Annotated in this window: 115 protein-coding genes, 3 tRNA genes and 1 pseudogene (2 of these 119 running past the window's edge); 71 read left to right on the top strand and 48 right to left on the bottom strand. The window is 73.5% G+C overall.

Features of this window, described 5'->3' with window-relative positions; translation table 11 throughout:
* A protein-coding gene (locus CMN_RS01880; RefSeq protein ID WP_015489171.1) for a hypothetical protein crosses the window boundary here: on the bottom strand, nt 1-1,612 show its 5' portion. It extends 1,496 nt beyond the left edge of the window; the window shows 1,612 of its 3,108 coding nt (coding positions 1-1,612); the start codon lies at nt 1,610-1,612; its stop codon lies beyond the left edge, outside the window.
* 289 nt (nt 1,613-1,901) lie between these two features.
* Here CMN_RS01880 and CMN_RS01890 point away from each other — a divergent pair, with 289 nt between their 5' ends.
* On the top strand, nt 1,902-2,564 hold the full coding sequence (locus CMN_RS01890; protein WP_015489172.1) for a pentapeptide repeat-containing protein: 663 nt from the start codon (nt 1,902-1,904) through the stop codon (nt 2,562-2,564).
* Between the two features lie 5 nt (nt 2,565-2,569).
* Here the strand turns inward: CMN_RS01890 and CMN_RS01895 are convergent, their stop codons facing one another.
* Genes CMN_RS01895 through CMN_RS01905 form a run of 3 tightly spaced genes read right to left on the bottom strand, consistent with a single transcriptional unit; the run spans nt 2,570 to nt 4,448 of the window.
* Nucleotides 2,570-3,091 (bottom strand): GNAT family N-acetyltransferase, encoded by a 522-nt coding sequence (locus CMN_RS01895; protein WP_015489173.1) that lies wholly within the window; start codon nt 3,089-3,091, stop codon nt 2,570-2,572.
* A 32-nt stretch (nt 3,092-3,123) separates the two neighbouring features.
* Complete coding sequence (locus CMN_RS01900; RefSeq protein WP_015489174.1) at nt 3,124-3,918, bottom strand: alpha/beta hydrolase; 795 nt, start codon at nt 3,916-3,918, stop codon at nt 3,124-3,126.
* Nucleotides 3,918-4,448, bottom strand: a complete 531-nt coding sequence (locus CMN_RS01905; RefSeq protein WP_015489175.1) for a phenolic acid decarboxylase — start codon at nt 4,446-4,448, stop codon at nt 3,918-3,920. The genes CMN_RS01900 and CMN_RS01905 overlap by 1 nt, the downstream gene beginning before the upstream one ends.
* A gap of 62 nt (nt 4,449-4,510) precedes the next feature.
* Between CMN_RS01905 and CMN_RS01910 the strand changes: the two genes are divergently transcribed.
* On the top strand, nt 4,511-5,059 hold the full coding sequence (locus CMN_RS01910) for a MarR family winged helix-turn-helix transcriptional regulator (RefSeq protein ID WP_015489176.1): 549 nt from the start codon (nt 4,511-4,513) through the stop codon (nt 5,057-5,059).
* 18 nt (nt 5,060-5,077) lie between these two features.
* Here the strand turns inward: CMN_RS01910 and CMN_RS14585 are convergent, their stop codons facing one another.
* A complete protein-coding gene (locus CMN_RS14585) occupies nt 5,078-5,698 on the bottom strand; it encodes a MarR family winged helix-turn-helix transcriptional regulator (RefSeq protein ID WP_015489177.1) in 621 nt (206 codons plus the stop codon).
* Nucleotides 5,695-7,455 carry an MDR family MFS transporter gene (locus tag CMN_RS01920; RefSeq protein ID WP_015489178.1) on the bottom strand — a complete coding sequence of 587 codons (1,761 nt, stop codon included), beginning with the start codon at nt 7,453-7,455 and terminating at the stop codon, nt 5,695-5,697. The genes CMN_RS14585 and CMN_RS01920 overlap by 4 nt, the downstream gene beginning before the upstream one ends.
* Nucleotides 7,456-7,903: 448 nt before the next feature.
* Between CMN_RS01920 and CMN_RS15065 the strand changes: the two genes are divergently transcribed.
* Genes CMN_RS15065 through CMN_RS01940 form a run of 4 tightly spaced genes read left to right on the top strand, consistent with a single transcriptional unit; the run spans nt 7,904 to nt 10,513 of the window.
* The gene (locus CMN_RS15065; protein WP_227077796.1) at nt 7,904-8,203 is read left to right on the top strand and encodes an L-tyrosine/L-tryptophan isonitrile synthase family protein; all 300 of its coding nucleotides are present in this window, start codon (nt 7,904-7,906) and stop codon (nt 8,201-8,203) included.
* Between the two features lie 33 nt (nt 8,204-8,236).
* A complete protein-coding gene (locus CMN_RS01930; protein ID WP_155119024.1) occupies nt 8,237-8,857 on the top strand; it encodes a hypothetical protein in 621 nt (206 codons plus the stop codon).
* Nucleotides 8,854-10,104 carry an MFS transporter gene (locus CMN_RS01935; RefSeq protein WP_015489179.1) on the top strand — a complete coding sequence of 417 codons (1,251 nt, stop codon included), beginning with the start codon at nt 8,854-8,856 and terminating at the stop codon, nt 10,102-10,104. The genes CMN_RS01930 and CMN_RS01935 overlap by 4 nt, the downstream gene beginning before the upstream one ends.
* A 52-nt stretch (nt 10,105-10,156) precedes the next feature.
* The gene (locus CMN_RS01940; protein WP_015489180.1) at nt 10,157-10,513 is read left to right on the top strand and encodes a VOC family protein; all 357 of its coding nucleotides are present in this window, start codon (nt 10,157-10,159) and stop codon (nt 10,511-10,513) included.
* Nucleotides 10,514-10,529: 16 nt separating this feature from the next.
* Here the strand turns inward: CMN_RS01940 and CMN_RS01945 are convergent, their stop codons facing one another.
* The 6 genes from CMN_RS01945 to CMN_RS01970 all read right to left on the bottom strand — a co-directional run bounded on the left by CMN_RS01945 (nt 10,530) and on the right by CMN_RS01970 (nt 15,149).
* Nucleotides 10,530-10,835: a DUF1905 domain-containing protein gene (locus tag CMN_RS01945; RefSeq protein ID WP_015489181.1), complete on the bottom strand. Its 306-nt coding sequence runs from the start codon at nt 10,833-10,835 to the stop codon at nt 10,530-10,532.
* Between the two features lie 23 nt (nt 10,836-10,858).
* Nucleotides 10,859-11,377, bottom strand: coding sequence for an adenylyl-sulfate kinase (locus CMN_RS01950; RefSeq protein WP_015489182.1), 519 nt, complete (start codon nt 11,375-11,377; stop codon nt 10,859-10,861).
* Nucleotides 11,378-11,383: 6 nt separating this feature from the next.
* Nucleotides 11,384-12,286: a hypothetical protein gene (locus CMN_RS01955; protein ID WP_015489183.1), complete on the bottom strand. Its 903-nt coding sequence runs from the start codon at nt 12,284-12,286 to the stop codon at nt 11,384-11,386.
* 91 nt (nt 12,287-12,377) lie between these two features.
* Entirely contained in the window at nt 12,378-13,007 is a 630-nt protein-coding gene (locus CMN_RS01960) for an SDR family oxidoreductase (RefSeq protein ID WP_015489184.1), read from the bottom strand.
* Entirely contained in the window at nt 13,004-14,425 is a 1,422-nt protein-coding gene (locus CMN_RS01965; protein ID WP_015489185.1) for a DUF6421 family protein, read from the bottom strand. Before CMN_RS01965 ends, CMN_RS01960 begins: the two co-directional genes overlap by 4 nt.
* Nucleotides 14,426-14,561: 136 nt before the next feature.
* Nucleotides 14,562-15,149 (bottom strand): GNAT family N-acetyltransferase, encoded by a 588-nt coding sequence (locus tag CMN_RS01970; protein ID WP_015489186.1) that lies wholly within the window; start codon nt 15,147-15,149, stop codon nt 14,562-14,564.
* Between the two features lie 114 nt (nt 15,150-15,263).
* Between CMN_RS01970 and CMN_RS01975 the strand changes: the two genes are divergently transcribed.
* From CMN_RS01975 to CMN_RS14600, 8 genes are all read left to right on the top strand, one after another.
* The gene (locus CMN_RS01975; protein ID WP_015489187.1) at nt 15,264-16,481 is read left to right on the top strand and encodes an inorganic phosphate transporter; all 1,218 of its coding nucleotides are present in this window, start codon (nt 15,264-15,266) and stop codon (nt 16,479-16,481) included.
* 11 nt (nt 16,482-16,492) lie between these two features.
* Entirely contained in the window at nt 16,493-16,804 is a 312-nt protein-coding gene (locus CMN_RS01980) for a hypothetical protein (protein WP_015489188.1), read from the top strand.
* 2 nt (nt 16,805-16,806) lie between these two features.
* The gene (locus tag CMN_RS14590) at nt 16,807-17,517 is read left to right on the top strand and encodes a DUF3349 domain-containing protein (protein ID WP_015489189.1); all 711 of its coding nucleotides are present in this window, start codon (nt 16,807-16,809) and stop codon (nt 17,515-17,517) included.
* A gap of 47 nt (nt 17,518-17,564) precedes the next feature.
* Nucleotides 17,565-18,227, top strand: a complete 663-nt coding sequence (locus CMN_RS01990; protein ID WP_015489190.1) for a TetR/AcrR family transcriptional regulator — start codon at nt 17,565-17,567, stop codon at nt 18,225-18,227.
* Nucleotides 18,224-19,927 (top strand): MDR family MFS transporter, encoded by a 1,704-nt coding sequence (locus CMN_RS01995; RefSeq protein WP_015489191.1) that lies wholly within the window; start codon nt 18,224-18,226, stop codon nt 19,925-19,927. Before CMN_RS01990 ends, CMN_RS01995 begins: the two co-directional genes overlap by 4 nt.
* A gap of 120 nt (nt 19,928-20,047) precedes the next feature.
* On the top strand, nt 20,048-20,491 hold the full coding sequence (locus tag CMN_RS02000) for an SRPBCC family protein (protein WP_015489192.1): 444 nt from the start codon (nt 20,048-20,050) through the stop codon (nt 20,489-20,491).
* Between the two features lie 156 nt (nt 20,492-20,647).
* Nucleotides 20,648-21,139: a helix-turn-helix transcriptional regulator gene (locus tag CMN_RS14595; RefSeq protein WP_015489193.1), complete on the top strand. Its 492-nt coding sequence runs from the start codon at nt 20,648-20,650 to the stop codon at nt 21,137-21,139.
* Complete coding sequence (locus CMN_RS14600; RefSeq protein ID WP_015489194.1) at nt 21,136-22,449, top strand: HipA domain-containing protein; 1,314 nt, start codon at nt 21,136-21,138, stop codon at nt 22,447-22,449. Before CMN_RS14595 ends, CMN_RS14600 begins: the two co-directional genes overlap by 4 nt.
* A 79-nt stretch (nt 22,450-22,528) precedes the next feature.
* Here CMN_RS14600 and CMN_RS02015 read toward each other — a convergent pair whose 3' ends face one another.
* Nucleotides 22,529-24,211, bottom strand: coding sequence for a histidine-type phosphatase (locus CMN_RS02015; RefSeq protein WP_015489195.1), 1,683 nt, complete (start codon nt 24,209-24,211; stop codon nt 22,529-22,531).
* Nucleotides 24,212-24,419: 208 nt separating this feature from the next.
* Between CMN_RS02015 and CMN_RS02020 the strand changes: the two genes are divergently transcribed.
* Nucleotides 24,420-25,349 (top strand): AEC family transporter, encoded by a 930-nt coding sequence (locus CMN_RS02020; RefSeq protein ID WP_015489196.1) that lies wholly within the window; start codon nt 24,420-24,422, stop codon nt 25,347-25,349.
* A gap of 9 nt (nt 25,350-25,358) precedes the next feature.
* Here CMN_RS02020 and CMN_RS15070 read toward each other — a convergent pair whose 3' ends face one another.
* A complete protein-coding gene (locus CMN_RS15070) occupies nt 25,359-25,517 on the bottom strand; it encodes a hypothetical protein (protein WP_015489197.1) in 159 nt (52 codons plus the stop codon).
* Between the two features lie 483 nt (nt 25,518-26,000).
* Nucleotides 26,001-26,912 carry an NAD-dependent epimerase/dehydratase family protein gene (locus CMN_RS02030; protein WP_015489198.1) on the bottom strand — a complete coding sequence of 304 codons (912 nt, stop codon included), beginning with the start codon at nt 26,910-26,912 and terminating at the stop codon, nt 26,001-26,003.
* A gap of 66 nt (nt 26,913-26,978) precedes the next feature.
* Between CMN_RS02030 and CMN_RS02035 the strand changes: the two genes are divergently transcribed.
* The gene (locus CMN_RS02035) at nt 26,979-27,371 is read left to right on the top strand and encodes a cytidine/deoxycytidylate deaminase family protein (protein ID WP_041465210.1); all 393 of its coding nucleotides are present in this window, start codon (nt 26,979-26,981) and stop codon (nt 27,369-27,371) included.
* A gap of 196 nt (nt 27,372-27,567) precedes the next feature.
* On the opposite strand, the gene CMN_RS02040 is transcribed toward CMN_RS02035, so the two are convergent.
* From CMN_RS02040 to CMN_RS02050, 3 genes are read right to left on the bottom strand one after another with little or no spacing between them, the layout of a single operon-like run.
* Nucleotides 27,568-28,302 (bottom strand): hypothetical protein, encoded by a 735-nt coding sequence (locus CMN_RS02040; RefSeq protein WP_015489200.1) that lies wholly within the window; start codon nt 28,300-28,302, stop codon nt 27,568-27,570.
* A gap of 33 nt (nt 28,303-28,335) precedes the next feature.
* A complete protein-coding gene (locus tag CMN_RS02045; RefSeq protein ID WP_015489201.1) occupies nt 28,336-29,211 on the bottom strand; it encodes an endo alpha-1,4 polygalactosaminidase in 876 nt (291 codons plus the stop codon).
* A 9-nt stretch (nt 29,212-29,220) separates the two neighbouring features.
* Complete coding sequence (locus CMN_RS02050; protein WP_015489202.1) at nt 29,221-29,655, bottom strand: ASCH domain-containing protein; 435 nt, start codon at nt 29,653-29,655, stop codon at nt 29,221-29,223.
* 89 nt (nt 29,656-29,744) lie between these two features.
* On the opposite strand from CMN_RS02050, the gene CMN_RS02055 reads away from it, so the two are divergent.
* Nucleotides 29,745-30,653, top strand: coding sequence for an SDR family oxidoreductase (locus CMN_RS02055; protein ID WP_015489203.1), 909 nt, complete (start codon nt 29,745-29,747; stop codon nt 30,651-30,653).
* Between the two features lie 31 nt (nt 30,654-30,684).
* Here CMN_RS02055 and CMN_RS02060 read toward each other — a convergent pair whose 3' ends face one another.
* The gene (locus CMN_RS02060) at nt 30,685-31,257 is read right to left on the bottom strand and encodes an MOSC domain-containing protein (protein ID WP_015489204.1); all 573 of its coding nucleotides are present in this window, start codon (nt 31,255-31,257) and stop codon (nt 30,685-30,687) included.
* Nucleotides 31,258-31,433: 176 nt separating this feature from the next.
* Between CMN_RS02060 and CMN_RS02065 the strand changes: the two genes are divergently transcribed.
* Both CMN_RS02065 and CMN_RS02070 read left to right on the top strand, forming a co-directional pair.
* The gene (locus CMN_RS02065) at nt 31,434-33,065 is read left to right on the top strand and encodes a sensor histidine kinase (RefSeq protein ID WP_231853769.1); all 1,632 of its coding nucleotides are present in this window, start codon (nt 31,434-31,436) and stop codon (nt 33,063-33,065) included.
* Between the two features lie 233 nt (nt 33,066-33,298).
* A complete protein-coding gene (locus CMN_RS02070) occupies nt 33,299-33,988 on the top strand; it encodes an Hpt domain-containing protein (RefSeq protein WP_227077721.1) in 690 nt (229 codons plus the stop codon).
* A 179-nt stretch (nt 33,989-34,167) separates the two neighbouring features.
* Here the strand turns inward: CMN_RS02070 and CMN_RS02075 are convergent, their stop codons facing one another.
* From CMN_RS02075 to CMN_RS02100, 6 genes are all read right to left on the bottom strand, one after another.
* Nucleotides 34,168-35,028, bottom strand: a complete 861-nt coding sequence (locus CMN_RS02075; RefSeq protein WP_015489207.1) for a response regulator transcription factor — start codon at nt 35,026-35,028, stop codon at nt 34,168-34,170.
* A 131-nt stretch (nt 35,029-35,159) separates the two neighbouring features.
* Entirely contained in the window at nt 35,160-35,795 is a 636-nt protein-coding gene (locus tag CMN_RS02080) for a hypothetical protein (RefSeq protein ID WP_015489208.1), read from the bottom strand.
* A 79-nt stretch (nt 35,796-35,874) separates the two neighbouring features.
* Nucleotides 35,875-36,711 carry an exodeoxyribonuclease III gene (locus tag CMN_RS02085; protein ID WP_015489209.1) on the bottom strand — a complete coding sequence of 279 codons (837 nt, stop codon included), beginning with the start codon at nt 36,709-36,711 and terminating at the stop codon, nt 35,875-35,877.
* Between the two features lie 58 nt (nt 36,712-36,769).
* A complete protein-coding gene (locus CMN_RS02090; protein WP_015489210.1) occupies nt 36,770-37,168 on the bottom strand; it encodes a hypothetical protein in 399 nt (132 codons plus the stop codon).
* Nucleotides 37,152-37,781 carry an Asp23/Gls24 family envelope stress response protein gene (locus CMN_RS02095; protein WP_155119025.1) on the bottom strand — a complete coding sequence of 210 codons (630 nt, stop codon included), beginning with the start codon at nt 37,779-37,781 and terminating at the stop codon, nt 37,152-37,154. Before CMN_RS02095 ends, CMN_RS02090 begins: the two co-directional genes overlap by 17 nt.
* A complete protein-coding gene (locus tag CMN_RS02100; RefSeq protein ID WP_015489212.1) occupies nt 37,772-38,326 on the bottom strand; it encodes an RNA polymerase sigma factor in 555 nt (184 codons plus the stop codon). The genes CMN_RS02095 and CMN_RS02100 overlap by 10 nt, the downstream gene beginning before the upstream one ends.
* A 132-nt stretch (nt 38,327-38,458) precedes the next feature.
* Here CMN_RS02100 and CMN_RS02105 point away from each other — a divergent pair, with 132 nt between their 5' ends.
* From CMN_RS02105 to CMN_RS02120, 4 genes are all read left to right on the top strand, one after another.
* A complete protein-coding gene (locus CMN_RS02105) occupies nt 38,459-38,917 on the top strand; it encodes an Asp23/Gls24 family envelope stress response protein (protein WP_041465212.1) in 459 nt (152 codons plus the stop codon).
* 97 nt (nt 38,918-39,014) lie between these two features.
* Complete coding sequence (locus CMN_RS02110) at nt 39,015-39,950, top strand: NAD(P)-dependent oxidoreductase (protein WP_015489214.1); 936 nt, start codon at nt 39,015-39,017, stop codon at nt 39,948-39,950.
* A 66-nt stretch (nt 39,951-40,016) separates the two neighbouring features.
* Entirely contained in the window at nt 40,017-40,571 is a 555-nt protein-coding gene (gene pyrE, locus CMN_RS02115) for an orotate phosphoribosyltransferase (protein ID WP_015489215.1), read from the top strand.
* Nucleotides 40,571-42,637, top strand: coding sequence for a septum formation family protein (locus tag CMN_RS02120; RefSeq protein ID WP_015489216.1), 2,067 nt, complete (start codon nt 40,571-40,573; stop codon nt 42,635-42,637). Before pyrE ends, CMN_RS02120 begins: the two co-directional genes overlap by 1 nt.
* Before the next feature lie 37 nt (nt 42,638-42,674).
* Here the strand turns inward: CMN_RS02120 and CMN_RS02125 are convergent, their stop codons facing one another.
* Entirely contained in the window at nt 42,675-43,472 is a 798-nt protein-coding gene (locus CMN_RS02125; RefSeq protein WP_011931704.1) for an HAD-IIA family hydrolase, read from the bottom strand.
* A 152-nt stretch (nt 43,473-43,624) separates the two neighbouring features.
* On the opposite strand from CMN_RS02125, the gene CMN_RS02130 reads away from it, so the two are divergent.
* A complete protein-coding gene (locus CMN_RS02130; protein WP_015489217.1) occupies nt 43,625-44,530 on the top strand; it encodes a metallophosphoesterase in 906 nt (301 codons plus the stop codon).
* Between the two features lie 73 nt (nt 44,531-44,603).
* On the opposite strand, the gene CMN_RS02135 is transcribed toward CMN_RS02130, so the two are convergent.
* Nucleotides 44,604-44,774 carry a CsbD family protein gene (locus CMN_RS02135; protein ID WP_015489218.1) on the bottom strand — a complete coding sequence of 57 codons (171 nt, stop codon included), beginning with the start codon at nt 44,772-44,774 and terminating at the stop codon, nt 44,604-44,606.
* 183 nt (nt 44,775-44,957) lie between these two features.
* On the opposite strand from CMN_RS02135, the gene CMN_RS02140 reads away from it, so the two are divergent.
* Entirely contained in the window at nt 44,958-45,377 is a 420-nt protein-coding gene (locus CMN_RS02140) for a PLD nuclease N-terminal domain-containing protein (protein WP_041465213.1), read from the top strand.
* A gap of 86 nt (nt 45,378-45,463) precedes the next feature.
* Nucleotides 45,464-47,638: a RecQ family ATP-dependent DNA helicase gene (locus tag CMN_RS02145; RefSeq protein ID WP_015489220.1), complete on the top strand. Its 2,175-nt coding sequence runs from the start codon at nt 45,464-45,466 to the stop codon at nt 47,636-47,638.
* A gap of 15 nt (nt 47,639-47,653) precedes the next feature.
* Here the strand turns inward: CMN_RS02145 and CMN_RS02150 are convergent, their stop codons facing one another.
* Nucleotides 47,654-48,649 carry a DNA-methyltransferase gene (locus CMN_RS02150; protein WP_015489221.1) on the bottom strand — a complete coding sequence of 332 codons (996 nt, stop codon included), beginning with the start codon at nt 48,647-48,649 and terminating at the stop codon, nt 47,654-47,656.
* 212 nt (nt 48,650-48,861) lie between these two features.
* On the opposite strand from CMN_RS02150, the gene CMN_RS02155 reads away from it, so the two are divergent.
* Together CMN_RS02155 and CMN_RS02160 are read left to right on the top strand one after the other, a co-directional pair.
* Nucleotides 48,862-49,761, top strand: coding sequence for a DUF4190 domain-containing protein (locus tag CMN_RS02155; RefSeq protein WP_015489222.1), 900 nt, complete (start codon nt 48,862-48,864; stop codon nt 49,759-49,761).
* Nucleotides 49,762-49,835: 74 nt separating this feature from the next.
* On the top strand, nt 49,836-51,068 hold the full coding sequence (locus CMN_RS02160) for a kynureninase (RefSeq protein WP_015489223.1): 1,233 nt from the start codon (nt 49,836-49,838) through the stop codon (nt 51,066-51,068).
* 36 nt (nt 51,069-51,104) lie between these two features.
* On the opposite strand, the gene CMN_RS02165 is transcribed toward CMN_RS02160, so the two are convergent.
* Entirely contained in the window at nt 51,105-52,199 is a 1,095-nt protein-coding gene (locus CMN_RS02165) for a Gfo/Idh/MocA family protein (protein WP_015489224.1), read from the bottom strand.
* Nucleotides 52,200-52,375: 176 nt separating this feature from the next.
* Between CMN_RS02165 and CMN_RS02170 the strand changes: the two genes are divergently transcribed.
* From CMN_RS02170 to CMN_RS02205, 8 genes are all read left to right on the top strand, one after another.
* Nucleotides 52,376-54,604 (top strand): glycosyltransferase, encoded by a 2,229-nt coding sequence (locus CMN_RS02170; RefSeq protein ID WP_015489225.1) that lies wholly within the window; start codon nt 52,376-52,378, stop codon nt 54,602-54,604.
* Nucleotides 54,601-55,926 carry a nucleotide disphospho-sugar-binding domain-containing protein gene (locus CMN_RS02175; protein WP_015489226.1) on the top strand — a complete coding sequence of 442 codons (1,326 nt, stop codon included), beginning with the start codon at nt 54,601-54,603 and terminating at the stop codon, nt 55,924-55,926. The genes CMN_RS02170 and CMN_RS02175 overlap by 4 nt, the downstream gene beginning before the upstream one ends.
* Nucleotides 55,927-56,043: 117 nt before the next feature.
* Nucleotides 56,044-56,217: a hypothetical protein gene (locus tag CMN_RS15075; protein WP_015489227.1), complete on the top strand. Its 174-nt coding sequence runs from the start codon at nt 56,044-56,046 to the stop codon at nt 56,215-56,217.
* A 65-nt stretch (nt 56,218-56,282) separates the two neighbouring features.
* On the top strand, nt 56,283-57,965 hold the full coding sequence (locus CMN_RS02185; RefSeq protein WP_015489228.1) for a circularly permuted type 2 ATP-grasp protein: 1,683 nt from the start codon (nt 56,283-56,285) through the stop codon (nt 57,963-57,965).
* A 5-nt stretch (nt 57,966-57,970) separates the two neighbouring features.
* A complete protein-coding gene (locus CMN_RS02190) occupies nt 57,971-58,900 on the top strand; it encodes an alpha-E domain-containing protein (protein WP_041465411.1) in 930 nt (309 codons plus the stop codon).
* Nucleotides 58,897-59,742 carry a transglutaminase family protein gene (locus CMN_RS02195; RefSeq protein WP_015489230.1) on the top strand — a complete coding sequence of 282 codons (846 nt, stop codon included), beginning with the start codon at nt 58,897-58,899 and terminating at the stop codon, nt 59,740-59,742. The genes CMN_RS02190 and CMN_RS02195 overlap by 4 nt, the downstream gene beginning before the upstream one ends.
* A 38-nt stretch (nt 59,743-59,780) precedes the next feature.
* On the top strand, nt 59,781-60,707 hold the full coding sequence (locus CMN_RS02200; protein WP_015489231.1) for an alpha/beta fold hydrolase: 927 nt from the start codon (nt 59,781-59,783) through the stop codon (nt 60,705-60,707).
* A complete protein-coding gene (locus CMN_RS02205; RefSeq protein ID WP_015489232.1) occupies nt 60,704-61,204 on the top strand; it encodes a GNAT family N-acetyltransferase in 501 nt (166 codons plus the stop codon). The genes CMN_RS02200 and CMN_RS02205 overlap by 4 nt, the downstream gene beginning before the upstream one ends.
* Before the next feature lie 61 nt (nt 61,205-61,265).
* Here the strand turns inward: CMN_RS02205 and CMN_RS02210 are convergent, their stop codons facing one another.
* The 3 genes from CMN_RS02210 to CMN_RS02220 all read right to left on the bottom strand — a co-directional run bounded on the left by CMN_RS02210 (nt 61,266) and on the right by CMN_RS02220 (nt 66,759).
* Nucleotides 61,266-64,058 (bottom strand): hypothetical protein, encoded by a 2,793-nt coding sequence (locus tag CMN_RS02210; protein ID WP_041465214.1) that lies wholly within the window; start codon nt 64,056-64,058, stop codon nt 61,266-61,268.
* Entirely contained in the window at nt 64,055-65,896 is a 1,842-nt protein-coding gene (locus CMN_RS02215) for a S53 family peptidase (protein WP_041465413.1), read from the bottom strand. The genes CMN_RS02210 and CMN_RS02215 overlap by 4 nt, the downstream gene beginning before the upstream one ends.
* 338 nt (nt 65,897-66,234) lie before the next feature.
* Nucleotides 66,235-66,759: a hypothetical protein gene (locus CMN_RS02220; protein ID WP_041465215.1), complete on the bottom strand. Its 525-nt coding sequence runs from the start codon at nt 66,757-66,759 to the stop codon at nt 66,235-66,237.
* Between the two features lie 130 nt (nt 66,760-66,889).
* On the opposite strand from CMN_RS02220, the gene CMN_RS02225 reads away from it, so the two are divergent.
* The gene (locus CMN_RS02225; RefSeq protein ID WP_015489235.1) at nt 66,890-67,615 is read left to right on the top strand and encodes a TetR family transcriptional regulator; all 726 of its coding nucleotides are present in this window, start codon (nt 66,890-66,892) and stop codon (nt 67,613-67,615) included.
* 67 nt (nt 67,616-67,682) lie between these two features.
* On the opposite strand, the gene CMN_RS15525 is transcribed toward CMN_RS02225, so the two are convergent.
* The 4 genes and pseudogenes from CMN_RS15525 to CMN_RS02240 all read right to left on the bottom strand — a co-directional run bounded on the left by CMN_RS15525 (nt 67,683) and on the right by CMN_RS02240 (nt 71,502).
* Nucleotides 67,683-68,345 carry a phospholipase domain-containing protein gene (locus CMN_RS15525; RefSeq protein WP_350339420.1) on the bottom strand — a complete coding sequence of 221 codons (663 nt, stop codon included), beginning with the start codon at nt 68,343-68,345 and terminating at the stop codon, nt 67,683-67,685.
* Between the two features lie 171 nt (nt 68,346-68,516).
* A pseudogene (locus CMN_RS15530) lies at nt 68,517-70,069 on the bottom strand (phospholipase C); the annotation flags it as partial.
* 55 nt (nt 70,070-70,124) lie between these two features.
* Nucleotides 70,125-70,757, bottom strand: a complete 633-nt coding sequence (locus tag CMN_RS02235; protein ID WP_015489236.1) for an alpha-ketoglutarate-dependent dioxygenase AlkB — start codon at nt 70,755-70,757, stop codon at nt 70,125-70,127.
* 64 nt (nt 70,758-70,821) lie between these two features.
* The gene (locus CMN_RS02240) at nt 70,822-71,502 is read right to left on the bottom strand and encodes a Pr6Pr family membrane protein (RefSeq protein WP_015489237.1); all 681 of its coding nucleotides are present in this window, start codon (nt 71,500-71,502) and stop codon (nt 70,822-70,824) included.
* 78 nt (nt 71,503-71,580) lie between these two features.
* On the opposite strand from CMN_RS02240, the gene lplAB reads away from it, so the two are divergent.
* Nucleotides 71,581-72,630 carry a lipoate-protein ligase LplAB gene (gene lplAB / locus CMN_RS02245; protein WP_015489238.1) on the top strand — a complete coding sequence of 350 codons (1,050 nt, stop codon included), beginning with the start codon at nt 71,581-71,583 and terminating at the stop codon, nt 72,628-72,630.
* 258 nt (nt 72,631-72,888) lie between these two features.
* Here lplAB and CMN_RS02250 read toward each other — a convergent pair whose 3' ends face one another.
* On the bottom strand, nt 72,889-73,173 hold the full coding sequence (locus CMN_RS02250) for a GNAT family N-acetyltransferase (protein ID WP_011931728.1): 285 nt from the start codon (nt 73,171-73,173) through the stop codon (nt 72,889-72,891).
* Nucleotides 73,174-73,276: 103 nt separating this feature from the next.
* On the opposite strand from CMN_RS02250, the gene CMN_RS02255 reads away from it, so the two are divergent.
* Nucleotides 73,277-74,173, top strand: coding sequence for an amidase domain-containing protein (locus CMN_RS02255; protein ID WP_015489239.1), 897 nt, complete (start codon nt 73,277-73,279; stop codon nt 74,171-74,173).
* Here CMN_RS02255 and CMN_RS02260 read toward each other — a convergent pair.
* Complete coding sequence (locus CMN_RS02260) at nt 74,170-74,664, bottom strand: ribosomal maturation YjgA family protein (RefSeq protein ID WP_015489240.1); 495 nt, start codon at nt 74,662-74,664, stop codon at nt 74,170-74,172. The genes CMN_RS02255 and CMN_RS02260 overlap by 4 nt on opposite strands.
* Before the next feature lie 62 nt (nt 74,665-74,726).
* Complete coding sequence (gene pgm / locus CMN_RS02265; RefSeq protein ID WP_015489241.1) at nt 74,727-76,367, bottom strand: phosphoglucomutase (alpha-D-glucose-1,6-bisphosphate-dependent); 1,641 nt, start codon at nt 76,365-76,367, stop codon at nt 74,727-74,729.
* A gap of 49 nt (nt 76,368-76,416) precedes the next feature.
* Between pgm and pheA the strand changes: the two genes are divergently transcribed.
* The 22 genes from pheA to CMN_RS02375 all read left to right on the top strand — a co-directional run bounded on the left by pheA (nt 76,417) and on the right by CMN_RS02375 (nt 93,811).
* Nucleotides 76,417-77,373 carry a prephenate dehydratase gene (gene pheA, locus CMN_RS02270; protein ID WP_015489242.1) on the top strand — a complete coding sequence of 319 codons (957 nt, stop codon included), beginning with the start codon at nt 76,417-76,419 and terminating at the stop codon, nt 77,371-77,373.
* A 51-nt stretch (nt 77,374-77,424) separates the two neighbouring features.
* Nucleotides 77,425-78,705: a serine--tRNA ligase gene (gene serS, locus CMN_RS02275; RefSeq protein ID WP_015489243.1), complete on the top strand. Its 1,281-nt coding sequence runs from the start codon at nt 77,425-77,427 to the stop codon at nt 78,703-78,705.
* A complete protein-coding gene (locus CMN_RS02280) occupies nt 78,702-79,523 on the top strand; it encodes an HAD family hydrolase (protein ID WP_015489244.1) in 822 nt (273 codons plus the stop codon). The genes serS and CMN_RS02280 overlap by 4 nt, the downstream gene beginning before the upstream one ends.
* A 171-nt stretch (nt 79,524-79,694) precedes the next feature.
* Nucleotides 79,695-79,779 (top strand) — tRNA-Ser (locus tag CMN_RS02285).
* Between the two features lie 16 nt (nt 79,780-79,795).
* On the top strand, nt 79,796-81,052 hold the full coding sequence (locus tag CMN_RS02290; protein WP_015489245.1) for an LCP family protein: 1,257 nt from the start codon (nt 79,796-79,798) through the stop codon (nt 81,050-81,052).
* A 174-nt stretch (nt 81,053-81,226) separates the two neighbouring features.
* The gene (locus tag CMN_RS14605; RefSeq protein WP_015489246.1) at nt 81,227-81,520 is read left to right on the top strand and encodes a hypothetical protein; all 294 of its coding nucleotides are present in this window, start codon (nt 81,227-81,229) and stop codon (nt 81,518-81,520) included.
* A 471-nt stretch (nt 81,521-81,991) separates the two neighbouring features.
* Nucleotides 81,992-82,219 (top strand): hypothetical protein, encoded by a 228-nt coding sequence (locus CMN_RS02300; RefSeq protein WP_051057919.1) that lies wholly within the window; start codon nt 81,992-81,994, stop codon nt 82,217-82,219.
* Nucleotides 82,220-82,276: 57 nt separating this feature from the next.
* Complete coding sequence (locus CMN_RS02305; protein WP_051057920.1) at nt 82,277-83,095, top strand: efflux RND transporter periplasmic adaptor subunit; 819 nt, start codon at nt 82,277-82,279, stop codon at nt 83,093-83,095.
* A complete protein-coding gene (locus CMN_RS02310; protein WP_015489248.1) occupies nt 83,092-83,799 on the top strand; it encodes an ABC transporter ATP-binding protein in 708 nt (235 codons plus the stop codon). The genes CMN_RS02305 and CMN_RS02310 overlap by 4 nt, the downstream gene beginning before the upstream one ends.
* The gene (locus tag CMN_RS02315; RefSeq protein WP_041465216.1) at nt 83,796-84,461 is read left to right on the top strand and encodes an ABC transporter permease; all 666 of its coding nucleotides are present in this window, start codon (nt 83,796-83,798) and stop codon (nt 84,459-84,461) included. Before CMN_RS02310 ends, CMN_RS02315 begins: the two co-directional genes overlap by 4 nt.
* A 127-nt stretch (nt 84,462-84,588) precedes the next feature.
* Nucleotides 84,589-84,975 (top strand): ABC transporter permease, encoded by a 387-nt coding sequence (locus tag CMN_RS02320; RefSeq protein WP_227077798.1) that lies wholly within the window; start codon nt 84,589-84,591, stop codon nt 84,973-84,975.
* A 442-nt stretch (nt 84,976-85,417) separates the two neighbouring features.
* A tRNA-Ser gene (locus tag CMN_RS02325) sits at nt 85,418-85,509 on the top strand.
* Nucleotides 85,510-85,799: 290 nt separating this feature from the next.
* Nucleotides 85,800-86,072, top strand: a complete 273-nt coding sequence (locus CMN_RS02330; RefSeq protein ID WP_015489249.1) for a hypothetical protein — start codon at nt 85,800-85,802, stop codon at nt 86,070-86,072.
* Between the two features lie 76 nt (nt 86,073-86,148).
* Nucleotides 86,149-87,006, top strand: a complete 858-nt coding sequence (locus CMN_RS02335) for a zinc metalloprotease (protein WP_131666464.1) — start codon at nt 86,149-86,151, stop codon at nt 87,004-87,006.
* Nucleotides 87,003-87,743, top strand: coding sequence for an ATP-binding cassette domain-containing protein (locus CMN_RS02340; protein WP_015489251.1), 741 nt, complete (start codon nt 87,003-87,005; stop codon nt 87,741-87,743). The genes CMN_RS02335 and CMN_RS02340 overlap by 4 nt, the downstream gene beginning before the upstream one ends.
* A gap of 29 nt (nt 87,744-87,772) precedes the next feature.
* Nucleotides 87,773-89,194, top strand: a complete 1,422-nt coding sequence (locus tag CMN_RS02345) for a hypothetical protein (protein ID WP_131666465.1) — start codon at nt 87,773-87,775, stop codon at nt 89,192-89,194.
* Nucleotides 89,191-89,502, top strand: a complete 312-nt coding sequence (locus tag CMN_RS02350; protein ID WP_015489253.1) for a hypothetical protein — start codon at nt 89,191-89,193, stop codon at nt 89,500-89,502. The genes CMN_RS02345 and CMN_RS02350 overlap by 4 nt, the downstream gene beginning before the upstream one ends.
* A 7-nt stretch (nt 89,503-89,509) precedes the next feature.
* Nucleotides 89,510-90,049 (top strand): methyltransferase family protein, encoded by a 540-nt coding sequence (locus CMN_RS02355; protein ID WP_231853773.1) that lies wholly within the window; start codon nt 89,510-89,512, stop codon nt 90,047-90,049.
* 267 nt (nt 90,050-90,316) lie between these two features.
* Nucleotides 90,317-91,387: a LacI family DNA-binding transcriptional regulator gene (locus tag CMN_RS02360; protein WP_015489255.1), complete on the top strand. Its 1,071-nt coding sequence runs from the start codon at nt 90,317-90,319 to the stop codon at nt 91,385-91,387.
* Nucleotides 91,388-91,558: 171 nt separating this feature from the next.
* Nucleotides 91,559-92,257 (top strand): ThuA domain-containing protein, encoded by a 699-nt coding sequence (locus tag CMN_RS02365; RefSeq protein ID WP_015489256.1) that lies wholly within the window; start codon nt 91,559-91,561, stop codon nt 92,255-92,257.
* Between the two features lie 17 nt (nt 92,258-92,274).
* Nucleotides 92,275-93,351, top strand: a complete 1,077-nt coding sequence (locus tag CMN_RS02370; RefSeq protein ID WP_015489257.1) for a Gfo/Idh/MocA family protein — start codon at nt 92,275-92,277, stop codon at nt 93,349-93,351.
* 91 nt (nt 93,352-93,442) lie between these two features.
* Nucleotides 93,443-93,811: a hypothetical protein gene (locus CMN_RS02375; protein WP_015489258.1), complete on the top strand. Its 369-nt coding sequence runs from the start codon at nt 93,443-93,445 to the stop codon at nt 93,809-93,811.
* Between the two features lie 36 nt (nt 93,812-93,847).
* Here CMN_RS02375 and CMN_RS02380 read toward each other — a convergent pair whose 3' ends face one another.
* Entirely contained in the window at nt 93,848-95,203 is a 1,356-nt protein-coding gene (locus CMN_RS02380) for an alpha-amylase family protein (RefSeq protein WP_015489259.1), read from the bottom strand.
* 190 nt (nt 95,204-95,393) lie between these two features.
* Between CMN_RS02380 and CMN_RS02385 the strand changes: the two genes are divergently transcribed.
* Nucleotides 95,394-95,466, top strand: a tRNA-Arg gene (locus CMN_RS02385).
* A 101-nt stretch (nt 95,467-95,567) separates the two neighbouring features.
* On the opposite strand, the gene CMN_RS15160 is transcribed toward CMN_RS02385, so the two are convergent.
* From CMN_RS15160 to CMN_RS02400, 3 genes are read right to left on the bottom strand one after another with little or no spacing between them, the layout of a single operon-like run.
* Entirely contained in the window at nt 95,568-95,840 is a 273-nt protein-coding gene (locus CMN_RS15160; protein WP_051057921.1) for a helix-turn-helix domain-containing protein, read from the bottom strand.
* A complete protein-coding gene (locus CMN_RS15165) occupies nt 95,837-96,904 on the bottom strand; it encodes a hypothetical protein (RefSeq protein ID WP_015489260.1) in 1,068 nt (355 codons plus the stop codon). The genes CMN_RS15160 and CMN_RS15165 overlap by 4 nt, the downstream gene beginning before the upstream one ends.
* Complete coding sequence (locus CMN_RS02400; protein WP_015489261.1) at nt 96,901-97,317, bottom strand: PadR family transcriptional regulator; 417 nt, start codon at nt 97,315-97,317, stop codon at nt 96,901-96,903. Before CMN_RS02400 ends, CMN_RS15165 begins: the two co-directional genes overlap by 4 nt.
* Nucleotides 97,318-97,461: 144 nt before the next feature.
* Between CMN_RS02400 and CMN_RS02405 the strand changes: the two genes are divergently transcribed.
* The 6 genes from CMN_RS02405 to CMN_RS02430 all read left to right on the top strand — a co-directional run bounded on the left by CMN_RS02405 (nt 97,462) and on the right by CMN_RS02430 (nt 102,198).
* A complete protein-coding gene (locus CMN_RS02405; RefSeq protein WP_227077723.1) occupies nt 97,462-97,782 on the top strand; it encodes a DUF6412 domain-containing protein in 321 nt (106 codons plus the stop codon).
* Nucleotides 97,783-97,888: 106 nt separating this feature from the next.
* Nucleotides 97,889-98,656, top strand: a complete 768-nt coding sequence (locus CMN_RS02410) for a YidC/Oxa1 family membrane protein insertase (protein WP_015489263.1) — start codon at nt 97,889-97,891, stop codon at nt 98,654-98,656.
* 64 nt (nt 98,657-98,720) lie between these two features.
* Nucleotides 98,721-99,629 (top strand): alanyl-tRNA editing protein, encoded by a 909-nt coding sequence (locus tag CMN_RS02415; protein ID WP_015489264.1) that lies wholly within the window; start codon nt 98,721-98,723, stop codon nt 99,627-99,629.
* Between the two features lie 124 nt (nt 99,630-99,753).
* Entirely contained in the window at nt 99,754-100,284 is a 531-nt protein-coding gene (locus tag CMN_RS02420) for a hypothetical protein (RefSeq protein ID WP_015489265.1), read from the top strand.
* 17 nt (nt 100,285-100,301) lie between these two features.
* Complete coding sequence (locus CMN_RS02425; RefSeq protein WP_015489266.1) at nt 100,302-101,336, top strand: aldo/keto reductase; 1,035 nt, start codon at nt 100,302-100,304, stop codon at nt 101,334-101,336.
* A gap of 88 nt (nt 101,337-101,424) precedes the next feature.
* Nucleotides 101,425-102,198, top strand: coding sequence for a lysophospholipid acyltransferase family protein (locus CMN_RS02430; protein WP_015489267.1), 774 nt, complete (start codon nt 101,425-101,427; stop codon nt 102,196-102,198).
* A 262-nt stretch (nt 102,199-102,460) separates the two neighbouring features.
* On the opposite strand, the gene panD is transcribed toward CMN_RS02430, so the two are convergent.
* Nucleotides 102,461-102,877 carry an aspartate 1-decarboxylase gene (panD, locus tag CMN_RS02435; RefSeq protein WP_015489268.1) on the bottom strand — a complete coding sequence of 139 codons (417 nt, stop codon included), beginning with the start codon at nt 102,875-102,877 and terminating at the stop codon, nt 102,461-102,463.
* Between the two features lie 277 nt (nt 102,878-103,154).
* On the opposite strand from panD, the gene CMN_RS02440 reads away from it, so the two are divergent.
* A complete protein-coding gene (locus tag CMN_RS02440; protein WP_015489269.1) occupies nt 103,155-104,246 on the top strand; it encodes a YihY/virulence factor BrkB family protein in 1,092 nt (363 codons plus the stop codon).
* A gap of 41 nt (nt 104,247-104,287) precedes the next feature.
* Here the strand turns inward: CMN_RS02440 and CMN_RS02445 are convergent, their stop codons facing one another.
* Nucleotides 104,288-105,814 carry a cryptochrome/photolyase family protein gene (locus tag CMN_RS02445; protein ID WP_015489270.1) on the bottom strand — a complete coding sequence of 509 codons (1,527 nt, stop codon included), beginning with the start codon at nt 105,812-105,814 and terminating at the stop codon, nt 104,288-104,290.
* 160 nt (nt 105,815-105,974) lie between these two features.
* Here CMN_RS02445 and CMN_RS02450 point away from each other — a divergent pair, with 160 nt between their 5' ends.
* Complete coding sequence (locus CMN_RS02450; RefSeq protein WP_227077724.1) at nt 105,975-107,345, top strand: glycosyltransferase family A protein; 1,371 nt, start codon at nt 105,975-105,977, stop codon at nt 107,343-107,345.
* Here the strand turns inward: CMN_RS02450 and CMN_RS02455 are convergent.
* The 3 genes from CMN_RS02455 to upp form a co-directional block, all read right to left on the bottom strand.
* Complete coding sequence (locus CMN_RS02455; protein ID WP_045929095.1) at nt 107,342-107,809, bottom strand: MarR family winged helix-turn-helix transcriptional regulator; 468 nt, start codon at nt 107,807-107,809, stop codon at nt 107,342-107,344. The genes CMN_RS02450 and CMN_RS02455 overlap by 4 nt on opposite strands.
* 299 nt (nt 107,810-108,108) lie before the next feature.
* Nucleotides 108,109-108,897, bottom strand: coding sequence for a winged helix-turn-helix domain-containing protein (locus CMN_RS02460; protein ID WP_015489273.1), 789 nt, complete (start codon nt 108,895-108,897; stop codon nt 108,109-108,111).
* 410 nt (nt 108,898-109,307) lie between these two features.
* Nucleotides 109,308-109,946, bottom strand: coding sequence for a uracil phosphoribosyltransferase (upp, locus tag CMN_RS02465; RefSeq protein WP_015489274.1), 639 nt, complete (start codon nt 109,944-109,946; stop codon nt 109,308-109,310).
* 68 nt (nt 109,947-110,014) lie between these two features.
* On the opposite strand from upp, the gene tadA reads away from it, so the two are divergent.
* A protein-coding gene (gene tadA / locus CMN_RS02470; RefSeq protein ID WP_015489275.1) for a tRNA adenosine(34) deaminase TadA crosses the window boundary here: on the top strand, nt 110,015-110,238 show its beginning. 238 nt of this gene lie beyond the right edge of the window; only the first 224 of its 462 coding nucleotides appear in the window; the start codon lies at nt 110,015-110,017; its stop codon lies beyond the right edge, outside the window.

Below are 110,238 nucleotides of genomic sequence, written 5' to 3' on the forward strand. Positions count from 1 at the left end.
GATATCCAACTCGTGCATCGCCCACGATCACCGGCTGCGTCGACGCGATCGCCGGCTTGCCGACCGCGGCCGTCGCGACGCTCGTCTTGCTCGTCGTGATGTAGCCCGTGGCCTTCGCCGTGATCGTCACCGTGATCGTCTTGCCGAGGTCCGCCGTGCCGACCGTGTAGGTCGACCCGGTGGCGCCGGTGATCGCGGTGGTGCCCACGGTCCACTGGTACGTGAACGCCGGGGCGGGGGACCAGGATCCGGTCGCCGCGGTGAGGACGCCGCCGACCGAGGCGGACCCGCTGATGGTGGGCGATGACGCGATCGCGAACGCCTTCGCGGCGGGTGCGGCGACGACCGCGGCCGAGCCGGCGCTCGTCTTCGAGGCCGACGTGTAGCCCGAGCGCGCCCCCGTCACGGTGACGGTGATGCGCTTTCCGACGTCCGCTGCGACGGGGACGTAGGTGGAGGCGGTCGCGCCCGAGATGGCCACGTTCGACGCGAACCAGCGGTACGTGAACGTCGTCGGGACGGGTACCCAGGTGCCGGGCGCCGCGGTCAGGGTCGCGCCGACCTGGGCGGTGCCGCTGAGGGTGGGCGTCGGCACGGTGGTGAACGTCGACGGCGAGGTGACGGGCGCGGTGACCACGGCGGCGCTGACCGCGCTGGTCTTCGAGGCGGTCGTGTACCCGCTCCGCGCGCCGGTGACGGTGACGGTGATCCGCTTGCCGAGGTCCGCGGCGACGGGCGAGTAGGTCGAGGCGGTCGCGCCGCTGATGGCCACGTTCGCGGCGAACCAGCGGTACGTGAACGTCGTCGGGACGGGTGCCCACGTGCCGGGGACGGCGGTGAGCGTCCCGCCGACCTGCGCGGATCCGGTGAGGGTCGGCGTCGGGACGGTGGTGAACGTCGCGGGCGTGGTGACGGGCGCGGCCGCGACGGCGGCGCTCGCCGCGCTGGTCTTCGCGGCGGTCGTGTAGCCCGAGCGGCTGCCGGTCACGGTGACGGTGATGCGCTTGCCGACGTCGGCGGCGACCGGCGTGTAGGTGGACGCGGTCGCGCCGGTGACGGCCACGTTCGCCACGAACCAGCGGTACGCGAAGGTCGTCGGCACCGGTGCCCACGTGCCGGTGGCCGCGGTGAGCGGGGTGCCGACCTTCGGGGTCCCGCTGATCGTCGGTGTCGGCACCGTCGTGAAGGCGACGGGGGAGGGCGCGGCCGCGACGGTCGCGGTCGCGGCGCTCGACTTGGCGAGCGACGTGTAGCCGGCCTTGTTCGCGGTCACGGTCAGCGTGATCTTCTTGCCCAGGTCCGCGGCGACGAGCGTGTACGCGGACCCGGTGGCGCCGGAGATCGCGAGCCCGTTGCTCCACCACTTGAACGTGAACGAGTCGGGCTGCGGCGCCCAGGTGCCGGTCACGGCGAAGAGGGTGGAACCGACCTGCGCGGTGCCGGTGATGGACGGCTGGGGCGCGGTGGTGAAGGTGACGGCGGTGGTACCGACGGCTGCGGTGCCGACGGGCGCGTCGGCGGCGATGGCGCTGGTCGCCATGCCCGCCTGAGCGGAGGCCACGAGGGCCAGCGAGATGAGGCCGACGAGGGCGCGTCGGCGTGCGGTTGTCATGGTGCTCCTGGATCCGGGGGCCGCCTCGGGTGCGACCATCGGCCATGCTTACTGGGGTCTCGCAGGTGTTGTCGTGTACCCAGTTCGGGCTTTTCGTGGGCAATGGTGCCCGGACCGGCCGTTCGGACCGGCGCGGGGTGCGGACCTCAGTAGCGGGGGCGGACGTCCTCGGGCGCTTCGTGGCCTTCGCGAGGAGCGCACCCGCCGCCCGCGGGGGTCTCCCGTACCGTGGTGAGCACCGCCGGCCGACGGCGCCCCACCCGCACCGACCCGCTCCCGGAGGCTCCGCATGGCCGCATCCACCCGCATCCTCCCGCCCCGGATCAGCGACCCGCGGCTCGAGCGGCTAGCCGACGGCGACCCGTCCGACCTCGACGCGCACGCGTCCTTCGAGCGGCTGCGCTTCGCCGACGCCGACCTCTCGGACGCCGACCTCGTCGACATCGGGTTCGAGGAGTGCGCGCTGGAGCGGATCCGCCTGCACGAGGCCGACCTCACGGCCGCGAGCCTCGTGGACGTGCTCGCGTCGCGCCTCGACGCGCCCGTGCTGAAGGCGCCGCGGATCCGGATGCGCGACGTGCGCCTCGAGGGCTCGCGCGTCGGGTCCGCCGAGCTCTACGACGCGTCGCTCTCCTCCGTGCACATCACCGACTGCCGGCTCGGCTTCGTGAACCTGCGCGGCTCGAAGATCACCGATCTGCTCATCACCGACTGCGCCATCGAGGAGCTGGACCTCCGCGGCACGTCCGGCATGCGCATCGCCTTCGCGCGCACCACCATCGGCACGCTCGACCTGGCCGACTCGAGCCTCACGCACCTGGATCTCCGCGGCGCCGAGATCCACGACCTCGACACCCCCGACGGCCTCCGCGGCGCCGTGCTCGACTCGACCCAGCTCATGGCGCTCGGCCCGGTGTTCGCGCGGCACTTCCGCGTGCGCGTGGAGGACTGACGCGATCAGCCGGCCGACGGGACCCGCAGCTTGAAGCCCACGTGCGAGCGCGCGTAGCCGAGCCGCTCGTAGAAGCGGTGCGCGTCGACGCGGGCGGCGTCGCTTGTGAGCTGGACGAGGGTCGCGTCGAGGGCGGGCGCGGCGGCGTCCGCGACCCAACGCATCATCGCGCCGCCGATGCCGGAGGAGCGCATGTCGCTCCGCACGCGGACGGCCTCGACCTGGAGGCGGGAGCTGCCGCGGCGGGCCATGCCGGGGATCAGGGTGAGCTGGAGGGTGCCGACGAGGGCGCCGACCGCATCGGTCGAGATGAGCAGGTCGTTGGCGGGATCGGCGAGGATCCGCACGAGCGCGTCGCGGTAGAGGTCCGTGTCGGCCGGATCCGCGCGGTCGCCGCGCGAGGCGCTCACGGGATCGTCCGCGAGCAGGGCCATCAAGGGATCGAGGTCGGCGGACGTCGCGCGGCGGAGGACCACGCCGGCGACGCGCGCCGCGAGCGGGACGGGGAGGACGAGGGGTGCGAGCACGCCCCCATCCTCCCCGCCGCGCGCTGGTCGGGCTAGGCCGACGCCAAGCCGGACGCCCGCGCCACGTGCGCGAGCAGCCGCTCGATCAGCATCCGGCGGAGGTCCACCGACGACCAGCCGTGATCCGCGCCCTCCACGGCCGTGAAGGTGGCGCCCGGCAGGAGCTCGCCGTACCGGGCGCCGTAGGCGACCGGCACGACCTCGTCGGCCGTGCCGTGCAGCACCTCGGCGGGGCCGGCGTACGCGGCGACCGGCCCGTAGACGTCGACGCCCGCGAGCACCTCGTCCGGGAAGCCCATGCCGAGGCCCATGCCGGCGACGTCGACGACGCCGCGCTCGCGGGCCGCCGCCAGCGGCACGCTCATCACCCGGCCGTGCTCCGTGATGTCGTCGACGACCACGCCGGCCGGCGACCACAGGGTGAGGCTCGCCACGAGCTCCGGCGCGCGGGCCGCGGCCAGCGCCGACTCGACGCCGCCGAGGCTGTGGGCGACCACGTGCACGGGGCCGTCCGCGTCCTCGGCGAGGGTGCGGATCATCGCGGACACCTGGTCGACCTCGTCGAGCAGGCGCACGTCGGCGAAGTCGCCGTCGCTCACGCCGTGCCCGAGCCGGTCGTACGCGCGCGCCGCCGTGCCCGAGGCGGCCAGCGCCCGGGCGACGGGGACCCACAGGCCGTGGCCCCCGGTGCCCGAGTCGCTGAACCCGTGCACGAGGAGCGCGGCGGGTGCGCCGGGGCGCACGGTGCCGTGCTCCCAGCCGCGGATGGTGCGCCCGCCGTGGTCGAGCGCGAGCGGGGCGACGCGCGGCGCCGGGGCCGCGCCCATCAGTTGCGGCGGTCGGCGAAGCCGGCCGGGAGGTCGGCGGGGGCGGTGTCGACGACGGTCTCGTCGTCGGCGCCCACGAACTCGTACAGGGTGATGTGCGCGAACTCCGGCACGACGTAGATGGGGTACGTGGGGCCCTCGTCGCGGTAGGCGCGCATCTGCTCGAGGTGGTCGTTCTGGAAGAGCACGGTCTTGGATCCGTCCTCCTCCACCCAGCGCGGGAAGAAGATCGTGCCGTGCAGCACGCGGGCCGCCGGGACGATGTTCACGACGACGCTCGTGCCGGTGGGCTCGTTCCACGAGACCTTGAAGACGCCCTCGGCGAGGGCGACGAGGTCGACCGTCTGGTCCTTGACCCAGCGGCCGCCGACCATGCCGGTGTGGATCCGGTAGTCGATGGTCGTGGCGTTCTTCACGTACATCTCGTACTGCCAGCCGTTGGCGTACGTGTAGATGAGGCGGTGTCCGACGAGGGGGCTGAGGTCCTGAGCGGGCACGGGGTGCTCGACGCTCGTGGTGATCGTTGTCATGCGGAGAGCCTGACACCGATATGCGTTTGTCACAAGCGCAGTTTCCTGGGTATCCTCGGTGCATGCCCGCCGACGCGTCCGACCAGGAGCTGCGGGCCGTCGCCCGACGCCTGGGCTCGGAGCTCGGGCCGTTCCGCCGCCGGCTCATGAACGCGTCGCGGAGCGCCGCCGACCTGCCCGACCTCCCGGACGCGCAGGTCGAGGTCCTCCGCCGGCTCGAGGCCATCGGCTGGGCCACGCCCACGGGTCTCGGCCGCTCGCTCGGGCTCGCGCGCTCCACCGTCAGCAACCTCGTCCTCGCCATGGAGCGCGACGGGCTCGTCGACCGGCGCCTCGTGGAGGGCGACGGCCGCAGCAGCGAGGTCGGGCTCACGGACCATGCACGGGATCTGCTCCGCACCTTCGACCGCTCGGCCGAGGGCGTGCTCGTGGGCGCCCTCCTCCGGCTCACGGCCGAGGAGCGCCGCGACATCGCCCGCGCGCTGCCGGCGCTCGAGGCGCTGCACGCAGCCATCGGGGGCGAGGTGCCGCGCGCGCACGAGGAGAGCGCCGCGGACGCGACGACGCGCCGCCGGGCGGGGAGTCGATCCCCGTCCGACGGCGCGTCGTGACGTCCTGAGCCGGTCCGCTCAGCTCGCGTGGGCGGGCGTGCGATCGGCCGGTGCGCGTTCCGCGGCGGCGCGATCCCCGTCCTCCGCGACGCCGCAGCCGCGGACCGCGTCGGCATCCGCGTCCGCGGGCAGCGCGTCCCCGCCGGCGTTGAGCCGCGCGAGGTAGCCGGCGAAGGCGTCGAGGTCGGCGCGCGTCCACCCGCCGAGCCCGCGGATCAGGCGGCTGCCGCCCGCGGCGTCGTCCGCCTCGATCCCCGCGCGGCCCGCCGGGGTGAGCGCGAGAACGCGCACCCGGCCGTCCTGCGCGTCGGCCCCGACCTCCACGAGCCCCAGGTCCTGGAGCTGGCGGAGCTGGCGGCTGACCACGCTGCGGTCGACGCCGAGCTGGTCGGCGACGGCGCTCGCGTGGGCCGCGCCGCAGCGGCGGATCACGCGGAGCATCTTGTAGCCGATGGGCGGCAGCTCCGGGTGGATCCGCGACGCCGCCTCCCGGGTCGTCGCCCGGATGCGCGCGGCGAGCGCGGTCATCTGCTCCTCCACCGCGGCGATGCCCGCGGCGATCCCGTCGGCCGTCCCGTCGGCGACGCCGGGGGAGTCACCCGCAGCGTCGCCCACGGGGGAGCGGTCCTCGTCGGTCATCGGCGGGAGTCGACCCCGGCGTCCTCGGCCTCGGGGATCCGGATGGATCCCGTCGGGTTCGCCTCGCCGACCGGGGTGAGCGCGACGGCGCCGGCGGATGCGCCGATGAGCGCGTCCTCGGCGTCCGTGCGATGCACCTCGCGGGCGTCGACCGCGGTGGCGGCCTTGTCGCTCTTCAGCTGCACGGCGTTCTTGCTGCCGAGCTGCGCGTTGGGCAGGAAGATCACGGCCACGAGCGACACGATCGCGAGCGGCACGCTGTAGAGGAACACGTCGCCGATGCCCACGCCGTAGGCGCTCTCGACCACGGTGCGCACCGCCGGGGTGAGCGAGTTGACCTGCGGGATCACGCCGGAGCCGAGCGCCTGCGCGGCGACGGCCTGGTCGGCCGGGGCGAGCTTCATGATCCCCGCGGTGATCTCCGACGCGATGATCGTGCCGAGGATCGAGCCCAGCACCGAGACGCCGACCGTGCCGCCGAGGCTGCGGAAGAACGTGACCGCGCTGGTGGCGACACCGAGGTTCTTGACCTCGATGGCGTTCTGCACCACGAGGACGAGGTTCTGCATGAGCATGCCGAGTCCCGCGCCGAGCACGAACATGTAGATCCCGACGAGCAGGAAGTCGGTGTCGTAGCGGAGCGTGGACAGCAGGCCCGTACCGGCGACGATGAGGACGGCGCCCGAGATCATGATCGTCTTCCACTTGCCGCGACGGCTGATCAGGTTGCCGAACACGGTCGAGGAGATGAGCAGGCCCGCCATGAGCGGGATGGTGAGCAGACCCGACTGCGTCGGCGTGGCGCCGCGCGACAGCTGCATGTACTGCGCGAGGAAGACCGAGGTGCCGAACAGCGAGATGCCGACCGCGAGGCTCGCGAGCACGGAGAGCGTGAAGGTGCGGTTGCGGAACATCGTGAGCGGGATGATCGGCTCGGCGACCTTGAGCTCGGTGACGACCGCGGCGATCAGCAGCACGACGGCGCCGCCCGCCATGAGGTACGAGGTGCCCGAGGCCCACTCGAACTGCTTGCCGGCCTGCGAGACCCAGATGAGCAGGAGCGAGACGCCGCTGGCGATGAAGACCGCGCCGAGGTAGTCGACGTGCACCTTGCGCTTCGGGTGGGCGGGCAGGTGGAGGGTGACCTGCAACAGGATGATCGCGATGATCGCGATGGGCAGCGCGATGAAGAAGTTCCAGCGCCAGCCGAACGCGTCGGTCACGACGCCGCCGAGGAGCGGGCCGCCGACGGTGCCGACGGCCATGACGGCGCCGAAGAGGCCGGCGTAACGGCCGCGGTCACGCGGGCTGATGATGTCGGCCATGATGATCTGGCTCAGCGCCGCGAGCCCGCCGGCGCCGAGGCCCTGGAGCACGCGGAAGACGATGAGCGTCTCGGTGTTCTGCGAGAAGCCGGCGAGCGCGGATCCCAGCACGAAGGTGCCGAGGGCGAGCTGGATGAGCAGCTTGCGGTTGAAGAGGTCGGCGAACTTGCCCCAGAGCGGCGTGCTCACGGTGGTGGCGAGCAGCGTCGCGGTGACGACCCAGGTGTAGCCGGACTGGTCGCCCTTGAGGTCGCTGATGATGATCGGCAGCGAGGTCGAGACGACGGTGCCGGCGAGGATCGAGACGAACATGCCGAGCAGGAGGCCCGACAGGGACTCGAGGACCTGGCGCTTCGACATGGATCCGTCGGCCGAGACGGTGCGGCGGGGGGCCTTCGCGGGTGACGCGGTGGCCGGGTGGTGCTGGGACATGTTCCTCCGGGTAGTTGACTACAAGCAACCATATGCCGATGGTGGACATTTGTCAACGATCGCAGCTACTGCGCAGCGCCTACCGCAGCGACGGCAAAGATGCAACAGGCGGCGAATTCGGGGTAGGAGCGCCACCCGTGCCGCACCTCCTCCTTCCCTCTCCAACCGAGGGATGCACACGGCGCCCTCATCGGGGATGAGGAGGAATCGTGTCGTCAGTTCAAGGGGACGAGCACCGATCGTCGAAGCTCTTCGAGCATGTGTCCTCCACGGACCCAGGGTGGAGGGCAGACCCGGCGAAGCTCTTGGCCGCGGCGAGGCGCTGGCATCCCATCGCGTCCTGCACCCTGCCGAGGTTCGACGTCGACGCGTTCCAGCGGCGTCACGGCTTGCCCTCGGGGGCCCGGTCGCAGCGGGCCCGTGCACACCCGAGGCGGTGCTCGGGGTGATGAATGAAGAGAGATTCCGAAAGGGACCGTCGCACTTCCCCTGGGATGCATCCGGAGACGTCCTCCGGCGCGTCGCCGACGCGATCCGATGTGGGCGCCCGGTGAAGGTGGTGCTCCCGTCTTTCGCGGGTCGGCCGCACAACCCTGCGGCGCACCGGCGAGTGGCCCCTGATCTCGGCGAGCTCTACGCGTTGCAGCTCCTGAAGAACATCTCCGACGCCGTGTCAGTCGTCTATGCACCCGGCGTGCTGTTCACCCTGGTGCTGGACGGTCGCGCCTATCGGCCCTTCTACGGTTAGAGCGACGATGAGGCGATGCCGTATGGCGACAACGTGAGGAAGCAGATCGACCTGCTCGGTGCGCGCGGGCGCATCCAGGCGGTGGACATGCACGACGTGATGCAGGCGAGAAGCGAGGAGCTTGCCTCCATCGACCTGGCGGTGAGGGAGGAGGTGACTCGGCTGTGGGCCTCGAACCGCTTCACGCATCGGCGGGATCTCGTCCGGGCCCTCCGGCAGGGGACGGAGACGACAGCCATCTCGGCGGCCTTCATCGAGCTCAACAAGAGAGGCGGCCTCGATGGGGTGGACGTCGCGGCGCTTTTGCGAGAAGCAGATGAGATCCTCGAAGAGCGGGCCGATCGGACCGCCTTCGAGTACGCCGTGCTCCTCACCAAGCTGCGCGAACTCGATGTGCTGGGGCGCGCGTTCCCTCACGCGGTGCGCGGCACGGTCCATCCGAAGCCGGGGCAGTACTCCCCTCGAATCAAAGACGATGCCACCCGCATCAGCCCCTGGCACGGCGTCGCCATCGAACACCTGGACGGGCGCATCGTCACGGAGTACGAGGCGTTCGTCTACCAGGACTTCGAACAGTACGAGGCCGTCTTCGTCGCCGGGGATGAGGCCCCGTTCTTCTACAGGCGACGGGGCACCCCGTCAGCGAGCGCGTGATCGGCAGCGGCGCGAATGCTGATGTCGGCCGTTTCCGGTCACGACCGCTCAGGGCGCTCGTGGCGGCGCAGGTGGCCGCTTCCACCGGTGCGGGCCTCTCGCTCACGATCGCGAGCGTCGCCGTGCTCGAGCTGTCGGGTTCGGAGAGAATCGCAGGTCTTGCGCAGACGGCGATCGTGGTCGGCGCCAGCGTGCTCACGATCCCGGTCTCTCGACTCGCGGCCCGAGCAGGCCGGCGGTGGTCTCTCGGGCTGGCTTACGCCCTCGCGATGCTCGGGGCGCTCGTGTGCGCCGCAGCCATCGCGGCGTCGGCGTGGGAGGCGGTGCTCTTCGGTCTGACTCTGGTGGGAGGCGGTACTGTGGCGGGCCTAGCGGCGCGCTTCGCCGCGGCCGAGACAGCCCGACGGCCCCGTGATGCGGCTCTGGCGATCGCATTGGTCCTCTGGGCGTCGACCGTCGGGTCAGTCGTCGGACCGAATCTGGTGTCGCTGACGGGAGTGGGTGCGTCGTCCGGGGCCTTCATGCTCCTCGCGGCCCTCTATGCGATTGCTGCCCTCGTCGTCATGCTCGCGGTCCCGAGCTCGCCACCCCGCCCGAGTCGCGCCCGTGCGCGATCCTCCCCGGCGACCGTGATGCGCGTCCTCCGTGGTCGACCGGCTGCGTCCGCCGGCATCGGTCTCAGCGCCATCGTGCACGTGACCATGGTCGCGCTGATGGCCATGGCGCCGGTGCACCTTCATCACGACATGGCACCCGATGCGGTCGTGGGCCTCGTCATGAGCGGCCACCTCGCGGCCATGTACGGCCTGAGTCCGCTGTTCGGTCTCGTCATCGCACGGCACGGCACGAGGGGATCGGCCATTGCCAGCATGATCATCGTGTGCTGCGCGGGGGGCATCCTCGCGCTGTCCGCCTCCGGCGACGAACTGGGCTTCGGACTCGGCTTGGCGCTCCTCGGCATCGGGTGGTCCATGGGGATGGTCGCAGGATCCGCGCCCGTGGTCGAGGCACTCGAGCCCGACGAGCGACTCGCGACGCAGGGGACGACGGACCTCGTGATCAACGTCGGCGGAGGAGCGGCCAGCGTCGTCGCCGGGGTCATCGTCGCCGGGCAGGGTTACGCCGCCCTTGCCACCGCGTTCGCCGTCGGGGTGGGACTCGCGACGGTCGGCGCCTCATGGGTGGGCCTGCGTCGCCGGTGCAGACCTCAGCCGCACGTGGAGGCGGAGCCCCCGCGTCGGGAGTAGACCGGGATGATGAGCCGGTCATCGGACCGGCCTCGGAACGAGGAGGAACCCCATGATCGATTCGGTGGCGACGGTCTGGCTGCCCGTGCAGGACATGACGCGCGCGGTGGCGTTCTACCGCGACGCGCTCGGTCTCACGGTGACGAGCGAGGACGCGGACTGGAGCGAGATCGACGCGGACGGCCTGATGATCGGGCTGAACGCGCGCGAGGAGGCGGGCGGCTCGAAGGGCGGCGGGGCGGTCATCTCGTTCACGCCCGAGGGGTCCATCGAGGACGAGCTGGAGCGGATCCGCGCGCGCGGCGCCGAGATCACGGGCGAGATCAGCGACCACGAGTGGGGCCGCATCCTCCCGTTCCAGGACAGCGAGGGCAACGACCTGCAGCTGTACACGCCGCCCGCGGGCTAGGGGCGGCGGGCGCCGCTCACGGCAGCGGCTCGAGGTCGACGTGCACGTCGTCGCCGACCTCGAGGCCGTGGGCGTCGCGGATCGCGCGCTTGACCGGGAGGATCCACGTGCCGTCGCCCTGCGGGAAGACGGACGTGCGCCAGGTCGTGGTGCCGACGCGAACCCGCACGGGCACGGATCCGAAGCCGCGGCGCCCGGCCTGTCCCATCTCGCGCAGCATCGGGGCGAGGTCGACGGGCAGGGACACGAACGTCCAGAGCTCGCGCCGCGCCTCCCACGCCCAGAGCGGCGCGGTGAAGTCGAGGGGGAGGTCGTCGCTCATCACTCGACCCTACGGGGGCGCGCTCACCAGTCGGCGCGGTCGGCGACGAGCGCGGCGACCTCCGCCGGGGTGCGGGACGTGGCGTCGATCGCGAGGCCGCCGAGGCCCGCCGCGTCGATGATCGCGGCGAGCTCCGGAGCGCGGTCGCGGTGCCAGGCGAGGGCCGCGGCATCGTCGCCGTGGCGGGCGTCGAGCCGCGCGCGCACCGCGTCGGCGTCGACCGCGAGTCGGACGAGCAGCGGGTCGCGGGATCCGAGCGCGTCCGCGTATCGCGGCAGGTCGCCGGTGTGCTCGACGACGGCCGCGACCACCACCACGCGCGCCCCGGCCTCGCGGTAGTTGCGGGACAGGTCGCCGAGGTTGCGGAGCGCCAGCTCCTGCTGGAACGGATCCGCGGGCGGTGCCGGGTGGAGCAGGCGCACGGCGTCCATGTCGACCAGCGCGTGCGGGATCCCGCGCTCGGCGAGGAGGTCACCGAGCGCGTGCATCGTCGTGGTCTTGCCCGCGCCGACGGTCCCGGTGAGGATCACGGCGTCCGTCATCGCATCTCAGCTGCCGCCCGTGACGAGGTCGCACTCCAGCTCGTCCGCCGCCGCCGCGACGACCTCGAAGGAGGCGGCGCCCGCGCGGATCGTCACCGTCGACATGCCGACCCAGCGCGGGTGCGGCTCGGCGGTCGTGCTCGAGATGGCGTGAAGGAGGATCCGGAGGCGGTCGATGGAGAGCGTCGCGGTGCGGCGGCGGATGACCTGGTCGCGGCGGGTGAGGATCAGCAGCTCGCGCGGCGAGCACGCGGCGACCGCGCCGGCGAGGCTCATCGGACGGAGGCGCTGCAGCGCGCCCAGGAGGCCGTCGGCGGTGGGCACGAGCGGCGTGCGCGGGCGCGACGACAGGTAGCGGAGCTGCGGATCCCGGGAGGCCAGGTCCCAGTACGCCGCCGCGACGCCGGCCTCGTCGTGCCCGACGTCGATGCGCGGGGTCGCCCGCGGGGTCCGCGTCGGGCAGGAGCTCGGCACGCCGGCGGACTCGGCCGCGAGCGTCATCAGCAGCTCGGTCAGGTCCACGACCACGTCGGCGGATGCGCCGTTGAACGGGATCCGGAGGGCCTGGCCGTCGGCCGTGTGCACCGTGAGCAGGCCGTCGAGGAGGTCGACGCGATCGCGGACGGCGACGAGGTCGGCGAAGGGGATGCGCCGGGCGGTGAACGCGGATCCGACGCGCGAGAGCACCTCCAGGTCGCGGTCGCCGACGACGAGGAGGTGGTCGTACAGGTCCATCGACGGGTCGGTGTCGCGGCGCGGGATGTCGCGCGGCACCTTGAGCACGAGACGTGCGGCGAACGGATCGACGCCGTGCGGGCGGTAGAGGCGGGGGATCTCGTCGGCGGTGCGGACGGTGTCGATCCACGGGCCGAAGGCGTCGTGCTCGGCGGTTCTGGCGTGCGAGGTCACCCCGCGAACGTATACCGCGCTCCGGCGCCCGCGGCAGGGGCATGCGACCCCTCTCCGGGGCGGTCGCCCGTGTGCTACGGCAGCGGCCGCGTCAGCCCTCGATCAGGTCGCGCTCGGGCGGCACGGAGGTCCACAGCCCGACGACCCGACGTGCCAGCGCCTCCTCGAGCCCGCCGAGCGCCTTGACGACGAAGATCGTGGTGCGCGCGGGGGATCCGGCCTTGGAGAACCCGCGGTCGACGGCGCGCACCCACGTCTCGGCGGCGATCTTCGCGGTCGAGTAGTTGGCGCCGCCCGGGTACGGGCGCTGCACGGCGGTGGAGGAGACGATCGCGAGGCGGCCGGCGTCGGACGACTGCAGGTCGGCGTCGAACGCGCGCGTGGTGTTGCGGAGCGTGGTGACGAGGCGCTCGTGCAGGAAGTCCCAGTCGTCGTCGGTCTGGCCCTCGAGGCCGTTGCCGCCGCGCCAGCCGCCGACGAGGTGGATCAGGCCGTCGACGCCGCCGAGGTCGGCCCGGATCCGCGCGGCCAGGTCCACGACGGCCGCGTGGTCGGCGAGGTCGCACACCTCGCGGCGCTCGGCGTCGACGTCCGCGAGCCGTCCGGCGTCTGTGCCGACCGCGACGACGCGCGCGCCCGCCGCCGTGAGCTCGGCGCACACGGCCCGGCCCGCGGCGCTCGACGCGCCCGCGACCACGACCACGCGGCCGTCGACGCTCACGCGGCCTGCCCCGTGATCCCCGCGGTCGAGGAGATGACGTCGCGCATCTTCTTCTCCAGCGCCTCGAAGAACATGCTGAGCGGGAACTCGTCGTCGAGCACGAGGTCGGTGAGGCCCTTCGGCGGACCGTCGAGCGGCAGCGCGTCCGGCCCCTTCGCCCAGGTGGACGCGGGGTGCGGCGTGACCGTCTCGGTGACCATCGCGTAGGCGGCCAGCCAGTGCGCGGTCTTCGGCCGGTCGATCGAGCGCCAGTAGAGGTCGTTCACCCGGTCGGCGAGCGCCACGACCACGTCGGCGACGTCGTCCCAGTCGATCGTGAGGCGCGTGTCGGTCCAGTGCAGCACGTGGTGCTGGTGCAGCCAGGCGAACAGCAGCTGGCCGCCGAGGCCGTCGTAGTTGCGGACGCGGGAGCCGGTGATCGCGAACCGGAAGATGCGGTCGAAGATCACGGCGTGCTGCACCATGCCGGCGCGCTCGAGGAGGGCGTCGTCGGCGGCGGTGCGCTCGGCGGGATCCACCGCGGCGAGCCGGCGCTGGATGCGGACGGCCTCGCGGAACGCGGTGAGGTCGCAGCGCAGCTCCTCGATCGAGTAGAGGAAGAACGGCATCCGCTGCTTGATCATGAACGGGTCGAACGGCAGGTCGCCGCGCATGTGCGTGCGGTCGTGGATGAGGTCCCACATCACGAAGGTCTCCTCCGCGAGCCGCTGGTCGTCCAGCAGGCGCCGCGCGTCCTCCGGCAGCTCGAGCTTCGTGACCTCGGCGGCGTGGCGCACCACGCGGCGGAAGCGGGCGGCCTCGCGGTCGGCGAAGATCGCGCCCCAGGTGAAGGTCGGCACCTCGCGCATGGCGACCGTCTCGGGGAAGAGCACGGCCGAGTTGGTGTCGTAGCCGGGCGTGAAGTCGACGAAGCGGATGGGGACGAACAGCGCGTTGCCGTAGTCGCCCGCCTCCAGCTCGGCGACGAACTTGGGCCAGACGACCTCGATGAGCACGGCCTCGACGAGGCGGCTGGCGCTGCCGTTCTGCGTGGTCATCGGGAAGACCACGAGGTGCCGGATCCCGTCCACGCGGTCGCGCTGCGGCTGGAACGCGGTGAGGGCGTCGAGGAAGTCGGGGACGCCGAGGCCCTGGTCGACCCAGCGGGCGAAGTCGACGTCGAGGGCTGCGAGGTAGGCGGCGTCGTGCGGGAAGAGCGGGGCGAGCGCGCGCACGGAGTCGCGGATCACCGTGATGAGCCGGGCGGCCTCCGCGTGGTGCGCGGCCTCGGGGATCGACCCGTCCTTGGCCTGCATCGGCTGGAGCGCGACGGCGGCGTCCTTGAGGGCGAGCCAGGCGGGGGAGGAGGCGACGGTGCTCGCGTCCTCGACGACCTCGGGCTCGCCGATGACGGCTGCGGGGGCTGCGGCGCTGGACATGGATCGACCTCCGATCGTGCGGGTGCGTGCGGTCCCTCCACCGTATCCGCGGGATCGGCGTCGCATCCTGTCCCGCGAGCGGGTTCCGCGCGTGGATCCCGCCGCGCACGCAGCATCCGTGCGTGGGCGGCAGGGGCTACGCCTCGTCGTCGTCCGGCACGGGAGTCGTCGTCCCCGTCTCGTGGTCGCGGCGCAGCACCGCGTAGCCGACGGAGGCGCGCGGCTCGCCGCCCGCGACGGGCCAGCCGTCGCGGTAGTGCGCCTCCTTCACGAAGCCCGCGCGCACGAGCACCCGGCGCATCGCCCGGTTGTCGTCGCGGGTCTGCGCCTCGAAGCGCGTGACGTGGGGGTACGTGCGGAACACGTGCGCGGTCAGCGCGCGCACCACGGGCGCGCCGAGCCCCCGGCCGCGCCAGGCCTCGGCGAGGCGCAGGTCGAGCAGCACCCCCGGATCCTCGAGGTCGTCGAGCACCGCGAGGCCCACGCGGCCGTGCCCCTCCACGTCGATCCAGAGCGCCGCGTGCGCGGGCCCCGCGAAGTCGCCGTCCGCGATGCGCGCGTCGACCTCCGCCGCGGTGGGCCGCGGGCGCATGTGGAAGGGGAACGCGTTCCCGGTGAGGAACGCGCGGATCCCATCGACCTCGGCGTCCACGTCGACGGGCACGAGGCGCACCTCCGGCGTCGCGGCGGCGTCGGCGGTGTCGGTCGGGGAGGTCGAGGTCATGGGGGTCTCCTGTCGGCGTCGGCGGTGCGGCCCTCCACAGGCGCGGATGAACAGCGGGTGAACCCGGCTGTCCTCCGTAGAGGGGACAGGCGGGCAGGGCGCAAGCTCGTCGCCGTGGATCCCTTCATTCTCCTCGTGCTCGTCGTCATCACGGCGCTCGCCTTCGACTTCACCAACGGCTTCCACGACACGGCGAACGCGATGGCCACATCCATCGCGACCGGCGCGTTGAAGCCCAAGGTCGCGGTCACGCTCTCCGCCGTGCTCAACCTGGTGGGCGCCTTCCTCAGCATCGAGGTCGCGCTCACGGTCACGAACGCGGTCGTGAAGATCCAGGACAAGTCGGGCGCCCCCGACCCGGCGCTGCTGCAGGGCGGCGGATCCGCGCTGCTGCTCATCGTGCTCGCGGGCCTCATCGGCGGCATCGTGTGGAACCTGCTCACCTGGCTGCTCGGCCTCCCGTCGAGCTCCTCGCACGCGCTGTTCGGCGGCCTCATCGGCTCGACGCTCGCGGGCCTCGGGCTGAACGGCGTGAACTGGGCGGGCGACGGATCCAAGCTCGACGGCGTCGTGGGCAAGGTGATCCTGCCGGCGCTCATGTCGCCGATCCTCGCGGGGGCGGTGGCCGCCGTCGGCACGTGGCTGGTCTTCCGCATCGTCGGCAACCTCGCCGGCCGCGGCCTCGACCGCACCTTCCGCATCGGCCAGATCGGCAGCGCCTCGCTCGTCTCCCTCGCGCACGGCACGAACGACGCGCAGAAGACCATGGGCGTCATCACGCTCGCGCTCATCGCGGCGGGCGGCTGGACCGACACGGAGTCGGTGCCGTTCTGGGTGAAGATCAGCTGCGCGCTCGCCATCTCGCTCGGCACCTACATCGGCGGCTGGCGCATCATCCGCACGGTCGGCAAGGGTCTCGTCGAGATCGACACGCACCAGGGCATGGCCGCCGAGAGCTCGTCGGCCGCGGTCATCCTCGCGTCCAGCCACCTCGGCTTCGCGCTCTCCACCACGCACGTCGCCACCGGGTCCATCCTCGGCTCCGGCGTCGGCCGGCCCGGCGCGCAGGTGCGCTGGCGCGTGGCGCTGCGCATGGTCGTGGCGTGGATCATCACCCTCCCGGCCGCCGCCCTCGTCGGCGCGGTCATGTGGTGGCTCGGCCACCTCATCGGCGGAGCGGCCGGCGGCATCGCGATGACGCTCGTGCTCGTCGCCGTCTCGATCACCGTCTACGTCCGCTCGCGCAAGGACGACGTGGGCGCGCACAACGTGAACGACGAGTGGTCCGACGAGAAGGCCGCCCGCCCCGCCCCCCAGCCCGCCGACGCCTGAAGGATCCCGCCATGCTCCCCCTCTTCCTCTCCGCGGTCGGCCAGGTCGCCCTCGTCGCCCTCGTCCTCGGCGCGGGCCTGCCCGCCCTCTTCGCGCTCGGGGTGCGGTCGTTCGCGCTCGCCAGCCCCGACACGAGCGGCCGCGTCGCCGGATCCGACTCCGCGCGCCGCATGCCGCCCGTCGTCCTCCGGGCGGTCGGTGCCCTCTGCTACGCGGTCGTCGTCCTCGCCGTGGTCGCGGGCCTCACGCTCATCATCGCGACGGGCTTCGGCCAGTCGGTGAGCTTCGAGCACGTCATCCCGACCTTCACCTCGAAGGGCTGATCATGACCGAGAGCGCATCCGAGGGCGGCGGGCCGGGCGACGGCGCGACCGGCGTCGTCGTCCCCGACCGCCACGACCGCGGCATCGTCCAGCGCGTCGTCGGCTGGCTGCGGGCGGGCTACCCGACCGGCGTGCCGGACCAGGACTACGTGCCGCTGCTGGGGATCCTCCGCCGCAGCCTCACCGCCGAGGAGCTCGAGCAGGTGGTCGACCAGCTCGTCGACGACGCCGTGGCGGCGGACGCGGCGGGCGAGGAGATCGGCCGGAGCCAGCTCCGCGAGCGCGTCGAGGCGATGCTGCTCGGCCCCGCGATGCCCGAGGACCTGGTGCGCGTCTCGGCCCGGCTGGCGGCGGCGGGCTGGCCGCTCGGATCCCCCGACGACCTGCACGAGCCGGACGCCGCCGGCGCGCGCGCGACCGAGCGCACGGGCCTCGTCTCCCGGATCGTCTCCTGGCTCCGCGCCGGCTACCCCGCCGGGCTCCCCGAGCAGGACTTCGTGCCGCTGCTGGCGCTGCTGCGTCGCCGTCTCAGCGACGAGGAGGTGCAGCAGGTGAGCGCCCGCCTCGCGTCCGAGGGCGGGCTGCCGGCCAGTCGCCTTGACGTCGCCTCCGCCATCGCGGGCGTCACCTCCGAGATGCCGTCGGACGCCGATGTCGAGCGCGTGCGCGCCTACCTCGAGGCGCACGGCTGGCCGGAGGGCTTCCGGATCTGACCCCGGCGGGGCTCCCGCACTTGCACTGCGCGCACGATGGTGCAAACATGCACTCCGTGACGACGAGTGCAACGGGACTCCGCGAGCGCCGCCGGGCGGAGACCTCGGCGCGTCTCACGACGCTCGCCCGACGCCTCACCGCCGAGCGCGGCCTCTCCGGCTTCACGGTCGAGGAGGTCTGCGACGAGGCCGGCGTCTCCCGCCGCACCTTCTTCAACTACTTCGCCTCCAAGGAGGACGCGCTCTTCGGGCGCTCCGCGCACGTCGACACCGCCGACCTCGAGGAGGCGTTCGTCGCGGCCGGCGACCCGCGGGATCCGGCGCTCTCGCCGACCCTCCTCGACGACCTCGCGGAGCTGTGCCTCGAGCGCTGGGCCCGCCTCGACACCGACGGCACCTCGATGCAGGACATGCACGCGGCCTTCCGCCGGGAGCCCGGCCTCCTCGTGCGCGCCCTCGAGGCCGCCATGGAGGACGAGGCGAAGGACGTGCTCCTCGTCGAGCGCCGCGAGGGGCTGCCCCCCGGCGACCTCCGCGCGTCCGTCGTCGTCCAGACCATGGGCTCGCTCGGCCGCGCGAGCGCGCGCGAGTTCCTCGTCCCCGGCAACGCCGACTCCATCCAGCTCATCCTGCGTCGGCGCCTCGACGCCCTCCGCGAGATCGCGCACCCCACCACCGTGACCACCCGCCAGCACGAACGGACCCCATGACCACCACCGCCCCGGCGCCCCTCCTGCTCACGCAGCGGCGCATCTGGATTATCTTCTCGGCCCTCATCGCCGGCATGCTCCTGTCGAGCCTCGACCAGACCATCGTCTCCACCGCGATGCCGACCATCGTCGGCGAGCTCGGCGGCGTCGACCACCAGGTCTGGATCACCACGGCCTACCTGCTCGCCACCACGATCGTCATGCCCATCTACGGCAAGTTCGGCGACGTGCTCGGCCGACGGAACCTCTTCCTCGCGGCCATCGCGATCTTCACGCTCGCCTCGGTGGGCTGCGCGTTCGCGACGGACTTCTGGACGTTCGTGGTGTTCCGCGCCGCGCAGGGCCTCGGCGGCGGCGGGCTCATGATCCTGTCGCAGTCGATCATCGCCGACATCGTGCCGGCCGACCAGCGCGGCAAGTACCTCGGCCCGCTCGGCGGCATCTTCGGCCTCTCGGCCGTCGGCGGCCCGCTCCTCGGCGGCTTCTTCGTCGACCACCTCACCTGGCAGTGGGCGTTCTACATCAACATCCCCATCGGGATCGCGGCCTTCGTCGTGGCGTTCATCACGCTGACGCTGCCGAGCAAGAAGGCGACGAAGCGGATCGACGTGGCCGGCGTGGTGCTCCTCTCGCTCGCGACGACGTGCCTCATCTTCTTCACCGACTTCGGCGGCGACACGGCATACGGCTGGGGATCGCTCGCCACCTGGGCCTGGGGCCTCGGCCTCGTGGTCGCGGCGTCGCTGTTCGTGTTCACGGAGTCGCGGGCGGACGACCCGGTGATCCCGCTGAGCCTGTTCCGGAACCCCGTCTTCGTGAACGCCACGGCCATCGGCCTCGCGCTCGGCATCGGGATGTTCGCGGCCATCGGCTTCGTGCCGACGTTCCTGCAGATGTCCACCGGCACGTCCGCCGCGGTCTCGGGGCTGCTGCTCCTGCCGATGATGGTCGGCCTCATCGGCATGTCGATCACGTCGGGCATCCTCATCAGCCGCACCGGGAAGTACCGGATCTTCCCCATCGTCGGGACGCTCCTCACCATGCTCGCGCTCGTGCTGATGACCTCGCTCACCGCCGAGACGCCCGTCTGGCTGATCTGCGTGTTCCTGTTCGTCTTCGGGCTGGGGCTCGGCCTGATCATGCAGGTGGTGGTGCTCGTGGTGCAGAACGCGGTGCCCGCGGCGCAGATCGGCACGGCGACCAGCACGAACAACTACTTCCGCGAGGTGGGCGCCGCGCTCGGCACGGCTGTGTTCGGCACGCTGTTCACGACGCGCCTCACCGAGAACCTCACCGGTGTGTTCGCCGGCGCCGGAGCGTCGCCCGACGCCGCCGCGAGCTCGGCCAGCAGCATCGACCCGCAGGCACTCAACGGGCTGCCCGACGCCGTGCGGGACGGGATCGTGAACGCGTACGCCGACGCGCTGGCGCCGGTCTTCTGGTACCTCGTGCCGTTCATCGCGATCGCGTTCGTGCTCTCGCTCGTGCTCAAGCAGATCCCGCTGTCGGACGTCGCTGGGCTCGTCGCCCGCGGCGAGGCGGTGGGCGGCGAGGAGGCCGAACGGCTCGAGGCGGAGCAGCGCGCGGGCGTCCGCGCCGGCACGAGCCCGGCGCAGGCGACCCGCCCGGACGCGGCCGATGATGCCTCGCGGGTCGCGGTGCCGTCGAGCGATGCGCGCGACGGCCGCCCCGAGCGCTGATCCCCGTCGACGGGATCACCCGTTGACACGGCCGCCCGCGGCTGGTCGACTCACGGCAGGGCCGTCGTCCCCTGAGGGGCGGCGGCCTGTCCCGTCCGCCCCGCACCACCGGAGGTCGCCGTGAGCGAGCCCATCGTCATCACCCGCACCTTCGCCGCCCCGCGGGAGCGCGTGTTCGACGCGTGGACCACGCCGGCCGACTTCTCCGCGTGGTTCGGCACCGCCGCGGTCGACGTGCCGCTCGACACCCTGCGCATGGACGTGCGCGTCGGCGGCGCGTGGAGCGCGGTGATGCGGCTGCCCGACGGCGGATCCATCGACTGGGCGGGCGAGTACGTCGAGCTCGACCGGCCGTCGCGCATCGCGATGACGATGACGGACCGGCCGGACGCGCCCGCGGGCGAGCCGCTCACGGTCGACCTCGAGGAGGTCGCGGGCGGCGCCTCGCGCATGACCATGACGCAGCGCGCGGGCGAGTTCACGCCCGAGCAGCGCGCGATGACGATCCAGGGCTGGAGCGCGTTCCTCGACGTGATGGAGGGGCTGGTCGCGCCGACCGGGTGACCGCTGCTGGTCGTGTCCGCATCCCATCCGCTGACTCGACCTCGTGATCAGCGGGGTCGCCATGGAACGCGAATGCGCCATGACGCCGATGTCACATGGACATTCCATTTAGCGCGTGTAACATGGGCGTTACATCACGAGGTGAGGGGAGCGAGCATGCGCGCATCGTGGTCGGCGGATCTCGGTCGCATCGCGCGCCAGCGGCGGTTGGACCTGGGGTGGTCGCAGGAGGAACTGGCCGCGAAGGCGGAGGTGACGCGTCAGTGGTTGACGCGCTTCGAGACGGGCAAAGGCGATCCCACGCTCTCGAAGGTGCTGCGCGTCCTACGGGCACTCAAGCTGCATGTGGATGTGGCCGCCGAGGAGCGTGTCGCGGTCACGCGGCCCCGCATGACGATCCCGGTCTACAAGCCCGCAAGCGTGGACACGTCTCATCTCGCTGCCGCCCTGGAGCAGTTCGCCCTCGTCGCTTCGCGGGTGAAGAAGCCCGATGAGAAGGCACTGGCGGCTGCTCTGGTCGCGATGCAAGACACCATGGCGGGGGCGATGGAACGGTTGTCGCGCTCCCAGCAGCAGATGCGGGGACAGGGGCAGCTCCCCTCCCGCTCCCGGTCTGCTCGCGGGGAAGATCATGAGGAGGCGAAGTGATCCGGGTCCTCGATGTGCGCCTATACGGCGTGCTCGTCGCCACCCTCGAACAGATCCGGCCGCGTGAATACGTCCTGGAATACACCAGAGAGTGGAGCGAAGAGGAAGATCTGCCTGTCTCACTGTCCCTTCCCGTCACGCAGCGGCGGCATGAAGGGGCAGTGGTGTTCCACTTCATCGACAACCTGTTGCCGGACAGCGGCCCTGTGCGCGATGCATGGGCGAGGGAGGCGGGACTCGCGGACACGGAGCCGTTCCAGCTGCTCGCCGTACACGGTGCAGACGTCGCTGGTGCCCTGGAGTTCTACCCGGCAGGGGAGGAATCCCGCTCGGACGGTCATCTGGAACCGCTCAGCCACGAATCCATAGCCGAGCGCATCCGGGCCATTCGAGACGATCTGCCCGACCCGGCGCTCGTGGAAGGCGAGGCAGGCCGTTTCTCCCTGGGAGGCGCCCAGGGCAAGTTCGCCCTGGCTCTCCGCGGAGGCGAGTGGTTCGCACCGACCGGCGTGCACCCGTCCAGCCACATCTTCAAGCCCAAGGTCGGTGCCCTCGCTGACGGGGAGATCATCGAGCACGTGACGATGACGGCGCTACCGTTGCTCGGCATTCCCGCCGCCCGGACCGAGATGCTGGACTTCGACACTGAGCGGTCCCTCGTGGTCACCCGCTTCGATCGACAACCCGCGGCGGACGGCGGCCTGACGCGCTTCCATCAAGAGGACCTCGTGCAAGCGACCGGCACCCCGCGGTTGAAGAAGTACCAGAAGGACGGCGGCCCGGGATATCGCGACATCCTCGGCCAGCTCAGCCGCATCCCGGACAGCGAGATCTCCGCGCTCGCGAGATCCCGATTCGTCGAGGCGCTCTTCGCTTCGTGGTTCCTGCTGAACACCGACGCCCACGGCAAGAACTTCTCGCTGAGGCACGCTGCTCCCGCGTTCGATCTGACCGAGATGTACGACTTCTCGTCCCTGTTGCCCTACATCCGGCCACGGGGAGATGCGCCGCGAGACCTGCTCCATGCCTTCGGTGCGACGCGGATGTCCATGGCCATCGCAGGGCGGTATGAGGCGGAATCGATGGGTGCCTTCGAATGGGCCGCGGTTGCGCGAGAAGCGGGCATGCCGGGCGATGCGTTCATCCAGTGGGCCAAGGACTTCGTGTCCATCGCGCCCGCCGTCTTCCGTCTCGTCGCGGGGGGCCTGCGCGAGGCGCATCGGACGTCGACCGTCGAGACGATGCTCGATCGGTTGGAGACGCGCTCCGAGCAAGTGCTGCGCATCTTGGATCGGGAGATCCGCATCTGATCCCACCTTCCACGCGAGAGGGCGATCCAGGGCTGGGCGCGTCGCTCGACGCGGTGGAGGGGCTGGTGGCCCCGACGCTCTAGCGCGTGCGGCTGGCGGCCCGGTCCTGTCGCGGCCGCCGCACCACGCCGACCGCGGTGATCCCCGCCGCGCCGAGCGCGAACGCGAGGACCGCGAGGAACGGCAGCTCGTCGGCCGACATGCCCGTGGCCGCCAGCGTGTCGCCGCGCGCGGCGGAGGCGTCGGCGGCGGCGAGCTCGGCGGGCGAGCCGGGGAGCCGACCGGGGTCGGAGGCACCGGGCGAGGTCGTCCCGGGATCCACCACGGCGGCGCCCGTGAGGCAGCGGCGCACCTCTCCGACGTCGTAGAACAGCGAGCCGGCCGCGATGGGCGTGCAGCCCGCGCGGAACGGGATCGCCTTCTCGTCGTAGAGCATGCGCACGATGGCGCGGCCGCTCGCGTCGCGGAAGACGTCCCACTGCACGTTCGCGGCCATGGGCGTGACGGTCTCGCCGCGCCAGGCGTTCGTCGCGTACGTGTACGGGGCCTCCGGCGTCACCGGCTGCGTCGAGCCCGGCAGGCCGAGGAGCGCGGCGAACGGGATGATCGTCTCGGCGTGCGCGAAGCGGAAGGTCGCGGCGGTGGAGGATCCGGCGAGCCGCGCGTCCATCGAGTCGAGGAAGTCGTCGAGGAGCGGCGTCGCCATCCGGTAGGTGATGTCGCTGCCCTGGAACGCCGGGCCCTTCGAGTAGAAGTCCTCGGAGTCGAGCAGGTAGGCGAACCACTCGGTGTCCGCATCGTCGCCGGAGAAGTAGCGGTCGAAGTCGACGCTGACCTCCTCCGTCATGTCGGGCGCGATGATGTAGAGGTTGTAGAGCATCATCGCGGCGTCGAGCTCGTCGTCGACGTGGGTGCCGCCGTCGCCGCCGTCGACGAAGTGGTACTGCCCGGCCGCGAGGCGGTCGACGAAGGCGGGCGTGTAGATCCGCTCGAGCAGGCGGCGCGCGGCCTCGTGGCTGCGGGGCTGGGCGTAGATGGCATCGACCGCGGCGGTCACCGCGGGCCCGTCCTCGTAGGCCTGGTAGTCGGCGTTGGCGGCCGACTTGTGGAAGTAGAGCGTGGCGGGGTCCTTGGCGATGTCCTTCGGCAGGTGCGAGGCGAGGAGCGGATCCGCCCGCTTCAGCCCCTCCGCGAACGCCGTGCCCGACGCGGTGGCGCGCGCCTCGCCCGAGCTCTCCAGCGCGACGGTGTCGGATCCCGCATCGATGGCGGCGAACAGCGACGGCAGCCGCTCGACGACGCGTGCGCCGATGCCGCGGTGCTGGTCGGCGCCCTGGCCCGTGAGGTTGCCGTAGCCGAGCTTCTTGTTCGCGGCCGTGAGCTTCGCGACCTCCGGGCCGAGGGTCTGGCCGAGCGTCGTGAGCGCGCCCTCGGAGCGGGCCTGCTCCCACACCTGCGTGGTGAGCGAGTCGTACTTGAAGCTCGAGAGTGCACGGGATCCGTGGCGCGCGACCGACTCCGTGTAGACGGGCGCGAACCCGGCGGGCGCGGGTGCGAGGTCGGCCGCGGTGCCCTGCGGGGCGTACGGGGTCTTGCTGCTGTAGTACGGGCGGTCGGCGGTGCCCGTGCCGGCCGCGGCGCCGGTGCCCGTGCCCGTGTCGGTCGCGGCGAGCGCCGGGAGGGCGGATCCGCCGCCGGCGATCCCGAGGGCCAGCGCGAGCGCGACGGAGGCGGACAGGCGGCGGCGGGTGCGGAGGCGCATGGGTTCCTGCTGGAGCGGGCGCGGCGCGGGGTGCGCGCGGCGGCGGGTGCGGGTCGGTCGCGGGTGCGACGGGGCCGACGCTAGGCGGATCGCATGACGCGGCGGTGTCCCGACGCTGAACGGGAGGGGCGACGGCCGCGGCGCCGGGTGCGCGTCGGGGCCGGCCGGGTCGCCCGTAGGGTGAGAGGACGCGCACGAGGGGAGTCGGATGATCGGGGTGCTGACCGGCTTCGCCATCATCGGCTTCATCATCGCCGTGGGCTACGGCGTCGGCCGGTCCGGGATCGCGGGGCCGGGCGCCCAGCACTCCCTCAACCGGGTCGCGTTCTTCGTCGCGACGCCCGCGCTGCTGTTCACCGTGCTCGCGAAGGCCGACCTGCACGTGGTGTTCTCGGCGTTCCTGCTCACGTCGGCGAGCGCGGTGGCCGTGGCGGCGATCCTCTACCTGGTGGTGGCGCGGATCCTCTTCCGTCGGCCGGTCGCGGAGACCACCATCGGCGCGGCGTCGGCGAGCTACGTCAACGCCAACAACATCGGCCTGCCGGTCGCGATCTACGTGCTCGGCGACGCCCAGCTCGTGGCGCCCGTGCTGCTGCTCCAGCTGCTGGTGCTCGCGCCGACGACGCTCACGGTGCTCGACATCTCGAGCCGCGGGTCCGCGTCGGTGGTCGGGATCCTCACCCAGCCGCTGCGCAACCCGATGATCATCGCGTCGATGCTCGGCATCCTCATCGCGATCACCGGGCTCCCGGTCCCCGACGCGATCTACGAGCCCTTCCGGCTCATCGGCGGCGCGGCGATCCCCATCGTGCTGATGGCGTTCGGCATGTCGCTGGTGGGGCGGAAGCCGCTCGCGCCCGGATCCGGTCGCGGCGAGATCATCGTGGCCTCGGTGATCAAGACGGTGGTTATGCCGCTCGCCGCGTTCCTCGTGGCCCGGTTCGCGTTCCACCTCGACGCGCCGCAGACGTTCGCGGCGACCGTGATCGCGGGCCTGCCGACCGCGCAGAACATCTTCAACTTCGCGTCGCGCTACGAGCGCGGCGTGGTGCTCGCGCGCGACACCGTGCTGATCACGACGGTCGCGTCGATCCCGGTGCTGCTGGTGATCGCGGCGCTGCTCGCGCCCGGCACCTGACGGCGGGACCTAGCGGCGGCGGGTCGTCGCGGCGCGCTGAGCGGCGCGCTTCTGCGAGCGCTTCGCCATCTGCGCCTTGCCCTTGGCCATGGCGGCCTTCCCCTGGCGGCTGCGCAGGAAGCGGCGGATGACGGGGACGGCGACGAACAGGAATCGGATCAGCGGCATGGTGCTCCTCGGGGGATCTGCGCGGATCGGCGGACCTGCACCTCTCGACCCTGCCAGGTATGGGCGCGCGCGACCGGGATCGGGGCGGATGCGGCGGGGAGCGGCCAGGCCTGCGACCCGGGGAGGCCTGCCCGTTCGGATCGTCGAGCGCGACCCAGGCGCTGCCGACCCCGACGCCGTGCTCGTCGAGCCCGCGCAGGAGCAGGGTGCGCCGCGTCCGGATCCCGTCGGGGAGCCACTTCGCGGTCTCCGCCGCCGCCCGCTCGAGCGCGCCGTCCGCGGGCTAGGCGCCCGCCTCGACCTGACGGGCCGCGTAGTCCTCGTCGGCGGCGGCCATCATGCGGGCGAACTCGGGCGGGGTCATGGGGCGCACGGTCACGGAGGGCATGCCGCGGATGGTCGCAGGGGCGGGCGCGGCCGCGGCCGGGCTGTCCACGGCGGCTGGGGACGCTGTGCATCCGTCCCCACGCGCCGGGCCGGGCGTCAGCCGCGCGGGCGCTCCCCGTCGCGGATCCACGCGACCTCGGCGCGCAGCAGCTCGGCGCCCGGGCCGACGGGCGCGTAGCCGAGCGCGAGGGACGCGCGCGTGTCGAGCGGCACGATGCGTCCGCGCCAGCCGAGCTCGTCGGCGATCACGGCGACGACGTCGGCGGCTGTCAGCGGATCCGGGTCGGCGGCGTTGAGGATCCGCGTGCCCGGAACGTCGGCCGCGTGCGCGATGAGCGCCGCCGCGTTCGCCGCCGCGGTGAGGTGGTCGACGGACGCGCCGCGGTCGGCGAGCTCGATCGTCTCCGCACCCGCGAGCATCCGCTCGACGATCGCTCGGGTGCGGGCGTTCCTGGCCCAGCGGCCGTGCACCTTGGAGGGGCGGATCACCGTCACCGGCAGCCCGCTGTCGACGGCCGCGCGCTCGACGGCGGCCTTCGAGGGCGCGTAGCCCTCGCGCGTGAAGGGGTCGGTGTCGTCGGCCGCGGGCGCGAGGGTGGGGTTCTCCTCGGGGATGGGCACGGGGAAGTGCGGTGGTTCGTCGCCGTTGACGTGCCGGCCCGCGTCGTCGACGTACACGGCGCGGGAGGAGGCGACGACAACGGATCCGCTCACCCGCATCGCCGGGAGGAGGGCCTCGACATCGGCCGCCGTGAACGCCACGAGGTCGACGAGCAGGTCGACTCCGTCGTCGGCCAGCCGCTCGATCGCGCGGGCATCGGACCGGTCGACCGCGTGGAAGCGCACGCCCAGGTCGGCGAGCGCGGCGGGCATGGCGAGCGGATCGCGGCCTGTCACATCCACCGACCACCCGTCCCGGGCCAGCCGCTCTGCCGTCGCCCCGCCGATGGCACCGGTGCCACCGAGGACGAGGGCGCGACGCGAGGAGGAGGACGAGGGGGAGGGCACGGTCGTCGAGCCTAGGGGGAGGCGCGAGTGAGGCGTGACGGAGCACCGGTCCGGCAGGATGGGCGCATGCCCCTCCACGAATCCGAGGTCCGGCTGATCGACGCGGCCGAGGCGCTCGCCGGGACGCTGGGCGCGGATCCGGACCACACCATGGCGGCCGCGGCCCTCGACGCCGCCGGCCGGATCCACATCGGCGTGAACGTCCTGCACTTCACGGGCGGCCCGTCCGCGGAGCTCGTCGCGCTGGGCGCCGCGGCCGCCGCGCACGCGGGACCGCTCGTGGCGATGGCGGCGGTGGGCGACGGCGGCCGCGGCATCGCCCCGCCCTGCGGCCGGTGCCGCCAGGTGATGCTGGACCTCCAGCCCGGCATGCGCGTGGCGGTGCCCGGCGTCGACGGACCCGAGATGGTCGCGATCCGCGACCTGCTGCCGGTCTCGTACGCGCGGCCCGACGCCTAGGCGGACGAAGTCGCGTGCGGCGCGCGCGTGCCGCGGGGGCGGCGAATGGTGGAGAGCTCCGGAAATCGAACCAGACGAGGCACCCCGATAGGTGCGCTCCCCGAATGGAAGACAACCTAGCGGATCCGCCTGGGCTGCCGCACCTCGGCCGTCGCGCACGGGACGCCGGCGTCCCGACACGGGTGAGGAGGGGACGTCAGCCGCCGACCGTCCGGACCCGGACCGACTCGCCGCCTACCCGCTCGAACACCAGCGTGGTGCCCAGGGGGAACGCGTCGCGGAGCTCCTGCGGCTGGTCGGCCGTGACGACGAGCGCGGTGCGCGCGGGGACGGCGCCGGTCGCGCAGCCGGGCACGCCGCTGACCTCACCGTCCTGCTCTGCCGGGCCGGCGACCAGGCACGTCGCCTCGACGCCCGTGGTCGGGTCTGCCACCGGGATCCGCGCCACCGAGATCCCGTGGAACGCGGCGAACAGCGATCCCGGCGCGATGGATCCGGTGTCGACCGACAGGTAGGTCGCGTTGTCGGGCACCGGCGGCGGCTCCAGCTCGAGCACCGCGACCGTGCCGCGCGCGTCGCCGAGCCACCAGGCGGTGCCCCCGGCCGCGGCGACCGCGACGATCACGAGGGAGGCGGCCCAGGCGGCGGCGAGACGGGGGCGGTTGCGGGTGCGCGTCCGTGGGCGCCGCACTGCGGATCGGTCGTCGCGCGGATCAGCGGCGGCCGGGTTCCCGGTGTCCGGGACCGGCGCCGACGCGTCGGCCGGGCCGTCGTCCTCGTGCATGGCCGTCCCGCCGACGGGGCTCGCACCCTCCCGCTCCTCGAGCTCCCGCAGCCGCGCGGAGGCGGCGGCGTCGCGCGGATCCCGATCCGGCCCGAAGACACGGCGGCGCAGCTCCGCGAGCTCCGCGCGCCGGTCGTCGTCGTCCATCCCCGCATCGTGTCACGGGGCGGGCGATCCCGCTCAGCAGGCGGCGTAGGCGTACGCGTCGTCGCTCGCCGGCACGAGGTCGCGGTCGCGCACGATGGCGCGGGGTGCGGGATCCAGCGCCCGGATCCGCGCGCAGGCCCCCTCGGCCGTGTCGAGCAGGTCGTCGGTGTACTCGACGTCGAGCACGTGCGGGCCGTAGACGGCCGTGTAGTCGGCGCACTCGGACCAGCGGTCGCACTCCTCGGCGATCGCGAAGTCGAAGCCGGCCTCGTCGCGACCGCGGGATCCGATGTCGGTGGTGTTCTTCTGCGCGACGGCGAGGCCCCGGTCGTGCGCGTGATCCACGAGCAGGGTCGCGAGGGCCAGCGCGTCGTCCGTGTCCAGGGCGCCCGCGGAGCGGTACCAGGAGTCGAGGTTGTCGAACTCGACGGCCGGGAAGCCGGCGTCGGTGCAGCGGTCGACCGCGGTCGCCTGCCGGGCCGCGATGGCCGTGCGCTTCTGCGCGGTCGAGGTGTCGAGGATGTACTCGTCGTCCCAGTTCGGATCCACCAGCGGGCCGTCGTCGCCCTGCACCAGCAGGTCGTCGGGCCAGGTCTCGCCCGGCTGGGTCTGGAAGCCGTTGACGTAGCAGATGCCGTACGCGCCCGCGGCGGGCTCGTCCGTGCTGTCGCGGACGACGATCCCCGCGTCCGCCGGCACGGGGGAGGCCCCGCCGAGCTGGTAGTCGAAGCCCGTGCCGACGGGCGGCAGCGTGACGGCCGCGGTCGGGTCGGCGGCGAGCACGCCGGTCGCCGCGGCGGAGTCGGGCGCTCCCGTCGCCGCGGACCCGGGACGCGGATCCGCCGACGCGCAGCCGGAGAGGACGACGAGGGCGGCGGTCGCGAGGGCGGCGGAGAGGAGGGGGCGCATGATCCGACCCTAGGCGGGGCGATCCGCCGCGCCCACCACCCGGAAGCGCTCCATCACGATCTCGGTGTCGTCGTCGAGCCGGAACCCGTCGGGCAGCTCCGCGAGCACCTCGGCGGATCCCCAGAACTCCTCGTGCCCCGCGCGCCACTCGGCGACCGTCGTGAATCCCTCGCCCTCGTCCACCGCGTGCGCGAGCGGCACGTCGGCGAGGCGCGCGACCTCGACGGACGTCGTCTCGACCACGAGCACCGGCTGCCCGGCGGAGTCGATGACGGCGCCGCGGGATCCGACGACCGGCAGCTCCTCGTCGTCGGCGTCGTACTGGACGAGCAGCGAGCTCGTCGAGGTCTTCTCACCCGAGACGATGGCGGCGACGAGCCGGTCGCGCAGCGGCCCCGGGAACGCGAACTCGACGGGCGGGAGGTCGGCGCCGGGCGTCGTCATGCGTCGATCGTAAGAGCCGCCCCGGACGCCGCGCGCCCGCCGGGCCAGGCTGGACGGGACCCCACGACCCACGGAGGAAGGCGCAGCGCATGAGCGAGATCCGCAACGGCGGCAACCAGTACGAGATCCAGGACCCGATCGCGCAGTACCCGTCCCCGCCGTTCCCGCAGCAGGAGCAGACGGGCCCGGGTGATGAGCTGAGGTTCGAGCCGACGCCCGACCACGGCCAGGACAGCTACGTCGGCTTCGGCCGCCTGACGGGCCGCAAGGTCCTCATCACGGGCGCCGACTCCGGCATCGGCAAGGCCGTCGCCATCGCGTTCGCGCGCGAGGGCGCCGACATCGCGCTCAACTTCCTCGACGAGGAGCTCGAGGACGCGCGCGACACCGCGTCCACGATCGAGGCCGACGGCCGCACCGCCGCGCTCGTGCCCGGCGACATCTCCGACGAGACCGCGTGCCAGGACATCGTGCAGGCGTCCGTCGCGGCGCTCGGCGGCCTCGACTGCCTCGTGATGGTCGCCGGCTACCAGCGCAACGAGGACGACATCCTCGACCTCGACTCCGAGCAGCTCGACCGCACGATGAAGACCAACGTGTACTCGCTGTTCTGGCTGAGCAAGGCCGTGATCCCGCACCTCCCCAAGGGCGGCAGCATCATCACGACCAGCTCCTCGCAGGCGTACCAGCCGAGCCCCGACAAGATCGACTACGCGGTCTCGAAGGGCGCGATCCGCAACTTCACGCAGGGGCTCGCGCAGCAGCTCGCGCCGAAGGGGATCCGCGTCAACTCGGTCGCGCCCGGCCCGTTCTGGACCGTGCTGCAGCCCGTCGGCCAGTCGGCGTCGGACGTGGAGGAGTTCGGATCCCAGTCGGTCTACGGCCGCCCCGGCCAGCCGGCGGAGATCGCGGCGACGTACGTGTTCCTCGCGAGCCAGGAGTCGAGCTTCACGAGCGGCGAGACCATCGCGGTCACGGGCGGCACGCCCGTCCACTGACCAGGCGGCGGCGGATCCGCGGCGGGGCGCGTCAGAACAGGCGCGCCCCGTCGCCGTCGCCGTCCCCGTCGACGAGCGGGCGCTCGGTGCGGAGCACGGCCGGGCCGACCGTGAGGATCCCGTCGCCGAGCGGCTCGCAGCGCACCCCGCCGCGGCCGCGGAGCGCGCGGAAGGCGCCGGGCGCGAGCATCACGTCCATCCACGCGCACGGGTTCGCCGGGCGGTGGCCCTGGAACTCCACGGGTCCGTCGCCCGAGTCGAGGCTGAAGCGCATGCCGCGCAGCCGGTCGGCGTCGACGCCGCGCAGCAGCACGTTGCGACGCGTGTCGACGGGATCCAGGCCCGCCTCCACCCCGAGCTCCTGCGCCGCGCGCTCCACCGACTCGACGGCCATCACCGTCACGGCGGCGGTGCGGTGCGCGCGCTGCCCGAAGTAGCGGTCGCCGACGATCCCGAGACCGGCGCGCACCCGCACCGAGACCCGAGACGGCGGCTCGCCCGGCTCGTCCCGGGGTCCGTCGGCCGGGCGTCCCTCGAGCCGGTGCACCGGCGAGGCGACGAGGAACGCGATCTCCACGCGCTGCTCGTGCGGGAGGTCGGCCATCCGGGAATCGTACGTCGTATAGCACGGGGTACGTCGAGCCGGGGCGGACGCTCCACTCGTGGCTAGGATCGATGAGCGGGACGGGTTGACCGCATCCGGGGGGTCACGTGGGCGAGCTTGCTCCCTCCGACGAGCGGCGTGGTCACGCATCCCGGGCGCAGGCGAGGTTCCGCAGCATGACGCTGTCCAAGCCGCTGCACGCGCAGCTGCCCTTCATCCTGAGCCTCGCCGTGGTCGGCGTCGTCGCGGGCACCGGCGACCTCTCCTCCGTGGCGGCCCCCGGGTTCGTCGCGGGCGCCGTCATCGCCGCGATCGTCACCATCGTCGCGGCCGTCGTCCCCTGGGAGCGCATCGACTCCGACTGGGTGGCCGTGCTGCCGATGCTCGACTTCGTGGCGCTCGCCCTCTGCCACGGCGCGATCGCCGACCAGGTGCCGTCGACCGCGTTCCTCATCGTGTTCCCCGTCATCTGGCTGGCCTACGCCTTCGCCCTGCACGTCCTGTGGCTCGGCGCCCTCGGCACGGCGTCCGTGCTGGCGCTGCCCTACCTCCGGACGGGCACCCTGCCGGAGGGCACGACCGGCTGGTCGCACCTCGTCGTGCTCCCGCTCGTGATGCTCCTCGTGGCCGTCGCCGTGAACCTGCTCGCGCAGCAGCTGATCCGGCAGCACGCGCGCCTGGAGGAGATGCAGCTCGAGCTGACGGGCACGCTCGTCGACCTGCAGGAGCGCAACTCGATCATCGACGGCGTGCTCGACGCGATCGACGACACCGTCATCGTGCTCGACGCAGCAGGCCGCATCATGCTGCGCAACCGGGCCGCGCGGGACCTCATGGCGCTCGCCGACCCCGCCGACCCGGACGACCCCGTCATCGGCCGGCTCGTCTACGAGGAGGACCGCATCACCCTCGTGCCGCCCGAGCGGCAGCCCGTGGCCCGGGCGCGCGCCGGCGAGGTCGTCGGACGCGAGGTGTACTGGCTGGGCGAGGGCGGCGCGCAGAAGGCGGTGCTCGCGTCGGTCTCCCCGCTCGTGGACGGAGCCGGGCGGATGTTCGGCACGGTCGTCGTCAGCACCGACGTCACGGCGCTCGCGCTCGCGGTCACCGAGCGCGAGGACTTCGTGGCGAGCGTCTCGCACGAGCTGAAGACGCCGCTGACCTCGATCCTCGGGTACGTCGAGCTCATCGCCGACGACCTCGTGGAGGACGACATCGACGACCGGATCACGGCCGCCCGCCTCGCGATCGTCGAGCGCAACGCGCAGCGCCTCCTCGGCCTCATCGGCGACCTCCTCACCGCGGCGCAGCACCGGCTCGCCGTCAATCGCAACCTCGTCGACGTGGGCGAGATCGTCGAGAACGCGCTCGACGTGATCCGCCCGCACGCGCAGGCGAGCGGCGTCACCCTGGTCGAGCCGGAGTACGAGGAGCTGGTCGCCGAGGTGGACGCCGTCCGCATCGGCCAGGTGCTCGACAACCTGCTCAGCAACGCGGTGAAGTACACGCCGGAGGGCGGCACGGTCACCACCGAGGTGGACGTCGACGGCGACCACCTCCGCCTCTGCGTCACCGACGACGGCGTGGGCATGTCGGCGGAGGACACGGCGCAGCTGTTCACGCGCTTCTTCCGCACGAACTCGGCCCGCGCGAGCACGGTCGCGGGCGTGGGGCTCGGCCTCAGCATCACCCGCTCGATCGTGGAGGCGCACGACGGGTCCATCGAGGTGGAGAGCGCCCTCGGCGTGGGCACCACGATGCGCGTGCGGCTGCCCCTGCGCGTCGGGTATGCCACATCGCGGCCGACTTGAGCTGATCTTGTCCCCACCTTGATCCGATCCGGCATCCGGCGGTGTCACGCTCGGAGGACGACGGGGCCACCCGTCCGACACGAGCGATCGAAGGACCGGATGATCCCCCACGACCACCCCGCGAGCTGCACCCGAGCCGCGCGCACCGGGTGCCGTGCCGGATCCACGGATGCGCGGCCGGTGCCCGACGGCAGCCTCCCCGGTCCTTCCGATCGTCTCGTCGGCGGCCGGGCGTGAACGCCCATGCCGCCCGTGTCCCGCAGCTCCCCCCGCTCCTCGACGTCCGCGTCCTGGAGCAGCTGCTGGCCGAGCTGTCGGACGTGCCCGGCGCCGTCCGCCTGTCCGTCGTCCCCGCGACGGACGCCCCCGCTCCGCCTCCCGGTGTTCCCGCGCCGGGCGGCGTGACCCCGCCACGCGGCCACCCCGAGCCGCGCCGCGGGACCCCGTCGTCCGGATCCCCCCTCCCGGACGACCGCCTCGCGACCCGTGGTGCCCCCGCACCGGGTCGCGGGCAGGCGCCGGCCGGAACCCCCCGTCCGGTCGGCGCCCCCACCTCCACCCCGGATCCCGCTCCCGTCGGGCCGACCTGTCCCGGCGCGCTCACCGACGGGCAGCACGCCTGCGTCGACTTCCTGCGCTTCTTCGTCGACCTGTGGCCGAGCCGCTGGGAGCGCCTCGACGTCGCCGTGCGCGCCGGCGACCGGCCGGCCGCGCTCGACGCGTCCCTGAGCGTGAAGAGCTCGGCGGCGATGGTCGGCGCGCTCCTGCTCAGCGACGTCGCGGGGCAGCTCGAGCGGGCCATCCGCTCCGCCGATCACACCCGCGCCCAGGCGATGCTGCCGGAGCTCGGCGAGGTGGGCGAGCGGAGCATGGACGCGATGCGCGCGTGGATCCGCGCGGAGCGGGGGCACCCGCCCGACTAGACCCGTGCGCGAGGCCGCCCCGACGGCCGACGCGCACGCCCGACCGGCTCCCGCGACAGGCCGGTCGGAGGAACGGACCGGGATCCCACCCGAGGGGACCCCGATCCACGGCGCAGCTGCCGCGGGACCCGACCGGTCCCGCGGCAGCCCCTGAGGCCCTCGGCGTCGGTGCCGGCGGCTCAGCCGCGCCGCGGCGCGAGCCGGTAGCCGACGCCGCGCACCGTCTGGATCCACCGCGCCTCGCGGGGGTCGTCGTGCAGCTTCCGGCGGAGGTTGCCGAGGTGCACCTCGACCGCGCGCTCCTCCGGCTCGGTGGAGGAGGCGACGGCGTAGGAGCCGCTGCGGATGTCGCGCACGAGGTCACCCTTGGTGCGCACGCGCCCGCCGCTCGCGAGGATGGAGGCGAGCAGGTCGAACTCGGTGCGCGTGAGGTCGACCGGCTCGCCGTCGACCGTGACGTGGCGCGTGCCCTCGTCGAGCTCGAGGCCGTTGTGGCGCAGGACGTCGTCGTCCGCGGGCGCGGGCTCGGTCGGCATCGCGGGCGAGATGACAGGCGCGGTGGCGGGGGCCTCGGGCTGCGCCGGCTCGTCCGCCTCGACGGCGGGGCTCGCGGGGCTCGGGGCCGCCGGGACGCCGGCCGCGGGCGTCGCCGTAGCGTCCCCGCCGCCGCCGCGCGGTCGCCGCATCATCGCGGAGATGCGGGCGCGCAGCTCGCGCGGTCGGAACGGCTTCACGATGTAGTCGTCGGCGCCGGCCTCGAGCCCGAGCAGGGTGTCGACCTCCTCGCCCTGGGCGGTGAGCATGACGATGTAGGCGTCGCTCACGAGGCGGATGCGCCGCGCGGCCTCGAACCCGTCGAAGTCGGGCAGGCCCACGTCGAGCGTGATGACGTCGGGGGAGACCTCCTCGGCCAGCCGCACGCCGTCGGTCGCGGTGCTGGCGGAGTGCACCTCGAAGCCGCCCTGGCGCAGGACCACCTCGAGCAGCTGGCGGATGTCGCCGTCGTCCTCGATGACCAGAGCCACACGTCCGCTGTCCACTACCGCCCCCCTCGCATGCCGCACGAGCGGCCGATCTCCCGGATCCGCGTCAGGCGCGCCGGGACTCCCACGCTAGCGGACCGTCGGGGCCCCGCCCCCGCGGCGGCGGGATGGGGTACGGGCGATCGGGATCAGGTGATGGGGGAGGACCCGGGCACGGCGACGAGCACGATCACGGCGCCGAGGATGTACGCCGCGAGCGACGCGCCCACGCCGATCAGCAGCACCAGCCAGGGCCGGGTGCGACCGCGGATCATGCCGACGAGCGCGACGACGACGGCGATCCCCGTGAGCATCAGCGGGCCCGCGACGGCGGTCACGTAGCCGATCGTGAAGAGCGAGTCGCGGCAGACGTAGGCGTCCACGTCGCACGCGTCGGTGACGAAGATGAGGCCGAGACCCAGGGAGGCGATGCTGCCGCCCACGACCGCGGCGACGAGCATCGAGACCAGCGTGGTGACGAGGATCCGGCGGTCGATCCGGCGGACCCAGCGGGGCACCCAGTCCGGGCCGGGCAGGTCCTCGTCCCGGCGCCCGCGGGCGTCGTCCCGGCGAGCGGCGGAGGCATCGCGCGCCACGCTCCGCTCCGACGGGCGGCGGATGACCTCGGTCACGTCGGGGTCCCGGGGCGACCGGCGCGGGATGGTCGGCAGCGTGGCCTTCGGCAGCTGGGGCAGGCGTCGGCTGAGGGCGGGCGGGCCGGCGGAGCGGCGTCCGCGGTCGGCGCGGCGGCCGCGCTCGGGGGTCGCATCGTCGTCGGGGGTCACGGCACGAGACTACGGGGCGCGTCCCGCCGGGCCGGAATCGGCGGCGGGAGCGGCCACCGAGCGGCCGGGCGCGGGCGGGTCAGAAGATCATCGGCCGGTCGTCGTCGAGCTCGGTCTCCACCTCGAGGTCCACGGCCACCGGCACGTGGTCGCTCGGGCCGTCGCCCTTGCGCTCGTCGCGGTGGATCCGGGGCGCGTCCACGAGCTCGGCGAACCGGTCGTTGCCGAGGATGAAGTCGATGCGCATGCCCTCGTCCCGCGGGAACCGCAGCTGCTGGTAGTCCCAGTACGTGTAGCCCTCGGGGATCGACGGCCGCACGACGTCGGCGAGCCCGGCCTCGAGGAAGGCGGCGAATGCGGCGCGCTCCGGCTCGGAGGTGTGGGTCTTGCCCTCGAAGAGCGCGGGATCCCAGACGTCGGTGTCGAGCGGCGCCACGTTCCAGTCGCCCATGAGCGCCAGCGGTCTGGCGGGATCCGCGGCGAGCCAGGCGCGCGTGTCGGCCGCGAGCGCGCCCAGCCACTCGAGCTTGTAGGAGTAGTGCGGGTCGTCGAGGCCACGGCCGTTGGGCACGTACAGGCTCCAGAGGCGGACGCCCGCGACGGTCGCGCCCATCGCGCGGGCCTCGAGCGGCGGCTGCCCGGAGGCGTCGGGCTTGCCGAAGCGGGGCATCCCCTCGAACGTCGTCACGACGTCCTCGAGCGGCAGGCGGCTCGCGATCGCGACGCCGTTCCACTGGCTGAGCCCGTGGACGGCGACCTCGTAGCCCGCCTCCTCGAACGCCTGCAGCGGGAACTGCTCGGGCTTGCACTTGATCTCCTGCATGGCCAGCACGTCGACGTCCTCGCGCACGAGCCAGTCGACGACGCGACCCACGCGGGTGCGGATGGAGTTGACGTTCCAGGTGGCGACGCGCATGCGTCCACGGTACCGGGCGGCCGGGACGTGTCCGGGCGCGGGGACGGGACGGGACTGATCAGCCGATGCTGCCGATGCGCACCGTCACGGCCGCGCGCGCGGCGTCCTCGGCGCCGATCGACTCGGCGAGGCGCGCGCGGACGGCATCGACCGCGGCGCGCGCGGTGTCGCTCGCGCGGCTCGACGCGTCCACCGCGATGGACGCCTCGACGAGCACGGTGCCCTCGCCGGTCTCGACGGTCACGAGCCGCTCGGTCGCGGTGGACGACCCGGCGACGACGCCCTCGACCACCTGCTGGGCCGCGAGCAGGATCGGCGAGCGCGGCGCGTAGACGTCGGCCACGCCCGCGACGCCGCGGAGCACCGCGGTCAGATCGCGCGACAGGTCGGCCGGGGAGGGGGGTGGCACGGGGAGCGGCGCGGGCACGGCGGCCGACGCGTCATCGTCGAAGGTCATCTCCGGCCTCCTCCTGCACGGGACGCGCCTGCACGTCCACCACGGTCACGTCGATCGCCTCGACGCGCAGCTCGGTGTGCCGGAGCAGGGCCGCGTGGACCCGCTCGCGCACGCGCTGCGCGAGCTCGGGCAGCGAATCCCCCCACACGACGCTCAGGGTGAGCGCCACCCGCACGGGCTCGCCGGCGCGCGTGACGTCGCCGTCGAGCGTGCACCGGCCGACGAGGACGCCTGGCACCTCGTCGCCGGCCTGCCGCACCAGGGTGCGCACGGCGCCCTCGGTGAGCGCGAGGCGCACGGCCGGATCCGGGTGGGAGAGCGGGATGTCGCGGCCGGCGCGCGACTCCCGGCTGATGTGGGCGAGCACGCCGCGGAAGAAGTCGTCGCCCGGGGCGTCGGCCTCCTCCGCCTCGACCTCCACGAGCTCGCGGCCGAGGTCGCGCATGTGCTCGAGGGCGCGCAGCGCGTTGCGGGTCTCGGGGTCGTCCTCGTAGGCGGCGATGCGCGGGGTGCGCCCGCGGTCGAGGTAGTCGGCGAGGGCGGCCATGTCGAGGGGCGCGCCGTCGGCGTGGAGCGCGGGTCGCCCGCCCGGTCCCGTGCCGCTCATCGCCATGCCTCCATGCTCGTCATCACCGTGGTGCGCGCCCGGGACAGCCGGCCGCGCACGGTCGAGGGCGTCGCGCCCAGCCTCTCCGCGATCTCCTCGTAGGAGAAGCCTCCCACCTCGCGCAGCATCCACACCTCGCGCTGCTCGCGGGGCAGGCCGTCCAGCACGCCAGCCAGCGCGCGCATCTGCGACGACGTCTCGGCGTCGCGCTCGGGGGACGTGAGGCGGTCGGGGATCTCGTGGTCGTCGATGTCGTCGACGGGGCGGCGGGCGCGGATCCGGTCGATCGACTTGCGGCTGACGATCTGCAGCAGCCAGCTCTTCACGCGGTCGGGCTTCTCGAGCGTGGGCATGCGGTCCCAGGCGGTGATGAGCGCCTCCTGCACGGCGTCGTCGGCGTCGGCGCGGGATCCGGTGAGGCGGATCGCGAACGCGCGCATGTAGGGAGCGTGCCGGCGGACCAGGACCTCGAAGGCCCGGGCGTCGCCGTCGGCCGCGCGCTCGGCGAGGATGCCGTCGCCCGCGTCCTGCACGGAGGAGGAGAGGGCCATGCCGTACCTCCGCGTGAGCTGGGAGACGAGGCGGATCCGGGAGCGATCCGTGACGGACCACGCCGTCCGTGCGTCTCACCCATGACTACCACAGCAGCGCCCGGGCGACCGGGCATCACGAGGAGGAACCGCATGAGCGACACCAGCACCCCCACCCCCGCGGACGTCACCCGCGTCGCGCCCGCGAGCACCGGGTTTACGGGGGGAGTCCTCGCCCAGGGCGACACCACCGTCACCGACGGCGTCATCGCCAAGGTCGCCGGCCTCGCGGTCCGCGACATCCCGGGCGTGCACGCGCTGGGCGGCGGCGCGGCCCGCGTCATCGGCCAGCTCCGCGACCGCATCGGCCAGACCGACCTCACGCAGGGCATCGCCGTCGACGCCCAAGAGGCCGGCGTCGCCTTCGAGGTGACCCTCGTCGCCGAGTACGGCGTGCCGCTCCAGGACGTGGCCGCCGACGTGCGCGCCGCCATCTCCGACGCGGTGACCGAGCTCGTCGGCCGTCCGGTGACGCGCGTCGACGTCACGGTCGCCGACATCGTCATGCCGGGCGAGGGATCCGACGACGCCGCCGAGGCGCCCGCCGTCTGACCCGCTCCCGCTCGGCCCGACGGGCCGCCCGTCCTCGCGACGGGCGGCCCGTCGTCGCGTCCGCCGGCCTCGCAGATCGCGGGCGTAGCTTCGGGGGATGACCGACGACACCGCTGCCGCGCCCGCCACCTCCCCCGCGACCGACGTGCCGCCCCGCGTGGCGCTCCTCGGCACCGGCGTCATGGGATCCGGCATGAGCCGCTCGATCCTCCGCACGGGCCTGCCCCTCACCGTCTGGAACCGCAGCGCCGAGAAGGCCGCGCCCCTCGCCGACGACGGCGCGACCGTCGCCGGCAGCGCCGCCGACGCCGTGCGCGAGGCCGACGTCGTGGTGATCATGCTGTTCGACCAGGACGCCGTGCTCGAGGTCCTCGCCGAGGTCGCGCCCGCGCTCCGCTCGGACGCCGTCGTGCTCCAGTCCTCCACCGTCGGCGTGGATGGCACCCGCCGGATCGCCGCGCTCGCCGCCGAGCACGGCCTCCGCTTCGTCGACGCCCCCGTCCTCGGCACGCGCGGCCCCGCCGAGCAGGGCCTCCTCGTGCACCTGGTCTCCGGATCCGAGGCCGACCTCGCCGTCGCCCGCCCCGTCCTCGAGGCGACCGGCTCGCGCAGCGTGGTCGCCGGGTCCGACGCGGGACCGGGATCCGCCCTCAAGCTCGCGTGCAACGCGTGGATCGCGTCCATCACCGCCGCCACCGGCCAGTCGCTCGGCCTCGCGCGGCTGCTCGGCGTCGAGCCGCGCCTCTTCCTCGACGCGATCGCGGGCGGCGCGGCCGACACCCCGTACGCGCACCTCAAGGGCGGCGCGATGCTGTCCGGCGAGCTCGCGCCCTCGTTCGCGCTCGACGGCCTGCTCAAGGACGTGACGCTGATGCTCGCCGCGCTGGACGGAGCCGACGCGCACGACTTCGACACCGCGATGCTCGAGGCGCTCCGCGAGACGTACGCGGAGGCGTCCGCGGCCGGCCACGGCGGCGACGACGTGGCTGCGGTCGGCACGGTGTTCGGCCTGCCGACCTCGCCCGACGCCTGATCCGGTCGGCGTCCCGCCCGCCCGTCGCGCCGGGCGGCGCGGTTCCCCGCCCGTAGGATCGGCTGCGTGACGACCTCCGACGCGCGCCAGCAGCTCATCGACCACATCAAGCGGGACGCCGTCTTCCACGGCGACTTCACGCTGACGAGCGGCAAGAAGGCCAGCTACTACGTCGACCTCCGCCGCGTGAGCCTCGACCACCGCGTCGCGCCGCTCATCGGCCAGGTCATGCTCGACCTCATCGCGGACGTGCCCGACGTCGCCGCGGTCGGCGGGTTGACGATGGGCGCGGATCCCATCGCCGCCGCGATCCTGCACCAGGGCGCCGCGGTCGGCCGCGGCTACGACGCGTTCGTCGTGCGCAAGGAGCCGAAGGACCACGGCCGCGGCCGCCAGGTCGAGGGCCCGGACCTCCAGGGCAAGCGCGTCATCGTCGTCGAGGACACCTCCACCACCGGCGGATCCCCGCTGAAGGCCATCGAGGCGCTGGAGAAGGTCGGCGCGGAGATCGCCGCGGTCGCCGTCGTCGTCGACCGCTCGACCGACGCCCGCGAGGTGATCGAGGCCGCCGGCCACCGCTACCTGTACGCGATCGGCCTCGAGGACCTGGGGCTCGCCTAGTGAGCGGGGTGCCCGGCGGTGGATCCGGATCGGGTCGCGACGACGACCCGTTCGCGATCCGTCCCGCGACGGACGCCGACCGCGAGCGTCCCACGCGGCCGCTCGCGCCGATCGGCTGGGGCCTCGCCGCTGATCCCGATCCCGCGCCCGTGCCCGCCGAGCGGGATGGCGTCGGCGCCGCGGACGCCGGCGTGGATCCCGGGCCCGCCGACCCGACGCCGCCCGCCGACGGCGACATCCTCGCGGGCATCGTGCCGCTCGATCCGACGGACGACGACGCGCGCGTCGCCCCGCTCGACCAGGTCGATGCCGCCCCCGACGCCCACGACCCCGAGGTCGACCTCGACGCGCCGGCGCCCGAGCCCGGCATCGCCGCCGCCCCGGTCGACGCGGGCGACGTGGAGTTCCCTGGCGAGCCCGATCCCGGGTACGTGCCCGCGCCCGCGGCCGACGCGCCCGGCGAGCCGCTCACGGGCGACGTGCTGTCCGGCGAGGTCGAGGCGGATCCCGCACCAGTGGACGACGCACCCGCCGAGCGGGTGCTCGAGCCGGTCGACGACGCGCGCGACGTGGACCTGCCGGTCGTCCCCGCGGATGCGCCGGTGGTCGACGCCGAGCTCGTCGAGGATCCCGCCGACGAGGCCGCGGTCGAGGCCGACGCCCCCGACGACTCGGTGCAGCTGACGCCCCTCCGCGACGAGCAGGCGGACGAGGACGCGGGGGTCGTCGACGACCCCGCCGACGCGCCCGATGCCGACGCTCCCGATGTCGATGTCGATGTCGATGTCGACGACGAGGACGTGTCCCCGGCGCCGCTCGCCCCCGCGGCCGCCGCGGCGCGCGCCGCCGCGATGGCGTGGGCATCGGGATCCGCCCCGGCTGCTGCGCCCGCCGCCGCCGCCTCCGCCGTGCCTGCTGCGCCCGCCGAGCTGCCCGACGCCGCGCCGACCGCGGATCTCCCGGAGACCGCACCCGCGTCCGAGACCGCGTCCGAATCGGATGTCGCGCCCGAGCCCGAGACGGCCGTGCTGCCGTCGCCGGTGGTCGGGACGTCCGACGCCGACGCCGACGCCGCACCCGAGCGCGCCGCCGACCCGATCGCCCCCGCCGCCGAGCCGGTCGACGCCATCGCCCTCCTCTTCGGCGACGTCGCGACGGATCCCGACGACGCGCGCGCCGGCGCCGCCGACGCGGATCCCGCCGACCGCGCAGCCGACACCGACGCCGGGGACGACCGCACGCGCCTCCTCCCGGCCGCCGGTGCTGCTGCTGCCGGTGCCGGCCCCGCCCCGCGCACCGACCGCGACGCCCCCACGGTCGCCGCCCCGGCCGCCTCTCCGCGTCCGGATCCCACCCCGCGCCCCCTGCCGGTCCCGCCCCCGTACGCGGCCCCGCCCGCGCCCCGGGCGCCCGCGCCGCGCGCACCCGTCCTCGACGCGCCCCGCGTCCCCGCCCCACCCGCCGCCGCGCCGCCGCGCGGACCCCGCGGCCCGCGTCGCACCGGCCTCTGGGTCGGCGGCGCGATCCTCCTGGTGCTGCTCCTCGTCGGCCTCTTCTACCTGGGCCAGCGGCTCGCATCCGGCCCCGCGCCCGACGCCGCCCCCGTCGCGACCGCGACCCCCGAGGCCACGCCGACCCCGTCGCCCACCCCCACGGATCCCGTGCAGGGCCCGGCCGCGGCCGGCACCCAGGCGTGGGACGCGCTGCTCGGCGGCGAGTGCATCGACCCGTACTCCACGCCGTGGGAGGAGGAGTTCACGGTCGTCGACTGCGGCTCCGAGCACCACGCGCAGATGGTCGCGCGCGTCGCCCTGCCGCAGACGGGCGACGCGTTCCCCGGCGAGGAGGCCGTGCGCGACTCCGCCGACGAGCTCTGCATCGCCGACACCGTGATCGACTACGCGGCGGCCCGCGCCTACTCCGACGTGCAGTACCAGTCGGCCTACCCGATCACGCAGGACGAGTGGACGGCGGGCGACCGCGACGCCTACTGCTTCGTCTCGCGCGCCGGCGGCGGCACCTTCACGGGCAGCATCGGCGTCCCGCAGCCGCCCGTCGTCCCCTAGTTGCGGCCGGCCGCCTGGCCGGGTCGCCGCCCGCTGATCAGAGCTCGGACTCGACCGGCTCCGGGTCCAGCAGCTCGGTCACGCCCGACAGCACCTCGTCGGGGCGGAACGGGTAGCGCTCGATCTCGGCCCGGTCGCTGATCCCCGTGAGCACGAGCACGGTGTGCAAGCCCGCCTCGATGCCCGCGATGATGTCGGTGTCCATGCGGTCGCCGATCATGCCGGTGCTCTCGGAGTGCGCACCGATCTTGTTGAGCGCCGAGCGGAACATCATCGGGTTCGGCTTGCCGACGATGTACGGCTCCTTGCCCGTGGCCTTCGAGATGAGCGCGAGCACCGCGCCCGTCGCGGGCAGCACGCCCTCGGCGCTCGGGCCTGTCGCGTCGGGGTTCGTCGCGATGTAGCGCGCGCCGCCGTTGATGAGGCGGATCGCCCGCGTGATCGCCTCGAAGGAGTAGTTGCGCGTCTCGCCGATGACCACGAAGTCGGGCTTCGTGTCGGTCATGATGAAGCCCGCCTCGTGCAGCGCGGTCGTGAGGCCGGCCTCGCCGATGACGAAGGCGGATCCGCCGGGCATCTGCTGCTCAAGGAACGCGGCGGTCGCGAGCGCGGACGTCCAGATCGACTCCTCGGGAACGTGCAGGCCGGACGCCCGGAGCCGGGCCGAGAGGTCGCGCGGCGTGAAGATGCTGTTGTTGGTGAGCACGAGGAAGGGCTTGCCCTGGTCCTGCCACTGCTGGATGAGGGCCGCCGCGCCGGGCAGGGCCTGGTTCTCGTGCACCAGCACGCCGTCCATGTCGGTGAGCCAGCAGTCCATCTCGTCGCGCGTCGCCATGGGGTTCCCTCTCGTCGTGGCACGAGGCTACCGCCGGGGGATGCGCGGCCGCCGGGCCGGAGGGGAGGCGTCACCCGATGTCCGCCGGGCGGCCGCCGCGGTGTCCGCCGGGCGGCCGCCGCGGTGTCGGCCGGGCCCCGTAGGGTCGGCGCATGCACGCACTGCCTCCCGGATCCCTGCGCCTCGTCCACCTCAGCGACACCCACCTCCTGCGCGACGGCGGCCTGCACCAGGGCGTGGTCGACACGGGCGCCGCCCTCGAGCGCGTCCTCGTCGAGGCCGACCGCGTGCCTGGCGTGCGGCTCCTCGTCGGCTCGGGCGACCTCTCGGAGGACGGCACCCCCGAGTCGTACGCGCTCCTGCGCGAGCGGCTCGTGCCGTGGACGTCGTCGCGCGGCGCCGCGCTCGTGCTCGCGCCCGGCAACCACGACATCCGCTCGGCCTTCCGGCTCGTGCTCGGCGACGGGCACGGCGGCCCCGGCACCGACGACGGCCGGGATCCCGCGGCCGTCCCGCCCGTCGACGGCGTGACGATCGTGGACGGCTGGCGCATCGCGACCCTGGACACCTCCGTGCCGGGCAAGGGCTACGGCGCGCTCCGCGAGCAGCAGCTCGACGGGCTGCGCGAGCTGCTCGCCACGCCGGCTGAGCACGGCACGGTCCTCGTGCTGCACCACCCGCCGGTGCCCGCGCCCACGACGCTGCACGAGTCGCTCGCGCTGCAGGGGCCGGAGCGGCTGGCCGAGCTCGTGCGCGGCAGCGACGTGCGCGTGATCCTCTCGGGCCACTACCACCACCACATCGTGGGATCGCTCGCGGGCGTGCCCGTGCTGGTCGCGCCGGGCGTGGCGAACGAGACGGACGTGGCGGCGGAGCCCGGCACGGAGCGCATCGTGCGCGGATCCGGCTTCCTCGTGGTCGACGTGCGGCCGGACGGCGGGGTCACCTCGGTCGAGGTGCGGGCGCACGCGGAGGGCGACGGCGACGAGGTCGCGCTGCTCGACGCGGAGCTGGTGCAGCGGATCACGGTGGAGGCGGGCGCACCCGTCCTGCCGTGACGACAGCCCCCGGGCATGAGCAGAGGCGGCGACCCCGAGGGTCGCCGCCTCTCCTGGCGCTGCTGGTGCGTCTCTACTTGAAGACGTCCTTGACGTCCTCGCCGGCCTTCTTGGCGGACGCGGCGGTCTGGTCCTTCTGACCCTCGGCCTTGAGGCTCTCGTCGCCCTTGTGCTCGCCGAGCGCCTCCTTGGCCTTGCCCGCGATGTCCTGAGCAGCGTTCTTGATCTTGTCGTCGAGACCCATGATCTCCTCCTCACTGAGGCCACCCGGTGCAGCCTTCGACTGGACTGTAGGACGGCCGAGTTCTGAACACCTGACAGATGCCAGGTGCGTGTCCACTGAACGAAACGCGAGGCGGTGGACCCTCCGCGCCGATCGGGCAAGGTCCTTCCGCCGGGCCCCGCGCCGCCCCTAGGCTCCCTGACCGTGATCCTCTTCGGGCTGCTGCCTCTCCTCGTGGCCGTGTGCGCGCTCGTCGACCTCATCACGCGCCCGGACGACCAGGTGAAGCACCTGCCGAAGCTCGTCTGGATCCTGCTCATCGTCTTCCTGCCGCTCATCGGCAGCATCGTGTGGTTCTGCGTCGGCCACGACTGGGATGCGCGGCGCGAGCCCGTCGGCCCGCCGGACCGGAGCGCGGCCTACGAGCGCGCCGCGGCGGCGGTCGACCGGCGGGTCCGCAGCACCGAGCAGCAGCTCGCCGACCTCGAGGAGGAGGAGCGGCACTACGCGGCGCTCGCCCGCATGAAGCAGCTCCAGGCCGCGCAGGCGGTGCAGGCCGCCCGGGCCGCGGGATCCGCGCGGGCGCCGCGGGCCATCGAGCCGGGATCCGCCGCCGAGCGGTAGCCCTCCCCAGGGCGCGCGCCGTCGTCGACTCCCCGGGGTGACCGCCGCGGGAGGGCGCGGTCGGGGGCGGATGGGAGCATGGCCGCATGCCCGACACCGCCACGCCGCCCTCCTCCGCCGCGACCTCCGACCTCCGGTCCGCCGCCCGCGAGCACCTCTCGCGGCTCGTCGGCGTCGCGGGCGCCGACTTCCACGAGGGGCAGTTCGAGGCCATCGAGGCGCTCGTGCAGGATCGCTCGCGCGCCCTCGTCGTGCAGCGCACCGGGTGGGGCAAGTCGGCCGTCTACTTCGTCGCCACCCTGCTCCTCCGCCAGCAGGGCCTCGGTCCTACGCTCCTCGTGTCGCCGCTCCTCGCGCTCATGCGCGACCAGGTCGCCGCGGCCCGTCGCGCCGGCGTGCGCGCGGTCGCCATGAACTCCAGCAACGCCCACGAGTGGGACGACCTGCTGCGCGCGCTCGACGCCGACGAGGTCGACCTCCTCCTCGTCTCGCCCGAGCGGCTCAACAACCCGCGGTTCCGCGACGAGCAGCTGCCCGCGCTCCGCGCCCGGCTCGGCCTCCTCGTGGTGGACGAGGCGCACTGCATCTCCGACTGGGGCCACGACTTCCGGCCCGACTACCGGCGCCTGCGCGACCTCATCTCCTCGGTCGACGAGCGGGTGCCCGTGCTCGCCACCACCGCCACGGCGAACTCGCGCGTGGTGGCCGACGTGGAGGAGCAGCTGAGCGTCGGATCCACCGGGGGCGGCGCCGTCGAGACGGAGCGCGTGCCCGTGGTCACCATCCGCGGGCCGCTCGCCCGGCGCTCGCTGCGGCTCGGCGTGCTGCGCCTCGAGAACAGCAGGGACCGGCTCGGCTGGCTCCTCAGCCACCTCGACGAGCTGCCCGGCAGCGGCATCATCTACGCCCTCACCGTGTCCGCCGCGCAGGACACCGCGCGGCTGCTGCGCGACGCGGGTCACGCCGTGAAGGCGTACACGGGGCGCGACGACCCAGCCGATCGCGAGCAGGCCGAGGGCGAGCTGCAGCGCAACGAGGTCAAGGCGCTCGTCGCCACGAGCGCGCTCGGCATGGGCTTCGACAAGCCCGACCTCGGGTTCGTGGTGCACCTCGGGGCGCCGTCCTCGCCCGTGTCCTACTACCAGCAGGTGGGGCGCGCGGGTCGCGGATCCGCCGACGCGGAGGTGCTGCTCCTGCCCGGCCGCGAGGATCCGGACATCTGGCAGTACTTCGCCACCGCGTCGATGCCGGACGAGCAGCAGGCGGCCTCCGTCATCCAGGCGCTCGGCGAGAGCGACCGGCCGCTGTCCGTGCCCGCGCTCGAGTCGCGGGTGTCGCTCTCGCGCAGCCGGCTCGACCTCCTGCTCAAGGTGCTCGACGTCGACGGGGCCGTCCGTCGGGACACCTCGGGCTGGTCGGCCACGGGCGTCCCGTGGGTCTACGACCGCGCACGCTACGAGCAGGTCGCCGCGGCGCGCGTGCGCGAGCAGCAGGCGATGCTCGACTACGAGACCACGCTCGGCTGCCGCATGGAGTTCCTCCAGCGCCAGCTCGACGACGACACGGCGGCGCCCTGCGGGCGCTGCGACCGGTGCGCGGGCGCGTGGTACCCGTCGTCGCTGGATCAGCAGGCGTCGGCCACCGCCTCGCAGGCGCTCGACAAGGTCGGGCTGCCCGTCGAACCGCGGCTGCGCTGGCCCACGGGCGCATCGAGCGTCGGCGTGCCGCTGAGCGGAGCGATCGCGGCGGGCGAGCAGGTGGACGAGGGCCGCGCCCTCGCGCGCCTCACCGATCTCGGCTGGGGCGGGCGCCTCCGCACGGTCTTCGCGGCCGGCGCCGAGGACGCGCCGGTCGACGACGCGCTCGTCGCCGCCTGCGTGCGGGTGCTCGCCGAGTGGGGCTGGGCGGAGCGCCCGCGCGCCGTCGTGCACGTGCCGTCGGCGAGCCGGCCTCAGCTCGTCGGGAGCCTGGCCCAGCGCATCGCCGAGGTCGGGCGGCTGCCGTTCCTCGGGTCGCTCGACCTCGTGGATCCGGGGGCGCCCGGTGCCGCGCGCGGCAACAGCGTCTACCGGCTGGGGCGCGTGCACCCGCGGTTCCAGGTGCCGGCGCACCTCGCGGACGACCTCGCGGCGGATCCGCGTCCCGTGCTCCTCGTGGACGACCTGGTCGACACGCGCTGGACGCTCACGGTCGCCGGCCGCCTGCTGCGGAAGGCGGGCGCCACGCGCGTGCTGCCGTTCGCGCTCGCGCAGCAGGGGTAGGGCAGCGGGCGGGGGTCAGCCGGCGACCGGATCCGTCTCCGGCTCGACGAAGACCGTGCCGCCGTCCGCGAGCCGGGCGCGCATCACCTCGAGTGCCTGCGGGTTCTCGTCCACGAGCACGAAGCGGCGGCCGAGCTCGCGGGCCGCGGCGCCCGTGGTGCCGGAGCCGGCGAAGAAGTCGAGCACCCAGTCGCCGGGCCGGCTCGACGCCTGCACGATGCGGCGCAGCACGCCCAGCGGCTTCTGGGTGGCGTAGCCCGTCTTCTCGCGGCCGGTGGGGGAGACGATCGTATGCCACCAGACGTCCGTCGGGAGCTTGCCCCGCTCCCGCTTCTCCGGGGTGACGAGACCGGGCGCCATGTAGGGCTCGCGGTCCACGCCCTCGGAGTCGAAGCGGTAGCGGATCGGGTCCTTCACGTAGACGAGGATCGTGTCGTGCTTCGCCGGCCAGCGGCGGCGCGACTTCGCGCCGTAGTCGTAGGCCCACACGATCTCGTTGAGGAACGAGCGGCGGCCGAAGAGCGCGTCGAGCACGACCTTCGCGTAGTGCACCTCGCGGTAGTCGAGGTGCAGGTAGAGGGTGCCCGTGGGATCCAGGAGCCGCCAGGCCTCGATGAGGCGGGGCTCGAGGAAGTCCCAGTAGTCGGCGAACGAGTCGTCGAACCCGTAGAGCATGCCCTTCACGGAGTCGTAGCTGCGGCCGTGGAACCCGAGGCGCGCGCCGGGCGGACGGACCGGCTCGGGGGTGGCGGTGCTCGCGGGGGCGAGGGCGGGCGGTGTCGCGTCGATCCTGGCGGCCTCGGTCTCGGTGGCCTCGGCCTCGTCCTCGGGCTCGGGGTCCGGCGTGCGCGTCACCGTGAGGTTCTGCCGCTCCTGCGTGCGGCCGGTGTTGAACGGCGGATCCAGGTAGATGAGCTGGAACGCGCCGTCGGGGAGCGCGCGCACGGCCTCGAGGTTCTCGGCGTGGATCACGAGGTCGGGACCGTCGGGGGTCCACGCGGGCAGGGGCACGCCCCGAGGTTAACGGACCCGCGGATCGTGACGGGCAGCCGGAAGGGCCATCGAACACGCCGACGGGGGCGATGCCCCTCAGGCGTCTTCGCGACGCTGCGGTGCCGGCAGACCGTCCACCAGCCGTGGGGCGCGTGCCCGGTGGCCCCAGTTCGCGGTGCAGGAGGCCCTTTCGGCGCACTCCGCCCCCGTCGCTCTAGTAAGAAGTGGCCATGACCGACGCACGAGACCCGAACCCGACTCCCGAACAGCACTCCTACCCCGCGCCCCCTCCCGCCCCTGAGGGCGGGTACGCGACTCCCTACGCCCCGGCCGCTCCGGCCGGCCCCTCCGGCGGGAAGGGCCTCGCCATCGCGTCCCTCGTCGTCGCGATCATCGCCTTCCTGGGCGCCTTCATCCCGTTCCTCAACTACGTGGTCTTCATCCCCGCGATCGTCGCCATCGTCCTCGCCATCGTGGCGCTGGCACGGCACAAGGCCGGGAAGCCGCTCGCTCTGGGAGGGCTCATCGTGGGCGTCCTGGCGCTCGTCCTCAGCATCATCCTCGCCGTCGTCTACACGCTCGGCTTCGCGGCCGCGGTCTCGGAGAGCCTCCCCCGGAGCGAGGGCGGCTCGGGGACCTCTGCCGCACCGCTGGACGAGACCGAGGAGGAGGCCGGCCCGGCCATCGGCACCCGAGAGAACCCCGCTCCCATCGGCACGGTCGTGACGGGCCTCTCGGGCGGATCCCCGGAGTGGGAGGTCACGCTCGGTGCCCCCGTCCTCGATGCCAACGCGGCGGTCACGGCCGAGAACATGTTCAACGACCCCGCTCCCGCGGGCACGCAGTACGCCATGGTGCCCGTCACGGTGAAGTACGTGGGTGCCGAGTCCGGCAGCCCGATGTTCGAGGTCGGCGTCGAGTACGTCTCCGCGGCAGGCACGACGCACACCACGTCCGACTCCTTCGCCGTCGCCCCCGAGCCGCAGTTCAACTCGATCAACGAGCTGTTCCCCGGGGCTTCGGGGACGGGCAACGTCGTCATCGCCATCCCGAGCGCGGATGCGGCAGCGGGGACCTGGGCCGTCCGGCCCGGCATCCTCGCCGACCCGTACTACTTCGCCGCCCAGTAGCGACGGAGTCCATGAGCCGTGGCCCCTTCGGGTGCCACGGCTCACGTCGTCTCCCCGGCTCGTAGGCTGCGGAGGTGACACCCGACGCGCCCGCCGCCCGCCCGATCCCGTCCGCCGCCGACCTCGACGCCCGCGACCCGCTCGCCCGCTTCCGCGACCTGTTCGTCGAGGCCGACGACGTGGTCGCGTACCTCGACGGCAACTCGCTCGGGCGGCCGACGCGCGCGAGCGTCGACCGCATGGCATCGTTCGTGCGGGAGCGGTGGGGCGGCCGCCTCATCCGCGGCTGGGACGAGGACTGGCTCGAGATGCCGACGCGCATCGGCGACGACCTCGGCCGCGTCGCGTACGGGGCCGCGCCCGGCCAGACATTCGTCGGCGACTCGACCACCGTGATCCTCTACAAGCTCGTCCGCGCCGCCGTCCGCGCCCGGCCCGGCCGCGACGAGCTCGTGATCGACACCGACAACTTCCCGACCGACCGCTTCGTGCTCGAGGGCGTCGCGGAGGAGTGCGGCATGACCATCCGGTGGATCGACGTGTCGCCCGACGCCGGGGTCACGCCGGAGCTGGTCGCCGAGGCGGTGGGGGAGCGGACCGCGCTCGTCGTGCTCAGCCAGGTCGCGTACCGCTCGGGGTTCCTCGCGGACGTGCCGCGGACCACGCGCATCGTGCACGACGCCGGCGCGCTCGTGCTCTGGGACACCTGCCACTCCGTCGGTGTGATCCCCACCGAGCTCGACGCGTGGGGCGTCGACCTCGCGGTCGGCTGCAGCTACAAGTACCTCGACGGCGGCCCCGGCGCGCCCGCGCACGGCTACGTGCGGAGCGAGCTGCAGGCCGAGCTGCGCCAGCCGATCCAGGGGTGGATGGGCGCGCGCGACGTGTTCGCGATGGGGCCTGTGTACGAGCCGGCCGACGGGATCCGCCGCTTCCTCAGCGGCACGCCGCCCATCGTCGGCATGCTCGCGATGCAGGACATGATCGCGCTCATCGAGGAGGCGGGCATGCCCGCGATCCGCGCCAAGTCGCTCGGCCTCACGGGCTTCGCGCTGGATCTCGTCGACCGCGACCTCGTGCCGCTCGGCGCCCGCGTCGCCAGCCCGCGCGAGGAGGAGCGCCGCGGCAGCCACGTGAGCGTCGACCACCCGCGCTTCCGAGAGACCGTGGGCGCGCTGTGGGCCGAGGGCGTGATCCCCGACTTCCGCGCGCCGTCGGGCCTGCGGCTCGGGCTCAGCCCGCTGACGACCTCGTTCCGCGAGGTGGAGGTCGGCGTCGAGGCGATCCGGCGGCACCTGGCGGGCTGAGGCGACCCGCCGACCCCGCGCCGGCGGGGGAGCGCGTCAGTCGGCCCAGGCGCGCCGCGTGCTGCGGACGGCCTTCCCGCTGGTCGCGGCCTCGTGCATGAGGAGCGCGAGGTGGTGGTCCTGCGACGCCTCGGCGAGCGAGTTCGTGGACGGCCCGCCGGCCGCGTGCGCGTGCATCTCGACGAGGCACTGCGCGGTCGCGATCTCGTCGTCCGCGAGGCGGCCGGGCGCGAACGGGTTCACGTAGACCCACTCGGAGCCGAGCAGCAGCCCGCGGAGGTGCTGGCCCTCGAGGTTGCCGCCCTGCCCGGTCTCGACGCGCGTGATGTCCGCCCAGGTGGGCGTCGTGCTGTCGAGCAGCCAGGCCACGTGCTCGTCGGCGATCTCGCCGCGCTCGCCGCGGACGAGGAGCCGGTTGCGGCGGATCCAGGAGAAGTACTGCTGGTCCGCGAAGTCGTAGACGCCGAGACGGTCGCCGAAGTCGAAGCGCGCGGTGGTCTGCACGGCCGTCACGACCTCCTCGCGCACGGGATCGCCGTCGCGGTCCGGCCCGGCGACCAGCGGCGAGGAGAAGCGGGAGGCCGTGATGGTCGCGTCCTCGAAGCCGATGCCGAGGGCCCGGCGCATCACGCGGACGCCGTGGTAGTCGTGGCATTGCGCGACCTGGGCCTGGCTGATCCGCCCGAGCCGGCCCGACACGGCGATCGCGAGCTGCGCGGCGAGCAGCGGCGAGAGCGGGTACTGCTCGGCCACCTCGATCCGCGCGCCCTGCTTCACGAGCGCGTCGAGCCGCTCGAGGTCCTCCACGGTCTCGCCGGGCGGCGTCTCGGTGAGCATGGCGACCCCGCGGTCGACGAGGTCGGCGATCACGTCGGGCGCGGCGGTCCGCGGCACCGACACGACCACGAAGGACGGCGCCTCCGCGGCGAGCAGCTCGGCCGGCGTGCGGAAGGTGCGGATCCCCCACTCCTCCTCGAGCGCGCGGCCCGTCTCGGCGCTGCGGGTCACGAGCCCGGTGACCGCGAAGCGGTCCGGCAGGGCGCGCGCGATGCGGAGGAAGAAGGCGCTGCGCCAGCCGCTCCCCACGATGCCGAAGCGGATCTGCGGGGCGGGCAGCGCGGGGCGGGGCATGGCCGCCAGCGTACGCGCGGGGTCGCGCGCGACCGCTCGTGACGATTCGCCGGGGATCTCGCAGTCGGTTGAGGAATACCCGCGAGCACTGCGAGGCTGTCCCGGGAGCGAACGCCCCCGCGTGAGGCGCGTCACGGCTCCATCCGAGGAGTAGAGACCCGAGAAGGGGCACGAGCATGGGGATCCAGACGAGCCTCGACCAGGTCGCGCAGGCCGCGCGCATCCTCGACGTGATGCAGGAGGCCGACGAGCTCACGGTCGCCGCCAGCCGCGACGGCGGCGGTCGCGCGGTGCGGCTCCTCGCCCGCGCCGCCGCGGATCCCGCCGACCAGCTCACGGCCGTCGCCGCCATCCACGCGCTCGCCCAGGTCTTCGACGAGGCCGCCGACCTCGCGCTCGTCGCGCTCCTCGACCACGACGTCCGGTGGATCCGCGAGCACGCCGTCTGGGCCTTCGGCACCCGGCTGCCGCGCTTCGACGCGGTGTCGGGCCTGGTCTCGATGGTCGTCGAGGGCGGCTTCCCCGGCATGCTCGCGCAGCGCACGCTGCAGCAGTGGGCCGGGTCGACGCCCGACCACGTCGCGCTGGCGCTCGAGAACGCGCTGCTCGGCGTGCGCGGCGACGACGCCCGCTCGCGCCTCGTCGAGACCGTCGGCCTCGTGCCCGGGCGGATCCCCGAGCGCGTCCTCCTCCGCATCGCCCCCTCCGCCGCCGAGGGTCCGCTCACCCGGTCCGCCGCGGTCGCCGCGCTCGGCGACCGGCCCGCGGGCGAGGCGATCGCCGCCCTCGTGGCCGACATCGCGCGCGGCGACGACGAGGTGGCCGCGGTCGCGCGCCTGGCGGTGCTCGACATCGCGCGCCAGCACGGCGACCACCCGACGGCACCCGAGCGGCCCGGCCTCACGGTCGTCCAGCTCTTCCTGCACGCCGACATCGACGCCGGCCTCACGCACGTGGGCGCGGGCGACAACGGCGGCATCGCGACGCTGCTCGTGCGGCTGGGCGACGCGCTGGTCGCGCCCGCGGCAGCCTCCGCCGCGGGAGCGCACGCGGAGGCGCCGGACGCCGCCGCCGACCGCCCGGTCGACCGCGTCATCACCCTCTCCCGCGGCACGCCCGACCAGGCCCTCGGCTCTCTCGCCCGCGTCACCGCCGGCGACGACGGCCACGTCTTCGCCCACATGCCGATGCTCGGCGGCCCGCGCTCGCTGCCCGAGGCGTGGCCGCACCGCGTCGAGGCCGAGCGGGGGATCCGCCGCGTGCTCCGCGCCGCCGGCCGCGTCGACGCCGTGCACCTCCGCATGGCCGACGTCGGCACGCTCGCCGCCTCCACGGTCGCGCGCGAGCTCGGCATCCCGGTCGTCTTCACGGTCGCGCCGGATCCGCACGGCGTGGTCGACGCGCTCGACCGCTCCGGCGCCCTCACGCGCGACGGCTTCGGCGCGGTCGACGCGCGCGAGCACTACTGGTTCCGCGTGCGCCTCGTGCAGCGCCTCGCCGCCGACGCCGCGCACACCGTCCTCTTCCCGCGCCCCGAGCTGAAGCGCGACATGCGCCGGCTCGTCGGCATCGACGTCGACGCCCACCCCGAGCGCCACAGCGTCGTCGCCGAGGGCATCGACGTCGACGCCATCGAGCGCTCCCGCGACGACGCCATGCTCGGCGCCGACGCGGACGGCGCGCCCGCCCGCGCCTTCGTCGAGCTCGATCGCCTGCTCGCCGACCTCCCCGCCGAGCGCCGCGGCCTCCCGCTCGTCATCTCGGTCGGCCGCCTCGCCCGCGTCAAGGGCATGGCGTCGCTCGCGCACGTGTGGGCGGCGGATCCCGCGCTCCGCTCCCGCGCCAACCTCCTCGTCGTGGGCGGCGACCTCGACGCGCCGAGCCCGGAGGAGCGCGAGCAGCTCGCGCGGATCCTCGACGCGGTCCCCGGCGCGGACGGCCCCGCCGGCGCCGCCCGCCACGGCCTGCTCCTCGCCGGCCACCGCGGCAACGACACCGTCACGCGCTGGCTCGCCGCCGTCCGCTACGGCCGCCCCGGCCTCACCGCGCCCGGCGGCGCGTACGCGTGCGCCAGCATCAAGGAGGAGTTCGGCGTCGCGCTCCTCGAGGCGATGGCGATGGGCCTGCCCGTCGTCGCGCCCGCGTCGGGAGGCCCCGCGACCTACGTCGAGGACGGCGTCACCGGCCTGCTCGTCGACACGGCGGATCCCGCGGAGCTCGCCACCGGGATCGCCCGTGCGCTCGACATCGCGGCCGGCCCCGGCGCGGACGCCGCCGCCGACCGCGCGCGCGACATGGTCGCCCGCACCTTCACCATCCAGGCCATGGCGGGCACCCTGTCCCGCGTCTACCGCGACGTCGCCGCAGCCGACGACCGAACCCTCTGGGAGCTCAGCGCCTCATGACCCTGCTCGTCATCAGCCCGGACTACGCCTCCCACCTCTTCCCCCTCATCACCCTCGCGTCGGCCTGGCAGCAGGCCGGCGAGCGCGTGGTCGTGGCGACCGGATCCGCGACGGCCGGCATCGTCGAGGCCTCCGGCTTCGAGCGCGTGGACCTCCTGCTCGGCCGCGGATCCAACCCCGGCACCATCAAGGCCGAGGACCAGCCGACCGGCGAGGACGACGCCCTCCGCGGCTTCTTCGCCGCCACCCGCCGCGGCATGGTCGAGACGCTCCGCTTCCAGGCCGAGGCCCGCAGCGACGACCTGCTGTGGGAGCCGGTGGAGACCGCGCGCGCTGTGCAGCGGATCCTCGACGAGGTGCGCCCCGACCAGGTGATCGTCGACCACCTCGCCTTCAGCGCCCGCCTCGCGCTCCTCGCCTCGGGCACGCGCCACGCCGACGTCGTGCTCGGCCACCCGAGCGCGCTGCCCGTGGGCGACGAGGTCTACGGCTTCCCGCCCGCCTGGCCCGCCGCCTTCGAGCCCGAGGAGGAGGACCTCGACGAGCTGCACGTGCTGTGCGAGCGCGTGCGCGACCGCTTCACCGCGCAGTGGAACGACGCCCTCGCGATCCTCGCGCCGTCCATGCGCCCGAGCCGCGACGCGTTCGCGGAGGCCGGCGACGTGCTCCTGCTCAACTACCCCGAGGAGCTGCACGACCCGGACCGCTCCGAGCTCCTGCCGCCGCACGCCTTCATCGGCTCCGCGGTCCGCCGCGAGGCGCCCGAGGCGGAGGTGCAGGACTGGATCGACCAGGGCGGCGACCCCATCGTCTACGTGTCGCTCGGCAGCTTCCTCTCCGTGCGCGACGACGTGCTCGCCCGCATCGCGGCGGCCCTCCGCGACCTCGACGTGCGCGTGGCGCTCGCGACCGGATCCACCGACCGGGCCGCGCTCGGCGAGATCCCGTCCGACTGGCTCGTGCGCCCCTTCCTGCCGCAGGTGACGCTGCTCGGTCACGCCGACCTCGCCGTCACGCACGGCGGCAACAACTCCGTCACCGAGGCGGCGACCGCGGGCGTCCCGATGCTCGTGCTGCCGCTCTCGACCGACCAGTTCGCGGGCGCGGCGGCCCTCGAGGACGCGGGCCTCGGGATCGCGCTGGCGCCGAACGTCGCGACCGTCACCGAGCTGCGGCAGGCGGCCAAGGCGCTGCTGAACCCGTCGGGCGGGCAGCGGGCAATGCTCGACGCCATCGCGGGCTCGCTCTCGCGGTCGCCCGGACCGCAGCGCGCGTACCAGGCGCTGGCCGGCGGGATCCGCCCGGAGCAGGCCGCGCGCTGAGCCGTGCGACCGCGCGGGCGACGACCGCGCCGCGATCTCGTAGACTCGTCGGTGACCGCGTCACGCGCCTGCGCGCGCCGGTCGCCCCCAGTCTCGTCAACGGATCCAGGTGCCCTCGTGAACATCGTCGCTTTCATCATCGCGTTCGCCCTCTTCCTCGGCGGCATGGCGCTGTTCGCGTTCGCGTTCTACATCGAGGGCTTCGAGCTGCTGAGCTTCTTCGGCGGCATCCTGCTCGTCGCGGCGTCCATCGCCATCCCGGCCCACATCCTCAAGCGCACCGACGCCTGACCGCCTCCCGCGGGCCCGCCCGCCACGGAAACACCCCCGACACACGCCCCCGTTAGGCTCCGGCCATGGGTGATCTGTTCGAGGGATACGGCACGCTCGCGGCCGCACGCCGCGCCTCCGGCGGCGCGATGCCGTTCGACGAGATGTTCCGGGATCCGCCGGCCGACGGCGATCCGGCGGTCGCCCGGGCGGCCTACCGCGAGATCCACGCGGCGCTCTCCCGCATGACCAAGGAGGAGCTGAAGGACCGCACCGACGCGCTCGCCACCAGCTACCTCGCCCAGGGCGTCACCTTCGACTTCGCGGGCGAGGAGCGGCCGTTCCCGCTCGACGCCGTGCCGCGCGTCATCGAGCAGGCCGAGTGGAGCCGGCTCGAGAAGGGCGTCGCCCAGCGCGTCCGGGCGCTCGAGGCGTTCCTCGCCGACGTGTACGGACCGCAGCGCGCCATCCGCGACGGCGTGATCCCCGCCCGCCTCATCAGCTCGTCCAGCCACTTCCACCGCCAGGCCGCCGGCATCGACCCGGCCAACGGCGTCCGCATCCAGGTCTCCGGCATCGACCTCGTGCGCGACGAGGCCGGCGAGATGCGCGTGCTCGAGGACAACGTGCGGGTGCCGTCGGGCGTCAGCTACGTCATCTCCAACCGCCGCGTCATGGCGCAGACCCTGCCCGAGCTCTTCGTCTCGATGCGGGTCCGCCCCGTCGGCGACTACCCGAACAAGCTCCTGCAGGCCCTCCGCGCGAGCGCGCCCGACGGCGTCGAGGACCCGAACGTGGTCGTGCTCACGCCCGGCGTCTACAACAGCGCCTACTTCGAGCACACGCTGCTGGCGCGGCTCATGGGCGTCGAGCTCGTCGAGGGCCGCGACCTGTTCTGCTCCGGCGGCCGCGTGTGGATGCGCACCACGGGCGGCCCCATGCGGGTCGACGTCATCTACCGCCGCGTCGACGACGAGTTCCTGGATCCGCTGCAGTTCCGCGCCGACTCCATGCTGGGCTCGCCCGGCCTCATGCTCGCCGCGCGCCTCGGCAACGTCACCATCGCGAACGCGGTCGGCAACGGCGTCGCCGACGACAAGCTCGTCTACACGTACCTGCCCGACCTCATCCGCTACTACCTGGCCGAGGACGCGATCATCCCGAACGTCGACACCTGGCGCCTCGAGGAGCCCGACTCGCTCGAGGAGGTGCTCGACCGGCTGCCGGAGCTCGTCGTGAAGCCCGTCGACGGATCCGGCGGCAAGGGCCTCGTGGTCGGCCCCGCCGCCAGCGCGGGCGAGCTCGCGGAGCTCCGCGCGCGGCTCCTCAAGGACCCGCGCGGCTGGATCGCCCAGCCCGTGGTGCAGCTCTCCACCATCCCCACGCTCGTGGAGGACGGCATGCGCCCGCGGCACGCCGACCTCCGCCCGTTCGCGGTCAACGACGGCCGCGACATCTGGGTGCTCCCCGGCGGCCTCACGCGCGTCGCGCTCCCCGAGGGCCAGCTCGTGGTCAACAGCAGCCAGGGCGGCGGATCCAAGGACACCTGGGTCGTCGGCGACTCCGGCTTCCCCGCGGCCACGCGCGAGCGCAGCGTGCAGACGCTCGTGGCCGACCAGGCGGCCGTGACCACGTCGATCCCGATCATCCAGAACGGGGAGAAGGCGCCCGACCAGTCGCCGCACGACGCCCCGCGCAACCGCGACCAGCACGAGCAGCAGCAGCAGGCCGCCGCCGCGCCCGCCACCACCGCAGAGGGGGACCGCTGATGCCCATGCTGTCGCGCATCGCCGAGTCGCTCTTCTGGATCGGCCGCTACATCGAGCGGTCGGACGGCACCGCCCGCATCCTCGACGTGCACCTGCAGCTGCTGCTCGAGGATCCGTGGATCGACGAGGACACCGCCTGCCGCTCCCTCCTCAGCGTGATGGGCAGCGACGTGCCCTCCGAGGACGTGCTCGGCCGCGACGACGTGCTCGCGCTCCTCGCCGTGGACCGCACGCAGCCCGCCTCCATCGCCTACTCGCTCGGCGCCGCGCGCGAGAACGCCCGCCGCGCCCGCGAGATCGTCTCGAGCGAGCTGTGGGAGTGCCTCAACACGACGCGCGCCCGCATGCCGCGCAAGATCGCCAACGACCGCGTGCACGAGTTCTTCGGCTGGGTGCGCGAGCGCTCGGCCCTCGCGGTCGGGCTCGTCGAGTCGGGCACGAGCCGCGACGAGGCGTGGCAGTTCTTCACGCTCGGCCGCTCCATCGAGCGCGCCGACATGACGGCCCGGCTCCTCGCGACGCGCGCGCTCACCGAGGCGAGCGGCCCGTCGTGGACCACGATCCTCCGCTCCTGCGGCGCCTACGAGGCGTACCTCCGCACCTACCGCGGCGTGCCGAGCGCGCGCAACGCGGCCGAGTTCCTGCTGCTCGACCGGCTGTTCCCCCGGTCGATCACGCACTCGATCCGCCGGGCCGAGCAGTGCCTGCACGACATCGAGCCGCGCACCGACCGCCTCGGGGTCTCCGACCAGGCGCAGCGGCTGCTCGGGCAGATCCGGAGCGAGCTGGAGTACCGGCCCATCGCCGAGATCCTCGACGACCTCCCGCGCTTCATGGACGCCGTGCAGGAGGCGACATCCGCCACCTCCGAGGCCGTCCGCCAGCGCTACTTCCCCACCAACGCGGCACCCAGCTGGGTCGGAGAGAACTCGTGAACCGCCTGCGCATCACCCACCGGACCGGCTTCCACTACGAGGGCGAGGTGACCGCGTCGTACAACGAGGCGCGTATGCTGCCCGTCTCGAGCGAGAACCAGTTCGTCCTGTACTCGAACCTCGACATCCAGCCGAAGCCGGGGCACCACACCTACGTCGACTACTTCGGCACGCGCGTCTCGTCCTTCGAGATCCTGAGCCCCCACCGCTCGCTCGAGCTCACGGCCACGAGCCTCGTAGAGGTGCGGCCGCGCGCGCACGAGCCGCACCAGCTCGGCTGGGACGACCTCGCGGTCGACGTGCAGCGCGCCACCGAGCACGTCGAGCAGGTCGCGCAGACCGCGCGCACCGAGCCGCACGAGGAGGTCCGCGCGCTCGCGGAGGAGATCGCGGGCGGCGCGGGGACACCGTGCGAGGCCGCTGCGGCGATCGCGCGCGCGATCGGCGAGAGGGTCGAGTACATGGCCGGCGTCACGAGCGTGCAGTCGACCGCGCGCGAGGCGTGGGAGCAGGGGCGCGGCGTCTGCCAGGACATCACGCACATCGTCATCGGCGCGCTCCGGCACGTCGGGATACCCGCGCGCTACGTCAGCGGGTACCTGCACCCGAAGCCGAACGCGGCCGTCGGCGAGACCGTCACGGGCGAGTCGCACGCGTGGGTCGAGTGGTTCTGCGGCGAGTGGCGCGGCTGGGATCCCACGAACCTCATCGACATCGGCGACCGGCACGTGCTCGTCGGCCGGGGCCGCGACTACCGCGACGTCGCGCCGCTGCGCGGCATCTACGCGGGGCCGTTCCGCTCGAAGCTGTTCGTGCGGGTCGAGATCACGCGCGAGTCCTGACCCTCGGCGGCCGGGGCGGGGCCGCCTAGTCTGGATCCATGCCCGACGACGAGCGCTCCACCGGCGGAGCCGACCACCGCACCATCGTGGACGCGGAGGCCGTCACCCTCCACTACTACGTGTGGGAGGCCGAGCGCCCGCGGGCCGTCGTGCACATCGCGCACGGCGTCGGCGAGCACGCGCTGCGCTACATCCGGCTCGCGCGGGAGCTCAACGCCGCGGGATACACGGTCGCGGCCGACGACCACCGCGGGCACGGCGCCACCGGCCTCGGCCACCTCGGCATCGGCGTGCTGGGGCCCCGGCGTCACCTGGCGGCGCTCGACGGGATCCAGCTGGTGAGCGAGCAGCTGCGGCGCGAGCACCCCCACCTCCCGCTCGTGCTCCTCGGCCACAGCTGGGGCGCGCTCCTCGCGCAGCGCATCGTCGCGCGCGCGGCGCACCTCTACGCGGGGCTCGTGCTGAGCGGCGCTTCGCTCGCCATGCCCGGCGTGGTCAACACGGGCGACCTCAACAAGCGCTGGCGGCACCCGGCCGCGTCCGGCTTCGAGTGGCTGTCGCGGGATCCGGAGGCGCAGCGGGCGTTCGGCGCCGACGACCGGAACTTCGACGTGAACGCGCTCAAGCCGTACCGGATGCGCGACTCCGTGCAGATCATGGGCCGACCTCCCCGGAAGCTCGCGACCGACCTGCCCGTGCTCATCCAGGGCGGCGAGGAGGACTCGCTCGGCGGCCGCCGCGGCATGCAGCTGCTCGCCCGCGACTACAGCAGGCGCTCGCGCCTCAGCGACGTGATGCTCATCGTGTACCCGGGCGCGCGCCACGAGATCTACAACGAGACGAACCGCGACGAGGTGGTGGCGGATCTCCGCAGCTGGCTGGGGTCGCGCGCGGTCGCCGCCGAGCCGTCCGCCGCCGAGCCGGCCGCGGCCGAGCCGTCCGCGGCCGAGCCGTCCGCGGGATGACCGGGGCGCTCCCGGAGGCGACGCTGCGCCCGGCGCGTGCCGACGACCTGCCGTTCCTCGAGGACATGCTGCTGGCGTCGATGGACTGGCGCGACGACGGGTCCATGACGCGCGAGCGCATGCTGGCCACCCCGGAGCTCGCGCACTACGTCTCGGGCTGGCCGCGCGCGGGCGACGTGGGCGTGGTCGCGGAGGTCGACGGGGATCCGGTCGGCGCCGCGCGGGCGCGCCTCTACGCGGAGGACGACCGCGGCTACGGGTTCGTCGCGGCCGACATCCCCGAGCTCGGCATGGCGCTCGTGCCGTCGGCCCGCGGGCGGGGTCTCGGGCGGGCGCTGCTCGTGGCGCTCGTCGACGCGGTCCGCGCCGCGGGCGCCCCCGCCGTGAGCCTCAGCGTGGAGGACGGCAACGACCGCGCCCGCGCGCTCTACGAGTCCCTCGGCTTCGTGGACGTCGGGCGCGAGGGCGGATCGGACGTGCTGCTGCTGCGCTGGTGACGCACGCCGCCCTCCGGCCCGCGGGTGCGGGTCGGAGGGCGGCGAGAGGCGCGGCGCCGGGTCAGGCGCGCACGGGGCGGCCCGGGCGCGCGCGTCGGCGGCGTCGGGCCTCGAGCGCGGCCGCGGATCCGACGACCAGCAGCAGCGCCGCGAGGGCGAGCGCCCACGCGGGGGGGGACCCCGTGCGCGGCAGCGACCCGCGCGGGCTCGCGCCGGAGGTGCCCACGGGGTTCGACCCGTCCGCCGACAGCGCGCCGGGCGCGAGCGCGCCGGTGCCGGCGACGGCCGCTCCGCCGGACGACGTGCCGGGAGCGGGGGTGGTGCCCGGGTCCGTCCCGGACGCGGATCCGCCCGACGGGTCGACCTCCACCGCGGCCGTGGTGACCACTCCGGCTGCCACGTCCGCGCCGAGCCCGGAGGCGTCGACGAGGTGCAGGCCCGTCACGGTGCGCGCGGCGGACGCGGTGACGTCCTCCGCGAGCAGCACCGATCCGCCGTCGGGCAGCGCGAACCGCGTGCCCGGGGCGATGTCGCCGGCCGCGAGCGCCTGCCCGGCGATGAGGCCGCCGTCGCTCGAGACGCGCGCCGTGCCGCCGTCGACCGCGACGCGCAGGCCGCGGATCTCGACGGCGGCGCGGGTGCCCGGGTAGAGGTCCACCTCGTCGAGGGCGGCGCTGCCGGATCCGCGGGCGGACGCGAGTCGGATCCCGGTCGCGCGGATCTGCCCGGCCGCGCCGTCCCCGGCGGTCCCGTCCCCGGCGGTCCCGCCGGCGTCGGTCGCGGCGTCGGAGGCCGCCAGCGCGTCGGGGGCGGTCTCCGCCGCCGCACCGCCCGCCGCGTCATCCGGCCGCGCAACGGGCGTCGCCGCCACGGCGCTCGGCCCGGTCGCCCGGATCCCGTACGCCGACCAGCCGGTGGGCGCGGTGTCCGGCACGATCACGCCGGGCGTCGGCGACGGATCCGGCGTCGGCGTGGTCCCGCTGCCCGCCGCCACGGTCACGACGCCCAGCCGCACCTCGGGGTGCCGACCGGTGAGGTCGCGGTAGTGCAGCGCCGTGAGCGTCACCGTCCCGTCCGCGGCGACCGACCGCTCGCCGAACCGCACCTCGACGCGCGGGGTGCCCTGCTCGTCGACGCCCGTGTAGAGATCGGTCGTCGTGTCGATCCAGACCCCGTTCACGAAGACCGCGTTCCCCGGATCCGCGAATGACACGGTCATGGCGCCCGCGGCGGAGACGGCCGCGTGCAGCCCGTTCACGCGCAGGGCCGGCCAGCGGTAGTCGGCGAGCGGATCCGTGGAGGCATCCGGCACCTGCCGGAACCCGCCCACGTCGACCGTCGCGGTGCCCGCGGCATCGCCCGTGCCGAGGTCGACGGCGACGGCCGACGCGGTGTCGGGATCCGTCCCCGTGCCGGTCACGGCGTCGGCCGACGCGTGCGGCGCGGCGGCGGTCGCGGCCGGCTGCGGCGCGACGAGCACCGTGCCGTCCGGCGCGGTGACGCCCACGCCGTACGCGCCCACGACCTGCCCGGCGGCGGGTGGCACGACGACCGTGCCGAGGCGCACGTCCGGGTGCGCGCCCGTGAGGTCGCGGTAGTGCACGGCGGTGACCGTGACCGTGCCGTCTGCCGCCGTCTCGTGCTCGCCGAACGCCACGGTGACCCGGGGCGCGCCCTTCTCGTCGACCCCCGTGTAGAGGTCGGTGGTGGTGTCGATCCAGCGGCCGTCGACGAAGACGGCGCTGCCCGGATCCTGGAACTCGGTCGAGACGACGCCCGCGGGCGTGACCGTGGCGGTGAGCCCGTAGACGCGGAACGCCGTCCAGCGGTACTCGGCGAGCGGGTCGGCCGGGGAGCCCGGCAGCTGCTCGAACGAGCCGACGCCGATCGTGGTGGTGCCGTCCACGCCGGTCTCGACGCGCACGGAGGTCGCGTGGTCCGCCGATCCGTCCGAGGCCGCGAGGGCATCCGCGGTGGCCGACCGGTCGAGGCCCTCGACGCGCGGCTGCCCGTCGATCACCCGCGTGCCGTCGGGAGCCGTGACGGTGACGCCGGTCGCGACTCGGCCGGCGGCGGGAGCGGGAGCCGGCGTGGGATCCGGCGCGGGGGTGGGGTCGGGCGCGGGCGTCGGATCCGGGTCGGGCGCCGGCGTCGGCGAGGTCGTCGGCGTCGGGACCGGCACGGCGGCGGCCGCCGCGCACGTCACGGATCCGGCGCGCACGCGCCAGATCTCCGAGGCCCCGGCCTCCGCCTCCAGGTCGATGCCGATGGTGGTGGCGGATCCGTCGTCGCCCGCGGTCGTGGCGCCCACGATGACGCGGGTCGCGCCGTAGACCGACTCCGGCAGGTCGCGCGACCAGCCGGGCGTCGCATCGGCGTCCGCGGTCACGTCCTCGCCGCCGATCGTCAGCCGGTCGAGGTGCACGGCGGGCGTGCCGCCGGGCGTGCACGACACGGTGAGGCCGGAGAAGACGATCGCGGGCCGGTCGCGGAGCGTGAGCTCGCCGCTCGCGATGGTGCTGGACGCGCCCGTCGGGCCGGCCGTGGAGCGGAGCCCGGTCGTGCGCGTCGTGTTGAGCTTCATCACGTCGCCGGTGGACGCGGCCTCCCGCGTCACCGCCTGGCCCGCCGACCACTCGGCCAGCGGCGTCGGCGCCGTGAGGGTGTCGCCGTCGATGTCGATGATCTCCACGCCCGAGGCGCGCGCGAGCACGGCGTCGGTCGCGTGCGCCGCGAGGGGCGCGAGGCCGCCGAGGGCGAGGAGCGCCGCGAGGGCCGCCGCGCCGGTGACGCCGACGGCGCCGACGAGACGAAACGAGGAGCGCGACGAGGATCCGCGCGTCACCCGCCTCATCGTCCCGCCTCCGCGCCGAGGCCGTCGATGAACGCGCGGCCCGCGGGCACGCCGGCCCCGGTCACGTCGTCCCAGCCGGGGGCGGAGCGCAGCCCCTGCCTCCCGGTGTCCCACATGAAGAGCGTCTCGGGCCACAGCGCTCCCGCCGACGGTCCCGTCGGGGACCACGTGGCGGCAGACGCGGGCTGCACGTCGCGCAGCGCGCCCGTGCCCATCAGCGCGTAGAGCGCGGGGCTCGCGAGGCCGAAGCGCCGGCCGGTGACGGCCTTGGAGATCGCGACCATGGAGGCGACCATCGGCGTCGCGAGGCTCGTGCCGCCGTGCGCCGCGTACTCGGTGCGGCCCTTGTGCGGGCCGTAGGTGATGAAGCCCGTGTTCGGATCCCCCAGCGAGGCCACGTCCGGCAGCAGCCGTCCCGTGCCCGCGACGGCGAGCCGGTCGGCCTGCCAGGTCGGCCGCGCGTACTCGGCGGACTGGCCGCCGCCCGCGCCGAACGCGAAGCCCGGCGGGATCAGGGCGCCGTTGCGGGCGAAGCGCGTCTCCGTCTCCCAACCCGCCTCGACCGCGATCGAGCCGTCCTCCGCGAGGCCCGTGCTCGTCGCGCCGACCGCGGTGACGTACGGGCTCGACGCGGGCGATGCCACGGTGGCGTTCCCGCCGTGGTCGCCGACGCCGCTGTAGTCGCCGTCGTTGCCGGTGGATGCGAAGACCGACACGTCGCGCGACGCCGCCTCCACGAGCACGCGGTTGAGGAGCTCGCGGTCGTCCGCGGTGTCGAGGCCCTCCATCGCGCCGAAGGAGAGGCTGATCACGTCGGGCCCGTCCTCGGCGGCGTCGAGGATCCGCGTGTAGAGGCTCGTGCTCGTGCAGTCGTCGGCGCCCCAGTAGGAGACGGCCGCGTCGGGCGCCATCGCGTGGACGGCCTGCACGTCGAGGTGCTGCTCGTCGGTCCAGGCCGTGGGTCCGCCGCATATCCCGGTGCGCGGCGAGGCGGACGGGTGGTCGCGGTACTGGCCGGCCGTGAAGGCGGGTTCGCCGACCGCGCGGGAGTAGGTGTCGGTGTCGGCCTGGGTGTCCGGGTCGTCGTAGGCGGCGACGATGGCGATCGTCGCGCCGGCGCCGCGGTCCTCGGCGGGGACGTCGTCCACGCGCCGCAGCTGCGCCGGGCCGTAGCCGCACAGCGAGTTCGAGCGGTGCGCCACGTCGACGGAGGCGGGCCACGCGTCCGTGAGGCGCTGGCCCCACCAGGCGGCGCACGTGCCGTCGTCGGCGGAGGACGCGGGGGATCCGCCGGACGCCTGCCCGGGGATCGGCGCGGGGACGGGGGTCGCGGCCGCGGACGCCGCCGAGCCGTCGTCGGCCGCCGCGTCCGTCGGCATCAGCACGTCGCCCTGCACGGTGCCGGCGACGCCGCGCACGGCGTCGAGGACCGCGGGGACGGCGAGGGTCCGCTCCGGGGCGATGACCTCGCGGCCGTCGACGCGGAACCGGGCGAACCCGGTGTCGAAGGCGCGCGACGCGAGCGCCAGCGTGCCGGAGACGGGCAGCGCCCCGACCTCCTGGCGCGCGTCGCCCACGTCGAGGCCGCGGTCGCGCAGCCACGCGGCCACGGCGGGCGCGGCGTCGGGGCGGGCGGGATCCAGCAGCACCGTGAACGCGATCGTCGCGTCCGCGGGCGCGTCCCCCAGGCGGACGGCGGGGGAGGCGACGGGCCAGGCGGGCGCCGACCCGCCGAGCGCGCGGAGGCCGGAGGCGGCGCGCGCGGCGGCCGATCCGGCGTCGGCGGACGCGGATCCGGTGCTGGTCAGCGCGCTGGCGACGAGCGCTGCGGCAGCCACGAGGGCGACGGTCCCCGTGCCGAGGGCGACGGTGCGCGCGCGACGCGAGAGCGGGCGCCGGGCGAGGGCGCGGGTCCGGCCCTCCGTCGGCGGGCCTCCGGCGGGCCCGCGGGCCTCGACGGGTGGGAGGGATGAGGGGCGAGTGGGCATGCGGGATCCAGCTTCGATTTCAGAGGGTATGCGCGATGGCGCGTGCGGATGATATCCCTGAATGAGAACCGTTCTCACGCCCTGTGGAAGGCGTCCGGGAGCGCCCGCACGCCGCCCGCACGCGACGAGGCGGCGGGCTGAGGATCCCGCCCGCGGCCTCGCGTCCCGGTCGCGCGACTGGGGATGGATCAGCCGGCGCGGTGCGACTTCCCCACCTTCGGGAAGTCGAAGCAGTGGCCCTGGCCGCAGGGCCCGCTCTTCATGTACTCGCCGAGGCCCGCGACGAAGACGCCCAGCGCCAGGCAGGAGCGCCGCGAGAGGTCCAGGGTGATGCACAAGCCGCCGATGTACGCGGAGATGCCGATCGTGATGACCGTCTTCACGAACGGGCCCGGGACGTGGTACTCGTGGTTGCTCCAGAACGCCTTCGACTCGGCGATCCCGGAGGCGCCGCCCTCCTCGATGACCTCCGCCTTCGTGACCATCCGGCCGTCGGGCGACGCGAGGGTCCGCTGGATCGCCGCGGTCTCCGCGGCGCGGGCGGTCGACGGGGCGGTGTCCTGGATCTCGGAGCGGATCTCGGCGGCGACCTGCGCGTGGCTCTCGCCCTTCGCGGCCCACGCCTCGATGTGCTGTCCGCCCACGACGATGCCCTCGGTGGCGACCGTGGCGACCGTGGCGAGCTGGTCGGCGGTGATCCGGCCGCTCTTCACCTCGTGCTCGAATGACGAGCGCGCGTCCGCCGGAGTCGCGGCCCCGGCCGTTCACCCGGAGGTCGCCCTCCCGTCGATCCGCCCGCGTAGCCTCCGTCCACTCCCGCGCGGGAGCGGACGGGAGCGCGACATGAACCAGCGACAGCGGGCGGTGTCCCGGCAACGGCGCGAGATCGTGGAGGCGGCGGGAGCCCAGTTCGCCGCCCACGGCTACGAGGGCACGTCGTTCTCCCGCGTGGCCGAGGCGATGGGCAAGCCCAAGTCCGCCATCGGCTACCACCTCTTCGCGTCCAAGGAGCGCCTCGCGGGCGCGGTGGTCGACGACCAGGAGGATCGCTGGCTCCGCATCGAGGCGGCCCTCGACGAGACCGGTCCCCTGTCCGAGCTCATCGTCTTCCTGCTCACCGCCTCCCGCACGGTCGAGGTCTGCCCGGTCGCCGCGGGCGCGGTCCGCCTCCTCCATGACATGCCGCGCCTCGGCCTCGCCGTCGAGCGCCGCTTCGACGTGTGGGGTTTCACCCGCGGGCGCCTCGAGGCCGAGCTCGCGGCCCGGGGCGTCCACGGGGCCGATCTCGACGCCACCGTCGACGTGCTGCTCAGCGCCACCTTCGGCCTGCTCTCGTACCGGTCGCCGCGGCTGGCCGGCGGGGACGCCCTCGAGCGGCTGCGCAGCCTCTGGATCCCGCTGCTCGCCCACCTGGGGCTCGCCGACGTCGACGCCGTCGTGCGCGCCGCCCAGCCGCTCGACCTGGCGCTCGTGGAGGAGGACCGCCCGGACGCCTCCGAGGCGCACGTCGGGACGGGGCGCGGCGGCGCGGACGACGCCTCCGCGGATCGCGCCCGCGCCCGCGCCTGACGCGTCCCCCGCACGACGACGCCGGCCGGCCCCACGGCACCGGCCGGCGTCGTCGTGCGGCTCCGCGCTACTCCACGCGGCCCGCGAACCGGTACCGGAAGCCGGCGCCGTCGGTGACCACCACGTCGTAGTAGCCCCACTCGTTGACCGGCCAGTTCACCGTCGCGCTGCGCCCGGGCTTCACGGTCTCGTGGCGCTGGCGCGTGATGAAGTCGTTGGCCGTGAGCGTGTAGTGCACCGAGGGCGTCCCGTCGTTCGCGAGCGTGAGGCGCAGCACGGGCTTGCCGCCCGGGATCGTCTCGGCCGAGACGCGGGGAGCGGGCACGTCGTCCTTCCCCGCCGGGATCACGGTGCCCGCGAACCGGCGCAGGAACCGGTCGGGCCCGTAGACGCTGAAGTCGTACGCGCCCTGGTGCGCCCGGCTCTCCCACGTGTACGCGGCCGTCCCGCGCGCCGCCACGGTGAAGGGCGTCGAGGCGAACGGCAGCGCGATGTTCGGGAACACCTGGTGCGAGACGCCCTGCCGGCCGCCGTTGCGCATCGTCAGCGTCACCCGGCCGCTCGCGCGGTTGACGGCGACGTCCGCGTCCTGCCGGTAGGGGAGCGGGCGGTGGCGCATGGTGCCGTCCTCCTGCTCGGGCATCCGCTGCGCGCCCACGGCGGGCTCCTGCACGGGCGGCTTCGCCATGTCGGCGTCGGCGGCCGCGACGAGCGCCTGGGTCGCGCTCATCGGCAGCACCTCCCGGGCGGACGGGATCGAGAAGTCCGGGTGCGCGAAGTCGAAGCACGAGGTGAGGTCGCCGGAGATCTGGCGCCGCCAGTCGGAGATGTTCGGCTCGTGCACACCCGTCCAGGTCTCCAGGAACCGGATCACCGAGGTGTGGTCGAACACCTGCGAGTCGACCCAGCCGCCGCGGCTCCACGGGGAGACGACCGTGAGCGGCACGCGCGTGCCGTACCCGATGGGCAGGCCGTCGACGTACTCGTCGGGCGTGCCCGGCTCGGCGAGCGGCGGCAGCTGGTGGTCGAAGTAGCCGTCGTTCTCGTCGTAGTTGATGAGGAGGACCGTGCGCGCCCAGGTGTCGGGGTTGCTCATGAGCGCCTGGATCACGGCGTTCGTGTAGTGCGCGCCGTAGTCGGGGCTGGCCTTCGGGTGCTCGCTCCACCCGTACGGCGCCACGACGTAGGACACCTGCGGGAGCGTGCCCGCCGCGGCGTCCTTCCCGAACTCCTCGAGCAGGTGCGTGACGTCGAGGCCCTTCCCGGAGTCCGGCTTCCACCCATCGTGGAGCCCGCCGTCGAGCGCGAGCCGACGCGTCGCGGGATCCGAGGAGGCGAGCGCCTCGTGGTACTGGTGGAACAGCCACAGCGGGTTGTCGCCGTAGTCGCCCACGTAGGGGTGCGTGCCCTCGTCGCCGACCTCGTCGTTCGCGTACGTCTTCCACGTGACGCCGGCCTCGCGGAGCCGCTCGGGGTAGGTCGTCCAGCTGAAGACGGGGGCGTAGTCGTCGGGGTTGTCATTTCGGGGCCGCCGGCCCTCCCGCGCGGGTCGACCGTGCCGGTCCACTGGTAGAGGCGGTTCGGGGTCGTCGGGCCGATGAGCGAGCAGTGGTAGTGGTCCGCGATGGTGAACGCGGACGCGAGGGCGTGGTGGAAGGGCAGGTCGTCCTTCGTGAAGTAGCCCATGGTCTGCTCGCTCTTGGCGACCACCCAGTTGTCCCACGCGCCCTTGTTCCAGGCCTGGTGCCCGCCCTTCCAGGAGTGGTCGAGGCCGCCGGCGCCCTGCGCGTTGAAGCGGGACGACTCGAGCGGGAAGGGCAGCATGCGGCCGCCGTCGGCGCGGCTCGGGTCGGGCTGCGCGAACACGGTGCCGCCTCCGGGCAGCTCGACGGCCTGCTTGTCGCCGAAGCCGCGGACGCCCGGCAGCGTGCCGAAGTAGTGGTCGAACGAGCGGTTCTCCTGCATGAGGATCACCACGTGCTCCACGTCGCGGATGGTGTGCGTGAGCCCGCGGCGGGTGGCGGCGGCCGCGGCGGTGGCGCTCGCGGTGCCGGTGCCGGTGCCGGATCCCGCGGCGACGCCGGCCAAGATCGCGGCGGCGCCGCTCAGCAGGACGGTTCGGCGGCTGACGCCGGGGCGGACGGCGCCGCGGTACGGGCGCGAGGGGTCGAGCGGGGGCGCGGCGTCGACGCCGGCCTCGAGGTCGACGTCCGGGGCGTGCTCTTCGGGCTTGGAGGTGCTCACGGGGGCGGTCCTTCTTCCTGGATCGTGCCGATCCCTGTGGACGGGGGATCCCGCGGGACGGCGACGCGGAGGGCGCGCTCCGACGCGGGATCCCGCGGCGACGCGCGCTCGGCTCGACGCGGGGGATCCCGGCGGGTCGCGCCCGGGAGCGTCGATGCCAGGCGAGATCCTCCCCGCCGACGCGGAACAGCGCGTCGCGCGGAGCGACATCCGGCGGAATGCCTCCTGAACAGAGGGATCGTTCCCCCTCGCCGCCGTGGATCCGTCAGGCGGGCCAGACCGGCCGGAACTGGACGCTGATGCGCGGCCCGACCGCCTTCGCCGTCTTGAGGATGGCGTGCTCGTGGGTGCGCTGCGCGCTGCCGCCCATGACCACGAGGTCGCCGTGCCCGAGGGGGAAGCGCCGCACCTCGCCGCCGCCCTTCGGTCGCAGCGACAGCGTGCGCGCGGCACCCACCGAGACGATGGCGACCATGGTGTCGCGGTCGATGGCGCGCCCCACACGGTCGCCGTGCCATGCCACGCTGTCGTCGCCCGTGCGGTAGAAGCAGAGCCCCGCGGTCTCGAGCACCTGGCCGGGCGGGCGCCCGTAGTGCTCGTTCAGCGCGTCCCGCGCCTCGACGAGCACGGGCGCCGGCAGGGTCGCGCGCGGCCCGAACCACGACAGGAGCCGCGGCACCTCGACGGTGCGGCCGTGCATCTGCCGCGTGTCCGCAGTCCACTCCACGTCCTCCACGAGTCGCTCGAACAGCGCGTCGGAGTCGCTCACCCAGCCGGGCCGGATGTCGAGCCACGCGCCCTGCCCGAGGTCGAGCCGCTCGACCTCCGCGCCGAGCGCGCCGAGGCCCGGCTCCGCCTGGAGGTCGTCGAAGAGGGAAGCCTGGAACGCGATGCTCATGGCGCGAGCATAGCCCGGATGTTCGAACACGTGTTCGAATGTCGGTCGGGTGGGGAGAGCCCGGTCAGGCCTCCACGGGGCGGGACCCGCGGCGTCCAGCCCAGGTCAGCAACAGCGCCAGCCCGCAGATCAGCGCCACGATGACGGCGACCCAGATGGCGACCGTCCCGTACCCGCCGCCGCCCGTCGCGGGATCCAGGAACGGGTACGGGTAGTAGGTCGCCGCCCCCGTGACCTCGTTGCCAGTGAACGGCCCGCGGGCGAGCGTGACCGCGACCCAGACCAGCGGGAACACCACGACCCGGCCCACCGCGCCGGAGCCGAGCACCCGACGGTCGGGCGCGAGCAGCCAGTCGGCGAGCACGAGCAGCGGCACGGCCACGTGCAGCACCTCGTTCGACCACGGGAGGTTGCCGCCGGGGATCGTGGGCAGTCCGCGCAGCAGGAGGTTGTAGACGATGCCGGTGGTGACGATGTAGGTCGTGGTCGCGAGCCGGAGCGTCGTCCAGCCGCGCCCGGGCGCGGGGGCGCGCCGCAGCAGCCGCACGGCGCCGAGCCCCATCACCACCGCCGCGAGCAGGTTCGACTCGATCGTGAAGTACATGAGGAAGTCGACCGTCTTGCCCCAGATCCCCTCCACCCCAATGCTCCGCCAGTAGGAGGAGCTCACGACGTACTGGCTGGCGACCGCCACCAGCACGGCGACGGCGGTGAGGAGGCGGACGACCGCCCAGGTGATGCGCATGCCCCACCGTCCCACACGGGCCGGGCGACGGCGATCCGCGGACCATCGGCGCCCGCCGGCGCGGCCTAGGCTGGCGGGATGCATGGTGAGTACAAGGTCCCCGGCGGCAAGCTCGTCGTGGTCGACCTGGACGTGACCGACGGCCGCATCTCCGGCTTCCGCCTCGCGGGCGACTTCTTCCTGGAGCCCGACGACGCGCTCGAGGCGATCGACGGGGCCGTCAACGGCCTCCCGGAGGACAGCGACGCCGCCGCGATCACCGCCGCCATCCGCCGCGCGCTCCCGCCGGAGGCCACGCTCCTCGGCTTCTCGCCCGAGGCCGTCGCCGTCGCGATCCGCCGCTCGCTCGCCCGCGCCACGAACTGGGGCGACTACGAGTGGGAGGTCATCCACGATCGCGCCTACCGTCCCGTCGAGCAGATGGCGCTGGACCAGGTGCTCGCCGAGGAGGTCGGCGCCGGCCGCCGGAACCCCACGCTGCGCATCTGGGAGTGGGACCAGCCGGCCGTCGTCATCGGCAGCTTCCAGTCGCTCCGCAACGAGGTCGACGCCGAGCAGGCCGCGGCCCACGGGTTCGACGTCGTGCGCCGCGTCTCCGGCGGCGGCGCCATGTACATGGAGGCGGGCGCCGTCATCACGTACTCGATCTACGCCCCCGTCGACCTCGTGCAGGGCATGACCTTCGCGGACTCCTACGCCTACCTCGACGAGTGGGTCATCACCGCGCTCCGGTCGCTCGGCATCGACGCGTCGTACCAGCCGCTCAACGACATCACGAGCCCCAGCGGCAAGATCGGCGGCGCTGCGCAGAAGCGCCTGGGCGCCGGAGCCGTGCTGCACCACGTCACCATGAGCTACGACATGGACGGCGAGAAGATGGTGCAGGTGCTGCGCATCGGCCGCGAGAAGATCAGCGACAAGGGCATCACGAGCGCCGCCAAGCGCGTGGACCCGCTCCGCAGCCAGACCGGCATGAGCCGCGCGGACATCATCGACCGGATGAAGGACACCTTCACGGGCCTCTACGGCGGGAAGCCGGGTCAGGTCACGGCGGAGGAGTGGGCGAAGACCCGCCAGCTGGTGGACGACAAGTTCTCGACGCGGGAGTGGCTCACGCGCGTCCCCTGATCGGGGGACTGTCCGCCTGGCGAAGCGGGGATGTCCGCTCGGCGTCCGGGCTGTCCGCCGGACGACGGCGGGAGCGTCCGCGCGGATCCGGGCACCTAGAGTCTCATCGTCGTCCTTCCGGCCCCCGCGGGGCCGAGCGGCGACGCGGTCCGATCGAACCTCGTCAGGAGGCTCCGCTCGCGACCGCGGGCGACGGGGAGACCCGTCGGGGGGAGCGGACTCGCGAGGCGCATGCGTGCGCCTCGCGAGCGCACCGCCTCAGCCCCGCTCGAGCAGCTCCCGGTAGTCGGGGTGCTCGTCGATCCACTCCGCCACGAACGGGCACGCGGCCACGACCGTGCGGGATCCGCCGCGCACGTCGTCCAGCGCCGCCCGCACCAGCTCGCCGCCGAGGCCGCCGCGCCGCTTCGCGGGGTCGACCTCCGTGTGGGTGAAGACGATGCGGTCGCCCTGGATCAGGTAGTCTGCGAAGCCCGCGCGCTCGCCGTCGAGCCACAGCGTGTAGCGCGAGCCGTCGGGATCGTGGGTCACATCGACGCTCATCCCGCCACACTAGGCGCGGTGTCGCGTCGAGTCGATTCGCAGGGTGCGGGGTTACCCTGGACCTGCCCAGGACCCGGGTCCCCTCTACCTTCCGGAGCAGCACGTGATCGCCGACATCCGCCGCCGCAGCATCCTCGCCGCCGCGCTCGCGGTCCCCGTGACCGCCGTCCTCGCCGCCTGCACCCGCCAGGAGCCCGCGCCGCGCGCGATCCTCGGCGGCGGAGCCGATGGCCAGCCCGCCGCGTCCGGATCCTTGCCCGTCGTCTCCGCGGTCGAGCCCGCGACCCTCTCGGTGTCGGGCGGCGAGACCGTCACGCTCACTGGCGCCGGCCTCTCCGGCGCGACGGCCGTCATGTTCGCGGGCACCGCGGGCACCGATCTGAAGGTCGCGGGCGACGGATCCGTCACGGTCGTGGCGCCGCGCTCCACCGACTACGAGGACCGCTCCGCCGACATCCAGGTCATGGCCGGCGACTCGCCGCTCGCCGCCGCGACCGCCGCCTACGCGGCGCAGACGCCGGTCGACAAGCAGCTCCAGTACGCGCTCGCCCACTGGGACGCCTACAACCTCGAGGAGTACGGCAACTTCAACCCGTCCGGCGGCGACTGCGTCAACTTCGTCAGCCAGACCCTCATCCAGCGCGGCTGGCAGATGACGGACGAGTGGCACAACCGCGGCGGGGGATCCGACTGGACCTACGCGTGGATCCACGTGCCCACGTTCGACAAGTGGCTCACGGCGAACGCGTCCACGCTCGGCGTGAAGCGGCTCGAGCTCGCCGACCGCGACCAGCTGAAGGTCGGCGACATCGTCATCTTCGACTGGAACCGCAACTCCTCGCCCGACCACACGCAGATCGTCTCGGCCATCGAGCCGAAGGACGGCGGCAACGTCGTCAAGATGGTCGGCCACAACCTCGACAACGACTACCGCGACCTCGACACGACCATCACCACGGAGCACCCGGGCGCCGAGGTCCACTTCTGGAGCGTCGCCTAGCTCACCTCGATGCCCCGGCCGACCTGCAGCAGGCGGTCGACCAGGAGCACGAGCAGCACGCCGGCCGCGTACGCGGCGAGGTCGACGGGGTCATACCCCGTGCCGAGCAGCAGTCGGCACAGCGGCACGTGCAGGGCCCACATCTCGGGCCAGCCGGTGATCTGCAGCAGCTCGATCCCCGTGCACCACACGAGCACGGCCGCGCCGTGCACGACCGTGTCGACCCGCGGCATCACCGCGATGAGCGCGAGGTGCATCGCCGCGGAGTAGAAGACGTCGGGCCAGAGCCCGCGGCCGTCGCCGTGCGTGACGACCATGCCGGCCATGACCACCGCGAAGAGCGCCCCGAGCGAGACGATCCGCCGACGCGCGTTCCCGTCGGGGAGCCGGACGTCCCGGTCGACGACGGGCGCGGCGTCCGCCGGACCGTCGGCGGGCTGCATTGACGGCTCGTCCCAGACGAACGCGTCCACATCCCCGGAATGGCGCATGACCCCAGACTAGGCACCGCGGATGCGAACGCGCCCGGGGCGACGCCGCATCCGCGCGACCGCTACCCGTCGAGCGCCGCGTCCACGATCCGCTTGGCCTCCGCCTGCACCGCGTGCAGGTGGTCGAGCCCCACGAACGACTCGGCGTAGATCTTGTAGACGTCCTCGGTGCCGCTCGGGCGCGCGGCGAACCACGCGTTCGCGGTGACGACCTTCACGCCGCCGACCGCCGCGCCGTTGCCGGGCGCGGTGCTCAGCTTCGCCGTGATCGCGTCGCCCGCGACCTCCGTGGCCTCGATGGCGTCGCCGTCGAGCTTGCCGAGCGTGGCCTTCTGCGCCTTGGTGGCGGCCGCGTCCACGCGCTCGTAGACCGGGTCGCCGAAGCGCTCGGTGAGCTCGCGGTAGAGGACGCTCGGCGTCTTGCCCGTGACGGCGAGGATCTCCGACGCGAGCAACGCCAGCAGGATCCCGTCCTTGTCCGTGGTCCAGACGGTGCCGTCCATGCGGAGGAAGCTCGCGCCGGCGGACTCCTCGCCGCCGAAGCCCACGGATCCGTCGACGAGGCCGGGGACGAACCACTTGAAGCCGACCGGCACCTCCCAGAGGCGGCGGCCGAGCGACTCGGCGACCCGGTCGATCACGCTGGAGGAGACGAGCGTCTTGCCGATCGCCGCGTCCTCGCGCCACTCGGGGCGGTGCGCGTAGAGGTAGTCGATCGCGACGGCGAGGTAGTGGTTCGGGTTCATGAGCCCGGCGTCGGGCGTGACGATGCCGTGGCGGTCGGCGTCGGCGTCGTTGCCCGTGAGGATGTCGAAGTCGTCTTTGCGCGCGAGCACGCTCGCCATCGCCGAGGAGGAGGACGGGTCCATGCGGATCTTGCCGTCCCAGTCGAGCGTCATGAACGACCAGGCGGGATCCACCTCCGGGTTCACGACCTCGAGGTCGAGGCCGTAGCGCTCGCCGATCGCGGCCCAGTACTCGACCGACGCGCCGCCGAGCGGGTCCGCGCCGATGCGCACGCCCGCCTTCCGGATGGCCTCCATGTCGATGATGGAGCCGAGGTCGTCCACGTAGTGGCCGAGGAAGTCGTAGCCCTCGACGCGGCCGCGGGCCTCCTCGAGCGGGACGCGCTTCACGTCGACGAGGCCGCCCGCGATGATCGCGTTGGCGCGTGCGGCGATCCAGCCGGTGGCGTCGGAGTCGGCCGGGCCGCCGTGCGGCGGATTGTACTTGAAGCCGCCGTCGGCGGGCGGGTTGTGGCTGGGGGTGACGACGATGCCGTCGGCCACGTCGTCGTCGCCGTGGGCCTCGTCGCGGTTCCAGCGGAGGATCGCGTGCGAGAGGGCGGGGGTGGGGCACCAGGAGTCGCGGGAGTCGACGAGCACGCGCACGCCGTTGGCGACGAGCACCTCGAGCGCGGTGTCCTCGGCGGGCTTCGAGAGCCCGTGGGTGTCGCGGCCGATGAAGAGGGGGCCGGTGATGCCCTGCTCGGCCCGGTACTCCACGATCGCCTGCGTGATCGCGAGGATGTGGTCCTCGTTGAACGCGGTCTTCAGCGGGCTGCCGCGGTGGCCGCTCGTGCCGAACGCCACCTTCTGCTCCGGGTCCTCCACGTCGGGGTGGAGGTCGTGGTACGCCCGGATCAGCTCGTCGATGTCGATGAGGTCGGACGGGAGGGCGGCGGTGCCTGCGCGGTCATGCATGGATCCATCCTGGCACCGGGCCCCGCCGATTCCCATCTAGGGTGCAGGCATGGCCGAGACCCCGCGACCCGACGAGACCTACAGCTACCTCGGGCCGTCGGGCACCTTCACGGAGGCCGCGCTGAAGCAGGTGGAGGCGGCCCGCGGCCGCACCTGGCGCGCGGTGAACAACGCGTCCGAGGCGCTCGCCGACGTGGTCGCCGGCACCTCGGTCGCCGCCATGATCGCCATCGAGAACTCCGTCGAGGGCGGGGTGACGGCCACGCAGGACGCGCTCGCCAACATCCCCGGCTTGAGGATCCTCAGCGAGCACCTCGTGCCCGTCGCCTTCGACCTCGTGGTGCGGCCCGGCACGGCGCTCGCCGACGTGCGCACCGTCGCCGCGCATCCGGTCGCCTACGGGCAGTGCCGCCGTTTCCTGGAGCGCGAGCTGCCGACGCACGGCCACGTGCCCGCGTCCTCGAACGTGGCCGCGGCGCTGTCGCTGCTGGATGGCGGCATTGCGGACGCGGCCATCGCGCCGCCGCAGATCACCGAGAGCCAGCCGCTCGAGGCCGTCGCCCGCGGCATCGGCGACAACCCGAACGCCGTCACGCGCTTCGTACTGGTGGGCCGTGCCACCACGCTGCCCGCGCGCACGGGCGCAGACAAGACCAGCCTCATCGTCGAGCTGCCGGACGACCGCGCCGGATCCCTGCTCGACCTCCTCGAGCAGTTCGCGACCCGCGGCGTGAACCTCGCGCTCATCCAGTCGCGGCCCATCGGCGACGAGCTCGGCCGCTACCGGTTCGTCATCGACGCGGAGGGGCACGTGCACGACGAGCGCGTGGCCGACGCGCTCCTCGGGATCCGCCGCTTCAGCCCGCGCGTCACCTTCCTCGGCTCCTACCCGCGGGCCGACGGCACCCCCAGCACCTACCGCGCCCGGTACGAGGACGACGTCTTCCTCGAGGCGCGCGACTGGCTGCGCGGCATCGTCTCGTCCGAGCCGGGCGCGCGCGCCTGACGCGGCGGCGGACGCCCGGCCACGCCTGACCCGCTTCGTTAGAGTGACGGGGTGATCGATCCGCAGACCCTCCGCGACCATCCCGACCTCGTCATCGCCTCGCAGGAGCTGCGCGGCGCGTCCGTGGAGGTGGTCGACCAGGCGGTCGCCGCGGACTCCGAGCGCCGCCGGGCGGTCACCGAGTTCGAGGGCCTGCGCGCCGAGCAGAACGCGCACGGCAAGCTCGTCGCGAAGGCCGACAAGGCCGACAAGCCGCGCCTCATCGCCGAGGTGCAGGAGCTGAAGGCCCGCGTCACCGCCGCGCAGGAGCGGGCGCAGGAGGCCGAGGCCGCGCTCGACGAGGCCATGCGGCGGATCCCGAACATCGTCATCGACGGCGTCCCCGCCGGCGGCGAGGACGACTGGGCGCTCGTGCGCGAGGTCGGCGAGAAGCCCGTGTTCGACTTCGAGCCCCGCGACCACCTGGAGATCGGCGAGATCCTCGACGCGATCGACATGGGCCGCGGTGCCAAGGTCTCCGGCGCCCGCTTCCACTTCCTCACGGGGATCGGCGCGCGGCTCGAGATCGCCCTGATGAACTTCGGCCTCGCCCGCGCGCTCGAGGCGGGCCTCGTGCCGCTCATCACGCCCACGCTCGTGAAGCCCGAGATCATGGCCGGCACCGGCTTCCTCGGCGCCCACGCCGACGAGGTCTACCACCTGGACGACGACGACCTCTACCTCACGGGCACGAGCGAGGTGGCGCTCGCCGGGTACCACGCCGACGAGATCCTCGACCTGGCCTCGGGCCCCGTCCGCTACGCCGGCTGGTCGACCTGCTACCGCAAGGAGGCGGGCTCCTACGGCAAGGACACCCGCGGCATCATCCGCGTGCACCAGTTCCAGAAGCTCGAGATGTTCTCCTACGTCGACCCGGCCGACGCCGAGGCGGAGCACGATCGCCTGCTCGCGATGCAGGAGCGCATGATGCAGGACCTCGGCCTCACCTACCGCGTCATCGACACGGCGGCGGGCGACCTCGGATCCAGCGCCGCCCGCAAGTACGACGTCGAAGCGTGGATCCCCACCCAGGGCGCCTACCGCGAGCTCACCTCCACCTCGAACTGCACCACCTTCCAGGCCCGCCGCCTCGGCACGCGCTTCCGCGGCGAGGACGGCCGCACCTCGCCCGTCGCCACGCTCAACGGCACGCTGGCCACCACCCGCTGGATCGTCGCGATCCTCGAGACGCACCAGCAGGCCGACGGCTCGGTGCGCGTGCCGGAGGCGCTGCGGCCCTACCTCGGCGGCCTCGAGACCCTCGAGCCCGCGACGGCGAAGGCCGCCCGATGACCCCGCGCGTGCCCGACGCCGACCGCCTCCTCATCGCCCTCGACATCGACGGCACCCTCCTCGGCGAGGACGGCTCGCTCGACGACTCGGTCATCCGCGAGGTGCGGCGGATGGAGGAGGTCGGCCACGTGGTCATGCCCTCCACCGGCCGCTCGGTCGCCGACACCCTGCCGATCGTCGACCGCCTCGGGATCCACCCGGAGTACATGGTGTGCTCGAACGGCGCGATCGTGCTCGAGCGCGACGCCAGCGCCCCCACCGGGTACGGCCGCCGCTTCGTCGAGACGTTCGATCCCTCCGACGTGCTGCAGCGGATCCGCCCGCACCTCGCGAGCGGCCGCTACGCCGTCGAGGACGCGGAGGGCGTGTACCTCTACTCCGGCGGCGACTTCCCGGACGGCGTGCTGGAGGCCAACGGCCGCCACGTCGCGTTCGAGGAGCTGCTGCACGTGCCCGCGACGCGCGTGGTCGTCATCTCGCCCGGCCACGACATGGAGGACTTCCAGGACGTCGTCGAGCGCATGGGCCTGCACCGCGTGAGCTACTCCATCGGCTGGACCGCGTGGCTCGACATCGCGCCCGACGGGGTGAACAAGGCCACGGCGATGGAGCGCGTGCGCGAGCTCCACGACATCGCCCGCACGCACGTCATCGCCATGGGCGACGGGCGCAACGACATCGAGATGCTCGAGTGGGCCGGAGAGCACGGACGGGGCATTGCGATGGGCCAGGCGCCGGCCGAGGTCATCGCCGTCGCCACGGAGGTCACGGGGCCCATCACCGAGAACGGCGCGGCCGCGGTCCTCGCCCGGCTCTGACCTCCGGCGGCGGCCGATTCCCCGGCTGGGGAGAGTTCAGCCGCCTCCGATCCTCCGCGTGCGAGAGTGACGCATCCCGCGCGGTCACCCGGCCGCACCACCGCGGGCCGACCGGCCACCGGTAGGATCCTGATCGATCGCACGTCGCCCGCCACGCGGGAGCGCGCATCGGGAGGGCTGTCCGAGCGGCCGATGGAGCCAGTCTTGAAAACTGGTGGGCAGAGATGTCTCGTGGGTTCGAATCCCACGCCCTCCGCCCGGAGAGGATCCGCATGAGCGACGCGCCCCTGCGCCCCCGGCGAACCGCCGCGGCCCCCGTCATCGCCCGCCACGGCCGGCTCGGACGACCGAGCGCGGCGCGCACCCTGCTCAAAGGCGTCGCCATGGGCGTCGCGGTCCTGCTCGTCAGCGGGCTCTCTGTCGGCACGATCGCGCTCTGGGATCTGAACAACTCCGTCCAGGCGAACACCGTCGACATCAGCGACGGCACCGAGCAGACCACGGTCGGCGTCGGCGCGCTCGACGGCGGGTTCAACGTGCTGCTCGCGGGATCCGACACGCGCCAGGGCCAGGGTGACGGCTACGGCAAGACCGACGGCGCGCTCAACGACGTGAACATGGTGCTGCACGTCTCGGCCGACCACTCGCAGGCCACGGTCGTCAGCCTGCCGCGCGACATGGTCGTGCCCATCCCGGCGTGCGCGCGCAGCGACGGATCCGGCACCGCGCCCGCGATGTCCGCCGCGCCGCTCAACACGGCGCTCTCCGACGGAGGCCTCCCGTGCGTCGCGAAGACCGTCGCCCAGTTCACGGGCCTCGACATCCCCTACGCGGCGCTCATCGAGTTCAACGGCGTCATCGAGATGTCCAACGCGGTCGGCGGCGTGCCCGTCTGCCTCGCGAGCCCCCTCAAGGACAAGCGGACGGACCTCGACCTCCCTGCCGGCGAGAACACGCTGCAGGGCAAGGAGGCGCTCCAGTTCCTCCGCACGCGCCACGCGGTCGGCGACGGCAGCGACCTGGCCCGCATCAGCAACCAGCAGGTGTTCCTGTCGGCGCTCGTGCGCACGATGAAGCAGTCGAGCACGCTCTCGGATCCCACGCGCGTCTACGGCCTCGCCAAGGCGGCGGTCGACAACATGCAGCGCTCCACCTCGCTCGACTACCAGACGATGGCGTCCATGGCGCTGGCGCTCAAGGACATCCCGCTCGACCAGGTGCGCTTCCTGCAGTACCCGGGCACGACGGCGGGCACCGGCGTCTACGCCGGCAAGGTCCAGCCGCTGAAGGCGGACGGCGACCAGCTCATGGAGCTGCTGAAGGCGGACGCGCCGTTCGAGGTCAAGGCCGGCAACACCGGTCTGGGCGCGGTCACGGAGCAGCCCGCAGCGTCGACGCCCGCGCCGTCGGCGAGCGCTCCCGCGGCGGGCGGCGGATCCCAGCCGGCCACGTCCGCGCCCACGGTGCTGCCCGAGGCGATCACGGGCACCGACGCGGGAACGGTCACCTGCTCCAAGGCGTTCAAGTGACGCGTCACCACGCGGAAAGCGGTCGGCGCATTTCCTGATATGCGTGATACCGACGAAGCCTCTATGCCTTAGCGAATGGAATCGATCTCGTCAATGACCTTCTGAGAAAAGGACTCCGCTGGTTGGATGTGCATCGGCTGGTCCGGATCGGGCCGCCCTTTCACATTCATTCAAGTGAGGAATGCCATCAAACGATCTCGTGCACGTCGGAGTGCGCTCGCGGTCATCGGAGCGACCGCGGTCGCGGCCTTGGCGTTGACGGCCACGCCGGCGATGGCGGACACCACCACCGTCGGGGGCGACCTGAACAAGAGCGGGTCCCTCGTGCAGTACGACTACACGCGCACCCACACCTTCACCGGTCTGATCACCCTCGGCATCACCCAGATGCCGGGCTCCAACCTGCTTCGTCTGGGTCTGCGCAACATGAACGCCTCGGGCGGGCCGCAGTTCACGGATTCCCTGTAGTGGACGGAGAACGCGACCAAGGAATTCACCTCGGGCGGGACGACGGAGATCCTGCGATCGACGCGCTTCGCGTTCCAGGGTCGGATGGGGTCGTGCGGCCTCTTCTGCGGTGTCCATTGGGAGGGGGCCCTGAACTACTGACGACCGACCGGCGCGGCGGGTCCGAGACCCTCAGGCCCGTCGCGCCCGGAGTCGTCCCACCGACCACGGAGGAACGAAGGAAAATGAGAGCCACGATATCCGGACGGGTCATCGTCGTCGCGTGCGCGACATTCACCGGATGCTCGTCCGGTGGCGGCGGCGGAGGCGGGTTCACGTCGCGTGACGAGATCAACGAGTCGTTCGTAGACAGCGTCTCCGAGCTGCAGTTCCCGCCGGGCACCACGCCCCCCGACGGCCATCCCCGGCATTGACGCGGACGCAGCGGGCACATCGTACCAGAAGATCTACGGCGACACCCGCGCCCACTACGTGTGGCAGTGCGCGTGGGAGAAGGAGTGGCTCGCCAAGCGGGCGGCGGACCCGGCTGCTGCCGCCGCCGCTCTGGAGCAGCTGGCCACAGCGCCGGACATGCCCTACCTCGCGGACCCGCAGCGGACGGATGACGCCACGAGGCGGATCTTCCAGGAGAACCTCGACAAGGCCAAGCTCGGCGATCCGAGCGCCATGCAAGAGGACGTGGACGTGAACTGCTCATGACGCACCGGGCGCGGTCGCGTGCGCGGTGGGGGGGCTCCGGGTGCGGCGGGCCTCGCGATGTTCCTGGTCGGCTGCGCGCCGTCCGCCGTGCCGGAGGACCAGCCCGGGTCGTCCAGCCCCTCCACGGTCGAGGTCACGACGAGGGACCTGGCACCGGTCATCTCGCTGACCGGATCCGTCACCGCGAGCGCGACGTTCTCGGTCCTGGCGCCGCGGAGCGGTGACGTGCAGTTCGCGTCCGGGGTGAAGGCGGGGGCGCGGGTCGCAGCCGGGGATCTCCTCGTGACGGTGGGAGGTGCCGAGGTGCGCACGCCCGTCGATGCGGTCGTCGGCGAGTCCCGCGCAGCGCCGGGGGCATCCGTGCCGAACCGCTATCCGGTCGCCTCCCTGTCCTACTCGGGCTTCGCGGTCGCGGGGGCCATCGACCCGGATCTCTCGTGGCTCCTGCTCTCGGCCCCCGTGACCGGCCGTGGGCAGATCTCCTCAGGCCCGGGGCCCTTCGACTGCGCCGCCGTCGTCACGTCCGCGAGCGCACCCGCGGGAGGGGCGGGTGACTCGATCGGATCATCCGGCGCCGCCGACCCGGCCAGCATGCTCTGCCTCGTCCCGAAGGAGGTGGACGCGGCCGTGGGGGCCCAGGCGATCACCGTCCTCACGGCCACGACCGTGCCCGCTGCCACGGTGCTCCCGCTGTCCGCGGTCGCCGGGCGCTCCGGCTCCGGGGAGGTGACGGTGCTCGAGGGGGACGAGCGCCGGCCGACCTCGGTGGCGCTCGGGTCGAGCGACGGGCAGTACATCCAGATCCTCTCCGGCGTGGTGCCGGGGCAGGTCGTGGATGCGACGGCGCCGAACCTGAGCGACAAGCGGGTCCCGTGACGGAGGTCCTGGTCGCGCGGGGCCTCACGGTCGACGTCCATCTCACGCGGAAGCAGTCCCTGAGGACCGTCGACGGGGTGGACCTCGTGGTCCTGGCCGGGGCAGCCCATGCCATCGTGGGGCGATCCGGGTCGGGGAAGACGAGCCTGCTCTCCGTCCTCGGCCTGCTCGACGCGCGGTTCACGGGCGAGCTCCGCCTCGGCGGCACGGACGTCCGGAGCCTGTCGGACGCGGCACGAGCACGACTCCGCAACGAGGGGATCGGCTTCGTCTTCCAGTCGTACTCCCTCATGCCCCAGCACACCGCCCTCCAGAACGTGCTCCTGGCCACGGAGTACGGGCCCAGGTCGCGCCGCGGAGGAGCGAGGGCTCGCACCGACGCGTCCCGGCGGGCCCTCGACCAGGTGGGGTTGTCGGACAAGGCCGCCGCCTTCCCGCGGCAGCTCTCGGGCGGCGAGCAGCAGCGCGTCGCGATCGCGCGTGCCCTCGTCAACGAACCCCAGCTGATCCTCGCCGACGAGCCCACCGGGGCGTTGGACGAGTCGACCGGCGAGCAGATCATGTCGCTCCTGATCGATCGAGCTCGACGCGCGGGCTCCGCTCTGGTGATCGTGACGCATGATCCGCTCATCGCGGCGCGCTGCGAGCGACGCTTCTCGATGAGCGGCGGTCGCCTCGAGCAGGTGGCGGGGGAGATCCGATGAGGGCCGCCTGGAAGGACCTGCGGCTCAATCCCCTCCGGTCTTCGCTCACGGCGCTGAGCCTCTTCGTCGGGATCCTGTCGATCGTCGTGATCGTCGCCGGTGGGGCCGTCGCCCGTGACTACCTGCTCGCCGTCGCGGAGCAGCGGGACGGCCGGGCCCCCACCGAGGCGATCAGCGTCGGCGTCGAGCCGACGACGGACCCGAGCGGCGTCGCGCGCTTCATCGACCACCTCCCGCAGTCATCAGCGCGGGCGGTCTCGGCGCGCGTGGACCTGGCCTCACCGCTGGACGTGGCCCCGATCCCCTCCCCCGGGCAGCCGGTGTCACGCAGCGGCGTGCAGGCCGTGCTGGTCGCGGGCGACCTGCCGGGTGTCCGGCGTCTTTCTCTGGTGTCGGGGCGCTGGCTGTCAGCGGACGACGTGACGGCGCCCTTCGAGGTGGTCGTGAACGAGGAGGCGGCACGTGTCCTCGGCGTCGAGGGGTCGGGCGTCAGCCTGTCCGGCGCCCGGGACGGCGTCGCGTCGACGGGGCTCGTCGTCGGCGTCGTCAACGACGGGGAGGACTCGCAGGCGAACGCGTACGTGAAGGCCGCACCACTCCTCGCGCGCGCCTCAACTGGTCAGCGTCACGGGAGTCCAGCTCCTCTGGCACTCACCCGGTGACGCGGAAGCCGACATCGACTCGGCCGTGGCCGACATGGCGTCGGATGCGGGACTGGGCGCACCGGAGAGCGCACGTCGGGTCGACACGGTACGGACGTACCTGGAGCCCATAGCCGCCGTGCAGGCCATGTTCGGCGTCGCGGCAGCGCTCGCGCTCTTCGTCGCGGCGCTGGGGATCGTGAACGTCGGGCTCTCGAGCATCCGCGAGCGTGCGCGCGAGCTGGTGATCCGGCGGGCGATCGGCGCGACGCGCGGCCAGGTGTTCCGGCTCGTCATTTCGTCGTCCATCCTCCTCGCGGTCATCGTCGCCACCGCCAGCATCGCCGTGAGCGTCCTCCTCGTCGCCCTCGTGCCTCGGTTACTGCCACCGGACTCGCCCGTGACCGTCCCGGCGTATCCGCTGCCCGCGGCGGTCTGGGCTCTGGTCGTCTCGGTGCTCACGGCGGTGGTCAGCTCCGCGTTCCCCGCGTGGCGGGCCGCGCGCGTCGAGCCCGCGGTGGCTCTCCGCGAGTGATCGACGGCGCCGAGCGCTCTGGCCTCAGAGCGCTCGCGGTCGTCTCGGTGCTCGTGCGCGGGGAGGGCGACGGGGCCCCGCCGCACACCCTATGCAGCAGGGACCCGTCTATCTCGTTCAGCTTTCGACCCGAATCCTCCGCCGGACGAGAATCTCGTGTTCTCGCCCACGGGGGGGCTCGCGACGTCGTCGCGTGCGTGAGGGTGAGCGGCGCCGGTTCGGGGGATCCGGGACCGCGGCCACGTGGGCGAGCGGGACATCTCTGGGCTGACACGTCGACACGCGGGGGCAAGCCGGTCGGGTCCGGCACACGCGTCGTCAGAGACACTACGTGTCCGTCGAATGGGGGACAACCGCACCGCACCCCCCCGTTCGGGTAGGCGTCGCGGTGCGCGGGGATGTGACGAGGCCGCCGCGTCCGGTACAGTGGACGGGTACGTCTGGAGACGTCGCATAGTTCGGCCTAGTGCACCACCCTGCTAAGGTGGAGTACCCGTATGGGTACCGTGGGTTCAAATCCCACCGTCTCCGCCATCTCCGGTCGCCGGTGATCGCGACCAGTCGGTCCGGATCACTGGCCTTCTCCCCGGCGCCGACGGCCCCCTTCCCGGTCCGCCGGACGCCGGCGTGGGTCCCGACGTCACGCGATCGAACCGCGACGGTGATGCCCGATGACCCCGCGGGTCGCCACGCCGGTCCGGTGAGCCTGGCCTGGCAGAGCCTGCCCGTCGTGGCTTCGGCGATGTGGAGAACTGCTCCTCGCGGGTCGGCAGGACACTAGCTTCAGCGCAGAGCGCGCATGCCATGCGTCGCCACAGCGAGGGATGAAGATGTCAGCATTGGTCAGGTCAGAGCACGCATTCGAGTCGGATGTCGCCGAGCTGGAGGCGGCTCTCGCGCTGCCGTCCTTCTCGCCGGCCCTCCTCGACGAAGACGCGGAAGCGGCGGTCGAGGCGGATTGGGGCATCGTCGCGGCAGTCGCCGCTCTGCTCGGCCTCGCGATCGCGGTGGTCGCGTACATCTGCAGCGTCTGCGAAGCGAGGTCGTTCGACGCGTGTCGCGACGCGGTCGTGAACTACTTCGGCGGGGGCTGCTGACCCCGTGCGATACCGGGCAGTCCACGTCGACGCGGCGTTCGCGCTCGCGCCGGGTGTGACTGTGGAGACGGGGTGCGTGCGCGACGTCATGGGACGCGCGCACCCCGTCGACGGGTACGGGGAGCTCATCGCGAAGAACTGCCGTGTGGCTGTCGCCTCTCGAGAGCTCACCAGCGTCATGGCCGAGCTGTCCGGCACCCCGGCGGAGCAGGTCGAGACGGCGTTGCTCCACTACGCGCAACAGCTCCACTCACGGAACCTCATCTCCGTCCACCAGTCGTTCCTCGTCGAGCTCTACTGGGAGTTCGTCCTCTGGCCGACGGACCTCATGCTCCTCCTCGGGACCCGGAGGATGCCTCCACCGAGATTCTCCTCCCGTCGCATCTACCCATCGACGGTCCTCCATCTCGCGCGAGCAGTGGTGGAGAGCTTCTCGTTCCTCACCGTCGCCTCCCTCTGCCTGACCTTCGTCGTCATCGCGGCGACGCTGATCCTCGATCCCCTCGTCCCGCGGCTGGACATCGAGCGCTCCGGGGTCCTGGCCCTCGTCGCGGCGAGTGCCACACTCCTCGTGCTGCTCGCCGCGTTCGTGCACGAGATGGGGCATCTCCTCGCCTGCCGTCTGCTCGGCATCCCCGTCCTCGGCATCCAGGCGCGGCGCGGCGCGACTTCCGTCCTCATGCCTCGCGCCAGAGGGCGGCAGCTGCGCGCGGCCGTCCTCGCGGGTCCCGCGGCCGGCGCGCTCTTCTGCATGGCGTCAGCTGCTGTGGCGTTGGGCATCCCCTCTCCGGGCTGGCAGTTCGCGACCATCGACAACGTGCGCCTGAGTCTGGGTCTGGTCTCACTCCTGATCGGGGTCGCTCAGCTCGTGAGCCTGCTGCCGCTGGCCGGGGACGGGCGTGCGCTCCGGGACCTCGGGCGGGAGCGCAGGTGAGCGTGTTGCGCGTCTCCGACCTCCAGGTGCGCTACCGGGGGTTCACGCTCGGCCCGGTGGACCTCGTCCTCGAACGCGGTGACTTCGCCTCGTTGATCGGACCGAACGGGTCCGGCAAGAGCACTCTGATCCGGGCCGCGCTCGGGCTGGAACCCGGTATGGCCTCTGGGACGGTCGAGATCCTGGGTCAGCCGGCTCTCCGACGCCCGAGGCAGACGTTCTCGAGAGTGTCGTACGTCACCGATTCCCCACGCGACGTGCTCGCGGAGTTCACGGCGCGCGAATACTGGGACTACTGCCGAATCGCGTTCGAGTCGGCGCGCGGGGAACCCATCGAAGGGTGGGACGAGAGGGCGGACGTCTATGCCGCCATGCTGGACTTCCCGGCCGACCAACGGCGCCCCATCTCGGCCCTAAGCCTCGGGACGGCGAGGAAGGCGCAGATCATCGCCGCCCTGCTGCCCGCGCCCGACCTCGTGGTTCTCGACGAGCCGTTCATCGGCCTGGACTTCATCGCCTCCCGAGCCTTCGAAGCCCTTCTCCTCCAGCTCAAGCAGAGCCAGGTCTCCGTGCTCGCATCGAGCCACGACCTCGATCTCGCGGCACGGGTCGCAAATCGCATCCTCGTCCTCCGAGAGGGCCGGCTGCTCCTCGACGAGCAGGTCTCCGCGCTGACGGGAGGAGTCGAGGAGGCGGTGATCTGCGCGCTCGCGAGCGCCAGGACGGCGTCGAGCTGATGCGCGTGATATTCGGTCTCATCCCGGGCATGGGCGAGCTCGCCCTTCGACGCCTCACCCTGACGCAGAACGTGACGTGGCCCCGGTGGCGTCTCTACGCAGGTCTCGCGATCGCGGTCATCGCCATGAGCACCACCGGAACGGTGCTCGCCTATGTCGACAGGCCGAGCGATCCGCTGGTGGCGTCGTTCTACCGGCCCGCGATCCTCGTGATCATGTCGATCCTCGCCGGGGCAGCGGTCATGGCGATGGAGGGGAGCCGTGATCGCTCCGGATCCACCGAGCGCGCACTGGGCGTCCTGCCCCTGCGTCGGCATGAGGCCGCGTCCCTCGTGCGTCTCCCCTCGCTCTGCGTGGCGGCCCTGGTCGTCCTCGTCCCGATCTGCCCGGCTGCGGCCGCGCTCGTCAGCATCGGCACTGGCCTCGAGGATGCGCTGCGCGCGATCCTCATCGCCTTCTGCGCGGGGATGGTCACGGTCGCCGTGCCCTACCTCGGCGTGTCCTTCCTCATGCGATCGCGAACATGGGACTCGGTGAGGGTGCCCACCGCTCTCGTCCTCTGGGGCGTCGTCTACGTGTGGCAGGTGGGGGTGGCGTTCCGCTCGTTGGCGGGCACCGGGATCCCCGCCTACCTCCCGCTCGCGAGCGCGCTGACGGACGCTCTGCACGGCACCACGTCGGTACCCGCGGCCCGAGCGATATGCGTCACGGCTCTCGTCAGCCTCGTGGCCGTGGCCGTCGAGTTCTCCGTGTCCGGACGCCGAGGCCGGGCTCCCGCCGTCCTCCTCCGCTGGCATGGCCATGGCGCGGCCGGGCGCGCCCTCGGGGAGTTCCGGTACGCACTCCGCGATCCGGCCCTGCGGGCCAACGTCGCGCTCGGGATGCTCATGGCGTCCGTCGTCGTCGCCGGGTTCCTCCAGCTGCCGAGCGCGCTCCGTGCTCAGAGCGAATCCCTCGTGCTGCTGGTCGTCGGCGTGTTCGCCGTGTCCGTCTCCCGTTCAGTCCGGGGCATCTACCCCGCGTCGGTTCCTGTGCAACGGCTTCTCAACATCACGGCGACATCCTGGGCTTCATCGACCGCATCGGTCGTCGCTGCGATGGTCGCGCTGATGTTCCTGCCGTGTGTCGCGTTGACCTGGGATGCGACGGACGTCGGCGGTGTGACGCTGCTCCTGGTCGGCGCGTGGGCGCTCGCCGCCGCCCTGGCGGTAGGGGTGGGGGCGATCCTCCCGGTCGGTGCGCGCAACGTCCTCGGACACGGGGTGGCCGGCGGGCTCTCCATAGGGGGCTACATCACCGCGTTCCTGTCAATGCAACAGGCTGCAGGCGGCATGACCGGCGCGTTCGCGGGGGCTGCGGTCGCCCTGCTCGTGGTCGCGATCCTCGTCGCGGTCCTATCCGAGAACTTCCGATGGCGACCGCGGTCGCCGCGCCGAGGAGGCATTGCATGAGCACGTCCACGACCCGCATCCACCGCACCATGATCTGGCCGGGCATCGCGTCCGCCCTGCTCTGGCTCCTAGGACTCCTCATCGCGGGGGTGAGCTTCGTCAGCGTCTCCGGCGCCGCCCGCGCCGCGTCCGACGGGACGTCGCTGCCGAGCGGCTTCCTGGGGCTCCCGCTCTTCGAGGGATTCCATGCCCATGGGCGTTTCGGCGTCCACCCGCAGTGGGGGCTCCTCGTGCTGCTGATCGTGCCCGCGGTGGTCGGCATCGCCCTGTCCCTCGTCGCGCTCCGGCGCCTGCGTGAGCATGACTGACGCGATCATGCTCGCGGTGCTCCTGTCGCTGGCCGGAGCCACGGAGATCGTCTTCGCCGGGCGGGGGAACGGCGCAGCATCTCCGCGTGGTGTCGCGACCGACCGCCTCATGCAGATCATGACGGTCCTCGCCATCGCCGGGCCACCGCTCACCTCGCTCGTATTCGCCCGGGCCCCATCAGTCGTGGCCGTGGGTGCGGGATGCGCTCTGGCCACCGGCGGCCTCGTCCTCCGGGTCGCCGCGATGCGCGCGCTCGGCAGCCGCTTCCAACTCACCCCGCGCCCGGTCGCGGAGTCACCCGCACTCGTCGTGGCGGGTCTCTACCACGTCGTCAGGCACCCCGGGTACACCGCGCTGCTGATGTTCTTCGCCGGAACGTCCCTGGTCGGCGGCGGTCTCGCCGGGCTGGCCTTCGTCGCGCCCTTGGTGGCGGGAGTGCTGGTGCGCATCCGCGTCGAGGAAGCCATCCTCCGCCAGGAGTTCGGCCCCACCCACGTGGCCTATGTGGAGGACGTGAGATGGCTGCTCGTTCCGATGGTCCGATGACGCACCAGGATCGTGTGCCCGGTCCGGATCCGCGGGTCGCCCATGCCGCCTCGCTCCTGGGACGTGGACGGGATGAGGCGAGGCGCCGCATGCGCGTGCGCCTCCGGTGGGAGCTCCTCGCCGTTGCGGGAGTCATCCTCCTCACCGTGACAGGATTGGCGGCCTACGTGGAGACCATCTCCTGAGCCACGACGCCGCGCGCGTCACGCCGGGATCAGGGAACGAGGACCGCGGTCGTCGGCCTGAGGTACGCCTAGCATCGCCCTCATGAGCGACACGTTTCCCGAGGCACCGCGGACGCCGGATCCCGAGCACGGCTCCGGCACGACCCTCGGCCTCATCGCGCGCGAGGCGAACGTGTCGATCGGCACGGTCAGCAAGGTCCTCAACGGGCGCAAGGGCATCTCGCCCGCGACCCGCGCGCGCGTCGAGGAGCTGATGGAGCTGCACGGCTACAGCAGGCGCGGCGCCGAGCGGCCGCACGGTGCGCTCATCGAGATCGTGCTGGAGGTGGTGGACACGGGCTTCTCCGTCGACCTGCTGCGCGGCGTCTCTGCGGTCGCGCGCGAGCACGGCCTGAGCGTCATCGTCACGGAGCACGGGCGCGACACCGCGCTCGACGGCGACTGGATGGCGGGCGTCATGCAGCGCCGGCCGATGGGCCTCGTGCTCGTGTTCTCCGACCTCGCGCCCGCGCAGAAGCGGCAGCTGCGCAGTCGCGGGATCCCGTTCGTGGTGGTGGATCCCGCGGGGTCGCCGGCCGCGGACGTGCCGGCCGTCGGATCCACCAACTGGGAGGGCGGGCACGCCGCGGGGGAGCACCTGCTGGGACTCGGGCACGTGCGCATCGGCGCCATCAGCGGGCCGACGGACCGGCTCTACTCCCGAGCGCGGATATCGGGGTTCCGCAGCGCGCTCGAGGCGGCCGGGCCCGGGGTGTCGCTCGTCGAGGCGGAGGGCGACTTCGGTCGCGCCGCCGGGTTCCGGGCAGGCGGCGAACTGCTCGACCGCGCGGAGCGACCGACCGCGATCTTCGCGGGCAACGACGAGCAGGCGGTCGGGCTCTACGAGGCCGCGCGCGAGCGGGGGATCCGCATCCCCGACGACCTCTCCGTGCTCGGCTACGACGATCTCCCGTTCGCCCGCATCGTCTCGCCCGCGCTGAGCACCGTGCGGCAGCCCGTGCGCGAGATGGCCGAGGCGGCGGCGCGCATGGTGCTGCGGATCCGCGAGGGCCGGAGCGAGGAGCCGACGCGGCTCGACCTCGCGACCGCGCTGGTGGTCCGCGCCAGTACGGCGGCGCCCGCGGCGACGGACGCGGTGTCGCCGCCTGAGTGAAACGTTTCGGATCGCCCACGGCCTCCTTGCCCCGCCCGACCGCGGGTGCGTAGCGTTCGAGGAGCGCCCGGCAGTCGACCGGACGCGCCCGACGAAGGAGTCGCCCGTGTCGCAGATCCCCCGCACGCCCGCCCGTCCGCATCGCGGTCGCCCGACCCGGACGGCGCTCGCGTGACCGCCGCCCGGAAGGCGCTCGTCGTCCGCGGGGGCTGGGACGGCCACATGCCCGTCGAGACCACGGGCCTGTTCATCCCGTTCCTCGAGGAGAACGGCTTCGAGGTGCGCGTGGAGGAGGGATCGGCCGTCTACGCCGACGCCGACGTCATGGCCGCGACCGATCTCATCGTGCAGGCCAACACCATGACCACGATCGAGCCCGAGGAGATGGCCGGCCTCCGCGCCGCCGTCATCGCGGGCACCGGCATGGCCGGCTGGCACGGCGGCATCGCCGACTCGTACCGCAACACGGCCGACTACCTCCACATGATCGGCGGCCAGTTCGCCCACCACGCGGGCAAGGACCCGGCCGAGCGCACGGGCGAGCAGTCCGACAACTACATCCCGTACACGGTCGAGATGACCGAGCTCGGGCGCACGCACGAGATCACGCAGGGGATCGCCGACTTCGACCTCGTGACCGAGCAGTACTGGGTGCTGAGCGACGAGTACAACGACGTGCTCGCGACCACGACGCAGACCGTGCGGCCGTGGGATCCGTGGCATCGGCCGGTGACCGCGCCCGCCATCTGGACCCGCCAGTGGGGCGAGGGCCGCATCTTCGTCTCCGCCCCCGGCCACCGCATCGAGGTCGTCGAGGACCCGAACGTCCGCACCATCATCGAGAGGGGTCTCCTGTGGGCGGCACGCTGAACCACGACGACGACGCGATGACCCTCGGGATCATCGGCGTCGGCAAGATCAGCGAGCAGTACTTCGCCGCGTTCGAGACCCTGCCGGGCGTCCGGCTCGTCGCGGTCGCCGACCTCGACCTCGATCGTGCGCGCACGGTCGCCGAGGCCCAGGGCGTGGACGCGCTGAGCGTCGACGACCTCATCGCCGACCCGCGGATCGACACCGTCCTGAACCTCACGATCCCCGCCGCGCACGCCGAGGTCGACCTCCGCGTGCTCGAGGCCGGGAAGCACGTGTACGGCGAGAAGCCGCTCGCGCTCAGCCCCGCCGAGGCCGAGCCGATCCTGCGGCTCGCCGAGGAGAATGGGCTGCGCGTCGGATCCGCGCCCGACACCGTGTTGGGCACCGGCATCCAGACCGCCCGCGCCGTGCTCGACGCCGGCACGATCGGGAAGCCCGTCGCCGCGAACGCCTTCTGGGGCGCGCCGGGGCATGAGCTCTGGCACCCCGCCCCGGCCTTCTACTACCAGCCGGGTGCCGGGCCGCTCTTCGACATGGGGCCGTACTACCTCACGGCGCTCGTGACGCTGCTCGGCCCGATCACGCGCGTGCAGGGCGCCTCGCTCCGCTCCGACCGGGTCCGCTCCGCCGCCTCCGACCCCGAATCCCGCGAGATCCCCGTCACCGTCGACACGCACGTGAGCGCCGTGCTCACGCACGAGTCGGGCGCGGTCTCCACGGTCACGATGAGCTTCGACGTGTGGGCCACGCGGATCCCGAACATCGAGGTGTACGGCACCGCCGGCACGCTCTCGGTGCCCGACCCGAACCACTTCTCGGGGGCGGTGCAGGTCGCGACGTCCGCCGACCGCGAGTGGGCGGACGTCGAGCCGAGCGCCGGCTACGTCGACGCGGGCCGCGGCTGCGGCCTCGCGGAGATGGCCGACGCGATCCGCCGGGGCGTCCCGCACCGGGCGTCCGGAGAGCTCGCGTTCCACGTGCTCGAGGTCATGGACGCGATCCTCGACCCCGCCTCGACGGGGGAGATCCGCAGCAGCGTGGGGCGCCCGGAGGCCGTGCCGCTGGGACAGCCGGGGCGCTCCGGGGACTGACCGGAGATCGTCCGCGAACAGGTAGTGGGCAGCCTTCCACAACCCCGCTCGACGCCCGTTCCTGGGAGCCCCGGCGGACTAGCCTGACGCCGTGACCCGCCACTTCTCGCAGTTCCTCTTCGCGCCGTACGGCGACGGGGAGGGGCTGCGCGCGGTGGAGGCGGACGCGTCCGACGAGCAGCTCCTCAGCGCCGAGGCGTGCGACGGAGATACGGACGACGAGCCGCGGGAACGGGCGGCGGACGCCACCGACCTCTCGGTCTGGCCCCCGCTCACGGTCGTCGAGTGGCCGCTCACGCACCGGCCGTTCGACGACGACGACGAGCCGGAGATCGCGGACGGGCACTTCTCGCCCGCGGACGAGGATCCGGACGGGGAGGCTCAGGAGGAGGCCGCCGCGCACGCCGCACGAGCCGCGCTCCTCGCCGAGGTCTACGGCTGGCCGCACCGCGCCATCTGACGCGCCTCCTGTCGCCGCGGCGCTCCCTCCGGTCGCCTACGCGCCGGCCAGCACCGCCCAGGAGTGCCCGGGCACGCGGCCGTCGCCCGCGAGGTCGCCCGCCTCGAGGCCGCCAGACGGACCGGGGATCGCCAGGGGCTCGTCGCCCAGGTTGAGCACGAGGCGCAGCGCGTCCGGCGATCCGAGCGCCACGCCGCCGCCCGCGCCCGTTCCCGACGGCCGCAGCGTGACGGTGAGCGCGGTGTTGGTGAGGCCCGAGGTCTCCATCCGCGCGTCGACCAGCCAGGCGTGCCGCCGACGGAGGCCGACGAGCTCCTGGTGCAGGCGGCGGATCCGGGCGGCGTGCTCGTCGTCGGGGAGGTCGTCGGGCGCGGCCGGGTACGCCGGGCGCACGGCGTCGTCGCCGCCCGCGCGGTCCTCCTTCACGCCGGTGAGGCCGCGCTCGTCGCCCGCGTAGATCGACGGGATGCCGGGCAGCAGGAGCAGCAGGGCGATCGCGTGGCCGAGGTGGCGCGGATCCACCGCCGACGCGATGCGCGTCACGTCGTGGTTGCCGACGAAGGTCTGCGGCGTGAACGCCGGCAGCAGCTCGCCGTGGCGCGTGAGGGTCCAGTCGAGCTCGAACAGGTTGCCCTCGGCGATGGAGTTGCGGATCGACTTCCACAGCTCGTACGCGGTGACGGAGTCGATGGACGACCCGGCCTGGTAGCCGACGTAGTCGCCGTGGATCATCTCGCCGACGAACCACGCGTCGGGGTGGCGCTCGCGGACGCGCGGCAGCACCGCCGCCCAGAACGACGCGGGCACGGCGTAGGCCGCGTCGAGCCGCCAGCCGGAGATGCCGCGGTCGAGCCAGTGGATCATCACCTCGGCCACGTGCGCGCGCACGGCCTCGGAGTCGTGGTCGAGCGTGACCAGCGCGCCGTGGCCCTCGAAGCCGACGGGTTCGCCGGCGTCGTCCCAGCGGAACCAGGAGGCGGCCTCGGATCCAGGCCCGTCGGCGAGCGCCTGCACGAAGCGCGGGTAGCTGCGGCCCACGTGGTTGAAGACGCCGTCGAGGAGCACCCGGACCCCGCGCGCGGAGGCGTCGGCGAGGAGGGTGTCGAAGTCGGCGTCGTCGCCGAGCCGCGGATCCACGGTCAGGTTGTCGCGGGTGTCGTAGCCGTGGGTCTCCGAGTCGAAGACCGGGCCGAGCAGCAGGCCGTTCGCGCCGAGGTCGACGAGGTAGGGGAGCCACGCGCGGAGGCGGTCGAGGCGGTGGGCGGGCGGCGCGTCGGGGTGCGCGGGGGATCCGCCGTCGGGCCCGGCGAGGTCGTCGCGGGTCTGCGGCGCGCCCGTGAAGCCGAGCGGGTAGACGTGCCACCAGACGACGTGGTCGGTCCAGGATGCCAAGGGTCGCTCCTCGCGGTTCGGGTCGATCCAGCCTAATGAGCGGCGATCGTGACGGCCGTCGGCCGGAATCCGTCGGACAGCGGCAGGGGCGCGGCGGGCGGTCGGCGGCGCGGATTCGCGGGGCGGCCCCGCAGCATGTAGTCTGTCTCCCGGCCTGATCGCCGCTCGCGGGGATCATCGCCGCACGACTGCGCCCGTAGCTCAACGGATAGAGCATCTGACTACGGATCAGAAGGTTGGGGGTTCGAATCCCTCCGGGCGCACAGCACCTCCGGGTGCATCTCTCTGGTTGAGACAGGATGCCGAACGGCCCGCCACTGGCGGGCCGTTCGCGTTTCTCCGGCGACATCCCGGATGCCGCCCCTCAGCGCGTCGTCGCGAGCGGCTCCACCACGCGGTTCTCGTACGCCCAGATCGTGGCGTGCAGGCGGTCGCGCACGCCGAGCTTGTCGAGCGTGCGGCTGACGTGCGTCTTCACCGTCGTCGGCGCGAGGAACAGCCGCCCAGCGATCTCCGCTTTGGACAGGCCGCGGGCGACGAGCACGAGGATCTCCCGCTCGCGCGCCGTCAGCCGCGCGAGTTCCGCATCCGCGCTGATCCCGAGGGCGGGGTGGCCGTGGTCGAGGAGGGCGCTCACGGGGTCGGCTCCTCGGCGGGGGCGGGCTCGGGTGCGGGGGTCTCCGCGGGCGGCGACGCATCCGGTGCGGCGGTCGGCGACGGCGCGGACGTCGCCTCGGGATCCGGGTCGAGCGGCAGGGCCTTCGCGAACGGCGGACGCACCACGGCGTCGCTGCCGTCGATCGTCCCGGTCACCAGGGCGGCGTCGGATCCGCCGAGCGGGAAGACGTTCCAGGCGCCGTCGGCCGGGGTGACCGGCTCGCCCGTCGCCGGGTCGCTGACGGTGCCGTCCGTCTCGTACGAGCCGATGGTCGTCAGCGGCTCGCCGTCCTGGTCGAAGAGCTGCACGCGGTCGAGGAGGTCCCCCTCGGCGTCGTACGCGAAGAGGTTGGTGATCTGCTTGCCGTCGAGCGAGAGGCCCGGCTGCTCGTAGGGGGTGGAGTAGGCCGCCCCTGGGTCGTCATACCCCCGGGCGGCGAGCTCGTTGAGCATGCTCGGGATCAGGACGACGAGGGCCACCGCGGTGACCGAGCTCGCGATGGTGCGCAGGGTGCGGGCCGTGCGGGATCGCGTCCACCGCCCGAGGCCCCACTGCACGCTGATCACCGTCAGCACGATGAGGGCGACCCAGCCGGTGAGATCCGTCGGCAGCACCCGGAAGCTCCCGGCCACCACGAACGCGAGCACCTGGTACCCCGCCCACGCCCGCAGCAGCCACCACACCGGGCGGAAGACGATGAGCAGGTCGAGGATCGCGGAGAGCTCGCGGTTCGCACGGATCCGGGCGTGCAGCTCCCCGGCCCGCGCGCGGATCCCGTCCCGCAGCTGGTGCAGCGGGGAGGCGGCGGCTGTCTCGACCGTCCGGTCCGGCAGTCCCGCCGAGCTGCGCAGCTCATCCGCGTAGCGCGCGGGGTCGCCGAGCTCGAGGGCGCCGTCGTGATCCGCGGCCTCCTCCTGCAGGTCGGCCTCGAGGCCGCCCGTGAGGTCGTCGACGTCCTCGGGATCGAGGTCCGCGAGCCGGGCGCGCACGGCCGCGGCGAAGGCGGCGATGCGGGTGTCGAGGGTGGGATCTGCGGTGTTCACGGCTTCTCTCCGATCGTGCGGACGTTCACGGATGGGGGCACGGAGCCCTCGCCGGTGCCGCCGGCCTTCCGGGTGCGGTGGGTCGGCGCGGGGGCCGGCTCGCCGAGGAGCCCGCTCATGGCCGTGGCGAAGGCCGCCCAGGTGGCGCGCTGCCCGGCGAGCAGCTCCCGGCCCTCGGGGTTGATCGCGTAGTACTTGCGGTGCGGTCCGCCCTCGGACGGCACCACGTAGCTCGAGAGCGCGCCGGCCGCGTAGAGGCGGCGGAGCGTCCCGTAGACCGAGGCGTCGCCCACGTCGCCGAGGCCCGCGTCGCGCAGGCGCCGGACGATGTCGTAGCCGTACCCGTCGTCGTGTTGCACCACGGCGAGCACCGCGGTGTCGAGCGCGCCCTTCAAAAGCTGCGTGGTGTCCATCAGTCGATCTCTCTCATGCGTCGCACAGTATCACGCAGTGCGCGGTACCTCGGAGTGCCGCGCATGGCGGCGCGTCCCGTCGATGACGGCGGGTGGCGGTCACCGGCCCTCGTGCGCGCCGTAGGTGCGGTGCTACCGTCGGGCATGCCCATCGTCCTGGAGGCCCTCGGCCGCGCGCTCGCCCTCCTCGGCGACGTCGTGCTGGGCGGCGCGGGCGTCTCGCCGGCGATCCTCCTCGCGGCCCTCCTCGGCGCCGCGTCCGTGGCCGCCGCGGTCGCGCTCGTGCGCATCGCCGCGGCGCGCGGGCTCCTCGGACGCGTCGCGCCTCCGTCCCTCCCGGACGAGGACGTCGACCTCCCGGTGCTCGTCTCCTCGAGCGACCCGGACGCCGACGGGCACGAGCGCTCGCGCGCACCGGGCCGCCGGATGCAGGTCGTCGTGCCTGCGCCGCTCCCGGCCGCCTGACCGCGGCCAGCAGGGGTCCACCGCCGCCATCGCGCGGCACGGATCCGGCGCGCGCCCGCATGCGACGACCAGTCGGACCGCATCCGCTCTCGTCGCAAGGAACTCCGTGGACCCCACATCGATCGCCCCCGTCCGAACCGTGCTCGACGGCCTGTCCCAGCTCGTCGTCGGCCTCGCCGACCTGATCCACCCGCTCGCCGGCGCCTCCGCGACCGGCGTGGCCGTCATCCTCCTGACCCTCGGGGTGCGCGCCCTGCTCGTGCCGGTCGGCGTGGCGCAGGTGCGCGCCGAGATCCAGCGCCGCCGGATCGCGCCCGCGCTTGCCGAGCTCCGTCGCCGCCACGCGGGCAAGCCCGAGCAGCTGTCGCGGGCGATGCAGGAGCTGTACGCCCGCGAGGGCGCGTCGCCGCTCGCCGGCTGCCTGCCGACGCTCGCGCAGGCGCCCGTGCTCGCGGCCGTCTACGCCCTCTTCGCGCACGCGCGGATCGGCGGGGAGGCGAACGCGCTGCTCGCCGCGCCCTTCGCCGGGATCCCGCTCGGCACGAGCGCGCTCGCCTCGACGGGGCTGGGCGTCACGCCGCTCGTCGTCGCGGTCGTCGTGCTCGGGCTGCTCGCCGTGGTGATCGAGGTCCGCCGCCGCGCCGACCTGCGCTTCCAGGGGCCGCCCGCACCCGTCGATCCGGCGCTGCCCGGCACGGCCGGCATGACCACGATGATGCGGGTGCTGCCGTTCGTCACGGTCGTCTTCGCGGGCGTAGCCCCGCTCGCCGCGGCCCTGTACCTGCTGTCCAGCGCCGCGTGGACGCTCGTCGAGCGCGCGGCGCTGCGGCGGCTCCTCGGCCGCGCGCCCTCGCGGGGGACGGCGCCCGCGTGATCCAGTCGGCCGGTCCGCGGCACCCGGTCTGGGAGGATCGAGGCACACCGAGCCGGGAGCCACCATGATCTCCACCCCCGCGGGCGCCGTCGCCCTGCCGCCCACGCGCGTGACCTACCCGGCGGGATCCGTCGCCTCGGAGGGGACCGTCCTCCGCGTCGACGACCTCGCCGACGGCACGCGCGCCGTCGTGCTCGACGTGACCGCGTGCCACCCCGTCGACGCGGCCTGGCCCGACCAGCCGGCCGACCGCGCGGTGCTCCGGGTGCGCGGCGCCGGGATCGAGGTGCTCGACTGCGTCGTCGGCGCGGCGTCGACGGATCCCGCGGAGGACGCGGCGCTCCACGTCGGGTCGGACGTGCCGGTGAAGAAGGGCGCCGACGGCTGGTCGTTCGTCGCCGTCCACGTCGTGCCGGGCGACGCCGACGTGCGCGCGGGCGACGGGGTCGAGGTCCTGGTGGATCCCGAGCACCGCCGGTCGCTCAGCGCCGGCCACACGGGCTGCCACCTCGCCTCCCTCGCCCTCGACCGCGCGCTCGCCGATGCCTGGACCAAGGACGTGCCCCGCGACGCGCTCGGCGCGCCGGGCTTCGACGCGCTCGCGATCGGCACCTCGCGCATCGGACCGTGGTCGTCCGTCGACACCTACCGCCTCGGGAAGTCGCTGCGGAAGAAGGGCTTCGTGCCCGCGACGCTCGTCGAGCGCCTCGACGAGGTGCGCGCGCAGGTCGACGCCACGCTCGCCGGGTGGGTCGCCTCGGGCGCCGCCGCGCGGATCGAGCGCGAGGGCGACCTGCTCGCCTCGCGTCGCTCCTGGGTGTGCGAGCTGCCGGACGGCACCGCCCGGATCCCATGCGGGGGCACCCACCTCGCCAGCCTCGACGAGCTCGCGTCCATCTCGGTCGACCTCGCGGTCGAGGAGGCCGACGGCGCCGTCGTGGTACGGATGCGCACCACCTGCGTCCCGGCCTGACACCCCTGGCCGGGTGACTCCGGTATCCCCGCACCTCCCGCGTCGGGTAGCGTGGACAGGCACCGTCCGGCCGACCGGCATCCTCGGTCCGGCGACGGCGCGGCGATGGAAAGCGGTATCGAACGTGGCAGCAACCCCCGCGACGAAGTGCTCGGTCTGCGGCAAGGCGAACCCCGTGGGCATGGCCACGGGCAACATCCTCGACCACGGTCACAACCACGAGCGCTGCCCGGGTTCGGGGAAGCCGCCGGCCGTGTCGACCAAGCCCACCTCGGCGGCCGCGAAGTCGGGCATCGCCCCGTCGCGGAAGCCCGCGAGCGAGGCCGCGAAGCGCGAGCCCAGCCGCAAGACCACGCCGGCCAAGGCTGCCGGCCCCACGCGCGGCGTCACCGTGCGCCGCGTCGAGGTCGACACCGAGCGCCTGCGCCTCCGCGAGGAGAAGCTCGAGCGGATCCGCCTGCAGCGCGAGGAGGCGGCCCGCCGTCGCCTCGGCGACTACATCGTGCCGCTCGACGCGGACGGACAGGAGGCCCCGGAGGCCGAGATCACGCTGGAGACCATGGATGACGAGGCCCAGGCCTCGGTCGAGCCCGGCGCCTCCACCGAGTCCGACGTCGCGACCGCCGACGCCGCGGGCGGCCGCCCCACCGCCTAGCGCGTAGCGTGGCGCTCATGACAGAGCAGTCCACCGCCCAGCCCACCGCGTACCTCGGCCGCACCGGCGTGGAGGTCTCGCGCCTCTGCCTCGGCACCATGATGTTCGGCGCCTGGGGCGAGACCGACCACGAGAAGTCCATCCGCGTGATCCACCGCGCCATCGACGCGGGGATCACCTTCATCGACACCGCCGACATCTACGCGTACGGCGAGTCGGAGGAGATCGTCGGCAAGGCGCTCGCGCAGTCCGGCCGCCGCGACGACCTGATCCTCGCCACCAAGTTCTTCAACGGGATGAAGCCCGAGGCCAACTTCCGCGGCGGATCGCGGCGCTGGATCATGCGCGCCGTCGAGGACTCGCTGCGCCGCCTCGGCACCGACCACATCGACCTGTACCAGATGCACCGGCCGGACGAGCACACGGACATCGAGGAGACCCTCGGCGCGCTCACCGACCTCGTCGCGCAGGGCAAGGTGCGCTACATCGGCTCGTCGACGTTCCAGCCGAGCCAGGTCGTCGAGGCGCAGTGGGTCGCGCGGGAGCGCGGAACCGCGCGGTTCGTCACCGAGCAGCCGCCGTACTCGATGCTCACCCGCGGCATCGAGGCGGATCTCCTCCCCACCACACAGCGCCACGGCATGGGCACGCTCGTCTGGTCGCCGCTCGCCGGCGGCTGGCTCTCCGGCAAGTACCGGAAGGGCCAGGACATCCCGAAGACGCACCGCAACGACCGCGACCCGTCCCGCTACGACCCGGCCGACCCGAAGTTCGCGGCCGCCGACCAGCTGGGCGCCCTCGCCGACGAGCTCGGCGTGCCGCTCGTGCACCTCGCGCTCGCCTTCGTGCTGCGCCACCCGGCGGTGTCGAGCGCGATCATCGGCCCGCGCACCATGGAGCAGCTCGAGTCCCAGCTCGACGCCGCGAACCTGGAGCTCGACGCCGCGACGCTCGACCGCATCGACGAGATCGTGCCGCCCGGCCTCAACGTGAACCCGGCCGACACGGGCTTCGCGAACTACTGGCTGGATCCCGCCCGCCGCCGCCGCTGACCCGCTGGCGACGTCCGGGAGCCGACGTGCCCGTCCTGGCACCGTCGGCTCCCGGTGCGCGCGGAGTCGACCCCCGTAGGGTCGGTGCATGAGCCGCCCCACCCGCGAGCCCGTCTACGGGACCGCCGTCATCCTGGGGCGCGCGCTCTTCGGATCCCTCCGCCTCCGCCTCGTCGCCGACGGCCGCGACCGGATCCCCGACACCGGCGGCGCGGTCATCGCGATGACCCACTTCGGCTACCTCGAGTTCGCGCTCGTCGAGTGGGCCACGTGGCTGCACAACCGCCGGCGGATCCGCTTCATGGCGCAGAAGCGAGCCTTCGACCGACCGGGCGTCGGCTGGGTGCTCCGGCGCATGCACCACATCAGCGTCGACATGACCGCGGGCGGCGCGGCCTACGCGGACGCCGTCGCGGCGCTGCGCGCGGGCGAGCTCATCGGCGTCTTCCCCGAGGCCGGCGTGAGCGCCTCTTTCCGCGTCCGCGAGCTGAAGACCGGCGCCGCGCGGCTGGCCGCCGAGGCTGGCGTGCCGATCGTGCCCGTCGCCGTGTGGGGCGGCCATCGGCTCCTCACCAAGAACCGCCGCATCCGCCTGCGCGACCGCATCGGCGTGCCCGTCCACGTGAGCGTGGGGGAGCGGATCCCCGTGGCGCCGGACGCGGATCCGCGCGAGGTCACCGACGCCCTGCGCGACGAGCTCCAGCGGCTCGTCGACGACCTGCAGTCCGCCTACCCGGTGGACGGCCGCGGCACGTGGTGGCAGCCGCGGCATCGGGGCGGCACGGCGCCGACGCCCGAGGAGGCGGCGGCGGCCGACGCGGAGCGCGACGAGCGGCGGAGGCGTCGCGCCGAGGGGCGCTGAACCAGCGGACGCGTAGCGGACATGAGATCGGCCCGGACCTTCGAGGCCCGGGCCGATCTGCGCACGTGAACGTCTGTTACCCGCAGACGAACCGGCTGGTGCGGTACCGCTCACCCGAAGAGCCGTACCGGATGACTCCACGGTAGCCGCGCATGCTGACGATCCCCCTGGATGCGCGGGAATGTACCCCGGACTGGGGGGAAGCGCCTTTGTCCGTCGTTTGGAGGACCCGCTACAGTCGGCCCTCCTTCGGCGGCCCCGGTCAGACGGGTTCGGACAGCGGCGAGCGCTCGAGGCCGGGCGCGGGCGGCGCGGTGGGGTCGGCGTCGACGGCGCGGATCCGGTTGCCCGCGTCCACGTGCACCACGCGCGGCTCGAGCGCGCGGGCCTCCTCCGTGGTCATCTGGCCGTAGGCGATGAGGATCACCACGTCGCCGACGCCCACGAGGTGCGCGGCCGCGCCGTTGATGCCGAGCACGCCGCTGCCGCGCTCGCCCGCGATCGTGTAGGTGTCGAGCCGTGCGCCGTTGGTCACGTCGACGATGCTGACGCGCTCGCCGACGAGGATGTCGGCGGCGTCGAGCAGGTCGCGGTCGACCGTGACCGAGCCGACGTAGTGCAGGTCGGCGTGCGTCACCGTGGCGCGGTGGATCTTCGCGGTCATCATGGTGCGCAGCATGCGTGCTCCTCTGCTCGGGCGGCGTCCGTGCCTGCCGGGGCGGAGCACGGTGATCGACGAGGCGATCACGTGGGCAACGCGCGCGGAGGGGCGGATGTTCCGGCGGGTGCCGGATCCGCCTCCGCGCGAGGCCCTCGGCGAGTGTACGAGACGCGTGCGCGCACGGCGGACGCGGCCCGCGGCCGACCGCTCCTCCCACCGCGGGCTAGGCGCGCCGCCGGGCGGGGGCCACGCTGGGGGGAGGGGACCCGACCCCGCGCACACCACGGAGGCACCAGTGGCACGACGAGACACGGCCGGCACCATCGAGGACCGACCCGACGAGGAGGACGCGCGCAAGCCCGACTCCCCGACGGAGATCGAGAAGCCGTCCTGGAAGTACGTCCTCCGCAAAACCATGCGCGAGTTCGGATCCGACCAGTGCACCGACATCGCGGCGTCGCTCACCTACTACGCGGTGCTGTCGCTGTTCCCGGCGCTCATCGCGATCATCTCGCTGCTCGGCGTGTTCGGGCAGGGACCGTCGACGGTGGATGCGGTGCTCGACGTGGTGCGGGGCTTCGCACCCCGGGACGCCCTCGAGCTCATCGAGCCGATCCTGATGGGCTTCGTCGACTCGCCCGCCGCCGGCTTCGCCCTCGTCTCCGGCATCGTGCTCGCGATCTGGTCGGCCTCCGGCTACGTCGGCGCCTTCACCCGGGCGATGAACCGCATCTACGAGATCCCCGAGGGCCGCCCGTTCCTCAAGCTCAAGCCCATGCAGCTCGCCGTCACGGTCATCGGCATCGTGATCCTGCTGATCTGCGCGCTCGTCATCGCGATCTCCGGTCCCGTCACCGAGGCCATCGGCGCCGCGCTCGGCCTCGGTCCGACCGTGCAGATCGTGTGGTCCATCGCGAAGTGGCCGGTGCTCGCCTTCGCGATCGTGCTGCTCATCGCGATCCTCTACTACGCGACGCCGAACGCGAAGCAGCCGAAGTTCCGCTGGATGAGCATGGGCGCGGCCATCGCGCTCGTCGTGCTGGTCGTCGCGAGCGTCGGCTTCGCCTTCTACGTCACGAACTTCTCGAGCTACGCGAAGAACTACGGCGCGCTCGCCGGCGTCGTCGTGTTCCTGCTCTGGCTGTGGATCGCGAACCTCGCGCTGCTGTTCGGCGCCGAGTTCGACGCGGAGCTCGAGCGCGGGCGCCAGCTCCAGGCCGGCATCGCCGCGGAGGAGACACTCCAGCTCCCGCCGCGCGACACGAAGGTGAGCGACAAGAAGGCGGCCGCGGAGCGCGAGGACGTGAAGCGCGGCCGCGGGATCCGCGAGCGGCACGAGCGCGTCGAGCGCCTCGGCGGCGGAGGCGACGCGGGCGACGGCGCCTGATCCGAGCGGCGGGCCCACGCGATCCGCGCCGGCCCGCCGCCTCAGCGGTCCTTGATCTCGTCGTACGCCGCGAGTGCCCGCTGCCGGGACTCCTTGAGGTCGACGATCGGCGCCGGGTAGGCCGCGAGCCCGCCCGCGGCCTGGTCGTCCGCGCCGTCCTCGGCGCTCGCGACCAGGTCGCCCATCACCTTCCACGGCTCGTGCACCACGTCCCGCGGCGCGTGCGCCAGCTCGGGCACGTACGAGCGGATGTACTCGCCCGCCGGGTCGAACTTCCGCCCCTGCAGCACGGGGTTGAACACCCGGAAGTACGGGGCGGCGTCCGCGCCGGATCCCGCGACCCACTGCCAGCTGGCCGCGTTGTTGGCCGCGTCCGCGTCGACGAGCGTGTCCCAGAACCACTGCTCGCCGTGGCGCCAGTCGATCAGCAGGTTCTTGATGAGGAACGACGCCACGACCATCCGCACCCGGTTGTGCAGGTGCCCGTCCTTCCAGAGCGCGCGCATGCCGGCGTCGACGAGCGGCACACCCGTCTCTCCGCGCTGCCACGCGCCGAGCGTCTCGTCGGTCGGCTCGTCCCAGGGGAACGCGTCGAAGCGCGGCACGAAGTTCCGGGTCGCGAGATCCGGCTGGTGGTACAGCAGGTGGTAGCTGAACTCCCGCCAGCCGAGCTCCGAGAGGAACTTGGTGGCGTTGACCCCGTCGCCCCCGACCTTCTTGCCGCGCGTGCGCTGGATCCGGTGCCACACCTGGAACGGGCTCACCTCGCCCCAGCGCAGGTACGCCGACAGCCGCGAGGTCGTCATCGCCGCGGGCTCGTCGCGCTGGGTGGAGTAGTCCTCGAGCTCGTGGTGCACGAAGTCCTCGAGGCGCTGCAGTCCGGCGGCCTCGCCGGGGTCGCAGGCCTCGCGGAGGCCGGCCGCCCAGTCGGGCTTGGTCGGCAGCAGCCCCCAGCCGTCGAGGTCGTCCGAGCGGGGAGCCGTCCGCGGCGCGTCGAGCTCGTGCGGCGCGGGGAGCGGCTTCCGCGGCTCCTCGCGCTCCTGGGCGGTCTTCCAGAACGGCGTGTAGACCCGGAACGGCTCGCCCTGCTTGTTCGTCACCGTCCACGGCTCGACGAGCAGCGACCCCTGGAAGCTGCGCACGTCGAGGCCCCGGTCGCCGAGGCCCTTCTTGATGGCGGTGTCGACCGCGATCTCCGCGCCGCCGTAGCGACGGTTCCACAGCACCGCGCCCGCGCCGACCTCTCGCACGAGGCCGTCGACGACGTCGGCGGCCTTCCCGCGGCGTAGCACCAGCGGGGAGCCGAGCTCCCGGAGCGACTCCCCGAGGCGCGCGAGGCTCATGTGCAGCCACCAGCGCGCGGCGCCGCCGAGCGGCCGGATCCCGTCGCTCTCCTCGTCGAGCACGTACAGCACCACGATGGGCTCGCCCCGCTCGACGGCCGCGTGCAGCGCCGGGTTGTCGGCCACGCGGAGGTCGTCGCGGAGCCACACGATGCTCGGGCCCTGCGCCCCGTCGCCGCCCTCCCGATCGTCGGATCCGCGGTCCGGGGCGTCGTCGTCGCTCATGGATCGAGCCTAGGACGGTGTCACCGGGGCGACCGGCGCGTGGTCGCTTCGCGCACGGAGCCCGGCGGCACGTAATATCGCACATGGCAGTGCGCGTCCGTCCGGGTCCGACCGCCCACCGGAGACCGCTGTCATCGAGAGGCTCATGGACAACCAGAGCATGCCCCTGCCCCCGCCCGAGCACCCCGGTCGGTCGTCACGCGACGCCGTCTCGGCGGTCGTCGTGGCGGGTGACGCCGGATCCACCATCGCGGCCACGCTGAGCTCGATCCTCGGTCAGACCCTGCCGCCCGCGCGCATGGTCGTCGTGGTCGCCGGCAGCCGCGACGACACCTTCGCCGTGGCGCGGACCTTCAACGGACGGCACGAGAGCGCCCTCCCCGGCGGAGGCGCCGCCCGCACGACGGTCACGGTCATCGACCGCGGCCCCCGGGAGAGCTCGCTCCGGTCGGCGTACGGCTTCGCCCTCCGGCTGGTCGGCGATGCGGGGCGCGTGCTGCTCGTCTCGCCGGACGCCGAGCTGGAGCCCGACGTGCTCGAGCTCCTCTCCGCGGCCCTCGACCGGGATCCGGGCGCCCTCTCGGTGTCCGCCTCCCTCGACCAGCGGCCGAGCGGATCCCACGGCCCCATCGCGGGCGCGCTCCGCCTCCTGCAGCGCCACTGGGCCATGGGCGCCGTCGAGACCGGCGCCGACCTCGGCCTCACCGGGCCGGTGCCGCTCGCACCCGCGTCCCTCCTCCGGCTCCCCGAGCGCGATCCGCGGTCGCCGTCGACCGATCCGTCGGAGGGGATCCTCACGGCCCTGCTCGCCGGCGACGACCGCTCGGCCCTCGTCCCCGGCGCGCGCGCCCGGGTCGACACCTCCGTCACGTGGGGGGTGATGCGCGAGCGACGCGACCGGTGGGGCGCCCACGTCGCCCGGCTGTCGCGCGGGGGCTCGCCGGCCGACGTCAGCGATCGGCGCCGCGCGCGCCTGGCGTCCCTGCGCATCGGCGTCGGGCCCGTCCTCCGGTTCGCGGCCTACGCGCTGGTGGCACTGTACCTGGCCGCCGCGGGGATCCAGGGGATGCTGCAGCCTGCGTGGTGGTGGACTCTCCCCGTCGTGGTGCGGCTGCCCCTGCACATCCGCACCCTCCGTCGGATCCGCGAACGCACCCTCGCCGACGTGGTCTTCGGCGCGACGTTCCTCCCGTTGGAGGTGGCCGAGGCGGCGTACGGCGTCTCCCGCATCCGCGACGGCCTGCACCGGCTCGCTCACCGAGGCCGTCGCCGCGGACCCGCCGCGGCCGAGACGGTGCCGCCCTTCTCGCTGGTCGACGCCGTGGCCGCCGCCGTCGTGGCCGTGCTCGTCGTCGGCGTGGTCACCGCGGCCGAGGTCGGGGGCCCCGCAGCGGCCGGGCTCACCACGGCGGTCGGCTGGGCGGCGTGCGTGGTGACCGCCTTGGATCTCGTCATGGCTCTGCTGCGGCTGCTCGTCGCCCACGGCGGGCCGTTCGCGCGTCCGAGCACGACGGGTGGGCCAGCGGCCTAGGCCTCGGCGACGCTCCCGCGCAGCTTGTCGGTGAGCTCGCGCAGCGTGTTCAGCTCGTCCGGCGTCAGCGCCCCGCCCACGGTCGAGGCGATGGACTCCATGTGCACGCGCGCGACCGCGCGGAAGGCCGCGTCGCCGGCGTCGGTGAGCCGCACGATGGTGGCCCTCCCGTCGCTCTCGTCACCGCACTTCACGACGAGGCCCCGCGCCACCAGCCGGTCGATGAGGCGGCTGACGCTGGGCTGGGTGAGCAGCACGTGCTGGTTGAGGTCGCGGAGGCGCAGGCGCCCCTCGGGCTGCCGCGAGATGTTGAACAGCACGTCGTACTCGTTGAACGAGAGCTCGCGGCTGGGGAACTCGGCGCTGAGGCGGCGCATCACGCTCACCTGGGCTCGGAACAGCGACTCCCAGGCCCGCACGGCGTCCGCTGTCTCGCCCACCACGCCTCCTCGTCCGGTGCGCATCGCGATGAGGATCGGGCGCACGCTGTCGAGGGCGAGTCTACTGAGCGGTGCGCCGGGGGAGAGCCCGGAGCGGATCCGCGCCGGACACGACTGAGGGCCGACCCCAGAGGCATGGGGCCGACCCTCTCCCTTGCACCAGGAGTGTCCTGCAATCACATTCCGTCTCCACCGCCACAGCAAACGATGGGGACGAGAAGACTGTATAACGATCCCGTAACGCCCGGCTACCCGAAACGGGCGCCATGCGCTGGGAGATCGCCGACAGCTCCGCCAGGGCAGGCTGAGCGCGTCCGGACGCCTCAGAACAGGTCGGGCGACTGCGTGCTGGCGTGGTGGACGGCGACGTCCGCGTGACGGTCGAACCGGTACCCGGCGCCGCGCACCGTGCGGACGATCTCCTCGTAGCGGCCGAGCTTGGAACGGAGTCGGCGGACGTGCACGTCGATGGTCCGCTCGTTCGGCACGTCGTCCTCGTCCGCGGCGGACCACAGCGAGGCGATGAGCTCGGATCGCTCGATCGTGCGTCCCTCGCGGAGCACCAGGTACTGCAGGAGCTCGAACTCCTTGTAGGTGAGCGGGGCGGTCGCGCCGTCGAGCACGACGCGCTTGCGGGACAGGTCGACCGTCACGCCGCCGTCGACGCGGTCCTCGTCCTCGGGCTGCTCGCGGTGCTGGGCGACGGCGGCGGGGTCCTGGAGCGCGAGCCGGACCACGTCGATGTCGCGGCCGCCCGCGCCCTCGGGGGCGAGGGCGACGGCGGCGTGCGTCTCGACGCCCGGGGCCAGCTCGGCGGCCAGGCGCTTGAGCGCGGCGACGACGGTGCCGAGGTCGGTGCCGGCCGCGGCGGCCTTGAGCTCGTCGAGCCCGACGTAGATCGCGAAGCCGCGCGCCTCGGTGCCCTCGGGGACGGCGCGGAGGCGGGCGGGACGGGCGGGCGCGGTGGCCGGCGCGGTGGCGGTCGTGGTGGACGCCGGCACGGCCTGGGGTCGGCGGACCGGCGGGGCGAGCGGCGCGGCCGCGCGGAGCACGGGTGCGGCGGGAGCGGATCGGAGGGAGGTGCGGGCGGGGTCGATGGTCGCGAGAGACATGGCGGGAATCCTTGTGATGATGCGGGTGCGGCGCAGCTGGAGTGCGCGGGACCTCAGGGGAGTGCGAGACGCCTCAGGGGGCGGATGCGCCGGGATGCGGCGGGGAGGGTCGGCGACGGATGCGTCGCGGGACCGCTCGGGCGAAGGCGGCGGGTCAGGCCGACATTCGACAGCACATCGCGACACGGCCGGGCATCATCATGCCGGCGACTCCCGAGGCCTCGGAGGAGGTCAGGACGTGCGCGTTCAGAGTCATGGAGAGAGCTTGCACGGATCCGTGCGCCCGTGTCAACAGGAGCGGCCGGAATCGTGCGGGACGCGCAGGAATCGTGCGTGCGCGCACAGCGGCGCCCGTCCCCGAGGGGGGCGGGCGCCGGAGGTACGAGGGCGGCGGGCCGGGAGGCCGCGGGTCAGTGGGCGGCGGTGCCGTACAGGCGGTCGCCAGCGTCGCCGAGGCCCGGGATGATGTAGCCCACCTCGTCGAGCTTCTCGTCGAGCGCGCCCAGCACGATGGTGACCTCGCGACCCTCGGTCGCCTCCTCGACGGCCTTCAGGCCCTCGGGTGCGGCGATGAGGCAGATGCACGTGACGTCCACCGCGCCGCGGTCGAAGAGGTACTCGATGGCGGCGAGGAGCGATCCGCCCGTGGCGAGCATCGGGTCGACGACGAAGCACTGGCGGTTGGAGAGGTCGGTCGGAAGGCGCTCGGCGTAGATGTCCGGCTGGAGCGTCTCCTCGTTGCGCACCATGCCGAGGAAGCCGACCTCGGCGCTCGGCATGAGGCGCATCAGGCCGTCGAGCATGCCGAGACCGGCGCGGAGGATGGGGACCACGAGCGGCTTCGGGTCGCTGAGCGTGAGGCCCTCGGCGGGGGCGACCGGCGTCTGCACCGTGATCGTCTCGACGCGCACGTCGCGCGTGGCCTCGTAGGCGAGCAGGGTGACGAGCTCGTCGGCCAGGCTGCGGAACACGGGGGAGGGGGTGGTGCGGTCCCGCAGCGCCGTCAGCTTGTGCGTGATGAGCGGGTGGTCGGCTACGTGGACTCGCATAGGCTCCATTCAACCAGCAAGGGGGAACGCGATTGGACCTGCCCGTCCGCGGCGACTACGCGCGCTGGATGTCCGTGGCGCTCGACGAGGCCAGGGCATGCACGGCCACGGGAGACGTGCCCGTGGGGGCGCTCGTGGTCGACGCGGGCGGGGTCGTCATCGGGCGGGGGCGGAACCTCCGGGAGGCCAGGCAGGACCCCACCGCGCACGCCGAGGTCGAGGCGCTGCGCGAAGCCGCCGCGACGACGGGTGACCGGCACCTGGTCGGGACCACGCTCGTGGTCACGCTCGA

The sequence above is a fragment of the Clavibacter nebraskensis NCPPB 2581 genome, from assembly GCF_000355695.1.
Lineage (GTDB): Bacteria > Actinomycetota > Actinomycetes > Actinomycetales > Microbacteriaceae > Clavibacter > Clavibacter nebraskensis.

What these genes read in the sequence shown, in the direction of transcription:
- CMN_RS01890 (WP_015489172.1), top strand. Translation starts at nt 1,902, where the DNA reads ATGGCCGCATCCACCCGCATCCTCCCGCCCCGGATCAGCGACCCGCGG.
- CMN_RS01900 (WP_015489174.1), bottom strand. Translation starts at nt 3,918, where the DNA reads ATGGGCGCGGCCCCGGCGCCGCGCGTCGCCCCGCTCGCGCTCGACCAC.
- CMN_RS01905 (WP_015489175.1), bottom strand. Translation starts at nt 4,448, where the DNA reads ATGACAACGATCACCACGAGCGTCGAGCACCCCGTGCCCGCTCAGGAC.
- CMN_RS01910 (WP_015489176.1), top strand. Translation starts at nt 4,511, where the DNA reads ATGCCCGCCGACGCGTCCGACCAGGAGCTGCGGGCCGTCGCCCGACGC.
- CMN_RS14585 (WP_015489177.1), bottom strand. Translation starts at nt 5,698, where the DNA reads ATGACCGACGAGGACCGCTCCCCCGTGGGCGACGCTGCGGGTGACTCC.
- CMN_RS01920 (WP_015489178.1), bottom strand. Translation starts at nt 7,455, where the DNA reads ATGTCCCAGCACCACCCGGCCACCGCGTCACCCGCGAAGGCCCCCCGC.
- CMN_RS15065 (WP_227077796.1), top strand. Translation starts at nt 7,904, where the DNA reads ATGAATGAAGAGAGATTCCGAAAGGGACCGTCGCACTTCCCCTGGGAT.
- CMN_RS01940 (WP_015489180.1), top strand. Translation starts at nt 10,157, where the DNA reads ATGATCGATTCGGTGGCGACGGTCTGGCTGCCCGTGCAGGACATGACG.
- CMN_RS01945 (WP_015489181.1), bottom strand. Translation starts at nt 10,835, where the DNA reads ATGAGCGACGACCTCCCCCTCGACTTCACCGCGCCGCTCTGGGCGTGG.
- CMN_RS01950 (WP_015489182.1), bottom strand. Translation starts at nt 11,377, where the DNA reads ATGACGGACGCCGTGATCCTCACCGGGACCGTCGGCGCGGGCAAGACC.
- CMN_RS01965 (WP_015489185.1), bottom strand. Translation starts at nt 14,425, where the DNA reads ATGTCCAGCGCCGCAGCCCCCGCAGCCGTCATCGGCGAGCCCGAGGTC.
- CMN_RS01970 (WP_015489186.1), bottom strand. Translation starts at nt 15,149, where the DNA reads ATGACCTCGACCTCCCCGACCGACACCGCCGACGCCGCCGCGACGCCG.
- CMN_RS01980 (WP_015489188.1), top strand. Translation starts at nt 16,493, where the DNA reads ATGCTCCCCCTCTTCCTCTCCGCGGTCGGCCAGGTCGCCCTCGTCGCC.
- CMN_RS14590 (WP_015489189.1), top strand. Translation starts at nt 16,807, where the DNA reads ATGACCGAGAGCGCATCCGAGGGCGGCGGGCCGGGCGACGGCGCGACC.
- CMN_RS01990 (WP_015489190.1), top strand. Translation starts at nt 17,565, where the DNA reads ATGCACTCCGTGACGACGAGTGCAACGGGACTCCGCGAGCGCCGCCGG.
- CMN_RS01995 (WP_015489191.1), top strand. Translation starts at nt 18,224, where the DNA reads ATGACCACCACCGCCCCGGCGCCCCTCCTGCTCACGCAGCGGCGCATC.
- CMN_RS14595 (WP_015489193.1), top strand. Translation starts at nt 20,648, where the DNA reads ATGCGCGCATCGTGGTCGGCGGATCTCGGTCGCATCGCGCGCCAGCGG.
- CMN_RS02015 (WP_015489195.1), bottom strand. Translation starts at nt 24,211, where the DNA reads ATGCGCCTCCGCACCCGCCGCCGCCTGTCCGCCTCCGTCGCGCTCGCG.
- CMN_RS02020 (WP_015489196.1), top strand. Translation starts at nt 24,420, where the DNA reads ATGATCGGGGTGCTGACCGGCTTCGCCATCATCGGCTTCATCATCGCC.
- CMN_RS15070 (WP_015489197.1), bottom strand. Translation starts at nt 25,517, where the DNA reads ATGCCGCTGATCCGATTCCTGTTCGTCGCCGTCCCCGTCATCCGCCGC.
- CMN_RS02035 (WP_041465210.1), top strand. Translation starts at nt 26,979, where the DNA reads ATGCCCCTCCACGAATCCGAGGTCCGGCTGATCGACGCGGCCGAGGCG.
- CMN_RS02040 (WP_015489200.1), bottom strand. Translation starts at nt 28,302, where the DNA reads ATGGACGACGACGACCGGCGCGCGGAGCTCGCGGAGCTGCGCCGCCGT.
- CMN_RS02045 (WP_015489201.1), bottom strand. Translation starts at nt 29,211, where the DNA reads ATGCGCCCCCTCCTCTCCGCCGCCCTCGCGACCGCCGCCCTCGTCGTC.
- CMN_RS02050 (WP_015489202.1), bottom strand. Translation starts at nt 29,655, where the DNA reads ATGACGACGCCCGGCGCCGACCTCCCGCCCGTCGAGTTCGCGTTCCCG.
- CMN_RS02055 (WP_015489203.1), top strand. Translation starts at nt 29,745, where the DNA reads ATGAGCGAGATCCGCAACGGCGGCAACCAGTACGAGATCCAGGACCCG.
- CMN_RS02060 (WP_015489204.1), bottom strand. Translation starts at nt 31,257, where the DNA reads ATGGCCGACCTCCCGCACGAGCAGCGCGTGGAGATCGCGTTCCTCGTC.
- CMN_RS02065 (WP_231853769.1), top strand. Translation starts at nt 31,434, where the DNA reads ATGACGCTGTCCAAGCCGCTGCACGCGCAGCTGCCCTTCATCCTGAGC.
- CMN_RS02085 (WP_015489209.1), bottom strand. Translation starts at nt 36,711, where the DNA reads ATGCGCGTCGCCACCTGGAACGTCAACTCCATCCGCACCCGCGTGGGT.
- CMN_RS02090 (WP_015489210.1), bottom strand. Translation starts at nt 37,168, where the DNA reads ATGACCTTCGACGATGACGCGTCGGCCGCCGTGCCCGCGCCGCTCCCC.
- CMN_RS02095 (WP_155119025.1), bottom strand. Translation starts at nt 37,781, where the DNA reads ATGGCGATGAGCGGCACGGGACCGGGCGGGCGACCCGCGCTCCACGCC.
- CMN_RS02100 (WP_015489212.1), bottom strand. Translation starts at nt 38,326, where the DNA reads ATGGCCCTCTCCTCCTCCGTGCAGGACGCGGGCGACGGCATCCTCGCC.
- CMN_RS02105 (WP_041465212.1), top strand. Translation starts at nt 38,459, where the DNA reads ATGAGCGACACCAGCACCCCCACCCCCGCGGACGTCACCCGCGTCGCG.
- CMN_RS02110 (WP_015489214.1), top strand. Translation starts at nt 39,015, where the DNA reads ATGACCGACGACACCGCTGCCGCGCCCGCCACCTCCCCCGCGACCGAC.
- CMN_RS02125 (WP_011931704.1), bottom strand. Translation starts at nt 43,472, where the DNA reads ATGGCGACGCGCGACGAGATGGACTGCTGGCTCACCGACATGGACGGC.
- CMN_RS02130 (WP_015489217.1), top strand. Translation starts at nt 43,625, where the DNA reads ATGCACGCACTGCCTCCCGGATCCCTGCGCCTCGTCCACCTCAGCGAC.
- CMN_RS02135 (WP_015489218.1), bottom strand. Translation starts at nt 44,774, where the DNA reads ATGGGTCTCGACGACAAGATCAAGAACGCTGCTCAGGACATCGCGGGC.
- CMN_RS02145 (WP_015489220.1), top strand. Translation starts at nt 45,464, where the DNA reads ATGCCCGACACCGCCACGCCGCCCTCCTCCGCCGCGACCTCCGACCTC.
- CMN_RS02155 (WP_015489222.1), top strand. Translation starts at nt 48,862, where the DNA reads ATGACCGACGCACGAGACCCGAACCCGACTCCCGAACAGCACTCCTAC.
- CMN_RS02165 (WP_015489224.1), bottom strand. Translation starts at nt 52,199, where the DNA reads ATGCCCCGCCCCGCGCTGCCCGCCCCGCAGATCCGCTTCGGCATCGTG.
- CMN_RS02170 (WP_015489225.1), top strand. Translation starts at nt 52,376, where the DNA reads ATGGGGATCCAGACGAGCCTCGACCAGGTCGCGCAGGCCGCGCGCATC.
- CMN_RS02175 (WP_015489226.1), top strand. Translation starts at nt 54,601, where the DNA reads ATGACCCTGCTCGTCATCAGCCCGGACTACGCCTCCCACCTCTTCCCC.
- CMN_RS02185 (WP_015489228.1), top strand. Translation starts at nt 56,283, where the DNA reads ATGGGTGATCTGTTCGAGGGATACGGCACGCTCGCGGCCGCACGCCGC.
- CMN_RS02190 (WP_041465411.1), top strand. Translation starts at nt 57,971, where the DNA reads ATGCTGTCGCGCATCGCCGAGTCGCTCTTCTGGATCGGCCGCTACATC.
- CMN_RS02200 (WP_015489231.1), top strand. Translation starts at nt 59,781, where the DNA reads ATGCCCGACGACGAGCGCTCCACCGGCGGAGCCGACCACCGCACCATC.
- CMN_RS02205 (WP_015489232.1), top strand. Translation starts at nt 60,704, where the DNA reads ATGACCGGGGCGCTCCCGGAGGCGACGCTGCGCCCGGCGCGTGCCGAC.
- CMN_RS02210 (WP_041465214.1), bottom strand. Translation starts at nt 64,058, where the DNA reads ATGAGGCGGGTGACGCGCGGATCCTCGTCGCGCTCCTCGTTTCGTCTC.
- CMN_RS02225 (WP_015489235.1), top strand. Translation starts at nt 66,890, where the DNA reads ATGAACCAGCGACAGCGGGCGGTGTCCCGGCAACGGCGCGAGATCGTG.
- CMN_RS15525 (WP_350339420.1), bottom strand. Translation starts at nt 68,345, where the DNA reads ATGAGCGCGACCCAGGCGCTCGTCGCGGCCGCCGACGCCGACATGGCG.
- CMN_RS02235 (WP_015489236.1), bottom strand. Translation starts at nt 70,757, where the DNA reads ATGAGCATCGCGTTCCAGGCTTCCCTCTTCGACGACCTCCAGGCGGAG.
- CMN_RS02240 (WP_015489237.1), bottom strand. Translation starts at nt 71,502, where the DNA reads ATGCGCATCACCTGGGCGGTCGTCCGCCTCCTCACCGCCGTCGCCGTG.
- lplAB (WP_015489238.1), top strand. Translation starts at nt 71,581, where the DNA reads ATGCATGGTGAGTACAAGGTCCCCGGCGGCAAGCTCGTCGTGGTCGAC.
- CMN_RS02250 (WP_011931728.1), bottom strand. Translation starts at nt 73,173, where the DNA reads ATGAGCGTCGATGTGACCCACGATCCCGACGGCTCGCGCTACACGCTG.
- CMN_RS02260 (WP_015489240.1), bottom strand. Translation starts at nt 74,664, where the DNA reads ATGCGCCATTCCGGGGATGTGGACGCGTTCGTCTGGGACGAGCCGTCA.
- pgm (WP_015489241.1), bottom strand. Translation starts at nt 76,367, where the DNA reads ATGCATGACCGCGCAGGCACCGCCGCCCTCCCGTCCGACCTCATCGAC.
- pheA (WP_015489242.1), top strand. Translation starts at nt 76,417, where the DNA reads ATGGCCGAGACCCCGCGACCCGACGAGACCTACAGCTACCTCGGGCCG.
- CMN_RS02280 (WP_015489244.1), top strand. Translation starts at nt 78,702, where the DNA reads ATGACCCCGCGCGTGCCCGACGCCGACCGCCTCCTCATCGCCCTCGAC.
- CMN_RS02290 (WP_015489245.1), top strand. Translation starts at nt 79,796, where the DNA reads ATGAGCGACGCGCCCCTGCGCCCCCGGCGAACCGCCGCGGCCCCCGTC.
- CMN_RS02305 (WP_051057920.1), top strand. Translation starts at nt 82,277, where the DNA reads ATGTTCCTGGTCGGCTGCGCGCCGTCCGCCGTGCCGGAGGACCAGCCC.
- CMN_RS02315 (WP_041465216.1), top strand. Translation starts at nt 83,796, where the DNA reads ATGAGGGCCGCCTGGAAGGACCTGCGGCTCAATCCCCTCCGGTCTTCG.
- CMN_RS02320 (WP_227077798.1), top strand. Translation starts at nt 84,589, where the DNA reads ATGTTCGGCGTCGCGGCAGCGCTCGCGCTCTTCGTCGCGGCGCTGGGG.
- CMN_RS02330 (WP_015489249.1), top strand. Translation starts at nt 85,800, where the DNA reads ATGAAGATGTCAGCATTGGTCAGGTCAGAGCACGCATTCGAGTCGGAT.
- CMN_RS02345 (WP_131666465.1), top strand. Translation starts at nt 87,773, where the DNA reads ATGGGCGAGCTCGCCCTTCGACGCCTCACCCTGACGCAGAACGTGACG.
- CMN_RS02350 (WP_015489253.1), top strand. Translation starts at nt 89,191, where the DNA reads ATGAGCACGTCCACGACCCGCATCCACCGCACCATGATCTGGCCGGGC.
- CMN_RS02355 (WP_231853773.1), top strand. Translation starts at nt 89,510, where the DNA reads ATGCTCGCGGTGCTCCTGTCGCTGGCCGGAGCCACGGAGATCGTCTTC.
- CMN_RS02360 (WP_015489255.1), top strand. Translation starts at nt 90,317, where the DNA reads ATGAGCGACACGTTTCCCGAGGCACCGCGGACGCCGGATCCCGAGCAC.
- CMN_RS02370 (WP_015489257.1), top strand. Translation starts at nt 92,275, where the DNA reads ATGACCCTCGGGATCATCGGCGTCGGCAAGATCAGCGAGCAGTACTTC.
- CMN_RS02400 (WP_015489261.1), bottom strand. Translation starts at nt 97,317, where the DNA reads ATGGACACCACGCAGCTTTTGAAGGGCGCGCTCGACACCGCGGTGCTC.
- CMN_RS02405 (WP_227077723.1), top strand. Translation starts at nt 97,462, where the DNA reads ATGCCCATCGTCCTGGAGGCCCTCGGCCGCGCGCTCGCCCTCCTCGGC.
- CMN_RS02415 (WP_015489264.1), top strand. Translation starts at nt 98,721, where the DNA reads ATGATCTCCACCCCCGCGGGCGCCGTCGCCCTGCCGCCCACGCGCGTG.
- CMN_RS02425 (WP_015489266.1), top strand. Translation starts at nt 100,302, where the DNA reads ATGACAGAGCAGTCCACCGCCCAGCCCACCGCGTACCTCGGCCGCACC.
- CMN_RS02430 (WP_015489267.1), top strand. Translation starts at nt 101,425, where the DNA reads ATGAGCCGCCCCACCCGCGAGCCCGTCTACGGGACCGCCGTCATCCTG.
- panD (WP_015489268.1), bottom strand. Translation starts at nt 102,877, where the DNA reads ATGCTGCGCACCATGATGACCGCGAAGATCCACCGCGCCACGGTGACG.
- CMN_RS02445 (WP_015489270.1), bottom strand. Translation starts at nt 105,814, where the DNA reads ATGAGCGACGACGACGCCCCGGACCGCGGATCCGACGATCGGGAGGGC.
- CMN_RS02450 (WP_227077724.1), top strand. Translation starts at nt 105,975, where the DNA reads ATGCCCCTGCCCCCGCCCGAGCACCCCGGTCGGTCGTCACGCGACGCC.
- CMN_RS02455 (WP_045929095.1), bottom strand. Translation starts at nt 107,809, where the DNA reads ATGCGCACCGGACGAGGAGGCGTGGTGGGCGAGACAGCGGACGCCGTG.
- CMN_RS02460 (WP_015489273.1), bottom strand. Translation starts at nt 108,897, where the DNA reads ATGTCTCTCGCGACCATCGACCCCGCCCGCACCTCCCTCCGATCCGCT.
- upp (WP_015489274.1), bottom strand. Translation starts at nt 109,946, where the DNA reads ATGCGAGTCCACGTAGCCGACCACCCGCTCATCACGCACAAGCTGACG.